This window comes from Paracoccus sediminicola (assembly GCF_027912835.1).
GTDB classification, from domain to species: domain Bacteria; phylum Pseudomonadota; class Alphaproteobacteria; order Rhodobacterales; family Rhodobacteraceae; genus Paracoccus; species Paracoccus sediminicola.
In genome coordinates this window covers 55681-146119 of the sequence record NZ_CP115769.1, presented here as the reverse complement: position 1 = coordinate 146119, position 90439 = coordinate 55681, and the positions used below count along the sequence as shown (strand labels likewise).

98 protein-coding genes and 10 pseudogenes are annotated in these 90439 nt (G+C 63.6%); 54 read left to right on the top strand and 54 right to left on the bottom strand.

Translation table 11 applies throughout. The features are described from left to right. Nucleotides 1-176 precede the first annotated feature (176 nt). Nucleotides 177-470 carry a type II toxin-antitoxin system VapC family toxin gene (locus PAF18_RS16395; RefSeq protein WP_090525737.1) on the top strand — a complete coding sequence of 98 codons (294 nt, stop codon included), beginning with the start codon at nt 177-179 and terminating at the stop codon, nt 468-470. Here PAF18_RS16395 and PAF18_RS16390 read toward each other — a convergent pair. Next, complete coding sequence (locus PAF18_RS16390; RefSeq protein WP_090525736.1) at nt 467-1516, bottom strand: tyrosine-type recombinase/integrase; 1050 nt, start codon at nt 1514-1516, stop codon at nt 467-469. The genes PAF18_RS16395 and PAF18_RS16390 overlap by 4 nt on opposite strands. 41 nt (nt 1517-1557) lie before the next feature. Here PAF18_RS16390 and PAF18_RS16385 point away from each other — a divergent pair, with 41 nt between their 5' ends. From PAF18_RS16385 to PAF18_RS16360, 8 genes are all read left to right on the top strand, one after another. Further along, a complete protein-coding gene (locus PAF18_RS16385) occupies nt 1558-1794 on the top strand; it encodes a FitA-like ribbon-helix-helix domain-containing protein (protein WP_036743548.1) in 237 nt (78 codons plus the stop codon). Next, entirely contained in the window at nt 1791-2249 is a 459-nt protein-coding gene (locus PAF18_RS16380; RefSeq protein WP_090525735.1) for a type II toxin-antitoxin system VapC family toxin, read from the top strand. The genes PAF18_RS16385 and PAF18_RS16380 overlap by 4 nt, the downstream gene beginning before the upstream one ends. 143 nt (nt 2250-2392) lie before the next feature. Further along, nucleotides 2393-3409 carry a DUF1403 family protein gene (locus PAF18_RS16375; protein ID WP_271118196.1) on the top strand — a complete coding sequence of 339 codons (1017 nt, stop codon included), beginning with the start codon at nt 2393-2395 and terminating at the stop codon, nt 3407-3409. 81 nt (nt 3410-3490) lie between these two features. Next, nucleotides 3491-4201 carry an IS6 family transposase gene (locus tag PAF18_RS16370; protein WP_271118195.1) on the top strand — a complete coding sequence of 237 codons (711 nt, stop codon included), beginning with the start codon at nt 3491-3493 and terminating at the stop codon, nt 4199-4201. Nucleotides 4202-4293: 92 nt separating this feature from the next. Beyond that, a complete protein-coding gene (locus tag PAF18_RS17575) occupies nt 4294-4641 on the top strand; it encodes an IS5 family transposase (RefSeq protein ID WP_434802272.1) in 348 nt (115 codons plus the stop codon). Between the two features lie 20 nt (nt 4642-4661). After that, entirely contained in the window at nt 4662-4916 is a 255-nt protein-coding gene (locus PAF18_RS17570; RefSeq protein ID WP_434802271.1) for a transposase, read from the top strand. Then, entirely contained in the window at nt 4820-5050 is a 231-nt protein-coding gene (locus tag PAF18_RS17565; protein ID WP_434802275.1) for a transposase, read from the top strand. Before PAF18_RS17570 ends, PAF18_RS17565 begins: the two co-directional genes overlap by 97 nt. Before the next feature lie 181 nt (nt 5051-5231). Next, entirely contained in the window at nt 5232-5375 is a 144-nt protein-coding gene (locus PAF18_RS16360; protein WP_271118194.1) for a hypothetical protein, read from the top strand. Between the two features lie 508 nt (nt 5376-5883). Here the strand turns inward: PAF18_RS16360 and PAF18_RS16355 are convergent. The 4 genes from PAF18_RS16355 to PAF18_RS16340 are packed head-to-tail and all read right to left on the bottom strand — an operon-like array spanning nt 5884 to nt 11164. Beyond that, nucleotides 5884-7014, bottom strand: a complete 1131-nt coding sequence (locus tag PAF18_RS16355; protein ID WP_271118193.1) for a glycosyltransferase — start codon at nt 7012-7014, stop codon at nt 5884-5886. Further along, a complete protein-coding gene (locus tag PAF18_RS16350) occupies nt 7014-7997 on the bottom strand; it encodes a glycosyltransferase family 2 protein (RefSeq protein ID WP_271118192.1) in 984 nt (327 codons plus the stop codon). The genes PAF18_RS16355 and PAF18_RS16350 overlap by 1 nt, the downstream gene beginning before the upstream one ends. Continuing rightward, a complete protein-coding gene (locus PAF18_RS16345; protein WP_245727388.1) occupies nt 7900-9135 on the bottom strand; it encodes a glycosyltransferase in 1236 nt (411 codons plus the stop codon). The genes PAF18_RS16350 and PAF18_RS16345 overlap by 98 nt, the downstream gene beginning before the upstream one ends. Nucleotide 9136: 1 nt before the next feature. Then, on the bottom strand, nt 9137-11164 hold the full coding sequence (locus PAF18_RS16340; RefSeq protein WP_176805211.1) for an HAD-IIB family hydrolase: 2028 nt from the start codon (nt 11162-11164) through the stop codon (nt 9137-9139). 115 nt (nt 11165-11279) lie between these two features. Here PAF18_RS16340 and PAF18_RS16335 point away from each other — a divergent pair, with 115 nt between their 5' ends. Continuing rightward, on the top strand, nt 11280-12080 hold the full coding sequence (locus PAF18_RS16335; protein ID WP_245727389.1) for a sulfotransferase family protein: 801 nt from the start codon (nt 11280-11282) through the stop codon (nt 12078-12080). A 185-nt stretch (nt 12081-12265) separates the two neighbouring features. Next, nucleotides 12266-12418: pseudogene (locus PAF18_RS16330) on the top strand (recombinase family protein); the annotation flags it as partial. Here PAF18_RS16330 and PAF18_RS16325 read toward each other — a convergent pair. The 4 genes and pseudogenes from PAF18_RS16325 to PAF18_RS16310 all read right to left on the bottom strand — a co-directional run bounded on the left by PAF18_RS16325 (nt 12349) and on the right by PAF18_RS16310 (nt 15477). Next, complete coding sequence (locus PAF18_RS16325; RefSeq protein WP_271118243.1) at nt 12349-12609, bottom strand: hypothetical protein; 261 nt, start codon at nt 12607-12609, stop codon at nt 12349-12351. The pseudogene PAF18_RS16330 and the gene PAF18_RS16325 sit on opposite strands and share 70 nt — an antisense overlap. 476 nt (nt 12610-13085) lie before the next feature. Next, nucleotides 13086-14642 (bottom strand): annotated as a pseudogene (tnpC, locus tag PAF18_RS16320) (IS66 family transposase). Between the two features lie 54 nt (nt 14643-14696). Further along, a complete protein-coding gene (gene tnpB / locus PAF18_RS16315) occupies nt 14697-15050 on the bottom strand; it encodes an IS66 family insertion sequence element accessory protein TnpB (protein ID WP_090525691.1) in 354 nt (117 codons plus the stop codon). A 79-nt stretch (nt 15051-15129) separates the two neighbouring features. Further along, nucleotides 15130-15477, bottom strand: a complete 348-nt coding sequence (locus PAF18_RS16310; protein ID WP_143025716.1) for a transposase — start codon at nt 15475-15477, stop codon at nt 15130-15132. Between the two features lie 164 nt (nt 15478-15641). Between PAF18_RS16310 and PAF18_RS16305 the strand changes: the two genes are divergently transcribed. Further along, nucleotides 15642-16670, top strand: a complete 1029-nt coding sequence (locus PAF18_RS16305; protein ID WP_090525767.1) for an IS110 family RNA-guided transposase — start codon at nt 15642-15644, stop codon at nt 16668-16670. A gap of 457 nt (nt 16671-17127) precedes the next feature. Then, nucleotides 17128-17462: pseudogene (locus tag PAF18_RS16300) on the top strand (transposase); the annotation flags it as partial. Between the two features lie 385 nt (nt 17463-17847). Here PAF18_RS16300 and PAF18_RS16295 read toward each other — a convergent pair. From PAF18_RS16295 to PAF18_RS17525, 4 genes are all read right to left on the bottom strand, one after another. Then, complete coding sequence (locus PAF18_RS16295; protein ID WP_090525110.1) at nt 17848-18408, bottom strand: type 1 glutamine amidotransferase domain-containing protein; 561 nt, start codon at nt 18406-18408, stop codon at nt 17848-17850. A gap of 303 nt (nt 18409-18711) precedes the next feature. Then, entirely contained in the window at nt 18712-19416 is a 705-nt protein-coding gene (locus PAF18_RS17560; RefSeq protein WP_434802270.1) for an IS3 family transposase, read from the bottom strand. Nucleotides 19417-19563: 147 nt separating this feature from the next. Further along, the gene (locus PAF18_RS17555) at nt 19564-19839 is read right to left on the bottom strand and encodes a transposase (protein WP_434802269.1); all 276 of its coding nucleotides are present in this window, start codon (nt 19837-19839) and stop codon (nt 19564-19566) included. Between the two features lie 126 nt (nt 19840-19965). Further along, complete coding sequence (locus PAF18_RS17525; RefSeq protein ID WP_353620701.1) at nt 19966-20112, bottom strand: helix-turn-helix domain-containing protein; 147 nt, start codon at nt 20110-20112, stop codon at nt 19966-19968. A gap of 173 nt (nt 20113-20285) precedes the next feature. Between PAF18_RS17525 and PAF18_RS16285 the strand changes: the two are divergent. Next, a pseudogene (locus PAF18_RS16285) lies at nt 20286-20865 on the top strand (recombinase family protein). Then, on the top strand, nt 20865-21173 hold the full coding sequence (locus PAF18_RS16280) for a hypothetical protein (RefSeq protein WP_090525115.1): 309 nt from the start codon (nt 20865-20867) through the stop codon (nt 21171-21173). The pseudogene PAF18_RS16285 and the gene PAF18_RS16280 overlap by 1 nt, the downstream one beginning before the upstream one ends. A 178-nt stretch (nt 21174-21351) precedes the next feature. Here the strand turns inward: PAF18_RS16280 and PAF18_RS16275 are convergent. Beyond that, nucleotides 21352-21468: pseudogene (locus PAF18_RS16275) on the bottom strand (IS481 family transposase); the annotation flags it as partial. 89 nt (nt 21469-21557) lie between these two features. Between PAF18_RS16275 and PAF18_RS16270 the strand changes: the two are divergent. After that, nucleotides 21558-22003 (top strand): annotated as a pseudogene (locus tag PAF18_RS16270) (transposase); the annotation flags it as partial. Here the strand turns inward: PAF18_RS16270 and PAF18_RS16265 are convergent. The 3 genes and pseudogenes from PAF18_RS16265 to PAF18_RS16255 form a co-directional block, all read right to left on the bottom strand. Then, nucleotides 22001-22171 (bottom strand): annotated as a pseudogene (locus PAF18_RS16265) (helix-turn-helix domain-containing protein); the annotation flags it as partial. The pseudogenes PAF18_RS16270 and PAF18_RS16265 sit on opposite strands and share 3 nt — an antisense overlap. Nucleotides 22172-22443: 272 nt before the next feature. Continuing rightward, a complete protein-coding gene (locus tag PAF18_RS16260) occupies nt 22444-23166 on the bottom strand; it encodes an extracellular catalytic domain type 1 short-chain-length polyhydroxyalkanoate depolymerase (RefSeq protein ID WP_090525117.1) in 723 nt (240 codons plus the stop codon). Nucleotides 23167-23192: 26 nt separating this feature from the next. Next, nucleotides 23193-23399: pseudogene (locus PAF18_RS16255) on the bottom strand (helix-turn-helix domain-containing protein); the annotation flags it as partial. On the opposite strand from PAF18_RS16255, the gene PAF18_RS16250 reads away from it, so the two are divergent. The 3 genes from PAF18_RS16250 to PAF18_RS16240 all read left to right on the top strand — a co-directional run bounded on the left by PAF18_RS16250 (nt 23323) and on the right by PAF18_RS16240 (nt 25033). Further along, a complete protein-coding gene (locus PAF18_RS16250) occupies nt 23323-23652 on the top strand; it encodes an SDR family oxidoreductase (RefSeq protein ID WP_271118242.1) in 330 nt (109 codons plus the stop codon). The pseudogene PAF18_RS16255 and the gene PAF18_RS16250 sit on opposite strands and share 77 nt — an antisense overlap. 19 nt (nt 23653-23671) lie before the next feature. Then, nucleotides 23672-23947, top strand: a complete 276-nt coding sequence (locus PAF18_RS16245; RefSeq protein WP_218132556.1) for a catalase family protein — start codon at nt 23672-23674, stop codon at nt 23945-23947. A gap of 114 nt (nt 23948-24061) precedes the next feature. Continuing rightward, the gene (locus PAF18_RS16240) at nt 24062-25033 is read left to right on the top strand and encodes a type IV secretory system conjugative DNA transfer family protein (protein ID WP_271118190.1); all 972 of its coding nucleotides are present in this window, start codon (nt 24062-24064) and stop codon (nt 25031-25033) included. A 129-nt stretch (nt 25034-25162) separates the two neighbouring features. On the opposite strand, the gene PAF18_RS16235 is transcribed toward PAF18_RS16240, so the two are convergent. Continuing rightward, complete coding sequence (locus PAF18_RS16235) at nt 25163-25882, bottom strand: SDR family oxidoreductase (RefSeq protein WP_271118189.1); 720 nt, start codon at nt 25880-25882, stop codon at nt 25163-25165. A gap of 133 nt (nt 25883-26015) precedes the next feature. Here PAF18_RS16235 and PAF18_RS16230 point away from each other — a divergent pair, with 133 nt between their 5' ends. Both PAF18_RS16230 and PAF18_RS16225 read left to right on the top strand, forming a co-directional pair. Further along, nucleotides 26016-26576, top strand: coding sequence for a TetR/AcrR family transcriptional regulator (locus PAF18_RS16230; RefSeq protein WP_271118188.1), 561 nt, complete (start codon nt 26016-26018; stop codon nt 26574-26576). 123 nt (nt 26577-26699) lie between these two features. Continuing rightward, a complete protein-coding gene (locus PAF18_RS16225; RefSeq protein WP_271118187.1) occupies nt 26700-27332 on the top strand; it encodes a tyrosine-type recombinase/integrase in 633 nt (210 codons plus the stop codon). A gap of 304 nt (nt 27333-27636) precedes the next feature. On the opposite strand, the gene PAF18_RS16220 is transcribed toward PAF18_RS16225, so the two are convergent. After that, nucleotides 27637-28527, bottom strand: coding sequence for a LysR family transcriptional regulator (locus PAF18_RS16220; RefSeq protein WP_271118186.1), 891 nt, complete (start codon nt 28525-28527; stop codon nt 27637-27639). An 84-nt stretch (nt 28528-28611) separates the two neighbouring features. On the opposite strand from PAF18_RS16220, the gene PAF18_RS16215 reads away from it, so the two are divergent. Both PAF18_RS16215 and PAF18_RS16210 read left to right on the top strand, forming a co-directional pair. Beyond that, a complete protein-coding gene (locus tag PAF18_RS16215; protein WP_271118185.1) occupies nt 28612-29670 on the top strand; it encodes a zinc-binding alcohol dehydrogenase family protein in 1059 nt (352 codons plus the stop codon). Then, entirely contained in the window at nt 29670-30083 is a 414-nt protein-coding gene (locus PAF18_RS16210) for a nuclear transport factor 2 family protein (RefSeq protein ID WP_271118184.1), read from the top strand. Before PAF18_RS16215 ends, PAF18_RS16210 begins: the two co-directional genes overlap by 1 nt. Nucleotides 30084-30466: 383 nt before the next feature. Here the strand turns inward: PAF18_RS16210 and PAF18_RS16205 are convergent, their stop codons facing one another. Then, nucleotides 30467-31069 carry a recombinase family protein gene (locus PAF18_RS16205; protein WP_271118183.1) on the bottom strand — a complete coding sequence of 201 codons (603 nt, stop codon included), beginning with the start codon at nt 31067-31069 and terminating at the stop codon, nt 30467-30469. A 519-nt stretch (nt 31070-31588) separates the two neighbouring features. Beyond that, nucleotides 31589-32980, bottom strand: coding sequence for a hypothetical protein (locus PAF18_RS16200; protein ID WP_271118182.1), 1392 nt, complete (start codon nt 32978-32980; stop codon nt 31589-31591). 260 nt (nt 32981-33240) lie between these two features. On the opposite strand from PAF18_RS16200, the gene PAF18_RS16195 reads away from it, so the two are divergent. The 13 genes from PAF18_RS16195 to PAF18_RS16135 all read left to right on the top strand — a co-directional run bounded on the left by PAF18_RS16195 (nt 33241) and on the right by PAF18_RS16135 (nt 48294). Beyond that, nucleotides 33241-34296, top strand: coding sequence for a C4-dicarboxylate TRAP transporter substrate-binding protein (locus tag PAF18_RS16195; RefSeq protein ID WP_271071062.1), 1056 nt, complete (start codon nt 33241-33243; stop codon nt 34294-34296). 124 nt (nt 34297-34420) lie between these two features. After that, nucleotides 34421-34927: a TRAP transporter small permease gene (locus PAF18_RS16190; RefSeq protein WP_101500522.1), complete on the top strand. Its 507-nt coding sequence runs from the start codon at nt 34421-34423 to the stop codon at nt 34925-34927. Between the two features lies 1 nt (nt 34928). Continuing rightward, on the top strand, nt 34929-36266 hold the full coding sequence (locus tag PAF18_RS16185) for a TRAP transporter large permease (RefSeq protein WP_271071064.1): 1338 nt from the start codon (nt 34929-34931) through the stop codon (nt 36264-36266). An 8-nt stretch (nt 36267-36274) separates the two neighbouring features. Next, nucleotides 36275-37075 (top strand): IclR family transcriptional regulator, encoded by an 801-nt coding sequence (locus PAF18_RS16180; RefSeq protein ID WP_271114197.1) that lies wholly within the window; start codon nt 36275-36277, stop codon nt 37073-37075. Between the two features lie 2 nt (nt 37076-37077). Beyond that, a complete protein-coding gene (locus PAF18_RS16175; RefSeq protein WP_271114196.1) occupies nt 37078-39192 on the top strand; it encodes a 3-hydroxyacyl-CoA dehydrogenase NAD-binding domain-containing protein in 2115 nt (704 codons plus the stop codon). Next, nucleotides 39189-40364, top strand: a complete 1176-nt coding sequence (locus PAF18_RS16170; RefSeq protein ID WP_271071067.1) for an acetyl-CoA C-acyltransferase — start codon at nt 39189-39191, stop codon at nt 40362-40364. The genes PAF18_RS16175 and PAF18_RS16170 overlap by 4 nt, the downstream gene beginning before the upstream one ends. 11 nt (nt 40365-40375) lie before the next feature. Next, a complete protein-coding gene (locus tag PAF18_RS16165; protein ID WP_271071068.1) occupies nt 40376-41572 on the top strand; it encodes an acyl-CoA dehydrogenase family protein in 1197 nt (398 codons plus the stop codon). 15 nt (nt 41573-41587) lie between these two features. Next, entirely contained in the window at nt 41588-42586 is a 999-nt protein-coding gene (locus tag PAF18_RS16160) for an acyl-CoA dehydrogenase family protein (protein ID WP_101754692.1), read from the top strand. Beyond that, on the top strand, nt 42583-43017 hold the full coding sequence (locus PAF18_RS16155) for a PaaI family thioesterase (protein WP_101754691.1): 435 nt from the start codon (nt 42583-42585) through the stop codon (nt 43015-43017). Before PAF18_RS16160 ends, PAF18_RS16155 begins: the two co-directional genes overlap by 4 nt. Then, complete coding sequence (locus PAF18_RS16150; RefSeq protein WP_271114195.1) at nt 43014-43841, top strand: oxepin-CoA hydrolase, alternative type; 828 nt, start codon at nt 43014-43016, stop codon at nt 43839-43841. The genes PAF18_RS16155 and PAF18_RS16150 overlap by 4 nt, the downstream gene beginning before the upstream one ends. Continuing rightward, entirely contained in the window at nt 43838-45358 is a 1521-nt protein-coding gene (locus PAF18_RS16145) for a class I adenylate-forming enzyme family protein (protein ID WP_271114194.1), read from the top strand. Before PAF18_RS16150 ends, PAF18_RS16145 begins: the two co-directional genes overlap by 4 nt. Further along, on the top strand, nt 45355-47010 hold the full coding sequence (locus PAF18_RS16140) for an electron transfer flavoprotein-ubiquinone oxidoreductase (RefSeq protein WP_271118181.1): 1656 nt from the start codon (nt 45355-45357) through the stop codon (nt 47008-47010). Before PAF18_RS16145 ends, PAF18_RS16140 begins: the two co-directional genes overlap by 4 nt. A gap of 90 nt (nt 47011-47100) precedes the next feature. Further along, on the top strand, nt 47101-48294 hold the full coding sequence (locus PAF18_RS16135) for an acyl-CoA dehydrogenase (RefSeq protein ID WP_252734076.1): 1194 nt from the start codon (nt 47101-47103) through the stop codon (nt 48292-48294). A gap of 648 nt (nt 48295-48942) precedes the next feature. Here PAF18_RS16135 and PAF18_RS16130 read toward each other — a convergent pair. After that, nucleotides 48943-49563 (bottom strand): SOS response-associated peptidase, encoded by a 621-nt coding sequence (locus tag PAF18_RS16130; protein WP_101754687.1) that lies wholly within the window; start codon nt 49561-49563, stop codon nt 48943-48945. A 4-nt stretch (nt 49564-49567) separates the two neighbouring features. Continuing rightward, nucleotides 49568-49840 (bottom strand): hypothetical protein, encoded by a 273-nt coding sequence (locus PAF18_RS16125; protein WP_271114193.1) that lies wholly within the window; start codon nt 49838-49840, stop codon nt 49568-49570. 164 nt (nt 49841-50004) lie between these two features. On the opposite strand from PAF18_RS16125, the gene PAF18_RS16120 reads away from it, so the two are divergent. The 4 genes from PAF18_RS16120 (at nt 50005) to PAF18_RS16105 (ending at nt 52420) form a co-directional block, all read left to right on the top strand. After that, on the top strand, nt 50005-50256 hold the full coding sequence (locus tag PAF18_RS16120; protein WP_232816719.1) for a CopG family ribbon-helix-helix protein: 252 nt from the start codon (nt 50005-50007) through the stop codon (nt 50254-50256). Then, entirely contained in the window at nt 50253-50561 is a 309-nt protein-coding gene (locus tag PAF18_RS16115; RefSeq protein ID WP_101754684.1) for a type II toxin-antitoxin system RelE/ParE family toxin, read from the top strand. The genes PAF18_RS16120 and PAF18_RS16115 overlap by 4 nt, the downstream gene beginning before the upstream one ends. Nucleotides 50562-50782: 221 nt before the next feature. After that, nucleotides 50783-52123 (top strand): DUF7986 domain-containing protein, encoded by a 1341-nt coding sequence (locus PAF18_RS16110; protein WP_271118180.1) that lies wholly within the window; start codon nt 50783-50785, stop codon nt 52121-52123. Nucleotides 52124-52270: 147 nt separating this feature from the next. Further along, nucleotides 52271-52420, top strand: coding sequence for a hypothetical protein (locus PAF18_RS16105; protein ID WP_176805125.1), 150 nt, complete (start codon nt 52271-52273; stop codon nt 52418-52420). On the opposite strand, the pseudogene PAF18_RS16100 reads toward PAF18_RS16105, so the two are convergent. From PAF18_RS16100 to PAF18_RS16050, 11 genes and pseudogenes are all read right to left on the bottom strand, one after another. After that, a pseudogene (locus tag PAF18_RS16100) lies at nt 52354-52659 on the bottom strand (ISKra4 family transposase); the annotation flags it as partial. The gene PAF18_RS16105 and the pseudogene PAF18_RS16100 overlap by 67 nt on opposite strands. 210 nt (nt 52660-52869) lie before the next feature. Continuing rightward, a complete protein-coding gene (locus PAF18_RS16095; RefSeq protein WP_090525163.1) occupies nt 52870-53358 on the bottom strand; it encodes a YciE/YciF ferroxidase family protein in 489 nt (162 codons plus the stop codon). Nucleotide 53359: 1 nt separating this feature from the next. Continuing rightward, nucleotides 53360-54466 carry a glycosyltransferase family 2 protein gene (locus PAF18_RS16090; RefSeq protein ID WP_090525164.1) on the bottom strand — a complete coding sequence of 369 codons (1107 nt, stop codon included), beginning with the start codon at nt 54464-54466 and terminating at the stop codon, nt 53360-53362. Then, on the bottom strand, nt 54463-55026 hold the full coding sequence (locus PAF18_RS16085) for an SAM-dependent methyltransferase (RefSeq protein WP_090525166.1): 564 nt from the start codon (nt 55024-55026) through the stop codon (nt 54463-54465). Before PAF18_RS16085 ends, PAF18_RS16090 begins: the two co-directional genes overlap by 4 nt. Then, entirely contained in the window at nt 55026-55697 is a 672-nt protein-coding gene (locus tag PAF18_RS16080) for a PIG-L deacetylase family protein (protein WP_271118179.1), read from the bottom strand. Before PAF18_RS16080 ends, PAF18_RS16085 begins: the two co-directional genes overlap by 1 nt. A gap of 29 nt (nt 55698-55726) precedes the next feature. Beyond that, a complete protein-coding gene (locus tag PAF18_RS16075; protein ID WP_143025692.1) occupies nt 55727-56824 on the bottom strand; it encodes an acyl-CoA dehydrogenase family protein in 1098 nt (365 codons plus the stop codon). Continuing rightward, a complete protein-coding gene (locus tag PAF18_RS16070) occupies nt 56821-57840 on the bottom strand; it encodes a glycosyltransferase (RefSeq protein ID WP_271118178.1) in 1020 nt (339 codons plus the stop codon). Before PAF18_RS16070 ends, PAF18_RS16075 begins: the two co-directional genes overlap by 4 nt. 32 nt (nt 57841-57872) lie before the next feature. Further along, on the bottom strand, nt 57873-58841 hold the full coding sequence (locus PAF18_RS16065) for a glycosyltransferase family 2 protein (RefSeq protein WP_090525173.1): 969 nt from the start codon (nt 58839-58841) through the stop codon (nt 57873-57875). After that, nucleotides 58838-60307, bottom strand: coding sequence for a glycosyltransferase family 2 protein (locus PAF18_RS16060; RefSeq protein ID WP_090525175.1), 1470 nt, complete (start codon nt 60305-60307; stop codon nt 58838-58840). The genes PAF18_RS16065 and PAF18_RS16060 overlap by 4 nt, the downstream gene beginning before the upstream one ends. Before the next feature lie 186 nt (nt 60308-60493). Next, nucleotides 60494-61231, bottom strand: a complete 738-nt coding sequence (locus PAF18_RS16055) for a Crp/Fnr family transcriptional regulator (RefSeq protein WP_090525177.1) — start codon at nt 61229-61231, stop codon at nt 60494-60496. Between the two features lie 10 nt (nt 61232-61241). Then, entirely contained in the window at nt 61242-61685 is a 444-nt protein-coding gene (locus PAF18_RS16050) for an MgtC/SapB family protein (protein WP_176805137.1), read from the bottom strand. Nucleotides 61686-61858: 173 nt separating this feature from the next. Between PAF18_RS16050 and PAF18_RS16045 the strand changes: the two genes are divergently transcribed. Next, entirely contained in the window at nt 61859-62374 is a 516-nt protein-coding gene (locus tag PAF18_RS16045; protein WP_090525274.1) for a DUF421 domain-containing protein, read from the top strand. 1 nt (nt 62375) lies between these two features. After that, complete coding sequence (locus PAF18_RS16040; protein ID WP_271118177.1) at nt 62376-63617, top strand: cation:proton antiporter; 1242 nt, start codon at nt 62376-62378, stop codon at nt 63615-63617. A 48-nt stretch (nt 63618-63665) separates the two neighbouring features. Here PAF18_RS16040 and PAF18_RS16035 read toward each other — a convergent pair whose 3' ends face one another. Then, nucleotides 63666-65774, bottom strand: a complete 2109-nt coding sequence (locus PAF18_RS16035; protein WP_090525183.1) for a catalase — start codon at nt 65772-65774, stop codon at nt 63666-63668. Nucleotides 65775-66006: 232 nt separating this feature from the next. On the opposite strand from PAF18_RS16035, the gene PAF18_RS16030 reads away from it, so the two are divergent. Continuing rightward, the gene (locus PAF18_RS16030) at nt 66007-66297 is read left to right on the top strand and encodes a carbon-nitrogen hydrolase family protein (protein WP_271118176.1); all 291 of its coding nucleotides are present in this window, start codon (nt 66007-66009) and stop codon (nt 66295-66297) included. 32 nt (nt 66298-66329) lie between these two features. Here PAF18_RS16030 and PAF18_RS16025 read toward each other — a convergent pair whose 3' ends face one another. After that, the gene (locus PAF18_RS16025) at nt 66330-67526 is read right to left on the bottom strand and encodes an IS256 family transposase (RefSeq protein ID WP_271115968.1); all 1197 of its coding nucleotides are present in this window, start codon (nt 67524-67526) and stop codon (nt 66330-66332) included. A 282-nt stretch (nt 67527-67808) separates the two neighbouring features. Between PAF18_RS16025 and ku the strand changes: the two genes are divergently transcribed. The 4 genes and pseudogenes from ku to PAF18_RS16005 all read left to right on the top strand — a co-directional run. Beyond that, nucleotides 67809-68633 carry a non-homologous end joining protein Ku gene (gene ku, locus PAF18_RS16020; RefSeq protein WP_271118175.1) on the top strand — a complete coding sequence of 275 codons (825 nt, stop codon included), beginning with the start codon at nt 67809-67811 and terminating at the stop codon, nt 68631-68633. Then, the gene (ligD, locus tag PAF18_RS16015) at nt 68634-71093 is read left to right on the top strand and encodes a DNA ligase D (RefSeq protein ID WP_090525189.1); all 2460 of its coding nucleotides are present in this window, start codon (nt 68634-68636) and stop codon (nt 71091-71093) included. Nucleotides 71094-71204: 111 nt separating this feature from the next. Then, nucleotides 71205-71558 carry a PRC-barrel domain-containing protein gene (locus tag PAF18_RS16010; RefSeq protein WP_176805139.1) on the top strand — a complete coding sequence of 118 codons (354 nt, stop codon included), beginning with the start codon at nt 71205-71207 and terminating at the stop codon, nt 71556-71558. Between the two features lie 135 nt (nt 71559-71693). Further along, nucleotides 71694-72153, top strand: a pseudogene (locus PAF18_RS16005) (type I restriction endonuclease subunit R, EcoR124 family); the annotation flags it as partial. A 226-nt stretch (nt 72154-72379) separates the two neighbouring features. Here PAF18_RS16005 and PAF18_RS16000 read toward each other — a convergent pair. The 4 genes from PAF18_RS16000 to PAF18_RS15985 all read right to left on the bottom strand — a co-directional run bounded on the left by PAF18_RS16000 (nt 72380) and on the right by PAF18_RS15985 (nt 75502). After that, the gene (locus tag PAF18_RS16000; RefSeq protein WP_090525191.1) at nt 72380-72787 is read right to left on the bottom strand and encodes a PIN domain-containing protein; all 408 of its coding nucleotides are present in this window, start codon (nt 72785-72787) and stop codon (nt 72380-72382) included. After that, on the bottom strand, nt 72777-73007 hold the full coding sequence (locus PAF18_RS15995; protein WP_090525193.1) for an AbrB/MazE/SpoVT family DNA-binding domain-containing protein: 231 nt from the start codon (nt 73005-73007) through the stop codon (nt 72777-72779). The genes PAF18_RS16000 and PAF18_RS15995 overlap by 11 nt, the downstream gene beginning before the upstream one ends. Before the next feature lie 78 nt (nt 73008-73085). Beyond that, nucleotides 73086-74960 (bottom strand): relaxase/mobilization nuclease domain-containing protein, encoded by a 1875-nt coding sequence (locus PAF18_RS15990; RefSeq protein ID WP_090525194.1) that lies wholly within the window; start codon nt 74958-74960, stop codon nt 73086-73088. Next, complete coding sequence (locus PAF18_RS15985) at nt 74957-75502, bottom strand: ribbon-helix-helix protein, CopG family (RefSeq protein ID WP_176805141.1); 546 nt, start codon at nt 75500-75502, stop codon at nt 74957-74959. Before PAF18_RS15985 ends, PAF18_RS15990 begins: the two co-directional genes overlap by 4 nt. 674 nt (nt 75503-76176) lie before the next feature. Between PAF18_RS15985 and PAF18_RS15980 the strand changes: the two genes are divergently transcribed. The 3 genes from PAF18_RS15980 to PAF18_RS15970 all read left to right on the top strand — a co-directional run bounded on the left by PAF18_RS15980 (nt 76177) and on the right by PAF18_RS15970 (nt 78342). Further along, nucleotides 76177-76893 carry a nucleotide-binding protein gene (locus PAF18_RS15980; RefSeq protein WP_271118239.1) on the top strand — a complete coding sequence of 239 codons (717 nt, stop codon included), beginning with the start codon at nt 76177-76179 and terminating at the stop codon, nt 76891-76893. Further along, nucleotides 76893-77567: a hypothetical protein gene (locus PAF18_RS15975; protein WP_271118238.1), complete on the top strand. Its 675-nt coding sequence runs from the start codon at nt 76893-76895 to the stop codon at nt 77565-77567. Before PAF18_RS15980 ends, PAF18_RS15975 begins: the two co-directional genes overlap by 1 nt. Before the next feature lie 427 nt (nt 77568-77994). Beyond that, the gene (locus PAF18_RS15970) at nt 77995-78342 is read left to right on the top strand and encodes a hypothetical protein (RefSeq protein WP_271118237.1); all 348 of its coding nucleotides are present in this window, start codon (nt 77995-77997) and stop codon (nt 78340-78342) included. 98 nt (nt 78343-78440) lie between these two features. Here PAF18_RS15970 and PAF18_RS15965 read toward each other — a convergent pair whose 3' ends face one another. The 3 genes from PAF18_RS15965 to nrdH form a co-directional block, all read right to left on the bottom strand. After that, a complete protein-coding gene (locus PAF18_RS15965) occupies nt 78441-78608 on the bottom strand; it encodes a hypothetical protein (protein WP_271118236.1) in 168 nt (55 codons plus the stop codon). A gap of 22 nt (nt 78609-78630) precedes the next feature. After that, on the bottom strand, nt 78631-79530 hold the full coding sequence (locus PAF18_RS15960) for an ArdC family protein (protein ID WP_271118235.1): 900 nt from the start codon (nt 79528-79530) through the stop codon (nt 78631-78633). A 910-nt stretch (nt 79531-80440) separates the two neighbouring features. Then, the gene (gene nrdH, locus PAF18_RS15955; RefSeq protein ID WP_271118234.1) at nt 80441-80659 is read right to left on the bottom strand and encodes a glutaredoxin-like protein NrdH; all 219 of its coding nucleotides are present in this window, start codon (nt 80657-80659) and stop codon (nt 80441-80443) included. A gap of 202 nt (nt 80660-80861) precedes the next feature. Here nrdH and PAF18_RS15950 point away from each other — a divergent pair, with 202 nt between their 5' ends. After that, a complete protein-coding gene (locus tag PAF18_RS15950) occupies nt 80862-80987 on the top strand; it encodes a hypothetical protein (RefSeq protein ID WP_271118233.1) in 126 nt (41 codons plus the stop codon). Between the two features lie 32 nt (nt 80988-81019). On the opposite strand, the gene PAF18_RS15945 is transcribed toward PAF18_RS15950, so the two are convergent. The 7 genes from PAF18_RS15945 to PAF18_RS15915 all read right to left on the bottom strand — a co-directional run bounded on the left by PAF18_RS15945 (nt 81020) and on the right by PAF18_RS15915 (nt 84830). After that, on the bottom strand, nt 81020-81277 hold the full coding sequence (locus PAF18_RS15945; protein WP_271118232.1) for a hypothetical protein: 258 nt from the start codon (nt 81275-81277) through the stop codon (nt 81020-81022). 77 nt (nt 81278-81354) lie between these two features. Then, complete coding sequence (locus tag PAF18_RS15940) at nt 81355-82791, bottom strand: DUF4942 domain-containing protein (RefSeq protein WP_271118231.1); 1437 nt, start codon at nt 82789-82791, stop codon at nt 81355-81357. Continuing rightward, entirely contained in the window at nt 82788-83240 is a 453-nt protein-coding gene (locus PAF18_RS15935) for a hypothetical protein (RefSeq protein ID WP_271073543.1), read from the bottom strand. The genes PAF18_RS15940 and PAF18_RS15935 overlap by 4 nt, the downstream gene beginning before the upstream one ends. Then, the gene (locus tag PAF18_RS15930; RefSeq protein WP_271118230.1) at nt 83237-83710 is read right to left on the bottom strand and encodes a hypothetical protein; all 474 of its coding nucleotides are present in this window, start codon (nt 83708-83710) and stop codon (nt 83237-83239) included. The genes PAF18_RS15935 and PAF18_RS15930 overlap by 4 nt, the downstream gene beginning before the upstream one ends. Continuing rightward, nucleotides 83710-83913: a hypothetical protein gene (locus PAF18_RS15925; protein ID WP_271118229.1), complete on the bottom strand. Its 204-nt coding sequence runs from the start codon at nt 83911-83913 to the stop codon at nt 83710-83712. Before PAF18_RS15925 ends, PAF18_RS15930 begins: the two co-directional genes overlap by 1 nt. Nucleotides 83914-83915: 2 nt before the next feature. Beyond that, nucleotides 83916-84182, bottom strand: coding sequence for a hypothetical protein (locus tag PAF18_RS15920; RefSeq protein WP_271118228.1), 267 nt, complete (start codon nt 84180-84182; stop codon nt 83916-83918). Nucleotides 84183-84617: 435 nt separating this feature from the next. Further along, nucleotides 84618-84830, bottom strand: a complete 213-nt coding sequence (locus tag PAF18_RS15915; RefSeq protein WP_090525218.1) for a hypothetical protein — start codon at nt 84828-84830, stop codon at nt 84618-84620. Between the two features lie 753 nt (nt 84831-85583). On the opposite strand from PAF18_RS15915, the gene PAF18_RS15910 reads away from it, so the two are divergent. Beyond that, nucleotides 85584-85781: a helix-turn-helix domain-containing protein gene (locus PAF18_RS15910; protein ID WP_271118227.1), complete on the top strand. Its 198-nt coding sequence runs from the start codon at nt 85584-85586 to the stop codon at nt 85779-85781. 96 nt (nt 85782-85877) lie between these two features. Continuing rightward, nucleotides 85878-86381 carry a helix-turn-helix domain-containing protein gene (locus PAF18_RS15905; protein ID WP_271118226.1) on the top strand — a complete coding sequence of 168 codons (504 nt, stop codon included), beginning with the start codon at nt 85878-85880 and terminating at the stop codon, nt 86379-86381. A gap of 91 nt (nt 86382-86472) precedes the next feature. Here PAF18_RS15905 and PAF18_RS15900 read toward each other — a convergent pair whose 3' ends face one another. Then, nucleotides 86473-86676, bottom strand: a complete 204-nt coding sequence (locus PAF18_RS15900; RefSeq protein ID WP_090525223.1) for a hypothetical protein — start codon at nt 86674-86676, stop codon at nt 86473-86475. 380 nt (nt 86677-87056) lie between these two features. Between PAF18_RS15900 and PAF18_RS15895 the strand changes: the two genes are divergently transcribed. Beyond that, nucleotides 87057-87464, top strand: a complete 408-nt coding sequence (locus PAF18_RS15895; protein ID WP_271073617.1) for a thermonuclease family protein — start codon at nt 87057-87059, stop codon at nt 87462-87464. Here the strand turns inward: PAF18_RS15895 and PAF18_RS17550 are convergent. The 3 genes from PAF18_RS17550 to PAF18_RS15885 form a co-directional block, all read right to left on the bottom strand. Beyond that, entirely contained in the window at nt 87461-87694 is a 234-nt protein-coding gene (locus tag PAF18_RS17550; RefSeq protein WP_147101460.1) for a zinc finger domain-containing protein, read from the bottom strand. The genes PAF18_RS15895 and PAF18_RS17550 overlap by 4 nt on opposite strands. 59 nt (nt 87695-87753) lie before the next feature. Then, the gene (locus PAF18_RS15890; protein WP_271118225.1) at nt 87754-89625 is read right to left on the bottom strand and encodes a ParB/RepB/Spo0J family partition protein; all 1872 of its coding nucleotides are present in this window, start codon (nt 89623-89625) and stop codon (nt 87754-87756) included. A gap of 301 nt (nt 89626-89926) precedes the next feature. After that, nucleotides 89927-90394 carry a DUF3768 domain-containing protein gene (locus PAF18_RS15885; protein WP_271118224.1) on the bottom strand — a complete coding sequence of 156 codons (468 nt, stop codon included), beginning with the start codon at nt 90392-90394 and terminating at the stop codon, nt 89927-89929. Between the last annotated feature and the right edge of the window lie 45 nt (nt 90395-90439).

Here is a 90439-nt window from a genome sequence, read left to right as displayed (position 1 = left end):
CGGTGAGGTGCAAAACGATCTAATCTTGAACGCGTTCAAGATCGACTTGCGGGTGCTGGGCCCGAACGATGTCGGGCCCAATTCTTCAGATCAAGCGGCGTCTTTGGGACCCCAAGGATGATGGCATTTTCATTCGAAATCCTGTAGCAGGGCTTTCACGAAACAACAGCTTGGCAATGCCGTGCCGCGAGGTGATGGTGGAACTGGTCTGGGTGCTCGAGCGCGCCTATGGGCTGTCGCGATCCGAGATCGCGGGTGAGGTCGACGGGCTTTTGTCAGCGCGCGAGATCGTCGTCGAAGCGGCAGAGCGCGTCGGACGGGCGGTCGAGCGCTACCGGCAAGGCGGAGCGGGGTTTTCGGATCACATGATTGCGCTTGCGGGCCATGAGGCAGGTTTTGGCGAGGTCTTCAGCTTTGACCGAAAGGCGACCGCACAGGCGCGTATGAGCATCGTACCCAAGCAATTCTAGTCCCCCAGCAGGTTCGCGGCGGGGTTATCGGTGATTTCGACATCGGCGTAATAGGCCTGTGCCTGGCCGGGATCGCGGTGCAGCGACAGCTGCATGGCGGCGGCGAGCGGCGCGCCATCCAGCGCCGCCTGCGTCAGGAATCCCGCGCGCAAACCGTGCGGGCTGGCAAAGTCCCGTGGATAGCCGGCCAGTTCTAGGCGATGGGCGACGATCTCACGGAACCCGCCCGGCGTCAGGCGACGTTTCAGCACCCGGTCGGCTTGGCTGACCGGACGGAAGAGCGGCCCACCGATGATTCCGGCGGCCTCGATCCAGGCCAGCACCGAGCGTGCCGGAAACCCTTTCAGCGGCAGCCAGGGAGCCTGATCGAGCGTGGTAGTCTTGGTGTGCAAGAGGCGAATACGGATCAGCCCGCGCTCCGCCATTGGCCGGGCGTCGATATCGTCGAGATTCAGCGCCGTGACCTCGGAGCGCCGGCGCCCGCCGCTGGCCCAGGCCAGCGCCAGGGCGGCGTGATCTCGCAGGTCGCGCCTCACGCCGGTGCGGCAGGTCGCCAGCATCGCCCTCAGCACCTCGCGAGTGATCGGGTTTTCGGATTTGCGCTGGCGCGGCCGGGCCACGGCCCGCCGCGCCTTGATGCGGGCTTCCTTGATCAGCGGCGCGTCAAAGGGAGAGCGAAGGTTCTTCATCCGGTGGAAGGCACGCCAGCTTGCGATGCGGCGATCCAGTGTCGACGGGGCAGGAGCGGCGTATCCGCGCCTCAGTCCCGCGGCCACCAGGGCCTCGGCTGCCTCACGGGCCGGCCCGGTCGCGTCGCGCAAATCCCGCGCATGATCGAGGATGAAGCGCAGCGCCACCTCTTCTTCCTCGGGCCAGGCGAGTGCGGCACCGAACGCAGCAGCCTTCCAGGCCCCGATATAGGCCAGATCCTGTTCATAGGCGCGGAGCGTGTTCTCGGCCGTGCCCCGGCGGAAGAGATCCGTCAGCGCGTCCTGGTCGGCGGGCGTGAGCGACGACGGGAGGGGCAGGGGTTGAAGTTGTGACATCAGGTTGCTATCATTGATAATGGATTGATGGAGAACGAGCCATGGCACAGCTGATCGTGCGGGATGTCGACGAGACCACGGCGCAGGCCCTGCGGCTGCGGGCGGCAGCCAATGGCCGCTCGGTCGAGGCCGAACACCGGATGCTCTTGCGCGAGGTGCTGGGCACGCCCGGCCAGTCCGAGGACTTCGCAGCGGCGGCGGCCCGGTTGCGGGCCCGCCTCGATCGCGGCACCGACAGCGCCGCGCTGGTGCGCGCGGGACGGGACGCGCGCGCGTGAGCGACGCCGTCGCCGGGCCAAGCTCCGGACCCTGTGTGGTCGATGCCAGCACCGCGCTGAAATGGGTCCTGCAGGAAGAGGGCAGTGAAGCTGCCGTCACGCTGCTCGACGGACGGCCACTTTACGCCCCGGCTCTGATCTACATCGAGGTCGCGAATGCGCTGTGGTCGGCCGTACGGCGGCAGCGACTGCTGCCGGAAGAGGCGGCCGATGCCCTCGACCTGATCACCCGGGCGCCGCTGCGCCAGGGAGCAGAGGATGCCTCCCTGGCACAGCGGGCGCTGCAGCTGTCGCTCCTCCTGGATCATCCGGTCTATGACTGCAGCTATCTCGCCCTGGCGATGCGGCACAAGGTGCCGGTGGTGACCGCGGATCGCCGCTTTGTCCGGGCCGCGGCGGCGGTGCCCGAGGCCGCGCCCTTCGTTCGCCAGTTGGGCGATTCTGCGGCGCATTGAGGCTCTCCCTGACCGGTTTCCCCTCCCATGATAGCGGAATGTCGGTCCTTCTTCAACACTATCGATAATAGCATCTTATCGACAGTAATAAAGGAAAAAGAAACATGCTTCAGTGATCCGCAGTTATCATCTATTATGCGGATATGAGCGATTTGGACGACTACTGGTTTGATCCATTGGACGATGCAAATCCGGCCGATCCGCCCCTGCCGCGGGCGGATCGGCGCGCTTTGGTCGATCCCACTGCCTGGCGCGCGGCCGAGGCGGCTTGCGCCGTGGACCTGGCGCGGGCCGCGCAGGCCATCGGCCGGTTGGACGGGCTGCTGGCAAGTCTGGACGAAAAAACGCGCCGCGGTCTGATTGCCCGGCTGGCATTCAGTGAGGTCGTGTCCATGCTCTGGGCCGCGGGGACGCCGATCCCGCAAGACGTGCTGATCCGCGACCTGGCCGATGCGCCGTCCTCGGTCGACCTGGAAGCGCTGGCTCTGGCCCGGTGGGCCATCGGGCGGTTGCAGGGCAGGGGGCGTCTGGAGGCGTTGCGGGATTTCCTCGGGCTGCACCGGGGGGGGCAGGGGCGGGGCGACAGCGACCTGCTGCGCCCGACCGGAGCCGATTTTGACTCCGAGACCGAGGGGTTTGCGGCGGGACTTGCCGCACTGGAGGGGTGCCATGCGATCACCCGGGCAGCGTTCGGATGCCGGCTCTGGCGGCTTATCGATCTGTCGCCGGACGGGCACCAGCTGGAAGCGATGTGCTGGGCGGCACGGGCCATGGCGGACAGCGCGGGGCCGCTGGTGATGGTGCCGATGGGACAGGCCGGGCGGCGAGTTTGGACGATAGGTGGTGATGCGGAAGAATTTCTGAGGGCGTGGTGCGGGGCCATTGCGGCCGGCTGCGAGGCGGGGTTCCGCGTGATCCGGCAGCTGATGGACTGGGCAGATCGGGCCAGGCGAACGACGGCGAGGATCAAGGGCAGCAATGCGGAATTGGTGATCGATGCGCTGGTGGTGCATCCAGTGGTTTCCGCCGCTGCGCTGGAAGCCGAAGCGGCGATCAGCCGCGATACCGCCGAGCGGCTGCTGGCGCGCTTGCAGGGACTAGGGCTGGTGCGCGAGATCACGGGCGGAACGCGGTTCCGGCTGTGGACGGCGGTGCTGTGACCACAAGCCCGGCCGTCGTCTCGCCCCAGCACCGGCATTGCCAAGTTGTTGTGTCGTGAAGCCCCTGCTACAGGATTTCGAATGAAAATGCCATCATCCCTGGCGCGCCTTAAGGGCTTCCGCTTTCCCCGCGAGATCATCGCTTATGCCGTCTGGGCCTATCATCGCTTCGCTCTGAGCTCGGCCGACGTCGAGGACCTTCTGGCAGAGCGCGGCGTGATCGTCAGCCGCAAAACCGTCCGGCTGTGGGTCAACCGGTTTGGCGCGCATTTCGCCAATTGTATCCGGCGTGACAGGCCCGCGCCGTCGGACAAGTGGCATCTGGACGAGGTCGTCATTCCAATTCGTGGCAGGAAGCACTGGCTCTGGCGGGCGGTTGACGCCAATGGCGACACGCTCGACATCCTCGTGCAAACCCGCAGGAATGCCAAGGCGGCAAAGCGCTTTCTGGCAAGGCTCATCGCGCGTTTCGGGCGGCCTCGCGTTGTGATCACCGACAAGCTGCGCAGCTATTTTGCGCCGCTCCGGAACCTGGCTCCCGGCGCCGACCATCGGGCGCACAAGGGCCTGAACAACCGCATCGAGGGCTCACACCGACCAACCCGAAAGCGCGAGAAGATAATGGGGCGCTTCAAATCTCAACGACAGGCGCAGAGGTTTCCCGCCGCCCATGACCAGATCAACGCTATCTTCAAACCCCGCCGCTATCGCCTCACCGCCAACTCCTATCGTCATGCAAGGGCAGATGCGTTCAGCCTCTGGGACGACTATGCCCGCGAGATGACCGCGTGACCGGCTTCACACAGACTGCAACACACTAGGGTCAGGACCCATTGATTTCCGTCTAGGGGCGTGATTCAGGGCTCGAAAAACGAGCGGTGAACATGTCTGATCTTTTCTGGTTGAGCGACGCGCAGATGGCACGTCTTGAGCCCTTCTTTCCAAAGTCCCACGGCAAACCCCGCGTCGATGATCGGCGTGTGTTGAGCGGGATTATCTTCATCAACCGCAACGGGTTACGGTGGCGAGATGCCCCTGCTGCCTATGGCCCTCATAAGACGCTTTACAACCGCTGGAAGCGGTGGAGTGACAAGGGTGTCTTCGCCCGGATGATGGCCGGTCTGGCCGCCGAGCACGGCGAAAAGAAGACTGTGATGATCGACGCCACCTACCTGAAGGCCCACCGAACAGCGACCAGCATGGGCGTGAAAAAGGGGGGCGTGGACGCCTGATCGGCCGCACCAAGGGCGGCATGAATACGAAGCTGCACGCCATCTGCGACAGCGAAGGCTGGCCCCTGAACCTGTTCGTCACGGCGGGTCAGGTCAGCGATTACATCGGCGCAAGAGCACTGCTGAGCAGCCTGCCAGATGTCGACTGGCTGCTTGGGGACCGAGGATATGATGCCGACTGGTTCCGGGAAGCATTGAAAGACAAAGGGATACACGCCTGCATCCATGGTCGGAAGCAACGGAAGAAGACCGTCAAATACGACAAGCGCCGCTAAAACGACGCAACCGGATCGAAATCATGTTCGGCAGGCTCAAGGATTGGCGGCGAGTAGCAACACGTTACGACCGATGCCCGAAAGTCTTCCTCTCAGCCATCGCTCTCGCGGCAACCGTCATCTACTGGCTATGAGTCCTGACCCTAATGGAGCACGGTAAGATAAATGTAAGCGGAGCGTTGCGAATTTTGTCGACAACAAGATGGCACACCGCTCGCGCTGTTCTCACTGGCCTCGAACAGCGCGGGATACTCGACTATATCTCAAGTGGGAAAGCGCGAGATGCGCATTCCCATTACAAATTGGCGATCAAAGATGGATGAAAAAGGCAAAGCCCAACTCGACAAGTTCAAGGAAGCAGCCCGCCAGCTAGAGACGGACGACGACGATGAACGATTTGAGGAACGGCTCAAGCAGATCGTGAAGCAGAAGCCGGACGACAAGAAATCGTCCGACTGATCCGGCTTGTCACACAGGTTGATGATGGCCCATGCGGAATGGGTGTGTCAAATGTACAATCGCCTAAAAATAGCATGAATATGGCTTCGGTAATCCATCGTGTGAAACAAAAGCGATGATAGTAACGTAACGTCATACTTGGCCGTGGCCGAAGTGCGACGCCCTGTGCGCCAAGGTCAGAAAACAGGCGCTCCTGATACGTCTGGGAATTGCGAACTGAGAAAAACCCGTCCGTGTGCGGCTGAAGTTTTTGGCTGCTCTGGCAGAGCGCCTTTGCGCGAATGCGCTCGTCGCGGCAGAACGGCGTGTCGATGCCTGGATCGTCGGTCGGCTGGACGATGACATGCGAAGGTGGCTCGATGGACTTCTGGCCGAAGATGCGGGCGGCTCGGTCACGCGGTTCGTCTGGCTGCGTCAGCTCGAGATCGGACGCTGCCGCGTGACCTACCTGCGATCTGGGGGGCGGAGTAACCCGAACCCTCGGGCCTCGCCCGCGATCGCGGCGGGGTCAGATCGTGACCATGGCGGACACGGCGGGCGGCAATTCGACCGGCTCGAAGGTAATGTCGGGGGCGGGGCTTTTGCGGGCCAGGGTCGCGCGGGTATAGAGGCTCTCGTAACCATCCAGCATTCTGTCCCGGCTGAACAGGCGGCGGACGCGGTTATGCGGGCGGTGGCGCGAGATCGCCATTGCAGTCAGCAGCGCCCGTGCCAGCCCCTTGGCATCCTCGGGGGCGGCGAATGCGCCGCAATCGCCGATCACCTCTTCGGTCGCGCCGATACGGGTACTGGCGACCGGCAGGCCGCAGGACATCGCCTCGATCGCCACCAGCCCGAAAGGCTCCTGCCATTGCGGCGTGAACAGCATGGCCGAGGCCGCGCCGATCCTGTCTGCCAGATCGTGCCCCGACAGATGACCGCCATAGCGGATGCTCTCGCCCAGCAGCGGGCGCAGCCGGGTTTCGAAATAACCGCGATGTTCGATGGTCCCGAACAGCGTCAGCGGAACGCCCGCGATGCGCGCCGCCTCGGCGGCCAGATGCGGGGCCTTGTTGGGTGTGATCCGCCCGGCCCAGACCGCGCTGCCATCGCCCTCTGCACGAAAGGGCCAGTCGGCCATGTCGATGCCGTTGCCGACCACCGCAGCCTGCGGCGGCGCGCCCTCGGGCCACCACAGCGCCGCCTGCGAGGATGAGCAGACGGTGAACAGGTTCCACGGCGCGACCGAGGCATGGACCGCGCGTTGCAGCGCGCCGAAGGGCGGAACGTGCAGCGAGGTGACCGTGGCCTGCCGCGCCACCTGTGCATATCGCAGGGGATAGCGGTGCAGGCTGTTGTTGTGGACCAGATCGAACCCGCCCTCGCGGATGGCCTCGATACAACCCGCGAAGGCCCGGTCGATGACCGCATTCAGCGCATCCGTGCCATGACAATCGTGCCACGGGTAATCCGCGTCGTAATGGCGCGCGATGATCGGATGGACCGGCAAGCCCGGATCGCTGTCACCCGATGCGAACAGCGTCACGTCATGTCCGCGCGCCATCAGCCCGCGCGTCAGATGCCAGGCATGAGCCTCCATCCCGCCCATGAACGGGGGCGCGATGGGGTGGCGGATATGGGCGATGACGGCGATCCGCATCAGACCGTCTTCGCGACAAGAAATTCCGCCTGCGCCGCCTCGACCTGCAGGCGACGGGCCTCGCCCGACCGCTGCGCAGGGGCGATCGCCTGCAGCCGGTCGATCACCCGACGGGTGTTGGCATAGGGCATGTGGGGTTCCTGCCGGCACAGCGCGAAATCGCGTTCGTCAGGCTCTCGCAACACGATCAGCCCGTCCGGGCCGTTCTCGATCAGGCCCATCAGGCGGAAGGCGTAGAGCCAATGCTCCATCGTGCGATGCCCCCATTTCGAGGCGAAATATTCCGCATTCCGGATCACCGAGGGGATCTGGTGGATCGGCGGCATGCAATGGGGGTGATATTGGTGATAGACCCGCGCGCCCTTCAGCCACCAGATACCGATCCCGCGTTCGGCAAGGGTGCGACCGAAATCCGTATCCTCGCCGCCATAGCCCAGATAACCCTCGTCGAACCCGCCCGAGGCGTTCCAGTCGTCGCGATGGATGGCGAAGTTCAGCGACCAGAAGCAGCGGTAATCCTGACATTCGCGCAGCCCGGATTCGGGCGGGGCCTGCCGGTCCGAATGCCGCACGCCCAGCCTGTCGAAAAGGGCGAAATCCAGCCCCGCCGCCTCGGCCCCGTCGGGCAGATACTGCACCTCGCCCATCAGCAGGCCCCGCCCCGATTGCGCGGCGGCGGCGTAATCCGCGATCAACCGGGGCGCGGGGATGCAATCGACATCCACGGAGACCAGCACATCGCCCAAGGCCGCCCGTGCCGCCGCATTGCGAGCCGCCGAAAGCGGCAGCGCGCCATCTGTGGCATCGATCGGGATCTGGCGCAGCGGGAAGTCGGTTTCGGGCAGGTGCTCGTAGGGCTCGGCCTGCATCACCGCCACGATCAGTTCATCCGGCGGCGTCGCTTGCGCCTGAAACCCGCGAATGACGTTCGCCAGATGGTCGGCGCGCCCTGCGGCAATGGTCAGGGCCGAGATCGTGGACATTAGATGTTCCTTTCCTGCTGTCGGTCGATGGGGTCTGGCCCCAGATGCGGTCGCACAGGCGCGTCAGCCACCGGGCGGTCGCTGGCGCGGCGTCCTCTCCTGCCAATCGCCGCTGGATGGCGGCGTCGTGCGTTCGTTCGGCCTCGGCCAGCGCGGCCTGCCAGGCATGGGCCGAGGCAGGCAGATAGGGCAGATGCAGCGCCGCCCCAGAACGGCCAATCGCCCGCGCCTTGTCCTGCTGTTCGTCGAAATAGCGCCACTCGGGCACGACGATCCAAGGGCGCGCGGCGGCCAGCACCTGATGGCAGGTGGTGTTGCCTGCGGAAGAGACGATCAGATCGGCGGCGGCGATATGCTCGGCCGCGTTGTCGACCCAACCCGCCAGATGCAGATTGGCGGGCAGCGTGGCGTGCCAGTCGCGCTGGATCTTGCCGATAACGATCCAGTCCATATCCGGGAAGGCGCGGGCAGCGACGCCAAAGGCGGCATCGGCCCAGCCATCGCCGCCCCCGCCCGACACCACCACGGCCAGCTTGCGACCCGGCCCGATACCAAGCGCGCGGCGTGCGGCATCGCGGGCGGGGAGCGCCGCATTCACCCCGATGCCCGGCGCGTGAAAGGTCAGCGCGCGCATCCAGTCGGGGCGGTCCGGGTTGTCCAGATCGGCATGGAACGGCGCCAGCAGACCGGCGGCACCGCGGTAGGCGGCCATATGGCCGGGATCGCTGCGGTCGCCATGTTGCAGGATCTTCACATGCGGCACCGAGCACAGCCGCGCCAGTTGCGCAACCTCGGCGCTGACATCGCTGATCATCAGCGCGGGATCGGCCTCGTGAAACCAGCGCGTCATGGTTGCCATCGCCTGACGGATCGTGGGCCAGCCGACCGGCGCGCAATGCATCGTGTCTGGCGTGGCGATCCAGTCGGTCCGGGGCAGCGGTCCCGCGGGCGGTTCGAACAACGACGGGATGATGACGATCTCGACCCCCGGTCCGAGGGGCGGGAAGATGTCGTCGCGGGCGCAGAAGATGGTGACGGGCCGGTCCTGCGGCAGAGCATTGACGATGGCCGCGCAGCGTTCCGCATGGCCCCGTCCCTGATGGTGAACGAAATATCCGATGGGGCGCGGGCTCACCATCCTATTCCGCCGCGATGGGATGGTGGCGGGTCAGGCCGAAGCGTTGCATCCCGTCCAGAACGCCCAAGGCATGATCCTGCGCGCTGCGATAGGCCAGCCGCGCGGGCGCGACCTCGGGCAGCGCATTCGCAGGGACGATCGCGCGACGGAAGGCCGTCAGCATGTCCAGATCGTTGCCGCTGTCGCCCGCTACGACACAGTGATTGTGATCCAGCCCCAGCCTGCGCGCCTCGAACCGGATCGCCGCAGCCTTGCCCGCCCGCGCCGGCAGAATGTCGATCAGCCGGTCATGCGACAGGATCACCTGCGCGGGCAGCGCCGCCTCGGCCAAGGCCTCGCGGATGCGGTGGCGGTCACTGGCCGTGCCGAAATAGCTGAGCTTCCACGGGCGCTGATCGTGACGCGGCTGTGCGGTCAATGCCAGACGGTCAAGCGTCCGCAGGATCGCCGAGCGGTTCCATCCGTCCGAGATGAAATCGGCATAGGCCTTGCAGGGCTGCAGCTGGCCGTGCTCGCCCCACCGCCAGATCTCGCTTCCGACCGAGGCGATGAACAAATCGGGCGCAGGCAGGTTCCACGCCGCAAGAACTTGCCGCGCCTCGGTGACGGACCGTCCGGTGGCGACGGCGAACAGGATATGCGGATCGCGGCTGGCGCTCCATTCCGCGAAACGCTGCGCACCGCGCGCGCAGCCGGTCAGGGTGCCGTCGATATCGCTGGCAAGGATCGTGTGGGAGCGCGACGGTTGCGGGCGGTCACGGCGCAGATCGGCATAGACGGCAGCGACGCCATCGGCCCACCGCGCCCAACTATAGAGACGCCCTGCCCGTTCGGTAGCCTCGGCCACACGGGAATCGCGCTGCGAGTCGTCCAGAATGCTGCGGATCGCATCGGCGATGGCGTGCGTATCGCGCGGATCGACCAGCGCGCCATAGCCCAGACGATCGACGATATCGCCCGGGCCCCCGTTCTGCGTCGCCACCACCGGAACCCCGGCCTGCGCCGCCTCGATCACGGTCAGCCCGAAGGGCTCGTGCAGCGCCGGGTTGACGAAGACCCCACCCCTTGCCGCCAGTGCATAGAGCGAGGCGATATCGGCCTGATCGTGGTGACGCGGCAGCGCGACACGACCCCACAGATCGAAGCGGTCGACCAGATCGAACAGCTCGGCCACTGTCTGTGCTGTCTCGGTCTCGTCAGGGCGCAGACCGTCTCGCAACCCGGCCACGATCACCAGATTTGCGCGGTGCTGCAGATCGGGGTCGTTTGCATAGGCCCGCACCAGTGCCGGAAGGTTCTTCTTGCGGATCGGGCGAGCGATAGCCAGCAGGATGGGCTTTTCGGGATAGCGCAGAAAGGGAGCGATCAGTCGCCGCGCCGGGCGCAGGTCGTCGGTGCGCACCGCAAGGACGCCCGGACCGATGCGATGGGTCCGGCCCTCGGCGGTCGGATCATGGGCGGGGATCTGACGCTCGGCCTCGTCCCGTGATGAGGCGACGATGGCCGTGGCATTTTGGATCGCCCTTTCCTCCCGCGCGATACGCCGCTGCAAGGCCGCGCTTTGCGGGTCCGGGGCCTTGTCCAAGGCCAGAGAATGACTGGAGAAAACCCAAGGAATCCCGAATCGGGCCCGCGCAGCGGCGGCGAGTTCGGCCGCGTCCGAGAAATGCGCGTGGATCACATCCGGAAGGGTGTCACTTCCCGCCAAGAGGTCCAGAAAGGCGTCGTTCAGGGCGGGTATCTCGGCCTCCAGCGCCTCTTTCGACAGATAGGCCAGATTGGCTGTCCTCAGGCGGCGGATGACGCAGCGCGGGGCCACAATTTCGGCAGTCCGGGCGTGGATCGGGTCCAGCCCGTGACCGGAAAAGGCCCGCGTTACGATATCGACCTGATCGACATCCTCGCGCGCCGCCTGAGCCAGCGCCGCGCCCAGAACATAGGCGATATGGCCGCCCGTATCCTCGGTCACGCCATAGCGGACAGGCGGCGCCTTCAGGCAGCCACCCAATGCGACATGCATGATACGCATGGACTTTTCCAATCGGTTTAAAGAGCGTGTGGGAAATGTCTTCCATTTTCGTGATAACGCGCCCATGCCGCATCGCAGTTCCCCGCCGCCCTACTTGATAAAAGCTAACACCGCCGTGAACGCATCCGACACTGCAATCCAACGCTATGTTTTCGTTGGCGGTCTTCACCGTTCCGGCACGTCGCTGACGGCGCGTATGATCGCGGGCCTGCACGATGTGGCGGCCATCAGTGATGCCCCGGTGCCCGAGAACGAAGGCGTCTATCTGCAGGGCGCGATCCCCCACACCGCGCTGCACGGTCGCCCGATGCATTTCGCGACCGATCCCCGACAGCATCTGGCTGAGGGCTGCCGCTGGGACCGGCTGGAGACCCGCCAGCGGATCGAGGCCGACTGGGCCCCCTGGTTCGGCAAGGGCCGCTGGCGGGTCGAGAAATCGCCGGTCAACCTGACCCGGATGCGGCTCTACCAACAGCTTTTCCCGCTGAGCCAGTTCGTCGTGGTGATCCGCCATCCCCAGGCTGTGGCGGCGGCGGTGTCGAAATGGGTGGATGCGCCGCAGGCGGTTCTGATCGATCACTGGATCGCGGCGCACCGGCAGTTGCGCAAGGATCTGGACCGTCTTCATGCGGTGATGGTGCTGCGCTACGAGGATCTCGTCCGCGCCCCGCAAGCCCATCTCTCTGCGCTCGCGGCGTTTCTGGATGTCGAGGACCGCAGCGTTGATTACGATATCCGCGACGGCAATCGCGACTACGCCTATCCCGTGGACCCCAACCCGTCGCAGTTGCAGGCGATGGCTGAGTGGGGATACGGGCCGGGCGGCACCCTGACCGTGCCATCGCGCCTGCTACGACATCCACTGCGACGGGTCGCAGAGCGGGTCGAGGCGGCGTTCTCTCAGGCGACCGGATAGCCCGTCTGACCCTGATGCCGACGCTCATCTTAAGTGGTCCACAACCCGTATTCGTCAAGCATATCCGCTGACGGGCGCGTCAAACGCAGCTAACCATGGAGCAGCTTGTCCGGTTGGTGCGGCTCGGGAAGGGTCTTCTTCAAATGCGCGATCACAACCTCTGCGCCGAACGGCTTGTTGATAAAGACGGCACCATCCCGATGGGAAAGATGTTCTTCAACATTCCTGCCACCTTCGGCGAGTTCGAGACTGACCTCATCCGCACCCGCTAATGTATGGCCATCGCCCGTGCCCAGGGCAAACTCCGGGGAAAGCTGTCGAAACTCGTGGAAAAAAAGAACTGAGTCGGATGGTTACCGTCCTGCGAAGGCGCTACGCCACGGTAGATCGCTTTCGCCACAATCGACAGAAGCACACCCATGGGCAGAACCACGATTGGCGTCAATCGGGGCGGTGGATTTTTCGGATAATCGTCGTCGAACAGCGCGTTGAGCGCGCTGCGCTGAGACCCATCGGTCAGATAGGTCACAACTCCGACTACACCTTCTATCCTACCATTTGCACAATAAAGACAAGACTCGAAATTTTCCAAGGCATGAATGGATTGGTGGTCTCCAGCCTTTTCTCTGGTCGCTGGAACAATCTCGGCGAGTCCCGAGACAAAGAGAAACCTCCCGCACGCCCTCCGGTATAATATGCGCCGTCCGGCTTCGTCATCTCAGCGTGATTGATGACGCGCTTTTTGCTGAGTATTGCCACCGGCGCCTCAGCATGGGCCTCTGGCCATGCGCAGCCCCCGCCCTTTGGCGTGCGCTGACGGTTTGGTTCCGTGCTGCCGCGCGTGGCTCCGGTCCCGGCTGCGCCGCCCTTGGAAATTCACCGACCCGGTTCGCCGCCTGGCAAGGCTTCAGGAGAGGGCGCGCTGCGCGCTTCTCGCCTGAAACCTCCGACCATTATGGGGTTCCTTAGGCTCTGTTTAAGCGTTCGCAGGACATCACGGTCGGCTTAGCTTGACGGTTTGAAGTTCCATGGCAGCAGGTCGTCGATGCGGCTTTGCGGGTGGCCGTTGGCGATGGCTGTCAGGGTTGCCTTGAGATAAGCGAAGGGCTCGATGCGATTGATCTTGCAGGTCTCGATCAGCGAGGCAATGCGGCCTCAGGCGATGCCGCCTTCGTCGTGGCCGGCGAAGAGGGCATTCTTGCGATTGAGGGCAATGGGACGGATCAGGTTCTCGACCCTGTTGGAGTCGATCTCGACACGGCCATCGGTCAGGAAGGTTTGCAGCCCGTCCCAGTGGTTATGGATATAGGCCAGTTTTTTGCCCAAGCGGGATTTGGCGGAGGACTTGCGGCGCTGGGCCTGCAGCCAGTCGCCGAAGGTGGCCACCAGCGGCGCGGTGCGGGCTTGGCGGGCTGAGAGGCGCTGGCCGGAGGAGACGCCGCGGATATCGGCCTCGACGGTATAGAATTCGGCAATGCGGCGCAGGCCTTCGGCGGCGATCGCTGATCCGTCGCGGTCGAAGACCTCCTTCAGTTTGCGGCGCGCATGCGCCCAGCAATGCGCCACGCGAATGGGCGCGCCGCCCTTGCGCGAGGGTTTGGTCAGTCGATTGTAGCCGGTATAGCCGTCGACCTGCAGAATGCCGTCGAAGCCGGTCAGGAAGGTTTCAGCACATTCGCCCGCGCGGCCGGGGGCGTAGAAGTAGACCACGCCGGGCGGGTCCTCGCCGCCCCAGGATCGGTTATCTCGGGCGAGTGCCCAGAGATATCCGGTTTTTGTTGCTCCGCGCCCCGGATCCAGCACCGGGGCGGTGGTTTCATCCATGAACAGCTTGCCGGATCGCTTCAGATTCTCGGCCAACCGGTCGACGACGGGCTTCAGATGGAATGCAGCCTTGCCGACCCAATCGGCCAGCACGGCACGGTGCAGATCAAGCCCCGCCCGCGCCAGGATCTGGCTCTGGCGATACAGTGGCAGGTGATCGGCATATTTGCTGGTCAGGACATGAGCGATGGCACCTTCGGTTGGCAGCCCGCCCGCGATCAGATGTGAGGGTGCCGGGGCCTGCGTCACGCCGTCGGTGCAGGTCCGACAGGCATATTTCGGGCGCACGGTGACGATGACGCGCAACTGGGCCGGCACGATGTCCAGCCGCTCACTGCGGTCTTCACCGATCCGATGCATGACACCGCAGCCGCAGGGGCAGATCAGGCTGTCAGGCTCGATTACCTCTTCAATGCGCGGAAGGGCGGCAGGCAGATTGCCAATGGTGCGCTTGGGCGCGGACTTGGTCGTCCCGCCCCCTGCTTTGGGGGCACGGATTTCCTTTTCCGCCTCAACCTCGGCCAGCGCGATGGACAGATCCTCGAACGCGAGCTGCCGCTCGTCCTCGGACAGCTTTTCCGACCGCTTGCCATGCAAGGCCTGGTTCAATTCGGCGATCAGATGCTCTTGCCGCCGGGTGATATCCTTGAGCGCCGCGACCTCTTCCAACAGCGCTTGCACCGCCGCGCGTTGCGCGGACGGGATGGCGGAAAGATCAAGGATTGCTGCGGTCTGCATGCTCGAGAACTATCAGAAACGCTTGGCAAAAACACGCAAAACCAAGCGGCTGATTCACTCTGCCGCAGCCGGTGGACGGGTTTCCAGCGCTTTGACGCGGCGCCAGTCCAGACCGGAAAACAGCGCCTCGAACTGGGCATGGTTCAGCGCCATCATCCCGTCCTTGATGGCGGGCCAGGTAAAACTCGCATCCTCCAGCCGCTTATAGGCCATCACCAGACCCGTGCCGTCCCAATACAAGAGCTTCAACCTGTCCGCCCGGCGCGAGCGGAACACAAAGACCGTGCCGGTAAACGGATCCTTGCGCAGCACCGATGACACCAGTGCCGCCAAACCATCATGGCCCTTCCTGAAGTCGACGGACTGTGTCGAGACCAGAACCCGCACACGATTGGAGGGAAACATCATGACCGCAATCCGATCGCCAGCATGATCTCGGCAATGCTTGCGGCAGGCGTGGCGCTATCCAGCCGGATGATCATCTCGCCTACAGCAATCTCGATGGCTCCAGTATCTGGCGCTTCGGACTTGCCCGACGGACCTGAAAGAACCGGAACAGGGGGGAAAGGCCCGGGTCAGGCAGCACGATCGGCGCAAAACAAAGGCCGTCATCCTCGTCTGCAGGCAAAACCAAGCGGCCATCCCGCGCCCGACCGCGCCATTCCGACAGATGGTTCGCCCGAAGCCCATATCGCGCCGCGACCGCGTTAACCGTCGCCCCCGGCTTCAAGCTCTCGGCCACGATCCGCGCCTTGATCTCATCCGGCCAGCGCCGCTGCCCGTTCGCTCGGATGTCTACCCCATAGTCCCTGAGAAACTCCACCGTAGTCGCCATCGCGAAACTCCCGCACAATCTCCGTCAGGCGCGAAATCTCAGACCGTGTGAAAACAAGGAAGGTGGGGCACAGGCGCCGCTTACGGCTCTGATGATGTGACCGCCCCCCGACGGCATCTGATGTGCCAAGGTGGGTCTTCAACGATCCACAAATGGGAGCGGTCATGTCGGAGATTATCACGGTCGGGCTCGATCTGGCGAAGAATGTGTTTCAGGCGCATGGTGCTGACGTCTCGGGGCGAGCAGTTCTGCGCAAGAAGCTGAGACGGGATCAGGTGCTGGAGTTTTTTGGACAGGTCCCGGCCTGCGTTGTGGCGATGGAAGCCTGCGGCGGCGCTCATTTTTGGGGTCGTGAGATTGCCAAGCTGGGCCATGACGTTCGGCTGGTCCCACCCGCCTACGTCAAGCCTTTCGTGAAGCGGCAGAAGAATGATGCGGCCGATGCCGAAGCGATTTGCGAGGCGGCATTGCGGCCGACGATGCGCTTTGTTCCGGTGAAGAGCGAAGAGATCCAGGGCGCGGCCATGGTGTTCCGCGTGCGTGAGCTTCTGATCCGGCAGAGGACACAGGCAATAAATGCGCTGCGCGGTCATCTGGCCGAGTTCGGGGAGATCGTGCCACAGGGGGCCGCGAATGCATCGAAGCTGATTGCTCTCGTCGAAGATCCGGAATGCACTCTACCGGCCGATGCCATCCCTGTTTTGAAGGTTCTGGTCTCGGCGCTGGCGCAGTTGGAGGAAGAGATCAGCAAGCTTGATGCCGAGATCGCTCGTCGCGCCAAGGAGAACGACGTGGCGCGGCGACTGATGACGGTGCCCGGCATCGGCCCGCTGATCGCGACGGCCATAGCGACGCTTGCGCCGCCGCCCGAGACTTTCCGTAAGGCTCGAGACTTTGCGGCATGGCTCGGGCTCACGCCCCGGCAGCATTCGACCGGTGGCAAGCAGCGGCTCGGAGCCACAACGAAGATGGGCGAGCGGTCCCTTCGCCGCCTGCTGATCATCGGCGCCAACAGCGTCATCATCAAACGTCACACCCATCGTGCGGCACAACCCGGCACATGGCTGGGTAATCTGCTGACACGTAAGCCACCGATGCTGGTGCGGGTGGCGCTTGCGAACAAGATGGCACGCATCGTCTGGGCCTTGATGGCCCGCGGCGGCGTCTACCAGTCTCCGGCCGCAGTGGCATAAGCACACCAGCGGTCGCGAGGACGTCGGAGCGCAGGAGGGCTGAGAGCAGTTTGGCGCAATAGTCGTGAGACGGGATCGGGAGAACCAGTGTGCAACAGAGTGCCTTCGAGCACGCGGCTTTGATCTGGACCCGACCTGCGAACACCATACGGGCCCGCGGCATGACCAAGGCCGCAACAGAGGCCGGATACATGTCAGCACCCGGTGACGCGCCAGCAGCAGCTCCGAAATTACCTCTTGCGCAAGGGGCGGTTATACATGTTGCACAATTCGGCTGATGGCCAAGGCTCCCCTTTCCCCGGACGGACTTATCCCGCGGCTTCCGTGACGGGTGTGCCGAGCGCGGTGTAGCCGTTCAGGAGGGCGATGCGGACCTGGAGTTCGGCAACCTGACTGGACGTGCATCGGTTCTGTTCCGGTCTTCTGAGAGCGATGCTCTCACCAAAGGAGACAGGATATGGCAGCGACACACAGCGCGGAATTCAAACGGGATGCGGTTCGCATTGCACTCATCAGCGGCCTGACACGGCGTCAGGTTGCGTCTGATCTAGGGGTTGGGCTTTCGATGCTCGGCAAGTGGATCCGGGCGATTTCCGATGAGGCGAAGACGCCAGAACCTGACGGCGATCTTCTCCGCGAGAATGAACGGCTTCGGAAAGAAAACCGTATACTGCGCGAGGAGAGGGAGGTGCTAAAAAAGGCGGCTCAGTTCTTCGCGGCTCAAAAGCCGTGAAGTTTCAGTTCATTGCCAACTATCTGGGCAGCCTTTCGCGCAGCCATTTCTGTCGCATGACCAGCGCCGCATCCGTCGCGTCTGTTCCCGTCATCGCTGCCACAAGATTTTCTGGCATGTTGTCATGGCCATAGCACCCGCCCGCATGTTCGGAATGACCGAAGCCCCGGCGACACGGGGCGATCACGCGAAAACCGCGCCTCAGTCGGCGCGGTTGTCTGCTGTTTCTACATTTCATGTCCGAGTGGCCGACCCTGCATCACCACACCGTCCGTGCCGCCGCCTTCGACGTGAATGCGCAGCTCCGTTCCGTCTGCTACGGTGACGTGCGACATCGGACATTTTCCGGCCTGCAGGGTCGCTCAGGCGTTAGTTAGGTCATCTCACCATGGAAAACCGCGGTAGTACGCCCGTGGTCGTGCGAACGGACTGTAATGCCGGATATCAGGCGGAACTGCGCTCGTGGCGGCCCTCTTTCACTTCCTCGATGATCTTGGCGCAAAAGGCATCGAGATCGCCGGGATTGCGCGACGTGATGAGCGCCTGATCGGTGACGACCTCACTGTCTTCCCAGATGCCGCCGGCGTTTTTCACATCGGTCTGGATCGACGCGTAGGAGGTTACATTGCGACCCTCGATCACACCCGCCTCGACCAGCAGCCAAGGCGCATGGCAAATCGCGGCCAGCGTCTTACCGCTGTTGAAAAAGTCGCGCACGAAGCCAACGGCCTTCTCATTGGTGCGCAGGATGTCGGGGTTAATCTGTCCGCCGGGCAGCACAAGCGCGTCGAAATCCTCAACCCGCGCATCATCGAGGGCAAGATCGACGTCGATGCTTTCGCCCCAGTCGTCTTCGTCCCATCCCCTGATGGAGCCGCTTTCGGGGGAAATTACGGTGATCGTCGCGCCCGCCTCTTCCAGCTGCCGTTTCGGTTCGAACAGTTCTGACTGCTCGAACCCATTGGTGGACAGAATTGCAATTTTTGCGTCTTTGATGTCGACCATGTCGAATTTCTCCGTTCGGTTTCGATACGTGATTCCGACATCCACACCGCACGGGGCGTCGGTGTCGCAGTATCGGAATGATCGTTCCAAATATAGAACCGTGTCGATATTGCTCTGGTTCCGAACGGGCGGAAAAATCAGTCGAGCAGGGCTTCGCCGGTCTTCAGCACCGTACCGGCTTCTGCCTTGTCCCTGCCTGATTTGCGCATAAGCGTTGCGCCATAGGCCAGCGACACCAGCGTGAAGTGGTCCTATCATTTCGGACAGGTTTGCAGCGTTTCTAAGGTGTATCGGGTTTAGGTTTCATGCTGCTTTTTGCTCTTCCAAGCCGGTCCAATATGCGTCGTCTGGCGTCCGCCGATCAAGCCCGGAATGGGGCCGCTTGGTGTTGTAGAAGGCCATCCAGTCCTTAACGACGCGCCGCGCCTGGAAGCCGTCGGTGATTTCCTCAAGGTAGATGGCCTCTTGTTTCAGGCTTCGCCAGAGGCGCTCGATGAAGATGTTGTCGAGGTAACGGCCGCGCCCATCCATCGAGATGCGCACGCCTGCCTCGGTCAACGTCGCGATCCAGGCTGATCCCGTGAACTGCGACCCTTGATCTGTATTCATGATCTCCGGTGGGCCGTGTTTCGCGATGGCCTCGTTCAGAGCCTCGACACAGAAGTCGGCATGCATCGTGTTCGACAGCCGCCAGCTGAGCACCTTGCGCGTGGCCCAATCCATGATGGCAAGCAGATACAGGAAGCCGTTCTTGACCGGCACGAAGGTGATATCCGCACACCAGACCTGGTTGGGTCGGTCGATCTGCATTTTCCTCAGCAGATACGGATAAACCGGGTGCTGCGGATGCCGCTGGCTGGTTCTGGGGCGCTTGTAGATTGCCTCCAGCCCCATCTTCGCCATCAGTCGGCGCACGCGATGGCGGCCCACGACGGTGCCTTCCCCGGCGCAGATAGGCCGCGATCTGGCGTGACCCGAAGAACGGATACTTCGTGAACACGCGGTCAATCTCTTTCATCATCGCCAGCGTCTCGGCATCAACACCGACCGGCGTGTAGTAGAACGCCGACCGGCTCAGGTTCACCAGCTTGCATTGCCGGCTGATGCTCAGTTCGGGATGGTCGCGCTGGACCATCGACCGTTTCTTTGCCGGGCTCACCTCTTGAGCCCTTCCGACAAAAAATCGTTCTCCACCGCCAGCCTCCCGATCTTGGCGTGAAGCTCCTTGACTTCGGCTTCGGTCGGGCCGCTTTGCTTGCCGCCCGAGAATACGTCCGCCATGCCCTCGATGGCCTGCCGCTTCCACGTGCTGACCTGGTTAGGGGGCAGCTGATGCTTCGCCGCGATCTCCTGCACGGTCTTGTCCCCACGCAGCGCTTCCAACGCCACCTTGGCTTTAAACTGGTCTGTAAAGTTCCGGCGCTTCGCCATTCTCGTATCCCTTCAAAGGTTTGGGATACACCTTAGCCGACTGTCCAGATTCCTGGGACCACTTCAGCGCACGCGCCTTGGCGCGGATCGCGGGATTCGCATGTTCGCCACACTTTTATTTGTAAATCAACATTTTAGCCCGTCTAGACCTTCCAGCCTGTAGCGCGACAGCCAGCGTTGCGCCGTCGGGATCGGCAAATCGGCCGCGCGGGTGGCAGCGACCAGAGAAACTCCCTCTTCCAGATGAGACTGCAGAGCGGCGAACCGACGCATCGCTTCACCCATTCTGTTTCTCCAACCTGTCCGTAAGGGGATCGTTGAAGGGACGGCCAGCTTGCCCCTGAACCGGCCAGTTGAAGGCCAGCAAATGCTGGCAGGCCAAAATCTCAGATGAATGGTCCGATAATTTTTGCAATGAGGGGGCGGCTACTGTTACAGATCAGGACATGACACAGATTTTGATCGGCTACGCCCGCTGTTCCACCGACAAACAAGACCTTGCTGCGCAGAAGGGCATCCTTGTCAGCTTCGGAGTTGCCTCCGATCGCATCTACACCGACCACGGCTATACCGGCACGAACCGCGCCCGCCCTGGTCTGGATCAGGCGCTTGCAGCTTTGCGGGAAGGTGACACGCTTGGTGCCGAAGCTGGACCGGCTGGCGCGTTCCGTTCCCGACGCCCGCGACATTGCCGACAAGCTGGCCGCGCGCGGGATCAAGCTTCAGCTTTGCAGCGCCATCTATGACCCGACCGTCCCGATGGGCAAGCTGTTTTTCAACATCCTGGCAACCTTTGCCGAGTTCCAGGCCGACCTGATCCGAATGCGGACGCGCGAGGGCATGGCTGTGGCCCGAACCAAGGGCAAGCTGCGCGGTAAAAAGCCGAAGCTGTCAGAGCGCCAGCAGCAGCTGCGGCGCATGTATGACACCGGGGAGTATTCCATCAGTGATTTAGCAGAAGTGTTCTCGATTCCGCGGCCGACCGTGTATCGCACTTTAGGCCGTCAGGCGCCGACGGCGGCGTGATGTCAGATGATCCAAAGCCTCCACGTCCGCCCTCGCTGAAAAGCGAGACCCGCCAGACTAACTGGCGCCGCACGAACCTGCCGAAGTATCAGGCCCACCTTGCCGTTCAACGGGCGCTTATGTCCGGCGCCCTTGAAAAGCAGGGCTGCGAGGTCTGCGGCGCAGCCAAGGTCGATGCCCACCACGACCGATACGACGAACCCTTGAACGTGCGTTGGCTATGCCGCAGCCATCACGTCAAGCTGCACCATTACGGCGAGGATATGTTTCCCATTGGTCGACAGCAGGCGGGATTAGAGGGCGAGTGAGAACAGGATGACGGTACGGTCTGTTGATTGGGAGGCACTGCGCGATCAGTGTGCAGAGGTGCTGTGGCGTGAGGTTTCAGCGCCCCAACTTCCAAACTTCTGCCGCCGTATCGGCCTTGCTCCTGAAAAAACGCAGGCAGAGCCAATGAACAGCAAGCGAGCCTATGTAAAATCGCTTCTAGGTGTTCAGTCCCGGCATCTGGTGGATCGGATCGACGATGAATCTGTCCGGCTCTGAAGTCCAGACTTTGCAGATGTATTCCTAGGGCGTGAGACCGCTGAGCGTCTTCAGCCTGCCATGTCCCCCGTCAGCGGCTATGGCACAGATTTGAGGTTGTGATTTGAGGAGGATTTGGGCTTCGTCGTAGTGACGAAGGAACGAAGATGAAGCCCAAATCCTCCAATTCAAAATCGCCGACCAAGCCCCCTGCAGAGCGGGTGGTCAAGGACATCCGGCGTCAGACCCGCCGCCACTTCTCGGCCGAAGACAAGATCCGCATCGTGCTTGAAGGTCTTCGCGGTGACGACAGTATCACCGAGTAGTGCCGCAAAGAGGGCATCGCGCAGAGTCTGTACTACAGCTGGTCCAAGGAGTTCATGGAGTGAGGCGTGAGCCGCCAGTGGTTCAAGGCCACGCTGAACGGCAAACGCCGCCTGGCCGGGGACACCGCCCGTGCGGCGACCTCCGGTGACGTGCAGGACTTGCGCCGCGAAGCCCGTGCGCTGAAGGAGTGCGTGGCGGACCTGACGCTGGAAAACCGCTTGCTTAAAAAAAGCATGATCGCGGATGGGGGCGACGACGAATGAGGTATCCCGCATCCGAGAAGCTTGGGCCCAGTCTTCAGATCCTCGACCGTCTCGCCCTTACGCCATTTCGCCACGGTCTTCGGATTGATCCCAAACTCCTGGCTCAGTTCCGCGATCGAAGCTTGCGATCGCTGTATTGCTGCTCGGATGGCGTGCGTGGTCGTAGCGCAGCCGTGAGGAACTTGTCCCATAGTGCTTCCTTCCATTCCGACGAATGGATCGCACCATCAAACCGTGGGATCAAACACCTAGGCGTTTGCTACGCGCGTGTCACGATAAAAGACTAGTGACGGCCAGGGTCGATCAGGGCTCATTCCAGACCGAAGATACGGTGTAGCATCATATGATATAATACCTTAGTCAACGTCGGGTTGATGTTGTGGGGGGCGTGGCGGAACGAAGAATCAGTCATGCAAACACCAAACCATCGAGTATCATCACGACCTTGGCCGTGTTTTCAGCGCTAGCGAGAACTGATCTCACTACGTGCAACATCAATTTCGACCACTTGCGTAAAGAATCGCAGCATCTCGCCCGTGGCGTCGGGCCCAAGCGGATCGGTATAGGAGCCTGCGGGATCGCCGCCGAACCACGCATGGCCGGCCTGCTCGACGCGCCAAAGTTCCGAGCCATCGCTAGCGATTAGGCGCGACCAGGTGCGGCCATTGCCTTCGTGCCGGGTCTCGATGCCTGCTCCGCTGACCAGCCGGTCGCCATTTATAGGGGCGACGGTCGTATCCGCCAAGCCGTGGAAGACAATCATCGGCCTCCGCTGCGACCGGGGTCCGTCTCGGCCCTCGCCCCGCATGGCCGCGAAGGCCGAGACGATATCGTTGGCCGCGCCAGCGGGAAGGCCGGAATGCACGCCCGCCGCGGCAAAGAGATCCGGATAGGCTTCGGCCAAGATCGCGGCCATCGCGCCGCCAGCGGATAGGCCGGCGACAAAGGCCCGATCGCTCGGCAGATCGAACTCGGCCAGCAAGGCGCGCGCAATTCCGGCCAGAATTTCCGGCTCGCCCTGGCCGCGGGCCTGATCTTCCGGGCGGAACCAGTACCAGCAAGATTGCATGTTATGGGCGCGCGACTGCTCAGCATAGGCGACGATATAGCCGTCTTTCTCGGCGGCCTCGTTCATTCGCGTGCCGTGCGCGAAATCGTCGGGCGTCTGCGTGCAGCCATGCAGCATCAGCACGAAACCACGAAACCCTTCGGGTCGACAAGACGCGCGAGGTGACGACGCATCGTTGAGCACGGCATCCCATTCAGGCGCTCACAGATCGTCTTGTTCGAGGGGAAGACTACCATCTCGGCGTTCCCGCCAAGTGCATCGTCTGGAGAGAAGCTGAGGAGTCCCTGCAAAACGGTCAAATCACGTTCTGACACGCCAAAGGCCGCTTGCGCCTTGGAGAGCTCGCGCAAGGGGTTCTGCGAAGAAGCGGTAAGCCGGACCCTCGAGAGGTTCGGCAGGTTTGACGTGTTGATCTGCAACGCCGCCGAACAGCATGCGCGGGAAGAGGGCATAGAGATATCCGAAGAGCAGCGTTTCCGCACGTGCCGGACGAACATCGGCGGTCATTTCTACATGGTGCAGGCGGCATTGCGCATCTTGAGAAGGGTGCATCCATCATCTGCACGACCTCCGTCACCGCCTATCGCGGGCAGGACCTGCTGATCGACTATGCGTCGGTGCCGTGCCGGGATCTCCGACACAGGATGCGCTTAGAGAGTGGCAACTCGACCCGCACGAGGACGAGGACGGCTTTCGCCACGCCTCGACCAATTACTTCCGCGATCACGAGGCGGTATTCGAGCTGAAGGTCCAGCTCTGGAGGAACGCAGAGACGCAGCCGATCGAGGACGCCTTGGTCGAGTGGCCGTCACAGGGCAAACAGCATCGCACCGTGGCCAAGATTCGCAGCCCCGCGCGGGAAGCCTACAGCTCGGCGCGCGCCAGCTATTTCCGATGAAGTGATGACCTTCCGCCCAGCCCACAGCCTGGCCGCCCATCGGCCGCTCGGGTCGGTGATGCGCGCACGGCTTCAGGTCTATCATGGCTGTCCCCTTTCGCCACCGCAAAAACCGTGTTCCTGAAGGGCGCGGGCCTAGGTCTCTGGGTGAACCCGAAGGTCGATCGCGTCACCAGCGGCAATGACTTCAGCTGGTCGACACTCCGGATGAAGCCCCAATCCGTCTATATCGTCGTCAACAGCGACGATATCACCACCCTCGCACCGCTGATGCGCCTGCTGTTCGGTGAATTGATCGCCACCCTGAGGTCGTCGCTGCCGAACCCGAAAACCGAGCCCTGGCCGGTGCAGATCATCCTCGACGAGTTCGACCAGTTGGGCAAGATGCCCATCGTCGTCCAGTCGCTGAAGCAGCTGGCTGGGCACGGCGGGCGCGTGTCGATCATCACGCAGTCCATCCCCGGTCTCGACAATATCTATGGCGAAAATGATCGCCTGTCGGTCGAATCTGCGGCAGGGATGAAGCTCTTCATCAGTCCGAACGAGAAAAAGACCGCTGCCGAGGTTTCCGAGGCTCTGGGCAAGACAACCCGCCTTTCGGTCAGCGACAGCCTGTCCTCAGACGGCCGTGGCTTCCGCAGACGGTCCGTGTCGCGCCGGAACGAAGAGCGTCCGCTGATGAGCCCGGACGAGGTCAAGAAACTCGACGCCTCGAAGGTTATCCTGATCCCCGAACGGCAGAACCCGATCCTGGCTGATCGCATCGTCTATTACGAAGACCCCTATTTCTCGAAGATCATGGCGGCGCAGTCCGGACCGCTGCCCTATCCCGACGAGCGGCATCAGATCAGGTCGATGCGTCACGAGATCGAGAAGCTGCAAGGCCAGGTGGCGCAGTTCCGGCCGCTCGCCTATGCGCCGCCGGCAGGCATCACCGCAAAGGAGATCATCGCGGAGGTCGAGGCTGCCCAACCTGCCCTGACGGATGCCGAGGCACGGGAATCACTGCGGCCATCCGACAAGGAGGCCATCAGGAAAGCGTCGGATTTCAGGAAGAAGATGAAGGCGAAGGTTCCCATCGAATGACAGTCCCGGCCCTGACCTGCCGTTCAGTCCCTTGCCGATCGCCGCGGTGCAGCTTCACTAGACCGGCCATTCGTCCATCGCGCAGCATCATCGGAGGATGAAGGTCGGCAGGGCGGACTTTGCTTCCATTCACCAGGGCGTTGCGCCAGTCGGCTCCACGAAGCGACCGCTGGCATCGGCCGTGAGAGCATACTCGGCGGGCAGCCGGGCGCCTTCCTCTGCCGTCATATCACCAAATCCGGTTAGGTCGGTTTTGACGAAACCAGGGCTGACGGAGTTCACCTTGATGCCTTCACCCTTCAGCTCTTCATGCAGCTGAATCGTCAGCATGTTTAATGCCGCCTTGGAGGCATTATATCCGATGAAGCGCTGCGAGTAGTAGGGCGCATCCGGATCGGCATTCTCGGTCAGGGAGCCCATGGAACTTGACAGGTTCACGATGCGAGCCTCCGGCGCGGCGCGCAGCAGGGGCAACATTGCCTGGGTCACCGCCAGCGCACCGATGAAGTTGATCTCCATCACCCGGCGCACCGCTTCAAGAGAGGCATTGCCGGGCGCTGCGTCGCCAAAATCAAAGACGCCGGCATTGTTGACGAGGATGTCCAATCGACCGAAACGCCCCTTGATCGCCGCAGCAGCGGCAGCGATGGTCTCGGCGTCGTCAAGGTCAAGATGGAGGCTTTCGGCACTGAACCCGTCGTTCATCAATGTCGCGGCAGCGGAGTCCCCCCGCGCCTTGTCGCGGCTTCCCAGCAGGACATGAACGCCCGCCTCACCCAGCTTCCGAGCCGTTTCGAAGCCGATTCCCTTGTTGGCGCCGGTGACCAGCGCGATGCGTTTCTGGGTCATAAGTCTTTCCTTTTGTTCTGGTAAGCCAGATATATGAAGGAAGATTCAGTTTTGGGATTCGCATATGTCCGAGCATTCAGCAAGCGCACTCAAGCCCAGGAAAACACCGTCACAATCGCGGTCACGTGTGACTGTGGACGCGATATTCGAGGCGACGATTCAGGTTTTGCTGAAGCAGGGCATGGCTGGCCTGACAACCACCTCGGTTGCAGAGCGTGCCGGCGTCTCGGTGGGCACCATGTATCAATATTTTCCGAACAAGCATGCCCTTGTCTATGCGTTGAATGAGCGGTTCCTCACCAGGCTGGCGGAAAAAGTGGAAGAGACCTGCGCACGTATGGCGGGGCGCCGGGCTTGCGAGGGCGCCGAGGCCCTGATCGACACCTATTGGTCCGTGAAGACTGAACGGATGGAATTGACCCACGCGCTCTATCGATCCGTGGCAGAGCTGGACAACGACGCGCTCGTGCATGACTTCGCCGCGCGTGTCGACAGGGCAACCGAGGGAATGTTTCGCGCCTGCCCGGATCTGTCCACCGGAGACATTGACCAGATCAACTTGTCTCTGACAGCTGTGATCTACGGCACCGTCCGCAATGCCTTCGAGCGTGGGCTGGAACAGGACAAGATTTCGGCGCTGAAATCCGATCTCAAGGCGATGTGCCGCGCCTATCTGGCATCTGTCAGAAAATGAACAGGCACCCGAGACTTGGTCTACTTTGGCCTCGAAGCGGATCTTTGCCGCAGATCGATGGTATGGTTGGGCGTCGGCGAAGTTCCGAAGACGTGGTGGGACCGGTGGAGTGGAGGAACCGCCATGTCTACCGCCAACCTGCCAGCAATCCGTGCCTGCCGTCCCGCTTGGAACAAAGGGCGCATCGTCGGCCAGAAACGTCCGCTGCAACCGAAGCATGTTTGGGCGATCAGGGTCCGGCTTGAGATCGCCCATCGGACGCGAGAACTGGCGCTCTTTAACCTCGCCATCGACAGCAAATTACGTGGCTGCGACCTGGTGCGGCTCAAGGTCGCCGACGTCTACGCGGCGGGGCAGGTCAAGCACCGCGCTTCGATCGTTCAGAGCAAAACAGGCAGGCCCGTCAGCTTCGAGATTACCGAAGGGACTTGCAAGGCAATCGAAGCTTGGCTCGAATCCCCGTTAATGGTCGGGTCGAAGCATCTCTGGCCGGGACGGTTTCATGAACGGCTTCACATTTCGACGCGGCAGTATGCTCGCCTCGTCCGGGAATGGGTGGTCTCTATTGGTCTCGAGCCGAGCGCCTACGGCACCCATTCTATGCGCCGCACCAAGGTTGCGCAGATTTATCGAAAGACCGGCAATCTTAGAGCAGTTCAGCTATTGCTTGGCCATACGAAGATGGACAGCACCGTGCGTTACCTCGGCGTCGAACTTGAGGATGCGCTCGCGATTGCAGAGTCGGTAGAGATTTGAGCGCCAGGGGCCGGTCCGTCGCGGCCGGCCCATTGCCGTCACTCGCCAGGCCCTCGTGACGCTGCGGCGCGGCCCATCGAAGCTGCCGTTGGTGCGTCTTGCAGCATTTCAGTGAAGATACACGTTGGCAGCGCTGACGGAGCGAGCTTTCGCAGCGCCTCACCAATGACCGCTCCGGAGTTTTGTCAAAAGTGGTGGAGCTATCGTTGGGGATAAGCCGTTAAGTTCTGGTCTGCAATGCGGTTCACGTAAACTTGGCGCTGTTTAGGCCGGAGAATTTGGCTGTGAATCGATGCAATGCCCTTCACCCGAACCGATCCAATTCCTTGCCAATGAATCCGTCAAGGTGGTCGGCTACCTGCCGCACGCGCGCCGAGCGGCGGATATCAGGGTGCATCACAAGGTACAGTGGGCGGGGCTCGAAGGGATCATCGTCTGGAAGTTCGATCAGATCGGGCAGAGCGCGCGCAGCAAAGCGTGGCAGCAGCGCAAGACCTAACCCGGCGCGAGCACTGGCAATCAGTGTCGCCATGTCGTTGCTGCGCAACCCGATACATGCGGTCTCGGCATCAGCTCGCAGTTCCAACCAACGGGCTTGGGGCAGGTCGGGCAGGCTGTCATCAAAACCCAGGTATACACGTTTCGTCGGCGGCAACGCGATCTGGTCGGGACGCCCGTATAAACCATAGGCCACCGATCCGAGTCGGCGGATAACCAGATCCGGACCGACGACCACGCCTATCCGCAGGGCAATATCAGCCTCTGCCCGGTCCAGGTCGCTGGCCTGCCTTGCACCAATCAGAATTGGCACCAAACCCGGATGCGTCTGCCTAAGTGTCGTCAGCCCCGGCGCCACCAGCATCGCCAGCAGTACCGGGGGCGCCGAGATACGAACCTCGCCAGTCAGCGCATCGAGTCCCGCAGCGGCCCGCGACAAGGCCGCGACTTCGCGCTCAACCGCTTCGGCCTGCGCCACAAGCCGCGCTCCCTCCGGTGTTGGTCGCCAGCCTCGCGGCAACCGGTTGAACAAGCGCAGCCCGAGTGTTGCTTCGAGCCCGCCTATCCGGCGCGAGACGGTTGAATGCTCGACCCCCAGGACCCGGGCCGCAGCCATCAGGCTGCCCGCACGTACGAGCGCCAAGAAGAATCTTAGATCATCCCAGGCCAGCGGATCAGTCTGATTATTTATGCCCATATCATGCCAATTTTTTCCGACTTTCGGACAGAAATACTCGAACTATCTTCACCGCCAATGCAAGAGGTAATCCGAGGATAATCCATGAAGGCAATTGGAGCATGGCGGGCGCTACCCGCTAGCGAGCCACAGTCTTTGGTCGACCGAGACCTGCCGGCGCCGCTCCCAGAGGCCGAGGACCTCTTGGTTCGGGTCGAGGCAATTTCCGTTAACCCCGCCGATGCCCGGGTGCGGATGCGCAAAGTGGCTGACGACACCTTTGCCGTTTTCGGGTGGGACGTGGCAGGCACGGTGATCGACATTGGAGCCGAAGTGACAGGCTTTTCCCCCGGCGACGCTGTTTTCTATGCAGGCGATTTGACCCGGCCTGGCGGCAATGCCGAGTTGCACATTGTCGAGGCCGCACTCGTCGGTCATCGGCCCAAAGGGTTGCGCGCTGCACATGCCGCGGCGCTGCCGCTGACGGCGCTGACCGCGTGGGAAGCACTCTTCGAACGGATCGGCTTGCCTGAACCCGGTGGAATGGCAGAAATCGATGCTCCGGCAAGAACCCTTTTGATCGTCGGCGGTGCCGGAGGGGTTGGGTCAATGGCAATCCAACTCGCACGTATGGTGCCTGGTCTGACTATCATCGCCACTGCATCACGAGATCAGTCGCGTGATTGGTGCCTGAAGCTTGGCGCGGATGCAGTGATCGACCATTCGGGCGACATGGCCGCAGAGCTGTCTGCACGCGACCTGCCAGCGCCGGACCTGATCCTTTTGGCCGCCGACCCCGACGCGCACTTCCCTGTCCTTGCGACGATGCTCGCGCCGCAGGGGCGCATCTGCTGTATCGTTCCGTTTGACACACCGCCCGACATGAATCTGCTGATGCAGAAAAGCGCCACGCTGACCTGGGAATTCATGTTCACGCGGTCCATGTTCGCCACCCCTGACCGGACACGGCAAGGCGTCATCCTAAACCATGTGGCGACCTTGATCGACGACGGACGATTGCCCCCCGCCACGCCGGAAATTCTCGGTTCGATCAACGCTGCCAACCTGCGCGCGGCCCATTCCCGGATCGAGGGCAAGCGTACCATCGGCAAGCTGGTGCTTGCCGGATTTCCCCCGACCACAATCAATCAAGGAGTTTCCTGATGACCGATGTAACACAATCCGCCGCCCAGGTTACCCAAGCCTTCCTCGCTGCGGTCTTCTCAGATGCGATGGAAACTGCCATGGCCCTAGTTTCGCCCGACGCGGTCTTCGTGTCGACCAATCCGCGAAGTAATCCCGGCAATCCGATGCACGGAACATTCACCGGCCATGACGGCGCCGCCGCGTTCTTCGCTGGTTTTGCCGAGGTACTGGAGCCGGGTGATTTCGACGTGATTGCGGCGTTTGGAGACGAGACCCATGCCGCGCTCTACGGCACACTGGCGCACACCGTGCGTGCGACTGGCAGGCCTTTCGTCAGCGATTGGGCCCTGATTACGAGGGTCGAGGACGGTAAAATCGCGCTTTACCACTTCTACGAGGATACCGAGGCGCTGACCGAAGCCATGCGTTGATTCACTTGGGCGGACCTGCGGGTCCGCCTCTAAACTGATCCAGTGCGGTGGAAACGGACATTCATGCGATGCGCAGCAACGGTCGATCTGGGCTCGAACCGGACTCTCGCCGCAAACCGCATGAATGTCGGCTTCGGGCCCGATCACGACAAGCACGCCCATGCTGCCACTGCGAAGCCTCCTACGACCAACGCGGTCAGTTTGGGCTCGGAGCGGGCTTGCGGTCGCGCAGAACAAACGTCGACCTTGGTCCGCTCCGAATGTCGGCTTCCACCTTTTTTGAGCCATCGGCTTGTCGCCGCAGCGAACTTCCGGTTCCCGCCCTTCGGGTTGCCGTAGCCGTGCCCGCGGGGCGCTTATTGCACAGGCGCAGTGACGATCCTCTACCGCGCGGCTGATGAGGCTCCATCGGCGCCCGGTATCCGCTGCAGGACGCGATACACGGTCGGCCGCGAGACGGCGAACAGCTCCGCCAGATCGGTGATCGAATAATCGCCCGTGTCATACATGCGGCGCAACTCCGTCTGACGGCGATCCGAGAGCTTGGGCTTCTTGCCCTTCAGCTTTCCTTTGGCGCGCGCAACCGCCATGCCTTCCCTGGTGCGCATGCGTATCAGGTCAGCCTCGAACTCGGCGAACGTGGGCAGGATGTTGAAGAACATCCTGCCCATCGGATCGGTCGGATCGTGGACCGATGCTCCCAATGCCAGTTTGACCCCGCGCGTCGCCAACTCGTCGGCGATGGCGCGGGCGTCCGGGACCGACCGCGCCAGCCGGTCGAGCTTCGGGACGACAAGCGTGTCGCCTTCACGGACTGCGGCCAGGGCCTGCGCGAGACCCGGCCGCTCCCGGTTGGTGCCCGTCAGGCCATGATCGGTATAGATCCGGTCTTCCGCCACATCGAGATCGAGGAGCGCGACCCGCTGCGCGGCGAGGTCCTGCTTGTCGGTCGAGCAGCGGGCGTAGCCAATGCGGGTCTCTGACATGGGTGCCTCCTGGTCATGACGAGGCCGCGCACAGAGCGGACCGTGCCCGAATGTAACACTAAAGGCCCCATCAATGATACCATAAACGTACCAATCAAATGAGAATGACTTCCGCCATCAAACGCAGAAATCTACAGGGAGCCGCGCCGCATTCTCAGACCGTCCGGTGAACCATCCCCTTGCGGACGGGAAGACCATCATGACGGAGGGACCGGAGGATGGGGCCGGACAGGGCGGACGCCGCCCGCCGCATGGCCCTGCGGCGCCCGCACCTCCACCATCAAGGGTGGCAGCCGGGGCGGGCCTCCCGATGCGGACCGCGCGCCGCTGGCCGGCCCGCGACCGGGCGGATGGGCCGGCAGGCCCTGCACGTCCGATCCGGCCGGAAGCCGGGACGCGCATCTTCCCGAAGGAGATGGTCGAACTGATCGAGGGTCTGGCCCTTCTCGATCCGCAGCCCTCGGTCGCCAGCATCCATCGCGCCGTTGTCCAAGTGGCAGAAGAAAAGGGGGGCGAGCCTCACATCAGGCCCGATTGCACGAGCAGCGCCATCCCGATCGTCCACAGGGCCAGCCCTGACAGGCAGTAGAGCCCGTTCCAGCGGAAGCCCACGACCGCCGCGGGCCGTCCGACCAATGCGCCGGCATAGACCACCGTCGTCATCAGCGGCGTGAAGCCCATGACGCAGCTCCAGGTTCCCGCAAGGCACAGCGCCGCGGCCGCATCGCTCAGTCCCGGCACGTCCAGTTGCGTCACGAGGCCGCCCAGGACGGAGGCCGTGATGATCGGGTTCACCCCTGCCGTGGCCAGCGCGAACATGGAGAGGTTGAGCAGGACGACCATCTGCCAGGGGGCCCCGATCAGCGCGGCGACCAGCGCCTGCACCCGGTCGATCGGCAGCAGTTCCAGCGCCAGCACCGACAGAAGCCCCGCCGAGGCGAAGACGCCGATCTCGGCGGCGGCCAGGGGAAAGCGCCGGATCGTCCCGGCGGTGGCGCGGCGCATCGCGGCACCCGCGCGGCCCGGACCGCCGCGCCCGATCCGCGCCGCCCAAGCCAGGCTGTAGCCCGGCACGGCGATCAGCAGCGCCTGCTGGAACTGCAGCCCGGTGGCCGCGTGCAGCCCGAAGACCAGCCCAGCCAGCAGCGCCACATGCATCACCAGCAGCGCAACCCCGCCCCGGTCGGCGGCATCCGGTCGAGGGGCTGCCCGCGACGTAAGCGGGATGTGCGGCGCCCCCGCCCAGTCCAGAAACCAGCCCCAAGCAAGGAACAGCGCCGCTGCCAGCAACCCCGCAGGCCCGATGTCGGCGTATTCCAGTTCGGGCATCGCCAGCAGCAGGGCGTTCAACCCAAGCCCGATGGGCGACCAGAGCGGGGCCAGCGCAAAGCCGCGCAGCACGGCTGTCGTTATCCGGCGCAGCCGCCATTCCCGCAAATCCGGGGGCAGATGCGCGCTCGTTTCCTCCAGCGACCGCCGCGTCATGTCCAGCAGCAGCGCGATGCCGCCGAGATTGATCAGGACGCCGAAGACATGGCCGCCGAAGTTCATTGCCAGATAGCGCCGGCCGGGCGGGCGGGTCGTGAGATAGCGTCCGGCGCGGACGACCTCGGGTGCCTCCGAGGCAACCACCCGCAGCGCGCCCAGAAGCGCCAGCAGCGCTGCCAGGAAAGCCATCCGCTCAAGCCCCCGGGACAGCGTCTCAATGTCGATGCCGCACACCATTGCCGCGGCCAGCAGCAGGGCGCAAAGGCCGACGGTCAACCACGTGGCGATAGTAAACTGCCGCCAGCACAGGACAAGAAAGACCGCCAGCGCCGCGCCGGCGGTCAGGCCGATGGCGGCAGAGTGGATGAAGATGCCGGCAAGGGACGCCAGAATGACGACGATGATGCAGCCCTGTGCGACCAACGTGCGGGCAGAGCGTTCCGGCGGGGGAAAAGGCTGCATTCAGGCGGGCGTCCGGGCAGCGGGCGTGCGCAGCCGGCCGCAGTAGAGCCAGGCATCGTGGCCGGAAATGAAGACGACGCCCTCTCCCGCCAAGTTGAACACGACTCTTTATCCTTTCTGCGAAGCCTCCGCGCCACTCTCGCAAATTTTCTCGAGGCGACGCAAGTTTGTTCCATTGTATGGCACAATGTGCTACTAATTGGAACGGGAGGAGAATCATCATGCGCTTTCTGACGACAAGTTTCCTGACCCTCGGCCTGCTCTGCTCGGCCTCGTCCGCGGCGATGGCCATGACGCTGATCTACGGCGAGGCCGGTCCCAACCGCGGCGTGCGCGCCGAGGCCACGCAGTGGTTCGTCGACCAGGTCGCCGAACGGACAAACGGCGAACTCACCATCGACGTGAACTGGGGCGGCGCGCTGTTTTCCGAGAAGGTCGCCGTTCAGTCGATCCGGGATGGTGTCGCCGACATGGGCTCGGTCATTGGGGTTTATTTTCCGCAGGACATGATCGCCTATGGCCTGGCCGACCTGCCGATTCCAAACCCCGATCCTTGGGTGGGAATGAAGGCCACTGACAAGCTGATGCGCGAGAACGCGCAGATCAGGGAGAACCTGGCCAGCCAGAACCTGGTCTATATCGGCACCTATACCACATCGGCCGTGCAGGTCGGGTGCAAGGGCGCGACCATCGAGTCGCTGGACGACGTCAAGGGTCTGAAGATCCGCGGCGTCGGCGCCTATGGCAAGGTTTTCCACGACCTTGGCGCGACCCCGGTCGACATGTCGGTCTACGAGGCGTTTCAGGGGCTGGACACGGGCCTGATCGACTGCACCCAGACCTATCCCTATCTGGTCGAGGCGCTGAAGTTCGACGAGGTCTTCGACAGCTATACCGAGCTGGATTTCGGCCAGATCGGCGCCCTTGGCATCATGATGAACAAGGACAGCTTCGACGCGCTGACGCCCGAGCAGCAGACCGCGATCATGACCGCGGGCGAGGGGCTGGCCGATGAATTTGCCCGCATCCTGACCGACGCCAACGCCCGCTCTGTCAAGATTCTGGAAGATCAGGGCACTCCAGTCCTGAAGATCTCGGACGAGGATCGCGCGCGTCTGGCCGAAGGCGGCAAGAAATATGTCGGCGAGTGGATCGAGCGCGCGAATGCTGCGGGTCTCGACGGTCAAGGGCTGGTGGACGAATACACCGCGCTGATCGTGGAATACACCAAGCAGCGCGACGAGCAGGGCTATCCCTGGGCGCCCAAGGCCAACTAAGCCCCGCCTGACCTGACAGAAGCGGGCGCGCCGATCCCCACGCGCGCCCGTTTTCCGGCCCGACCGCCATCGGTCCCGGCCATCCCTTGATCGAACCCGTCCGACCGGACCCGGAGGTGCGACCATGAAGGCCATCGAACGTATCCTGCTTGAATTCGCGGTCGTCTCGACCCTGGCGCTGACGCTGGCGATCAGCGCCAATGTGATCGGCCGCCAGTTCTTCGGCTGGAGCGTGCCCGACATCGTCATCATCGTCCGCGAGCTGATGATCCCCACCATCGTCTTTCCGCTGGCGGCGGCCACGGCCAGCCGCGCCCATATCGCCGTCACCTTCGTCACCGACCGCATGTCGCCGCGGATGCGGGGCCGGCTGATCGTTTTCGGCTGGATCATCGCGCTGCTGGCCGTGCTGCCGCTGATCTATGCCAGCTGGCGCAACCTTGCCGGATCGTGGCGGTCGAACGAGTTCTATGACGGGCTTCTGGGCATCCCGCGCTGGCCCATGAAGCTGGCCTTTCTTCTGGGCCTTGTGATCATGACGATCCGGCTGGCGCTGGTCGCGCTGGAAGACGCGCTGGAACTGCGCCGCACCGGGACCGTCACCACCCACACCGAAGAGGAGTCCGTCTGAGATGGATCCAGCAACCATCGGACTTGTCGCCTTCGGAATGGTCATCGTGCTGCTGGCGCTGCGCGTGCCGATCGCCTTTGTGCTGGCCGGCGTGGCGACCGTGGGCACTTTCCTGATCTATGCCTTCCGCAGCGGCAGCTTTGCCCCGGAACGCGCCATCAACCCGACCTCGTCCATGGTCGTGAACAGCTTTTTCGAGCTGATCCACTCCTATGACCTGTCTATGATCCCGCTCTTCGTGGCGCTGGGCAACATCGCCTATCACACCGGCATCACCACCCGCATCTATGACGCGGCCAATGTCTGGCTACGCCGGGTGCCGGGGGGCGTCAGCGTCGCCTCGCTGATGGGCTGCGCCGGGTTCTCGGCCATTTCGGGGTCGTCGATCGCCTGCGCCTCGACCATGGGGCGGATCTGCGTGCCGGAGATGCTGCGGCTGGGCTATAACCCGCGGCTCGCCACCGCCTCGGTCGCGGCGGGGGGCACGCTGGGGTCGCTGATCCCGCCCTCGGTGCTGTTCATCCTGTATGGCATCTTTACCGAGACCTCGATCAGCAAGCTGTTTCTGGCCGGCATCCTGCCCGGTCTTCTGACGCTGGGGGGCTATGTCATCGTCGTCTTCTGGTGGGTGTCGCGCGATCCGTCCGCGGCGCCGGTGGACCCCACGCCGCTGGTCCGGGGGGCGCGGCTGCGGGCGGCGGTGTCGGCCTGGCCGGCGCTGGTGCTGTTCACCGTCATCATCGGCGGCATCTATGGCGGCATCTTCACCGCGACCGAGGCGGCGGCGGTCAGCGTCCTGCTGACCATTCTGATCGGCTTCGCCGAACGCTCGCTAAGCCTGCGGTCCATGTGGATCGCGATCCGCGAAAGCCTGATCCAGACCGCCGCCATCTTCCTGATCGCCGCCTGCGCCAAGATCTTCGTGTCCTTCGTCGCGCTGACCGGGGCGGCGGGCATGGTGTCGCAATGGGTGGCCGATGCCGGGCTGTCGCCGCTGCTGCTGATGGTGGCGATCTCGGTGCTGTATATCTTTCTGGGCATGTTCCTCGACCCGGTGGGGATCATCGTGCTGACCTTGCCCTTCGTGATCCCGATGGTCGACAATCTGGGCATGGACCTGATCTGGTTCGGGGTGATCGTGGTCAAGCTGCTGGAAATCGGGTTGATCACGCCGCCTGTGGGCCTGAACGTCTTTGTCATCGGCAACGTCACCGGGCGGGATATCACCGTGGACCAGATCTTTGCCGGGGTGATGCGCTTCCTGGCGATGGATATTGTGGTGCTGGCCATCCTGATCCTGGTGCCCGCCATCTCGACCCTGATCCCGAACGGCTTGTGAGGCAGGCGATGACCGAGCAGAACGATCCCCGCTTTGCGACCACCCTGGCCCGGGGGCTGTCGGTTCTGCGCGCCTTCCGCGTCACCGATGACGGGTTGAGCAATGCCGAGATCGCGCAGCGCACGGGGCTGCCGAAATCGACCGTCTCGCGGCTGACCTTCACCTTGCTTGAGCTGGGCTATCTGGTCCAGTCGCCCCGCGACGACCGGTTCCGGCCGGGGCCGACGCTGGTCGCGGTGGGCCATGTCGCGGCGGCCTCGCTGTCCTTCCTGGTGCCGGCGCATGAGCTGATGCAGGATCTGGCCGACGATACCGGGACGCTGGTCGTGCTGGCGGTGCGCGACGCCGACAAGCTGGTGCTGATCCGCACCTGGCGGCCGCGGCGCGTGGCCTCGATCTGGCTCGAGGTCGGGCAGCGGATTCCCTTGCAGCCCTTCTCCTCCTGGCGGGCCTTCATCGCCGCGACCAGCCCGGCCGAGATCGAGCGCATAGCTGACGAGCTTCTGCCGGACGCGCAGGCGCTGCACGCGATGATGGACCACCGGCCGCAGGCGCATGACGAACTGGCGCAGCGCGGCTTTGTCTCGACCCCCGCCGGCGGCGGGACGTCGGCCGCCTATAACGCCGTCTCGGTGCCCTTCCGCAGCAGCAATCTGGCCGAGCCAGTGGTATTCACCTGCGGCGCGTTGCCGCGCGAGGCCCCGATCGAGCGGATGGAGAGCGCGGTCGGGCCGCAGCTCGCCACCGCCGTCCGCACCCTGGAACGCTTGACAGGACAGGCCCCCGGCCTGATCCGCATGGAGGCCTGACCATGGCTGAACCGACCCCCGTCACCTATCGCCGCGAGGGCGAGATCGGCTTTATCGAGGTCGACGACCCGCCTGTCAACGCGCTGTCCGCGGCCGTCCGGCAAGGGCTGGCCGAGGCCATCGACCGCCTGGCCCAAGACCCCGAGGCGCGGATCGCAGTGCTGTTCTGCGCCGGCCGGACCTTCATTGCCGGGGCCGATATCTCGGAATTCGGCAAGCCGCCGGTGCCGCCTGGCTTGCCCGATGTCGTCGCCGCCATCGAGGCTTCGGACAAGCCCGTGGTCGCGGCGCTGCACGGCACGGTTCTGGGCGGCGGGCTAGAGGTCGCCTTGGGCGCCCATTACCGCGTCGCGGTGCCGGGCACCCGGATGGGCCTGCCCGAAGTCACGCTGGGCCTGCTGCCCGGCGCCGGTGGCACCCAGCGCCTGCCGCGCGTCGTCGGGGTCGAGGCGGCGATCGAGCTTGTCACTTCTGGCCGTCAGATCGGCGCGGACCGCGCGCTGGAACTGGGGCTGATCGACACCCTGGCCGACGCGACTGCCCCCGTTAAGGCGGGCGCGGCCGAGGCGCGGCGGCTGCTGGGTCAGGGCGCGGGGCCGCGCCGTCTGGCGCAGGCCGACGCCCCCACGGTGGACGCGGCGGCGGTCGAGGACGCGCGCCGAAAGGTGGCGAAATCCGCGCGCGGGCAGGTCGCCCCGATGCGCGCGCTGGACACCATCGTCGAAGGTCTGGCGCTGCCCTTTGCCGAAGGCATGGCGCTGGAGCGCCGCGCCTTCACCGACCTGATGCAGACGCCCGAGCGCGCGGCCCTGATCCACGCCTTTTTCGCCGAACGCCGCGCCGCGCAGCAGGACGACCTGAAGGGTGTCAGCCCGCGCCGTCTGGACCGCGTCGGCATCATCGGCGGCGGCACCATGGGCCAAGGCATCGCGGCGGCGGCGCTGACCGCAGGGCTGGACGTGACGCTGGTTGAACGGGATGCGGCCTCGGCCGACAAGGCCGCCGCTGGCATCGGCCGGATGCTGGACGGCGCCGTCAAGCGCGGCAAGCTGGCGGCCGAGGCGCGCGACCAGATGCTGTCGCAGGCCTTCCGCGCCGTCGCAAGCTATGACCCGCTGGCACAGGTCGATCTGGTGATCGAGGCGGTGTTCGAGGATCTGGACGTCAAGCGCGAGGTGTTCCGCACCCTGGACGGCATCTGCCGTCCCGGCGCGGTGCTGGCGACGAATACGTCGTATCTGGACGTGAACCTGATCGCGCAGGCGACCGCGCGCCCGCAGGACGTCATCGGGCTGCATTTCTTCTCGCCCGCCAACGTGATGCGGCTGCTGGAGATTGTCGTGGCGGACTGCACTGCCCCGGACGTGGTGGCGACCGCCTTTGCGCTGGCCAAGCGGATGGGCAAGATCGGCGTGCGCTCGGGCGTTTGCGACGGCTTCATCGGCAACCGGATGCTATTGGCCTATCGCACGGCGGCCGACCACATGGTGCTGGACGGCGCCTCGCCTTACGACGTCGATCAAGCGATTGTCGGCTTCGGCTTCCCGATGGGTCCCTATCAGGTGGGCGACCTTGCCGGGCTGGACATCGGCTATGCCACCCGGCAGCGGAAGGCGCCCACCCGCGATGCGCGTGAGCGGGTGCCGGTCTTCGCCGACCGGCTGGTCGAGGCGGGACGTCTAGGCCGCAAGACCGGGCGCGGCTATTACATCTATGACGACCAGTCCCTGCAGGGCCGCCCCGACCCCGAGATTGCAGAGATGCTGGACGGCATCCGCCGCGAGCTAGGGATTACCCCGCGCAGCTTCACGCCCGAGGAGATCCAGTCTCGCTACATGGCGGCAATGGTGAATGAAGGCGCCAGGATCCTGGAGGAAGGCATCGCCGCCCGCGCCTCGGACATCGACGTGGTGCTGCTGCATGGCTACGGCTTTCCGCGCTGGAAGGGCGGGCCGATGCACTGGGCCGACGCGCAGGGGCTGGACCCGATCCGCGCCGACATCGCCCGCTTTGCCGCCGAAGACCCCTATTTCTGGCAAATCTCGCCGCTGCTGGACCGGCTTGCGGATCAGGGCGGGAGATTTGCCGACGCCAACACTGGAAAGGACGCGACATGAAAGACGCCGTCATCGTCTCGACCGCCCGCACGGGCATCGGCAAGGCCGGCCGGGGCAGCCTGAACCTGACCCATGGCGCGACCATGGGCGGCCGCATCGCCTCGGTCGCGGTGGAACGCGCGGGCATCGACCCGGCGCTGATCGAGGACAGCATCTGGGGCTGCGGCTATCCGGAATACGTCACCGGCGGCAACATCGCCCGCCAGATCGTCATCCGCGCGGGCCTGCCGGTCAGCATCGCGGGTGCCACCGTGAACCGCTTCTGCGCCTCGGGGCTGCAGGCGCTGGCGATTGGCGCCCATATGGTGCAGGTCGAGGGAGCGCAGGCGATCCTGACCGGCGGCGTGGAATCGATCAGCCTGGTGCAGCCGCCGCCCCGCCCTTCGCGCGAGGCCTGGATCGAGGCGCACAAGCCCGACCTCTATCTGCCGATGATCGACACCGCCGACATCGTCGCCGAACGCTATGGCGTCAGCCGCGAGGCGCAGGACGAATACGCGCTGCGCTCGCAACAGCGCATCGCCGCCGCCCAGCAGGCGGGGCTGTTCGCGGACGAGATCATCCCCCTCGACGTGACCCGCGCCGTGCTGGACAAGGCCACGGGCGAGAGCCGGAACGAGGACGTCACCTTCACCATGGACGAATGCAACCGTCCCTCGACCACGCTGGAGGCGCTGGCCGCGCTGAAGCCGGTCAAGGGCGAGGACCGCTTCGTCACCGCCGGCAACGCCTCGCAACTGTCCGACGGCGCCGCGGCGCTGGTGGTGATTGAGGGCGATCTGGCCGTGCGCGAGGGGGTGACGCCGCTGGGCGCCTTTCGCGGCTTTGCCGTCGCCGGCTGCGAGCCGGACGAGATGGGCATCGGCCCGGTCTTTGCCGTGCCGCGCCTGCTGGAACGCGCCGGGCTGACGGTCGAGGACATCGACCTGTGGGAGCTGAACGAGGCTTTCGCCAGCCAGGCGCTGTATTGCCGCGACCGGCTGGGCATCGACCCGGACCGCTTCAACGTGAATGGCGGCTCGATCGCCATCGGCCACCCCTTCGGCATGACCGGCGCGCGCATGGCGGGCCACATCCTGTTGGAGGGCAAGCGGCGCGGCGCGAAATGGGGCGTCGTCACCATGTGCATCGGCGGCGGCCAGGGTGCTGCCGGCCTGATCGAGATTTTCTGAGGGGAACCACCATGGACATGAGCTTTTCGCCCGACGACCAGGCCTTTCGCGCCGAGGTCCGCCAGTTCCTTCAGGACCGCTTGCCCAAGCGGCTGTCGGAAAAGGTCCGGCTGCAGCAGGAACTGACCAAGGCCGAGATCGAGGAATGGCACGCGGTCCTGAACGAAAAGGGCTGGCTGGCCGGGAACTGGCCGCGCGAATTCGGCGGCGCCGGCTGGACCGCGATCCAGCGCCACATCTTTGACGAGGAAAGCGCGCTGGCCAGCGCCCCCCGCGTCCTGCCCTTCGGCATCGCCATGCTGGGGCCGGTGCTGCAGAAATTCGGCAGCAAGGAACAGCAGGACCGCTTTCTGCCGCGCATCCTGAACGGGCAGGACTGGTGGTGTCAGGGCTATTCCGAACCCGGCGCGGGATCGGACCTCGCCTCGGTCAAGACGACGGCGGTGCGCGACGGCGACGACTATATCGTCAACGGCCAGAAGACATGGACCACGCTGGGCCAGCACGCGAACTGGATCTTCTGCCTCGTGCGGACCGATCCCACCGCCAAGGCGCAAGAGGGGATCAGCTTTCTGCTGATCGACATGACCAGCCCCGGCATCACCGTGCGCCCCATCGTGCTGCTGGACGGCACGCCCGAGGTGAACGAGGTGTTTTTCGACGACGTCCGGGTGCCGGCGGAAAACCTTGTGGGCGAGGAAAACAAGGGCTGGACCTATGCCAAATATCTGCTGACGCATGAACGCACGAACATCGCCGGCGTGGGCTTCGCCACGGCGGGCCTCGCGGCGCTGAAGCGCATCGCGCGGGCGCAGCAGGCCCATGGCAAGCCGCTGATCGAGAACCCGCTATTTGCCGCGCGTCTGGCCGAGATCGAAATCGACCTGATGGCCATGGCGACCACCAACCTGCGGATGCTGGCGCAGGCGGCGGCCGGGCAGGTGCCGGGGGCGGAAAGCTCGATGCTGAAGCTGAAGGGAACCCAGATCCGGCAGGCGATCAACGACCTGACCCGCCGCGCGGTCGGCCCCTGGGCGCTGGCCTTTCCGTCCGAGGCGGTCGAGGGCGCGAATGACCACCTGCCCCCCGGCCCGCCCGAGGCGGCAGCCGCGACCCGCGCCTATCTGAACAACCGCAAGCTGTCGATCTATGGCGGCTCGAACGAAATCCAGCGGGGGATCATCGCGAAATCCCTGCTGGGCCTTTAAGGGGAGAAACGCGTCATGGATTTCGGGTTCACCGACGAACAGACCATGCTGGGCGAAAGCCTCGCCCGCACGCTGGAGCGGGGCGGGGACGCCGCCGCCCTGTCCGAACTGGGCGCGGGCCTTGCCCTGATGACCGAAGAGGCGGGCGGCTTTGGCGGCACCGGGCCGGACATCCTGATGGTGTTCCGCACCCTTGGCCGCGCCGCCGCCGTCACACCGCTGCTCGACAGCGTGGTGCTGGGCGCGGGCATCCTGTCCGCCGCGGGCGAGGCCGATCTGGCCGAGGCCGCCGCCAGCGGCGAGGCCCGCATCGCGGTGGCGCTTGACGAACCCGGCCAGCGCTATGACGGCAACGTGTCGACCCTCGCCGAGGGCGAGCGGCTGACCGGCGAGAAATCGCTGGTGCCGGGGGCCGAGGATGCGACCCATCTGATCGTCAAGGCGACCGACGGGCTGTGGCTGGTCGAGGCCGGGGCCGAGGGGCTGGGCCTGCGCGGCTATGCCCTGATGGATGGCGGCCGCGCGACCGAGGTCACGCTGAAGGGCACCCCCGCCCGCCGCATCGGCGACGCCGCGCTGCTGGACCGGCCGCTGGCGGCGGCGATCCTTGCGGTCTGCGCCGACGCGCTGGGGGCGATGGAAAAGGCGGTCGAGTTGACCACCGACTACCTCAAGACCCGCAAGCAGTTCGGCCGGCCGATCGGCTCGTTCCAGGCGCTCCAGCACCGCATGGCCGACCTGCTGACCGAGGTCGAGCAGGCGCGTTCGGCGGTGTGGAACCTGGCCGGGAACATCGACACCGCCGACCGCGACCGTCATGTGGCGGCGACGAAATCGCTGCTGGGCCGGGTCGCGCTGTATGTGGCCGAGGAAACCATCCAGCTACATGGCGGCATCGGCATGACCGAGGAATACGAGCTGGCCCCCCTCGCCCGCCGCCTGCTGGCCGCCGATGCGCGGTTCGGCGACAGCGACCATCACCTCGAACGCTTCATCGCGGCCAGCGCGGCATGAGCGACGGCGGCATCATTCAGGGCGAGACCGGCGCGCAGCGTATGGTCGGCTATGTGCTCGACGTGGGCCAGCCGGACCGCCGCGCCCGCTGCCGGCTGGTCCTGGACGAGCGCCACACCAACCGCCACGGCGTGCTGCATGGCGGAATCGCGGGGATGCTGCTGGACAGCGCGGCGGGCGCCACCGCCAGCCTGACCGTCGATGACAGCGGCCGCCAGCCCTTCCTGACCGTCTCGCTGAACATCGACTTCGTCGGCCCGGCGCGGCATGGCGGCGTCACCGCGACCGGCCGCGTGGTCGGGGGCGGGCGCAGCCTACTGTTCGTCTCGGCCGAGCTGGTCCATGACGACGGCACCCTGATCGCCACCGCCAGCGGGATCTTCAAGCGCGTCCCCGCCGCCGCCCAAAGCCGCCCGAAGGACAGCCCATGACCGCCCCGCAGGCCGACGCCCTGATCGAGGATTGCGGCGATTACCTGCGGGTGACGCTGTCGAACCCCGGCTGCCGCAATGCGCTGGCCCCCGCCATGTATGCCCGCCTGCGCGAGGCGCTGGCGCAGGCCGCGGCGCAGGATCGACTGGGCGCCGTGGTGCTGACCGGGGCCGAGGGTTATTTCTGCGCCGGCGGCGACCTGAACGCGCTGGCCACCCGCGCGGCCATGCCCCGGGATGAACGCCGCGCCCGGATCGAGGATCTGCACGCCACCATCCGCGCCATCCGCGCCTGCCCGCGCCCGGTCATCGCCGCCGTCGAAGGCGGGGCGGCCGGGGCGGGGCTGTCGATTGCGCTGGCCTGCGACCTGCTGGTCGCGGCCGAGGATGCCAGCTTTGCCGCCGCCTATGTCCGCGTCGGGCTGGTGCCCGATGGCGGGCTGACCGCCTCGCTGGCGCGCAGGGTGCCGGCGGGCTTTGCCGCCCGCATGTGCCTGACCGGCGATCCCGTCCCCGCCGCGAGCTTTGCGGCCATGGGCGTGGTGACCGACCTCGTCGCGCCGGGGCAGGCGTTGGCCCATGCCGCCGCCTTGGCCGCGCGCATGGCGCAGGGCCCGGCCACCGCCCAGGGCGCGATCAAAAAGCTTCTCACCGCCGCCCGCGAGGGAGATTTTGACTCTCAACTGGACCGCGAGGCCGAGGCCATGGCCGATGCGCTGGCCGCCCCCGAGGCCGCCGCCGGCCTGACCGCCCGCCTGAACCGCACGACGCCCGATTTCGGCCGCGGCAGCTCTGGCGCCGACAAGAAGGAACCCCGCCCATGACCCTGACCCGCGTTCACGACCTGCTCGACATCCAGCGCTGCACCCGCCCGGACGCGCCCGCGCTGCGCGATGACGGCGGCAGCACCTATAGCTATGCCGAACTGGCCGACGCCGTGGAGGTGCTGGCCACGGAACTGCAGGCGCGCGACCTGCGCCCCGGCGACCGGCTGCTGATCCTGGCCGAAAACTGTGCGGCGCTGGTCGGGCTGCTGATGGCAACGTCGCGCCTTGATGCTGTGGCCGTACCGGTCAACGCCCGCATGACCGAACACGAGCTGCACCGCATCGCGGAACATGCCGACCCGCGCCTGACCGTCTATCTGAACCATGTCTCGCCGCAGGCCGGCACCCATGCCGAGATCGCGGGCGCGGCCGGGTGGGACACGCCGCTTGGCAAGCTGTCGATCGCCGGCCCGCACCCATCCGCCACGCCCGAGCCGGTAGCCGAAGGCGCCGCGCAGACAGCGGTGATCCTTTACACCACCGGCTCGACCGGGACGCCCAAGGGCGTCATGCTCAGCCACGCCAACCTGCTGTTTGGCGGCCAGACCTCGGCCCGGATGCGAGAGATCGCCTCGGACGACCTGATCCTGGGCGTGCTGCCGATGACGCATGTCTTCGGCCTGACCTCGATGATGATCGCCAGCACCGTCGCCGGTGCCGAGCTGTGGCTGTTCCCGCGCTTCTCGGCCCCGGCCGTGGTCGAGGCCCTGCAATCCGGCGTCAGCGTCCTTCCTGCGGTCCCGCAGATGCACGCGCTGATCATGGACGAGGTCAGCAAAAGCGGCAGGGGCCGCCTGCCGCCGGGGCGGCTGCGCTATGTCTCTTCGGGCGCGGCGCCGCTGGACCCCGACTGGAAGCGGCGGGCCGAAGCGTTCTACGGCGTGGCGCTGCAGAACGGCTATGGCCTGACCGAAACGACCGCAGGCGTCACCCTGACCACCAACCCGCCCGGCGTGCCCGATGTCAGCGTTGGCCCGGCCCTGCCCGGCGTGGATCTGCGCCTGCGCAATGTCGGCGCCGATGGCGTGGGCGAGATCCAGACCCGCGGCCCGCATGTCATGCCCGGCTATTTCCGCAACCCCGAGGCCACCGCCGCGGCCTTCGATGCCGAGGGCTTTCTGTGCACCGGCGATCTGGGCCGCATCGACAGCGACGGCAATTTGCACATCGCCGGCCGCTCGCGCGAGCTGATCATCCGGGGCGGCTTCAACGTCTATCCCCCCGAGGTCGAGGCCGCGCTGAACGACCACCCCCGCGTGGTCCAGACCGCCGTGATCGGCCGCAAGGTCGAGGGCGGCAACGAGGAGGTCTTGGCCTTCTGCCAGGCCGACGATCCCGCCGTGGTCAGCGAAGCCGACCTGCGCGAGCACGTGGCCGAGCGTCTCTCGCCCTACAAGCGGCCCTCGCGCATCATCGTGACAACGGCGTTGCCGACCTCGCCCAACGGCAAGATCCTCAAGCAGAAGCTGATCGAGACGTTCCGCGATGCGCTCGACACCAAGGAGGAAGGATGAGCACGATCGAACGCGAATCGATGGAATTCGACGTGGTGATCGTCGGGGCGGGGCCTGCGGGCCTGTCGGCGGCGATCCGCCTGAAGCAGATCGACCCGGACCTGAACGTGGTGGTGCTGGAAAAGGGCTCCGAGGTCGGGGCCCATATCCTGTCGGGCGCGGTGCTGGACCCGGTGGGCCTGAATGCCCTGATCCCCGACTGGAAGGACAAGGGCGCGCCGGTGAAGACGGCCGTCACCTCGGACAGCTTCGTGGTGCTGGGGCCGGCGGGCTCGGCGCGCATCCCGAACTGGCCGATGCCGCGGCTGATGTCGAACCACGGCAACTACATCGTCAGCATGGGCAACGTCTGCCGCTGGCTGGCCGAGCAGGCCGAAGGACTGGGCGTGGAAATCTTCCCCGGCATGGCGGCCTCCGAGCTGGTGATGGACGGCGACCGCGTGGCCGGCGTCGTCGCGGGCGAGATGGGCAAGAACCCCGACGGCACCCCTGGCCCGTCCTATGAGCCGGGCATGGAACTGCGCGGCAAATACGTCATGATCGCCGAGGGCGTACGCGGGTCTTTAGCCAAGCAGCTGATCGAGACATACGACCTGTCCGCCGGACACGAGCCGCAGAAGTTCGGCATCGGCATGAAGGAGATCTGGGAGATCGACCCGGCCAAGCACAAGCCGGGCACGGTCGTCCACACCATGGGCTGGCCGCTGGGCAAGAACGCGGGCGGCGGGTCCTTCATCTACCACGCCGAGAACAACCAGGTCTTCATCGGCTTCGTGGTCCACCTGAACTACGAGAACCCGTATCTCTACCCCTACGCCGAGTTCCAGCGCTTCAAGCACCACCCGGCCATCGCGGAGCTGCTGGAAGGCGGCAAGCGCGTGGCCTATGGCGCCCGCGCGATTTCCGAAGGCGGCTGGCAGTCGCTGCCGAAGATCACGGTGCCGGGCGCGCTGCTGCTGGGCTGCTCGGCGGGAATGGTCAACGTTCCCCGCATCAAGGGCAACCACAACGCCATGCTGTCGGGGATCGCGGCGGCGAACGCGGCCGCGGCGGCCATCTCCGCGGGACGCGAGGGCGACGAGCTGGTCGAGTACGAACAGGATGTCCGCACGGGCCTCATCGCCCATGACCTCAAGCGCGTCCGCAACGTCAAGCCCGCCTGGTCGCGCACCGGCATGGTGGGCAGCCTGATGCTGGGCGGCATGGACATGTGGGTCGCCAGCCTCTTCAACCGCAACATCCTGCGCACCTGGAAGCACGGCAAGACCGACGCCGCCGCGACCCGGCCCGCGAAGAACTATCGCCCGATCGACTACCCGAAGCCCGACGGCAAGCTGTCGTTCGACCGGCTGACCAACGTGGCCTTTTCCTTCACCAACCACGAGGAAAGCCAACCCTGCCACCTGAAGCTGAAGGACCCCACGGTCCCGATCCGGGTGAACCTGCCGGAATACGCCGAGCCGGCGCAGCGCTATTGCCCGGCCGGCGTCTACGAGGTGGTCGAGGACAAGTCGGTGCCCGAAGGTGCGCGCTTCGTGATCAACTTCCAGAACTGCGTCCACTGCAAGACCTGCGACATCAAGGACCCGTCGCAGAACATCGTCTGGACCACGCCGCAGGGCGGCGACGGGCCGAACTATCCCAACATGTAAGAAGGCCGGTGCCTCGCGACCCCAAGATAGGCCTGGCATGACCACCGTAATGCTTATTGAACTCGCCTGATGGAGATAGGAGAAACCACCATGAAGATGGACCGCATCGGCAGCTTCCGCTGGGAAGACCCCTTCCTGCTGGAAGACGAACTGACCGAGGAAGAGCGCATGATCCGCGACACCGCGCGGAGCTATGCCCAAGGCCACCTCGCTCCCCGCGTGCGCGAGGCCTTCCGGACCGAGCAGACCGACCGTGCCATCTTCACCGAGATGGGAGAACTGGGCCTGCTGGGCGTCACCATCCCCGAGGAGTTCGGGGGCACCGGTGCGGGCTATGTGAGCTACGGCCTTGTCGCGCGCGAGGTCGAACGGGTGGATTCGGGCTACCGATCCATGATGTCGGTGCAGGCGTCCCTGGTCATGCACCCGATCAACGCCTATGGGTCCGAGGAGCAGCGGCGCAAGTACCTGCCGAAGCTCTGTTCGGGCGAATGGGTGGGCTGCTTCGGCCTGACCGAGCCGGATGCGGGCTCGGACCCCGGCGGCATGAAGACCACCGCGAAAAAGACCCCCGGCGGCTACCGGCTGAACGGGTCCAAGATGTGGATCACCAACAGCCCCATCGCGGATGTCTTCGTCGTCTGGGCCAAGTCCGACGCGCATGGCGGCAAGATCCGTGGCTTCGTGCTGGAAAAAGGCATGAAGGGCCTCTCGGCGCCGAAGATCGAGGGCAAGCTGTCCTTGAGGGCGAGCGTCACCGGCGAGATCGTCATGGACGAGGTCGAGGTGGGCGAGGACGCGCTTTTGCCGAACGCCGAGGGCCTGGGCGGTCCCTTCGGCTGCCTCAACCGGGCGCGCTACGGCATCGCCTGGGGCGCGATGGGCGCGGCCGAGGCCTGCTGGCACGCCGCACGCCAGTATGGGCTGGACCGCAAGCAGTTCGGCAAACCGCTCGCGCAGACGCAGCTCCACCAGCTGAAGCTCGCCAACATGATGACCGAGATCACGCTGGGGCTGAACGCCGCCCTGCGCGTGGGGCGGCTGTTCGAGGCCGGGAAGATGCAGCCCGAGATGATCTCCCTGATCAAGCGCAACAACTGCGGCAAGGCGCTGGAGATCGCCCGCGTGGCCCGCGACATGCACGGCGGCAACGGCATCTCGGACGAATACCCGGTGATGCGCCATATGGTGAACTTGGAAACCGTCAATACCTACGAAGGCACCCACGACGTCCACGCCCTAATCCTCGGCCGCGCCCAGACCGGCCTGCAGGCGTTCTTCTGAGGAGATGCAGCCATGAAGCTTCTTGTGCCGGTCAAGCGCGTGATTGACTAGGGTCAGGACTCGTTCTCGTTTCATAGCCAGAACATGACGGTTGCTGCGAGGGCGACGGCGGATAGGAATACCTTCGGGCAGGAGGGGGACCCGCGCAAGGTTGTCGGTAGGGGCGAAGGGGAGGGGGATCACCCGGCCTGCACGACGACGCGAGGCGGAGGAAGGCCGGGGAAACCCCTTCGCCCCGTCAAGCCGACGGCCTTGCGTGGGGGAACCGGCGGTTCCCTGACGGACGCACGGAACGTGCGGCCCGGGAAAGCGGGGGCGTTCGGCTCTGTCCGAATCCCCCCGCAGGACATGGCCCGCCGAGGCGGGCCTCAAAGGATCTTCTTCGGTCCAGTTGAAGCCGCCTGACTGGTCAGGTTGCCCACAGGCTGCTGCGCTCGATCCCTGGCGTCTCGCTTGCAGCCTGCTTCGGCCCGTGCGGCGCTGCCGTCCCAGGCTGGACAACCCGCCTGGGATCGACCGTTGGGCCATGATCTCAGCGGTAATGCCGGTGATCGCGTCATGCGGGCGCCTCCCGCCAGGGCCGAGATGGACGGAGCAGGGCGACGAGGACCGACAAAGTCGACATTCGCCTGACTTTAGACAGTGCCCTTACTGGGCGTCATCGATGAGTTTCAACGCGCCATCGGGCAGCGGACGCTGCAATTCTTTCGCGTCAGTGCCATTGAGCCAGGCCGACCATGCATCAGGCTCCATCAAAATCACGGGCATAGCCTTTGGATGCACCGCCTTCACTTCGGCGTTCGGCCCGCAGGTCAGGAAGGCATAGAGGTCGTCGGTCGTTTCGCCATCCCTCACCTTGCGAACCGATTTCCAGCCCCGCGTCTCGATGCCCGCGAAAAACATCTGCGCGCCAGCATCTGCGGGCGCAAACCACTGATTGCCTTTTCCCTTGCCGAGCGGCTCTGCGAAGGCCGTCACCGGCACCAGACAACGGCACTCTTTGCCCAACCACCGCCGCCAATGTGGGCTGGACAGGTTGCGCACATTTGTCACGCCTGGATCTCGCTCGGTCTTTAGGGCAAATTTAGGTGAGGGCATTCCCCAGCGAGCTTTGACCAATTCCAGGCCATCCTCGTTATGCCGAACTATCGCGCCCAGCTGGTCGGGATAGACCTGGCCGGGCTGAAGATTGCCGGCCCGATCAGCCAGCCCGCTGAACAGTTTGCGCATGGCCTCCTGGGCGGTGGTGTTGGAGTATAAATTGCACAATTTCTCACGCCTTTTCGTCGCGCCAGATCCAGCGAACAACCTGCTTGACGGGACGGCGGACCGTCAAGCCGTCCTGTAACTCGGTCGCAGACGGCACAATCCAGTGAATATCCATCCATTCGCGGCGGCGGCATTTCGAGCAAATGAATGGCGGCACTAGCAGATCATGATCCGGGCCAAGAACCTTGATGAGATCATGAGCCCAATAACGGCAGGCACGCCCGCAGCCGGTGCAGGTCACGAGCGCCAGCCGCCCCGAATGCTCGATGTGCCGCAAGGTGCGGTTTCGGAACTTGTTGGCAGATGGATGACCCGCTGGCATGTCCGGAACATACAGAGAACATCCGCTCCGCAGCAAGCGTTTCCGACCCTGATCAGCGCATGACTGGAAATCTACATTGGCAAGGCGTATGATTACATACGATTACATTGGAGCACACCATGCCGCAGCGCGCCGAAACAGAACCCATGACCGTCCGCACAGCCAGGGTCTCGGAGATCGATGCCTTGGCCGCCGCGATGGATCGTTCTCGCAACTATGTGGTCAATCAGGCGATCGATCAGTTTCTCGAAGCCAACGCTTGGCAAATGGAACGGATCGCGGCCGGGGTGGCCGCAGCGCGCGAGGGTAACGTCAGTTCTGCCGACGACGTCTTTGGCGCCATTGCCACCAAGCATGGCTGGCAGGCTTGAAGACACTTCTCATTGCCGAGCCGGCCGGGCGAGACCTTGAAGCCATCGTGGATTATATCGCGCGGGAAAACCCGGCTGCGGCCGAGAATGTGTACAGGCAGATTGCCCGAACAGCCGCGAAGCTTCCGGAGTTTCCCGCACTCGGCCGTCCGGGGCGCTTTTCCGGGACGCGGGAAATGAATGTGGCAGGGTCACCCTATCTCATTGTCTACGAGGTCAACGTCGAGGCAGTCACAATTCTGGCCGTCTTTCACACCTCCCGCAATCTCGCAGCGGCCCTTCGCGATCGTATGGAAGGCAGCTAAGCAGGACGAAGCTGCGGTCTGCATTTTTGCCGTAGGGCGGGCTGAAGCCCGCCCTACAGGCGATGTCAGAAAAGGGCACTCGTTTCGCGCTGTGACGCGGCATTTTCTTATATGCCTACCCACGTCGGAACAGCGGCACAGGCGGCTGAGCAGCTTTAACCGGCATCTTGCTTACCGTGGTGAATAGCAAGATGTTGTTGTGGGAACACGGGTGAGAGGCGATGGCCGAACGCAATGACATATCGGGTCTTTTGGCCTTCATTGGCAGGGAAGGCGACTGGCGGGAACGGCTGCAGGATGTGGTCGCGGAACACCTGATACCCGCGCTGGAAGAATTCGAGCTCGACCAGGAAGGCCTGGCCGACCTCCTGGGCGAGCAGTGGACGGGCGTGCTTTGGGGGTGCGGGTTCGAGGACTTCCTTGGCCAGCGCTATGAGGACGGAAACATCGTCGATCTCTACCTGAAGCGGCGCGGCTGGAAGGAGACGGCGCTGAACCGGGCCTATTTTGCGGCGCTGCGGGATGCGCCGGTCAGCTTGTATGAAGTCAGTAATGTCCAGCCCGGCACGTCGATGACGCTACGCGATCTGTTGTCGGATGCTGCCCCGGTCACAGTGAAGGAGATATCCGCTACACGCACACTGAAGCAATGGGACCGGATTGCCGTGCGCGTGGTGCCCGAGCGAGAGCACCACGTTATCTCCGGGGCGTTGTTGCCCTTTCGGGCCGAGACAGTGGATTTCCTGTTTTCGGGGCTGCGCGATGCTCTGAAGCTGAAGAAGCGAGATGCACTGCGGCTCACCCGCGATCAGCTTCTGACCTGCGCACCCATCTTTACCACCGCATGGCTATTTATCGAGATCGATCGCGCCCTCACCCCGGCGCAACCGCAGTTCACGAATTCGGACGGAGATGATGTGTTGTTCCACGACCTGCGGTACCTGTTTGCCAGCGGCGTCACGCAAAGGGCGGTGGCAGAGCGGCTGGACCGGGTGAAGGGTTTCCTGCCGCAGGGACCGAAGCTCTGGAGCTGGCTGGCGGAGCGGAAGGGGCGCGGCGGCAAGGCTGGCTATGGCATCATGCTGGACACGCAGATGGAGGGGGTCACCGTTCTGGGCTCCATGGAACTGAAGGGCAAGGCGCTGCTCGTGACCGTCAACTCGACCGAGCGGGCGGACAAGGTCCGGAAGTTGATCCGCGACGCCGCCGGGGACCTGTTAAGATCGCATTTGACCACGATCCGGACGGTTGATCAGATGCGGGCCGACCAACAGCGCGACAGGCCGAGTGAGGAGGTCGAGGAAATTCCACCAGACATCGCGCGCCAACTGATGCGGGATCACATGGACAAGCATTACCGCGAAACGCTGGACGCGCCAATCCCGGCGCTTGGAAGCAAATCACCGCGGCAGGCCGTCCACACGGCAGCGGGGCGCGAGAAGGTGATCGATTGGTTGAAGCTGCTGGAAAACCATAGCGCCAGGCATGATGAGGGTCCGATTACCGAATACGATTTCAGCTGGATGTGGGCCGAGCTCGGATTGGAAGAGCACCGGATGTAGCTTTGGGCAGGGCCTTTGCCCGACATCAGCGGCCCTAAGCGGTCGCGCGAGCTTGTGAATGCATTCTGCGCTCGCAGCCCGCATTGCGGACATTGGCTTCCGTCTTCGGTGCTTCTATCTTCCAAGGAAGAACCAGGAGGTATTCACATGGAACGCGAACCCAACCTTGTCATCTCCAGCGCCTCCCAGCACGTTGTCGAGGATGGCGTGCCCTTCAAGGTGGATATCTACAAACTCGAAGGTGGGGACGGTTGGTCGCTGGAAGTCGTTACCGAAGACGTGATGTCCATTGTCTGAAGCCTTGGCCACTTCAACTGTATTCGCCCGAAAAGAGTGTCGAGAATTCGGCCTCGATCATCATGGATCGCGCGTTGTTCGGCACAGCCATCGCATTTCCTACGAGCCTCTATTGCTTCACCGACCTGATCTTGCACAATCGCTTCCTGCAACCGCCCCAACAAGGTTTTTGCGTCGTCGAGGAGAAGGCCCAAATTCTCGGAACAAAACTCGTCCGGCGCACGGTTAAGTCGAGCGATATTGCGCCTTTTGGTTTCTCCATCTTAAAGCGTCGTCTCGACAAAAATGCTTACGTCCATGGTGGGTCCCGCCTTGTTCCGAAACCTTACCCTACCACGTCGACCACCAGGTTTTGCCCACCCCCCAACCTTTCAGGTACGGCGTGGTTCCGGCCGTCAGATAGCGCGGGCAGGAAACCGCTTGGTGAAAGGAATGGACTTCAAGATCCGTCAGGCCATCGCATCCACGTTCCGCGAGCGTTCTGCCAGCTCGGTCATGAAATCGTCGGACCCGTAGATGTTGTCCAACGCTTCGTCGAGCTTGCGCGCCGCCTCATCATTGCCGAGTGCCTCGGCGAATGCCTTGGCCGTGCCGAACCCGGCGATGCCGTAATGGCACATGCGCTGGTATTGCGCGATGATCGCCACGTCGAGCGCGGCACCGCTCATGTCACTGTCGAGCGCGTGCTTCCTGGCCTCCTTCACGAGCCCTTCCATACCCTTGCAATGCTCTTTCTTCACATCGGCACCGGTGTCCTCGAGCACGGATTTCAGAAGGCGGGTATGCTGGTCGATCCCTTCCTTGGCGGAACTCAACCGGTCGGCCAGCTTGCTGTCGGATGCCTTGTCGGCCATCGCCGACACCACCTTCGACATCTGGTCGTTTGCGGACCAGAGATCCTGTAGTTCATCGATATAAAGGTCTTTCAACGTTGCCATCTTATGCTCCTTTCACGGTCGGCAGTGCCGACGCATCGGTTTGAGTGGGTGCGGGCAGACGATCCACAGGGACCGGACAGGCCCGCATGCCGGGGCCAGCGGGGACATTTGCTGACCCCTTGCCCGGCAGCAGCGTGTCAAGGTGGGAACATGGCCTCGTTGCTGCCGAAGCTATCGAGGCGGATATCAGCCGCTCCGAATTCCTGAACGTCTCCAGTATTTCAATATGCCGCGGGAGATCCCGCACATGCAGGCGGAAGCGGGCGGGCACCTGCGGCGGCCAGGGGCCCAGCGTCTTGCCGCTGGCCTGCGTGACCAGCCAGTCCGCCGGCGGCAGGCAATCGTCGATCAGATAATCCAGGCCCCCGATCCGCGCCTTCAGCGCGACGGACATGCCCCCCGCCGCGCGTCCGATCAGGCGGCACGAGGCCTGCACCGTCACATCGTCGGCGTGACGGACCCGGCAACCCGCCGCGCGGAGCGCGCGGACGATCCGGCGGTCTTCGCCGCAACGAACGGGCGCGAACCCGCCTCCTGCCAGATAGGCCGCGCGTGTGAACCCGAGGCTCGCCCCCGCCGCTTCGCCGTGGGTGTCGCCGATATCCGCACATCCGGGCGCGTGGCGGGCGTAGATGTCCTGCACCAGGGCCCTATAGGTGCCTTCCAGTTCGGCGAGGTGAGGGTCCATGCCATCGAGGATATCTGCCTCGCCCGCGATCAGATCGACCTTGCCGCAGACAGCGTCCGCCGTCTTCAGGTGGGCAAGGTTCTGCGCGATCCAATCCGGGGCGACGATGCAATCGGCGTCGGTGGTCAAAAGGTAGCGCAGCGCGGGCATGGTCTGCAGGGCGTGATCGCATCCGATCCGCCGGGCGGTGCCGACACCCTCCCGTGAAGGCAGTGTCCGTTCCAGCACCGTCAGGTCCAGGTCATGCCGCGCGGCGATGTCGTGGGCCCCGCTGCCGGTGCGGTCGGTGGTGTTGTTGAGCACCAGGATCACCACCGCGTTGCCTTGTCCGGCCAGGGCGGTGAGACAGGCACCGATCCGGGCTTCCTCGTTGCGGGCCGGGATGACGATGGCGGTGTCTTTTGCGGCGGGGCGGGTCATGTCGTGCCCTTCGCCAGTCCGCGGTCGATGCGATACCCGTCGGTCTGCGCCACGCAATCGAACTCATGGGTGTCCAGCGCCGCCGTGAAGATCGCCAGCGCCTCTTCGCCCTGCAAATCATGGTCGGTTTCGCCAAGCCAACTCACGCAGAGCACCTCCGCCTTCGGCCAGGCGCTAGCGATATCCAATGCCAGTGTGCGCAAGCTGCTATCATCGAGGAAATAGAGGATTTCGGACAGGATCAGCAGGTCGAAATCGCCCCTTGGCAGCGGACAAGGGTAAAAGTCGTGGATGAAGGTGGAATCCGGCACGGCACGGCGCGCTGCCTCGATCGCGATGGCCACCGCATCTATGCCGGTATAGCGGTCACAGATGTCCACCAGATGCTGTGCAAGCTGCCCGTTGCCGCAGCCCAGCTCGAAGGCCGAGGCGTAGCGGGGCCGCGTCAGCGCCGCCCGCGTCGCGGCGAACTTGGCCTGTTCGTAACCGCTGTGCTCGAAATCCCAAGGGTCCGAGGTGTCGGCATAAAGCGCGTGCAGGTGATCGCGGCCCACCCCCATCACGGCATCCTCCAGAAGATCTCGTCTTCGGTCACGAATTTCTCGATGAACCCTACCGGAAGAATGAAGCCCGATGGATCATCGGTGACGACCCTGCCCAGTTGGCTTCGATGCGATTGGATTGCCGCGCGTTTCCTGTCGCGCAGGTCCTCCGGGGGCACGCACACCGGGGCGTGACGGGTGGCGGTCTGGCGGAAATCGGGATCGTCCCAGCGGCACCAGACGGGATAGCTGTAGAACGCCCACTCCGGGCGGCGGCGGCGCAACGCGCCGGCGAACCGCGCCGTCGCCTGGTGGTCTTCGTGGTGATCCTCGGCGGCGGGCACGAAGACATGGCGCGCGCCATGACCTTCGATGATCTGTTCCAGCCTGGCGGCAACCTCTGTCGCATCGGCCTGATAGAGACGGCTGTCGGCCATGCCCAGCCAGGTCAGATCGCGCGCGGAACCGCCGAGACATTCGATGGCCGCTACCATCTCCGCACGTCGCTGGCGGGCCAGCCGCCGGGGCGTCCATTGGCAAGATCCGGGGTGGCTCGCACTGCCATCCGTCAGGCAGATGACATGCGCGCCGGCGCCTGCAAAACCCCGCGCCAGAAGTGCGCCGCAGCCGAGGGATTCATCGTCGGGATGCGGGGCCAAGACGACGAGGCTTTCGCGACCCTCGAACACGTCCGGCAATAAAGGGCGGTGCGCGACATTCATCCGAACACTCCCCAGATGCGCCCGTCTTCCCCGAGAGCCGTCTGCGCCGCGCGTTGCAGGAACGCATCCCGCGCGGCCTGCCGCAGATAGACCGCCAGATCGCGGGCCATGCGTCCGGTCTCGGAACCGGCCTCGAAATGCCGCAGGCCGATGCTCTGCTCGACGGCCCGGATGGCATCGAGCCCGACCTCCTCGGTAAAGAGCCGGGCCGCGATAGAGGTGGTAACGATGTCGTCCGGCGCGATGTGGCGATCGGCAGCGGCTTCGGCGGTGCGCTCGGTCAGGGCCATGCCGGCCCATGTCCGCATCAGCACATCCATCAGGCGGCCCTTCTGGGCCTCTGCCCCCATGCGGCCTGCGGCGCGAAGCTCTGTCGCGGCCACGTCCAGCAGGCCGACGGTGGCGCCGGCCTGCAAGGCCGCGATCCGCCAAACACCGCCGACGAAATGCGGCTCCTTCAGGTAATCGCCGGGGTCGCCGATCCATTCGATCCTGTCGACCGGCAGGCCGGTGAAATCAAAGCTGCCCGAGGCAGTCGCCCGCATCCCCTGCATGTCCCATGCGGACGGGTCCGCGGGGGCGGCGTCCGTCACATCGACCAGCGCCAGCCGCACCTCGGGACCGGAATCCACAGTGACCAGCGCATGGGTCACGGTGCCCAGCCCCGAGGCATAGCACTTGCCGCCCTGCAAATGCTGCCCCGTGGCATCCAGCGTCACCGGCGCCGCGCCATCGGCCCCCCAGACGCCCAGCAGGGCACCCTCGGCGATCTGGCGATCGACCTGCGCCTCTTGCACCTTCGTTCCATAAAGGCGGACCAGGTGCAGCGCGTTGACATGCCCTTCGAACAGCCTCCCGATGCCGAGGTTCGCAGCGCCCACCTGCATCAGCACCCGGGCGGTGCGGGCGGGATCGGTCGCGCCGTCATCGGTCAGAAGGTCCGCCTGTCGCAGCAGATCGATGGAGCGGCCGATCGGGCGCGCGCCGCGTTCCTCTTCTGCGGCGGCGGCCCGCAGGGCCTCCGCGACATCGGACGGCACCGGCCCGGCGGTGGTCGAAGGCGGCAACTCGGCAAGGGGTCTGGAAGCTGTCATGTGCTCTTTACCATCTCCATCTCAGGATGCCTTGCAGCGGCGTGTTCCAGCAGCTGCACCCAGTCCCCGGTGACCCGGCCCAGCCGGAAGGCGGGATTGGCGGTGACCTGCGGCGGCGCACGCCGCCACGCCTGAATGCGCCCAAGGATCTGCGCCGGGTCATGGCCATCCACGCGCTGCGTGGCATCCGCCACGATTTCCGCATTGGCGCCCAGCCCATCATGCACCAGCACCGGCGTGCCGACCGCATTGGCCTCGGCCAGCACCAGGCCGAAGGTCTCGGCAAATGTCGTCTGGGGATAGAACAGGCAGAGCGCACGGCGCATCTGCCGGATGAGCGCCCCATGGGACAGGGATCCCAGAAAAACCACGCCCTCGGGCACCGGCCCGGTATCCCAGCGCAGATAGCCCGGATCGGCCACGGCAAGGGTCAGGTTCGGAAGGTCACGGCGCAGGGCGGCGAATTGTTCGAACACCTCGGCCAACCCCTTGTGGGGCGAACTGGCAAAGAGCAGCAGGTCGGGATCGCGGGGCGTGGCGTCGGGGTGCAGATCGTCATCGAGCGGATCGTAGATCACCCGAATGGGCGGCACATCCTCCGCCCCGAGAAACCCCGCAAGCGCACGGGCGTGCGTTTCGGACACGCAGATCACCGTGATTCCGGCAGCCTTCAGCGCCGCGGCCATCTTGCGGTTATGACGGCCGGGATAGACGTGCAGCCAAAGAAAGATCGGCGTGGCTGGATGCCGCTTGCGCAGCTTGATCGCCACCTTCCACCGGTTGATGACGATCAGGGCGGCTTGGTTTTGCGCGTCATCGAGGTCTTGCAGGGGCCGCAACTTCCCTGCCTCGGACAGGTGCCTGTTGCTGCGACCCTGCTGATACTGCGTGATCTCGAACCGGGAGCCGAGTGCAGCGGCCACCCGCAGCACCGTCGCTTCGGTGCCGCCAAGACCGCCGGTCCCGAGGTCGGGCAGGTCGTAACCCGCGGCAGAGCACGGATCGACGATTCCCACGGGCGCGCGCGCTGTCTCTTGGCGAAAGGCCTTCATTGCGCGGCCATCCGTGTAGCAGGAAAGGTGGCGAGGATTTGCGCGACACTGGCCGACGTGGCGGGCGTGACCGGCATGTCCCGCCGCGCCAGCAAGTCGGGCCGGCTGACATGGCTGACGCCGAGGGTCGGGATATCCACCGGCACCGGGGCCACCCTGCCGTTCTCCCGCCACACCTCGACCTTGGCCCAGACCTTCTGCCGGTCCGCCCTGCGCCGGGCGCTGTCGTAATCCGAGACCGTCGATTGCGTCAGGCTGTCGGGCGTCTCGATCTTGGTCAGCAACAGTTCCGGCACGATCCAGACGATCTCGCCGTTCAGGATCAGCCGGTTGCGGAACTCGCGGTCCTCCTCGATGCAATCCTCGAACCCGCCGAGACGGCGGAACACATCCGCGCGGAACAGGCCGGAGTTGATGTGCGTCCACTCCCCCGGCACCTGCGCGCCCATCTGAAGGTTCGGGAACACGTCATCGAGCAGGGACAGGTCGCGCCGGATCTCGACGCGCCGCCCGTCCGGCAGGATCAGTTCGTGGTGGGTGAGCGCGGCGCTGACCTCCAGCCGCTGCCCCGCTTCCTTGCCCGCCAGTTGCCAGTTCAGGCAGTCGTCGGCACCGATATCCTGCGCGGTCAACACGCGCACCTGGTGCAGAACCTTGTCGCGGTGCGGGATGTCGTCGGAATCGTGGAAGGTGACCGCATCGCCCGCGGTCAGCAGCAGGCCAGCGTTCTTGGCATTGGCGGTGCCGAGGTTCTGCGACAGCCGGATGTAGTTGAAACGCGGATCGGCCAGGAAGCACCGCACCGCGTCTTCGGTCGCGTCGGTGCTGGCGTCGTCGATCACCGTGACGCGGATGTTCCACCAGCTTTGTTCGAGTGCCGCGCGGATGGCACCGACGATTAGATGAGCGCGGTTCCAGGTCGGGATGACGATATCGACCAGGGGGGATAGCGGATCGGATGTCATGCGGAAACCTCCTTCACAGGTGAGGCGATGGTGGCACGATAGGCGCGCAGGCTCCTGTCGGTCAGCAGCGCGGCGGGCAACGGCAGCAGGAGCGCCAGTAGCGCGGCGCGGATCAGCGGCTCCGCAGGGTGCCCGCCGAGCAGCAGCAGAAGCGCGGTGAGGAAAACCACGAGGTGACAGATGGACAGGGAACCGGAGCCCTTGCCGCCCGATTTGTCGGTGACCACGAATTTCAGGCGGCAGCCCGCGAGCGCATCGAAGGTCGCCTTAGCCGATTGCGGCGCCAGCGCGATGCGACAGGCCAGCGCGTGGAGGATGACCGGAAGGGCCTGCCCGTCGCGCAACCCGCGCGCCACGACGCGTGAAACGATGTCGCAAAGCGCGAGCAGGATGGCCACCGCAGCCAGCGCGGCGGCGACCGTATGCCCCTGCGCGGTCAGCAGCCAGACCGTCAGCAGCGCGAAAGGCACGAGGGCGAGGCTGAACCATGCAGTCAGTTGCGTGAGGATCACCAGCCGCTTGTGCAGCTCGAACTCGCCCGCGGGGGTGAGGATCGTCCGCCCATGCCGCAGCAGGGTCTGGACGTTGCCGCTGCACCAGCGATAGCGCTGCCTTTCGAGATCGCGCAGCGACAGCGGCAGCAGCCCCTTGCCCACGACCCGGTTGATGAACCGGCCCGCGAAGCCCGCGTGGCAAAGCCGCACGCCCAGGTCCGCATCCTCGGTCGTGGTGGCGCCCGACCACCCGCCGACGGAAACCAGCGCGGTCTTCGAAATCACGCAGAGCGTGCCGGTCAACAGTACCGCCTCTGCCTCATCGGCGGCGGCGGCATTGGTGCGGAAATATTCCTCAAGCTCGGCATCCACGCCCGGTGCGGTGGTCGTAGTAGCGACATAGGATTGCGGAAACTGCACGTAATCCGCCGCGGTCCGGTGCAGCGCCTCCGCCGCGCGGCGCAGGAAATCGCGGTCGACCACGTAATCCGCATCGACGGTGACCACATGGGTCGCATCGTCGCGCGTATGCGCCAGCGCGATGTTGAGCGCGCCGGCCTTGGCACCCTTGACACCCGTCCGGTGCAGGAAGGCGATCCGGCCCGGATGCGCGGCGCAAAACCTCTTCACCGGCTTCCACACCGCGGGATCGGCGGTGTTGTTGTCCATCACGACGATCTCGTAGGCATCCGACGGCCAATCCTGATCCAGCAGGGCCTGCAGGGTGCGGATCACCAGCCGGGGCGGTTCCGCATGGGTCGCGACATGGATTGAAAAACGCGGGCTGGCGAAGTCCTGCCGACCCGTCGCCAGCCGGGCGGGCAGACAGGAAACAAATGGCCGAAGGCCCATCAAACCGATCTGAACCACGATGATGACCGCACAGAGGAACAGACCGACCGCCGGGAGGACGGCAGACAGAATCAGTATTCCCCAGATGAAGACAGCCCGCAGTTCCACATTCGCCCCCAAGCGTTAGTTAAATAGCAATAAAATTTTTCGATCAGTAGCTTGTTAGATTTCGACGCTACCGACGGTCCAACAAAGTCGTTGCTCGTCGGTTCCCACTTCGGATGATTCATCGCCGGCGCGGGTGTGCCAAGGATGCGCGACACCGCCAAACCATGCTTTCAACTGGATTGAATTCCGCCGCGGCGGTCAGTCTTGCGGAAACCAGGAGGTATCCATGTCGGCATAGCGATCATGGAAATCCGTAAGTTCTATCATCGCATCTTCCCGAAGGATCTGGAGCCGATGCTGATCGCGGTGAATATAGCCATCCTCTTCCATCCGGATGAAGGTCTTGCTGATGTAGACATTGGTCAGGCCGAGGTAATCAGCGATCTGGCTCTGCGTCATCGGCAGGCGAATCGTGTCGGTCATGCCCGGATTGGTGATCCGGAGACGGGATATGAGATCCAGCAACATGTAGCTGACCCGTTCCTGCGCACTCATCCGGCCCATTGCGCGGAGAACATCAATCAAAACAACCTGGTCGCGAAGTGCTATCGAAAGCAAAAGTGCTGAAAGCTTCGGAGACTCGCGCAGGATCTCGTCCAGCGACGATTTCGGGAATGGACACAGGCACACCTCTTCGACAGTTCGCAGCGTGGTCGTGGAGTGCTTGAGGGTGACGTCGGCGAAACCAATGACGTCGCCGGGATGATGGATCTTGACAATCTGGCGCCGACCATCGGGCAGATCGGTAAAGCTGAAGGCCCAGCCATGTTTGACCACGTATAGGTCCTTGTTCTCGTCGCCCCCCTGATACACTTCCCGTCCTGCATCGAAAATGCGTTCGGCTCTCTCAAGCTTAGCCAACCTATCACAATCGGCCTCGGAAAGTGAGACGTAATGCGACAGCTTGGTAACGAGACAACTGGATGTGCTGGACATGAAAATTTTCCTATCTGTTGCCTCTGATATGAAGGCAGTCGAAAATATTGAGAACGACGCAGATGAGCACAGAGATAAATGCCGCCTCCTTGAGGAAACCTAGCCCGCAAGCGATGCCAATCGACCCTACAGCCCAGATTGCGGCTCCGCTGCGGACACCTTTTAGTCGCCCGTCGTCACTGGGCGACATGATCGCCCCCGCTCCGAGGAACCCGATGCCACCGACAATACCCTGAATAAGGCGGGTAGGGTCAATACTGAGGGCCTCATCCTCGGCCATGCTGCTCAGAGCAAAATTGAGGGTAACTGCCATTAAGGCGGTAGAGCCGATCGCAACCAAAACGTAGACACCCGCCCCTAGAGGCTTTCCTTTGATCTCGCGATCAAGCCCGACGATTAACCCACACCCCCCAGAAAAAAGGACGCGAAGTATAAATTCACTGAAATCGACCACTAACCGAGAACTCCCTGTTCTGATGCCTACCCTGCCATATACTTTCTTTAAACCCCGCTGCCTTGCGTGGATTTAATATGCATTGAAACGGGGTATTCCGCACGCGGCTATGGTCGCGTTTGAACGAATAAGGTCTTGGATGCAAAAAGCACCTTCAAACAATGGATACATTGATGTTTTTTGACGGACCTATACTCGATGCGTTGGCCAAGGGTTCCCTACTGAGCGCGGTCGGCATTACCTGGATCATCCTGCTGGTCCGCGTAGTCGGATTGCGATCATTCTCGAAAATGACGAATTTCGACTTCGTCATGACTGTTGCCATGGGCTCGCTTCTGGCCGGGGCGTCTCAGTCGCAGGAATGGGCGGGATTTCTTCAGACGCTGACGGCGATGGCCAGCCTCTTTGCCGTCCAGTATGGCGTCTCGCGGCTGCGACGCTGGTCGCCGCGACTCGACGCGCTGGTTCAGAATACGCCGGTCCTGCTGATGAAGGACGGCGTCATCCTGCACGATGCCTTGCGCGCGACGCGTGTTGCCGAGGAAGACCTGATCGCAAAGTTGCGGGAGGCCAATGCGCTTGATTTCTCATCCGTTCGAGCCGTGGTGCTGGAGACAACGGGCGATATCTCGGTGCTGCGTGGCGATCATGTGGACGAGGCCCTGTTTAAGGGGGTTGCCGACGCCTGAAATGGAAACCGATGCCTTCTTCGAATTCAGCACCTATCACCTGACCCTCGCGGTGGCGGGATGCATCGTGATCCTGGCGCGCTGGTTTCCGCGGCTGGTCTCCTCGCGGGAACCGGCGGCCGCCCCGCTGATGATCCTGCTCGGGGCCGCTGCGGTCCTCACGGTCCCCGGCCTGCCCGCACCTCCCGACCCGCGCAGCGCCCCCCTGCTGTGGGAGGTCGTGGCGGAAATCACCGTCATCGTCGCGCTCTTCGCCGCCGGAATGCGGGTCGACAGCCTCGGTCCGCCGCGGAAATGGGGACCGACGCTGCGGCTGCTCGTGATCGGGATGCCCCTGACCATCCCGGCGGTCGCGCTCCTGGGCGTGGTTCTGGGTGGGCTGACCGTCGGCTCCGCGCTTCTGCTGGCCGCCGTGCTGGCACCGACCGACCCGGTTCTCGCCGCCGATGTGCAGATCGGACCACCCCAAGAGGGACAGGAGCATCCGGTGCGCTTTGCCCTGACCACGGAGGCCGCACTGAACGACGGGCTGGCCTTTCCCTTCGTCTACCTCGGCCTGCTCGTCATCGCGCAGGGTCTGGCCCCCGGCGACTGGGGTCTGCGCTGGCTGCTGGAAGACGTGATCTACCGGATATCCATCGGGGCCGCGATGGGCTGGGCCGGGGCTTGGCTGCTGGGCCAGATCCTGTTCAACCTGCCCCGCGAAACCCGGCTGGCCGATACCGGCTCCGGGGTGATCGCGATTGCCGGGGTGTTCCTGTGTTATGGCTCAACCGAACTGGTCGAGGGCTACGGTTTCATCGCCGTGGCCGCGATGGGCCTGTCGCTGAGGCGTATCGAGAGCGAACACCATTATCATCGGCATCTGCACGATTTCTCGGAATCCATCGAAGACGCCCTGACGGCGCTTCTGCTGATTGCCCTGGGTGGCCTGCTCCCCGCTCTGGCAGCGGACCTGACCTGGAACCATGTCGCCATCGCGGTGCTGCTGATCGTGGTGCTGCGCCCGCTGGCGGGATGGGTATCCCTGACGGCAAGGGCGTTAGCCCGTTCCGACCGGGCGGTGGTTGCCGTCTATGGGGTGCGCGCGATCGGATCGATCTACTATCTGGCCTATGCGACCAGCCATGCCGATCTGCCGCATATCTCTGACCTGTGGATCATCACCGCGCTGACGATCTTCCTGTCCACCATCCTACCTGGTTTCTCGGTGGGCTGGAGTATGGATAGGATCGGGCGCTGATCGTCGGGTCTCTTGCCGCCGGTCACACACTAGCGGCAAAGAAGCTCTTCATTTGCGCTGCCAGAATCTCAGTTTCCCGCAAGCTTTGATGAAAGCCGCACAGTCGCCCTTTTTCGCAATCCGGAATACGCCGTCATCGAAATCGCCGACTCCCGCTGCGTGAAACAATTTCTCGGCTTCACCAGCGAGTGCGATGAACTTCGCATGTGCAAACGCGTCGGCAGCGAAGCCCTTGGCCGGGGGCATGGACTTCAACTTTTTGATCCCGTCTGCCGATGCCATCACGGCCACAGCATCATAGAGCACGGATGGCCCGCCATCGACTTTCTGATCGGCCGGCACGCGTTTACCGTCGGACGTCTTGATGCCGCCGATGGTCGGCGCGACGATCTCGACCATGCCGCCCGCATCCTTTACAGCGTCTCGAAGTGAAGCCAGCAGATCACCGTCGATCCCGTCTGTCACGAGGATCCCCAGCTTGCGGCCCTTAAAGTTGTCCGGCCCGTTCTTGAGGATCGAAAGCGCGTCCGATGGCTTGAGACCCTCGACCATGTCGCGCCGAGGCGTGTGGGCCTTGGGGAGTTTGTCAAAACCCAGCCCATCTGCGACCATCTGCGCCAGATCAGGGTCGATGTTCGGCAGATGCGCCACGACACGCTCGCGGATGTCCAGCACCTCGCATTTCGACAGCTCGAAGATCAGCGCGTCGGCGATGTGGCCCTGCTCCACCTCGGTCTGGCTTTGGTAAAACTGCCGCGCCTGACTGTAGTGATCGGCGAACAGCTCTGCACGCACCTTGCGCTTCTCACCCTCGACGGCTTCTGGGAACGACGTGAAACCGCTCTCCGGATCGGCGCGGGGGCCGCCATCCTTCCAACTGTTCGGCTCGTAATTGGCGCGGCCCGCCGGGTTGTGCATCGCCATGTGGCCGTCCTGCTGGAAATGCGCAAAGGGACATTTCGGCGCATTGACGGGGATATGAGTAAAGTTTGGACCACCCAGACGTTTGATTTGTGTGTCGAGATAGGAGAAATTCCGCCCCTGCAGCAGCGGGTCGTTGGTAAAGTCGACGCCCGGCACGATGTTCTGGGTGCAGAACGCGACCTGTTCCGTCTCGGCAAAGAAGTTGTCGACCACGCTGTCCAGCACAAGCCGCCCGATTATACGCACGGGCACGTCCTCTTCGGGGATCAACTTGGTCGCATCCAGCACATCGAAGTCGAACGTGTCGGCAAAGGCGTCGTCAAACACCTGCACGCCCAGTTCCCATTCCGGGAAATCGCCCGCTTGAATGGCTCCCCACAGGTCGCGTCGGTGAAAGTCGGGATCGGCGCCATTGATCTTGACCGCCTCGTCCCACAGGACCGATTGCAGACCCTGCTTGGGTTTCCAGTGGAACTTGACGAAATGGCTCTCCCCCTCCGCGTTGACGAAGCGGAATGTGTGAACTCCGAACCCCTCCATGAACCGGAACGACCGCGGAATGCCCCGGTCCGACATGGTCCACATGACCATGTGCATGGCTTCGGGCATGAGCGAGATGAAATCCCAGAAGTTGTCATGCGCCGATTGCGCCTGGGGAAAGGCGCGATCAGGCGCTTCCTTGACCGAATGCACCAGATCGGGAAACTTCATCGCGTCTTGGATGAAGAACACCGGGATATTGTTGCCGACGATGTCCCAGTTGCCTTCCTCGGTATAGAGTTTCACGGCAAATCCGCGTGCATCGCGGGCCAGATCCATCGACCCCTTGTTGCCCGCCACGGTCGAGAACCGGACGAATGCCGGCACCTTGCGGCCCTTCTCCTGCAAAAGATGCGCGGACGTAAGCTCCGGGATCGGGTCGGTTGTCTCGAAATATCCGCGCGCGCCATAGCCCCGGGCATGCACCACCCGCTCGGGGATACGCTCGTGGTCGAAATGAAACATCTTCTCGCGGAAATGGAAGTCCTCGAGCAAGGCTGGACCCCGCGGCCCCGCTTTCAACGTGTTCTGATTGTCCGAAACCGGCACACCCTGCGATGTGGTCAAACGCGCGCCATCGGATGACTGCTGATGCGTTTCGCCGCCTTGCCCCGTTTTTTCGCGACGCTCAGTCGTCTCATTTGATTTCTGCGTCTCGATTGAGGGACGAAATTGCGGTGATTTTTCAGACATTTGTGTTTCTCCAAGGGATTGGTGCGCGCGCAGACAGGCTAATATCGACCAAAGCAGATCCTACGCCGGTTAATATTCCATAGCTTCCATCTAGATTGATGCGACGAGACGTAAAGTCATGCCTACCAATCTGATTGAAAGCCGTCTGCGACCTCAAACGAACGTCCGAGCTTGTCTCGAGCGTCGGAAGATCTGCCAGACCGCTCACCCTCCTTCCAAACTGGAAAAATCCATGGAATTTGTCTTGATCGACTTCTGGGCCGCCAATCTTGAACCGGTGGTGCCGGATTTGCAGGTTTGGCTTGCTGCACTGGAAATGCGGGTCGCACAGACGGTGGCTCGGGGAGGTCACATACTTGTCCTGCCGGAGTTCGCCTGCGCCCAGTGGTTGAGCTTTGCGCCCGCAGATATGGCGGAGGCAGACACCCTTGAATGGCTGTTCGAATGCGGGGAGGTAGCGCTCGATGCGATTGCGGCGATGTCTGCGAAACATGGTGTGGTAGTGCCCCGGGGGATGGTGTAAGAGCGCCGACCTTCGGAGAGGTCCAAAGCTGATCAGGTCGCCACGGCGGACAGCCTGATGTCGGGATTGTCGGTGACGCGCGCGAGGCTTTCAAGAGACATATATCTCCGCGCAACCGTCCATTCGTCATTGGTTTCAAGCATCAGCGCGCCGACGAGCCGGATGATTGCCTCGTCGTTCGGGAAGATGCCGATGACGTCAGACCTGCGCTTGATCTCCCGGTTCACCCGCTCCAGTGGATTTGTCGACGCGATCTGAGCCCAGTGCTCGCGGGGAAAATCCATGTAGGCGAGCACGTCGTCGCGCGAGACGTCCATGAGGGTGCCGAGCCTCGCCTGCTTCTCGCGCAGTGCGTCCGCGACGACCTCCCATTGGGCTTCGGCATCCGCCTTGTTTTCCTGGGCGAAGATCGTCTTCAGCATGGCTGCCACAGCCGTGCGCTGCTTGGTCGGAGCATGGGCGAGCGCGTTGCGCATCCAGTGAACGCGACAGCGCTGGTGCGTTGCATCGAACACTCGCCGCGCAGCAGCCCGCAGCCCCTTGTGGTCATCGGCTACGACCAGCTTCACACCGCGCAGGCCACGGTCTGCGAGAGAGCGCAGGAAGTCGGTCCAGAACGTTTCTGCTTCGGAAGGACCGGTGGCGACGCCGAGAACCTCGCGCTTGCCGTCCTCGTTGACCGCGACGGCGATTATCACAGCGCGGCTGACGATCCGTCCGCCCTCACGCACCTTCACGTAGGTCGCGTCGAGCCAGAGATACGGCCAGGCTCCTTCCAGCGGGCGAGAGAGGAAGGCGTTCACCCGCTCGTCGATTTCGACGCAGAGGCGACTGACCTGGCTCTTCGACATGCCGCCCGCGCCCATGGCCTTCACCAGATCGTCCACGGAGCGCGTGGAAACACCTTGGACGTAGGCCTCCTGAATCACCGCCACGAGCGCCTTCTCGGCTGTGCGGCGCGGCTCCAGGAAGCTGGGCAGGTAGCTCCCTTTTCTCAGTTTCGGGATCTCCAGCGCGATCCGCCCGGCACGGGTGTCCCAGTCCCGGTCCCGGTAGCCGTTCCGCTGAACCTCCCGCAGGGGCGAACGTGCGCCCTTCGCGGCGCCGGTTCGCTCTTCTACCTCCGCTTCCATGATCCGCTCGGCCGCGAAGGCCAGCATCTCGCGGACGAGGTCGCCGTCAGCCTGCTTCTCAACCAGCTCGATCAGCGTCATTCTGTCGTCGGTCATCGTCATCTCCGTTCTTGGTTCAAGGTCTCGCAACCCGAACCTGCCCGAAGATCGACGATGGCCGCCAGCGTCACACCCGGCCGCGCGCTGCGCTACGCCAGGGGCTCCGCGCGCGGCCTCCTACACCAACCGGTGGGGCACTACCCATGGTGTTTCGATACTTGCAGGCACGATACCCTTCCTGACCGAACCGGAATGTGGAACAATTGTCGGTTTCGATCTATATCTTTAGGCATCCCGTCTTCGATCATGGCGGCGCATCCTGCAGGGAGAAGGACCGACATGGCACCGCGCGCACTCTGGAAGGGACAGCTTCGCCTGTCGCTGGTTTCCATCCCGGTCGAGATATTCTCGGCCACCAAATCCGGTGCGCGGGTGTCGTTCCGCCAGATCCACAAGCCTTCTGGCAAGCGCATCCGCTACGAGAAATCCTTGCCCGGCATCGGCCCGGTCAAGACCGAGGACATCGTAAAAGGCTACGAGGTCGATGACGACGAATACATCCTGCTCGACCCGGACGAGATCGACGCGATCAAGCTGGAGACGAAAAAGACCTTCGAACTGGTGCAATTCGTCGATGCCTGCGAAATCTCGCCGCTTTATTTCGACAAGCCCTATTACATCACCGCCTCGGACGATCTGGCGCAGGATGCCTACCGCGTGGTGCGCGATGCGTTGCGGGCCGCGGGCAAGGTGGGTCTGGGGCAGGTGACGATGCGCGGCAAGGAATATCTGGCCGCCGTCAAACCCTGCGGCGACGGGCTGCTGATGGAGACGCTGCATTACGAGGACGAGCTGCGCGAGGCCGATCAGATCTTCACCGATATCGAGGACGAGAAGGTCGACAAGGAGTTGCTGGAGGTCGCCACCTCCCTGATCGACCGCAAGAGCGCGCCCTTTGATGCGAGCGCCTATCACGACAAGTATGCCGAGGCGATGCAGGACCTGCTGGACGCGAAGATGAGGAACAAGAAGACCCCGCGCGTGCGCACGGACGATGACAGCGGGGGCGGCGACAATGTGGTCGATCTGATGAGCGCGCTGAAACAGAGCCTGAAGGACGCCGACGGCAAGAAGAAAAAGAAACCGGCCAAGAAGGCGTCCTAGATGGCGAAATCCCCCGATCCGCTGGCCGATTACAACGCGAAGCGGGATTTTTCCCGCACCGCAGAGCCGCGCGGTCAGGTGGGGGCGGGAGGCGCGAAACGCCGTTTCGTGGTGCAGAAACACGCGGCTTCGCGCCTGCACTACGACTTCAGGCTTGAATGGAACGGCGTGCTGCTTAGCTGGGCGGTCACGAAGGGGCCGTCGCCCGATCCGGGCGAAAAGCGCCTGGCGGTGCGGACGGAGGACCATCCGCTGGACTACGGCGATTTCGAGGGCACGATCCCGAACGGCGAATATGGCGGCGGCACGGTGATGCTGTGGGACACCGGCGGCTGGGTGCCGCAGGAGGATTTCGAAAAGGGGCTGAGCGACGGCAAGCTGAAATTCACCCTGCAAGGCCAGCGGATGAAGGGCGGCTGGGCGTTGGTGCGTATGCGCGGGAAACCGAATGAGACGCGCGAGAACTGGCTGCTGATCAAGGAGCGCGACGATTACGCCGAGGGCAACCCGGACGGCTTTACCAAGGGCAAGGCGGTCTCGGTCAAGACCGGCCGCAACATGACGCAGATCGCCGAGGACGCGCCCGCCAAGGCTCCGCCCGATCCCGCCCCCGACCGCTGCCGCAAGCGCCCCGCCTTCGTCAAGCCGCAGCTTGCCACGATGGTGGCCGAAGCCCCAGAGGGCGACGACTGGTTGCACGAGACCAAGTTCGACGGCTACCGCTGCCTTGCAGCACTCGGCAAGGGTGGCATGCGGCTCTATACGCGGTCGGGCAAGGACTGGACCGATCGGTTTCACGCACTGGACGGCGCGTTCGACCCCCTGCACTGCGACGCCGCCCTGATCGACGGCGAGGTGATGGCCGCACGCATCCACGGCTCGGCCTTTTCCTCGCTCCAGAAGGCGTTGAAACAGGGCAACGCGCTGGTCTTCTTTGCCTTCGACCTCTTGCGCATCGACGGCGAGGATCTGCGCAAGCTGCCTCAGATCGAACGCCGCGAACGTCTGGCAAAGTTGCTGTCGGGTGCGCCCTCCGGCGGCCCCCTGCGGCTGAGCGAACATATCGTCGGCAAGGGTCCAGAGGTGTTCGCCAATGCCTGCAAGGCGGGTGCGGAGGGGATCATCAGCAAACGCATTGACGCCCCCTATCGAAGCACCCGCAGCAAGGCGTGGCGCAAGGTCAAATGCACCCGCCGACAGGAATTCGTGATCGTGGGTTATTCGCCGTCCGACAAGGCCGGGCGGCCCTTTGCCTCGCTGCTTCTGGCCAGCCACGAGGGTGGCGCGCTGCGCTACAAGGGCAGGGTCGGCACCGGGTTTTCCGACGCTGTGATGGAGGCCGTGGCCCGGGCGATGACCGCGCGCAAGAATCCGCCCTGCCACGATGTCCCGGATGACATCGCGCGGGAGGCGCAGTGGGTGCGCGCCGATCTGGTGGCCGAGGTCGAGTTCACCGAATTCACCGGCGACGGCTATGTGCGTCATGCCAGCTTCCTCGGCCTGCGCGACGACAAGAAAGCCGACGACGTGCGACTAGAGGCACCGATGACCGACGATACCGAAACCACCGTTCAGGGCATCCGCATCAGCAATGCGGACCGCCCCGTGTTCCCCGACGCAGGCTGCACCAAGGGCAACGTGGCGCGGCATTACGCGCAGGTCGGCGAACGCATGATCGCGCTCGCCGGACACCGTCCCCTGTCGCTCTATCGCTGCCCGTCCGGCATTTCCGATCCGTGCTTCTTCCAGAAGCACGATGTCGGCGGGATGCCCGGTGAACTGTCGCGCGTCAGCGTCGAGGAAAGCGACGGCGACAGCGCCGATTACCTCTATGCCACGCGGACCGAAAGCCTGATCGCCGCCGCGCAGATGGGCAGCATCGAGTTCCACATCTGGGGTGGGCGGACCGACCGGCTGGAACGTCCCGATCGGCTGGTGTTCGATCTCGATCCCGACGAGGGGCTGGGTTGGACCGATGTGCAGGAGGCGGCCTTCGATGTGCGCGATACGCTGGCAAGTCTGGGTTTGCAAAGCGGTGCCATCGTCACCGGCGGCAAGGGCGTGCATGTCTGGCTGGCACTGCGGCGCACCCGCGGCTGGGACAGTGTTAAACTGTTCGCCAAGACCTTCGCGCATGTGATGGCGGCGCGCGCGCCCGACCGTTACACCGCCACCATGTCGAAATCGAAACGCCGGGGGCGCGTCTTCATCGACTGGCTGCGCAACGAACGCGGCGCGACGGCAATCGCCCCCTATTCCCTGCGCGCCCGCCCCGGCGCCCCCGTGGCCGTGCCGGTGACATGGGACGAATTGAAGGACCTGGAGGGGGCTAACAGCTTCTCGATGGCTGATATGGCCGCGCGGCTGGAGGCGGATTGCCCGGCGGCGCAGGTCCAGGACAGCTTGCAGAGCCTGAGCGATGGCGTGATCGACGCGCTTCAGGCTTTTGCAGAGAATTGAAAGATACCATTTCCAAATCGACTCCGGCAAAATGCCGCCATCCTGGACACGCGGGGCGGAACCCGGCGGTATGGTTCTCGGTTCGTCCCGCAGTAAAATGAGGAAGATCAAATGGACAATTCCGCACATGCAAGTCTCGTCTCATCCGACGATGTGGACGGGACCGACGTCTATGGTAACGATGGTGCCCACATCGGCACAATCGACCACCTCATGATCGACAAGCAAGCCGGCAGGGTCGGCTACGCCGTGATGGGCTTTGGCGGTTTTCTGGGGCTCGGCGAAGACCATCATCCGGTCCCGTGGGGAAAGCTGTGTTACGATACGTCCAGAAACGGCTTCATGACGGACATCACCGAGCAAGAGGTAAAGGGTGCGCCTGCCCGTAACGACAACTGGTATGCGGACCGAGACTGGGAGCGCCGAACGCACGATCATTATGGCGTTCCACACTACTGGATTTGAAGAGCGCACCGCAGACACATCAGCTCAGCGGCGGTGTCCGTTCGGGGACCGCCATTTCTGCATGGCCCGTTGCGGCCTGTCCTGTTCCTTTCGAAAAATCCTTTCCGCTTGTGCGGCATCATGTGGAACTGGCTGGAAATCAATCTGGATTACATCCTCGAGCTAATCTTCGAGCACAACAAAAAAACGAAGAGCAAATCAGAGCTCGTTGGCGAAGTTCGCCGTGTCATCCGCGCCTGTATTGGCAACCGCGCGAAAGAAAGTCTCATCGTCGATTCCATCAATCAGATAAACCTTGACGAACTGGGGGACAAGGCCGGGGTGATTGAGGCGTTTTTTGCCTTCGCACAAGCCGAGCAACGCCGGGAAGCGGAAGAACTGATAGCGGATGAAAAATTGAACTCGGATGCCGCCAAGCGCTACACCGCGACGTCGGTCAAGCGCGAATATGCGAGCGAAAACGGCACGGAGTTGAACTCGATCCTACCGAAAATGAGCCCGCTCAATCCACAATACTTGACCAAAAAACGAGATGTGTTCCACACGCATCTCTGCGTTCGTTGAAAAGTTCAAGGGCGTTGGCGGGAAAATTTAGGCGTGTTGATGATCGATGGTCAAGAACCACTGTATACCAAATATGGTTATCTATTCAGGTGCGTCTCGAACGTCCGGTTTCGGGTGGAGCCTTAGTCCGTTTGCGTCCGCAGCGAACTTCCGCTTTCCGCCCAAACTTTCATAGGCCAGCGAGGGAAAACACGCCGACCCTGCACCTAAGCTGGACGGGTGATCACATGGCGATCCATTATAGATAGCTGCGCGGATCATATTTGCGCGGCGAATGGATTACGGATCGTGATCCTGTCAGCCACCCTGAACCCGTCCTGCATGTCCTCGGAAAGCACGGTGTCGCAGCCTGCCAGCAACCCGGCCGCGACGATCATCGCGTCATAGACAGACAGCGTGTGTTTCCGCGCCAGGGCTATGCCCAGATCATGGGTCTCATAGGTCAATGGCTCAACGGTCACAAATTCACGGATCATGAGCAGAAATTCATCGCTCTGCGACCAGCTCATCTTGAACTTCCGCTGCGTGACATTCGCGATCTCGTTCAGCACCTGCACGCTGACCGTTCCGCCGTCACGCAATAGCCCTTCGGCAATGTCTGCCTTGGCTCGGTCGTCGGAGAGAAGATAAAGCAGGATGTTCGTGTCGAAGAACCTACCTGGCATTCGCCTCGTCCCGGTCGAACCGATAGCCCTTGGGCATCAACCCGCGAAACTCGCGCAAGCGTGCCAGAATTTCTTCGGGGTCGCGGCGGCGTCGCACCTGAAAATGCCCGGCATCAGTGGCCGTGATTTCGATCTCGTCGCCCGCCTTAAGCCCGAGTTCCTGGACCATCCGCGCAGGCAGGCGGACGGCCAGAGAATTACCCCATTTCGCGATCTGCATGATTTGGGCTCCGCCTTGAATGATACACATCGTCGATAATGTATATCTTGCCGACCGGCCGTGCAATCGGTGATGCGATTACAACTCGTGACCGAGATCCTTATTGCGCGAGACGTGATGCTCGTCGGCCTCCTGCTCGGCCATCTTCTCTTTGACCTGCCGGGTCTGGGCGAGGGTCATGCCGACTGACTGATGGGATTCGCCCGCCGCGGCCACAGCCCGCGCGATCGCCCGACGCTGACCCGCATCAGGGAAGTCAACGGCCAGGGCGTTGGTGTCACCCGTCGCGAGCCGCGCCATGGCATTCTCGCCATAACGTTCGCGGAAGTCGAAACCGAAGCGGGCGGCATGCTCGTCATTCTGGAACTCGACCTTGCCGTGCTGGGCATGGGAATCGGCCATGGCGGACAGCGCGCGGGTCAGCTTGTCACTCGTGGCTTCCTGCTCGATCGGTACCGCGCGGGAAATCGTGCGGGCAGCCGCCGCATAGAAGGTATCGACCAGATCGGCCGCCCTGCCCCGCCCTTCCTCGGAAGACAGATCGATCTTCTTCGCGTCGGCTACAGCCAGGATATCGGCCTTGATCCATTCGCGCTCCTGCCAGGCATTTGCGGCTCCGGTCACCATCCGGGACTGGATCACGATCGGATCGAGACCTGCCTTCTCTGCGGCCGCGCCGATCTGCGCCGTCATTTCCTTTGAGCCATCCGGCCCGATGACCTTGTGCTTGTCCTCGATGGTGATGCGATCTCCGTCCATCTGCACTTGATAGACCGGGGTGCGCGGGGCATGGTGCATCAGCTGCGCGCCGCGATCATCGCCCAGATCGCGCACGATCTCCGAGGCAATACCGTAGAGTTCCTCACGCATTTCGCGCTGCTCCTGCACGGGCAGGCGCGAAATGTCCTTCTCGCTTTCATCCAGCCAGTTCCCGAAGGCATTGGCCAGATCGCCGCGATTGCGGATGGTATCGAGGTCCATGACGATCTCCTGATTTCGGTGATTGATGATGCCGCCCTGTTCCAGCAGGTCGGCTGCGGCCTCGATCTTCCGGGCCAGGTCCTCGTCGCTGATGAGCGTGGCCACGACCGCGAGACTGCGCAGCGTCTCGATATTGCGCTGAATGTGATCGAGGGCATCGCTGAGCGCCCTGCCCTGGCGGCGGGCCTCGACGGGCTCACGGCCTTCACGCGCAGCCCGCTCGATCTCGGCCCGTGACGGCCCATAGGTCAGGACGCCCCGGTCCAGGCGGCTGCTCTTGTCCAGAAACATGCCCTGCCCGGCGGCGATCTCGACCAGCCGTTCCTTCATGAAATCCAGATTAAAGGCGTGGTCCTTCGCCATATAGAACCAGTCGCCATTCTCCAGGCCCCGGTTGTTCACGACGACATGGACATGCCTGTTGACCCGATCGGTGTGCAGGGCCGCAACATAGGCCCATTCCTCGCCATCCGAATGCAGACCGGACTGGAACATCTCCATGCACCATTCTTCGACCACTGGCCGGCCGCGCTCCCCGCTCACATCGAAGGGGAAGGAAACCAGCAGATGCGTGGTATGGCCGTTCTTCGGATCGCCGGTCCATTCGTCAGACCACTGATCGACGATCACCTTGCGCTGATCGCCGTTCAGCGTCCGGGCGCGCGGGTCCAGATCGGCCATGTTGCCGAACACCGCCGCTGCCTTGGAAAAGAGGTAATCCAGCTGGTTGCCAAGCTGCTTTCCGGTGTGCGTGCCGCCATTGTGGATCTTCTTCAGCACCACCGCATTCGAGCCCTGGGCGACGCGCCACAGGCCCGCCGCCCGCCCGGAAAATTTCGGCTTCGGGGTCATGAACCTGTCGAACTCGCGCGCGACCTCGGCCTGCTGGAAGGCCAGCATACCCGCCCCGCCCTGCCAGATCGGAAACTCGATCTCGCCGATCAGCGCCTTTGCCAGTCCAACCCGGCTCATGCCTCACCCTCGATAAATGCCTTGAAGAGCCGAACGCCACGCCGGCGCTGCTCAGCAACGACCGCCTGAAGGAAGGTGCGCACCTTCGGCATGGTGAGCCGCAAATCGTCCAGGGCGTGCATCTGACCCTTCGCCAGCTTGATCTTCCGAGTGTTGGCAGCAAAGGCGATCTGGTTGATGTTGACGCCAATCTTGTGAAGCTCGTGTTTGATTGCCTCAAGCTCCGAGGCCTGCTCGGCCGGAAATTCGAGCATCCCGACGCTGGATCGCAGCAAGGTGCGCAGCACATCGGAACGACTTTCTGTGCCAAGAACCCCTTTCAGCCTGTCCAACTGGTGCACCTCCTCGGGGGATAGCCGCACGGTAACGACACTTCCATAGGTCGTGGTCGCCTCGGATTGACGCAGTTTCAGGGCCTTTTCCTTCTTGATCGCCTCAGGCGCGGCACCAACCGCGTCAGCAACCGTGGAAACAGCCCCGCCCGCCTTCAACTGGCGGATGGCCTCTGCCTTCTGGTCTTTCGTCAGCGATTTACGCGCCATCAATAGTCTCCTGACGATGGCGGTCAGACGGCTTGTATACATTCCGCATTTCCTGCCACTTCCCCATATGTGCCAGAGTAACCCAAGATCGCCCACCAAACAATCGGAAATCGCGGCCGTAGGCTGCGTCGATTGAGGCGATCGCTGCGGTTGCTCGGTGCGGCACATATGGCCCGTTTACTCACCCCCTCAGGAAGTGTCGCCACCGCGACACCGCTTCAGGCGCGCGCAGCGGGCCGTCAGAGGGCCATTCAGGGCTAAGCCGCAGGGGTGATAGCCAAAACCCGCCAGCAAGCCCCAAGCGCCCTCTCAGTGCGGCCTAGTCGCCGGCACCCACAACGGATCGCGCGGTGCGTTTTACGGATGTTGCTTGTTGCACCGTGCATGTCGGTTAGTGCATGTCGGTTAGTGCATGTCGGTTGGTGCATATCGGTTGGTGCATGGCGTTTGGCGGATGTCGTTTAGCGCATGGCGTTTGGTGCATGGCGTTTGGTGCATGTCGCTTGGCGCATGTCGCTTGGTGCATGTAGCAATTTGGAACGCGTATCCCGCGTGCCGTATATTGCTTGACGTATTTCGTACCACGGAAAACGCATAACGTTTGCAGTACGGCGCTTTTCGGTTATCGTGTTACGCATCACGGACACCGCATCACGCAGAACGGATAGCGCATTATGGGCACAGGCAGACGAATCATCGCAGTCATGAACAAGAAAGGCGGCTGCGGAAAGTCGACGCTCGTGCGCGGTCTTGCTTCTGTGGCCATCGACCGAGGCGAGCGTGTGACGATCTTCGACACTGACAGTAACCAGGGCATCGCTGAATGGATGAACGAAGCGCGCAGCCAGGGCTATTGGCATGACCGGATCAATGTGATCGGCACATTGAGCGCCGAGAAGGTGCTTGAGGACATTCAGGCGCTATACGAAGGGCCGGACGAGAATCACCTGATCCTGATCGATACTTTCGGCGGTGGATCAGAAGCGCATGACGAAATGGCGATGACCGCGCATCTGATCGTCTCGCCCTGCCGCCTGTCATCGCAGGATGTGCGCGACACCACTTCAACCGGCATCTGGCATGAAAAACTGAAAACCCGCGTCGATGATCCCGATCATGTGCCGCCTTTCCGTGTGGTCGGAAGCCATGTCGGCAAATCTATCAGCGAATCCGCGAAGACGCAGATCGCGATCATGTTCGAGACGCTGCCGACACTGGAAGATTTCGTGCTGGACCGGGCCTGCTACGAGCGCATGAACGACACCGGGCTTCTGGGCGTCATCCGTGACAAGCACCCGAACCGAAGCCTCGTGCAATCAATCGTACCAGGCCTGACCGAAATGGGCGAATTGCTCGACCAGTTCGACACGATCATCAAGGAGAATGCGTAATGGCCAATCTCAAGGCACGCGGGTTGGTTCTCAAGCGAGATGACCGTTTCGCGGCGCGTCTCGATGTGGCAAAGCCAGTGGCTGCGCCGCAACCGGCCGAGAAGCCCGCGCCGAAACCATCCGCGAAGAAATCAGCATTAACCCCGAGACCGAAACCAGCCGACACCCCGCAAGATAAGCCGGCGAAGCCGCCGATTTCCGCACCGATCACGGCGTCTGAACCAGATGCCGCGTCTGAAAGTTCCGCACCCGCAGAGGCTCGCAAAACCACTGAGGACATGAAGGCGCCGGGCGAAGCGGGCAGGGGGCCGAAGGTAAAGCTGCGCGCAACATTCCGCTGCCCGTCCGACCTGGCCGAACGGGCAACAGCCTGGGCGGAAAAGGCCCGCTGTCCGGTAAGCGCGGTGTTTCGCAAGGCCATGGGCGAGTTACGTCCGCAACTGATCGAGAGGATCGAGGCCGGTATCGAATACAGCGAGATGCCCAGCGATCGCATGACGGATGCCAGCCATCAGTTTGACACCTCGATGATGATCAGCCAGGCTGCGTATGAACGGTTGGCGAAAGAGATCGATCCGGAGGCCATGACCGGGATCGAGGCCCCGATGTCGCGATGGGTGCGGGCGCAGTTTCTGCCGCATTTCGACACATGGCTTACTGGCAAAGGTCACTAGTCGACCGGGGCGAATTAACCCCCACTAACACCCCTAATGGCGATCTCGGTGCTGGTGTGGACCATATATGCTTGTGAGGTCCGCGCGTATGCGCGGCCCGCGGTGATCGGGTGACGCGCCGGGGATCGACACGGGCAGAGCCCGTGCTCATTCCCGGCGCGACGACTTTTCATTTGCATGATCTGTCCGCCAGCACCCCTGGTTCTGCCCGTCAAGGGGCCGGCGCCGCCTTCGGCGTCGTCTTCCAGACGGGCCGTGTCCTCGCCGCACGCGGCTGCGGGCCGCACCACCCCGCCTTCCAGACCCCTTGACCGACAGCCCCAGGGCCGCGGGAAGGGCTTCGCCCTCCCGCTTTGCCCGGAAAAACTGAGGTTTTCCGGGCAAAGCGAAAGGCCGCGCCCATAGCGGACGGAGGGACGAGATGCACATGTCGGAGCGACTAATCAAAGTGCAGCAATTGGTGAAGGCAGTCTATGATGCTGATCCAACGGATGCGGTCGTGGTGATGGGCGTTATTCTGGAAGAATGGCGTGCCGGCGTTCCGCTGGTCGCCTTGGTCGATGATGACGATGAGGCGGCGTCCTGGGCCGCGCTGGCGACATTCGAGGAGCTGCGCGCCTATTTCATTGCCGCTGGCCGAAAGCTGGCGGAATATCCGCTTGGCCGGAAAGGTGCCGCCCGCCTGGCACAAAGGATGCTGGCGGAACTGGAGCCCGAGGATCGCGTGGCGGTGCTGCTGGAGCTGAACGACATGGAAACGGGCGGCACGAGCTGATCGGGGCAGGGCGAGCCGCAGCGCGATAGAAGCCGGCGGTACCATGGCCACTTGGCGAGGCCGAAGGCGAGCCCGCCGCCCGAAGGCGGCGGTTCTTGTCAGCCGATCTCTTCCAGAAGCTTCTCGCCAATGAAAGGGTTGACCTCATAGATCAGGATCGCAAAGCCGAACCTCTCGGCTCGACTGCGCGCGCGGCGCCTGGCCTCGGCCAGCGTTTCGCAGCGGATTGGCAGATCGTCGGGGTGGTCGCGCAATTCATAGAACATGGCATTCCCTCCGATGGGCCGCTCACGCGGCGGCCCTGTCTTCGGTCGCGTCGGCCTCATCAGTCGACGCGGCTTTCAGCAACCAATCGGCGGCCTTCTGTGCTTCCGATGCCGCTTTGAAGATCAGGCGCTTGTCGTCGGCCAATGCCCGCAGCCAGCTTTTCAGATAGGCGGCTGACTGGTCGAAATCCGGTGTCAGCCCGAGACTTGCGCAAACCATGCAATTTCCCACCTCGGCCACCAACTCCTCGAACGCATGGGCCTTACGGTCATTGAAGCGGCCAAAGCGATCGAGCCGCGACTTGTGGCCGGTCCAATGGGTGGCCTCATGGGCGAGGGTGGCGTAGTACCCGCCGGCGCTGTGAAAAGTCGCCACGAGCGGCATGTGAATGTAATCCTCAGCTGGGACATAATAGGCGCGCGGCTCGTCGCTGTGGCGAATATCTGCGCCGGTCCCGGCGAAGAAAGCGTCAAGCTCGGCATAGGCTTCGGTGCCAAGATCGCGGGCGGGATCGGCAGGCTTTGCCTGAAACTCTTCCGGCAATCCGTCGATCTGCTCGGCGTTGAAAACACGATAGGCTTTCAGGTAGGGGATGCGCTTGTCGTCGCCGGTGGCTTCGTCCTCGCGCTCAAACGTGCCATATTTCACAACGGTTGATGATCTCTCGCCCTTGCGGACCTGCCCGCCTGCTTCCTGAGCTTGGCGATAGGTGAACCAATAGGCGCTGCGATAGCCGTTTTCCTCGGCGGCCAGCCACAACATCAGCACATTGATGCCGCGATAGTGTTCGCCATTGGCGCGGCGCGGAAAGGGCGAGCCGCCCGCTTCGCCGGTCCATGGCTTACGCCATGCGGGCGTGCCAGCCTCGATGCTGCGGATGATCTGGTCGGTGATGGTCTGGTAAAGATCGAAAGTTGCCATTTGTGGCCTCCTTTTTTCGCGACATTCCCGCCTTGGTCTTTTGCCTCGGTCGGGGTGCCCATAATGGGCAAAGGTTTCAGGCGAGAAGCGCGCAGCGCGCCCTCTCCTGAAGCCTTGCCAGGTGGCGAACCGGGTCGGTGAATTTCCAAGGGCGGCGAAGCCGGGACCGGAGCCACGCGCAGCTGCACGGAACCGAAGCCGCCAGGCGCAGGTGGAGGAAGCGAGCATGGCGAGGACCCGCCCCTTGGAAAGAGGGCCGGAACAGGCCCTTTATCCAGGACGCGGCGCGCGTCAGCGTGAGGTGGCCCACGCATGGCCGGGGCGTTCGGCCTCCGGCCGAATCCCCCGGCAGACAGCAGCCCGCGCACCGGCGCGGGCTTCCGATCTGGGCTCGTGAAACGGGCCAGGGGCGGCTTGCGCCGCCCCTTTGCCTGCCATTAATACTGCTCGTCTTTGTCCCGAATGACGGCATGGCCCGGTGGCGGGATGACGAGCTGGAGGGCAGGCAGGGCAGCGACTGCGGACCCTGACGCCGGTTCGACGGCGCCCCGCCCGCGCCAGTGACCGTTACCCGGATGGGCCGAGACGGGCAGGGCAGGGCGACCAGGACCGGCGCGCGAGGATCTGGCTCGGGACGAGACAGACCGCAGAAGCCGCAGCCGGTCGCATCGCCCTGACTGGCTCGGGGCGCAGGCCGGCGCGCCGGACAAGCCTAGGGCACGGTCCACGGACGAAGGACGGGGAGGCGCCCAAAGGAATGATGGCAGCTACATCAGAACCCGCGAAACGCTTTCCACAATACGGTAACCGACAAGCAGAAAGAAAAGGGGCTGTCTGCCCCTCGCCGCTGAAGCGGCTCACCCCGAGGATATTTGAAGAAGGTGATGGGCGAAGGGCCGGCAAAGCCGCCCTAGAGGGCGGCGATGAGATCGGGGCGGAAGCCGGACCAGTGATCGGGGCCGGAAATCACCACGGGGGCCTGCCGATAGCCCAGGCTTTCGACGAAGCGCAGTGCGTCGTCGTCTTCGGTCAGGTCAACAACCGTATAGGCGACGCCTTTTGCGTCGAGGCTGCGGGTGGTGGCGGTGCATTGCACGCAGGCGGGCTTGGAATAGACGGTGATGCTCATGGCTGTTCTCCTTTGCTTATGTGAACCTGTTTGGGGTCGAAGCATAAGGGTGGTGGTCAACAGCTAATTTGGCTCGCGAGGAATGGCCAGAGGCCAGGGGAAATTAGCTGTTGAAGGGGCGGATCATGCCGGGGGCATGAGGCGCACCGCCCGCCAGCCGCTTCGGCCCAGGGTCACAGTTGGGAAGCAAAGGAGAACAGCCATGTGGCGCCGGATCCAGCTGCGACGGCAATGTACCGCCACCGGCCGGCAAAACGCGCTGCCGCCCGCTGTTGACCTGACCGAAGACGACGACATGCCACGGAAAGCGGCGGTCGGCGGGTGGTGATTTCAGGTGCCGGGCACTGTCTGCGAGCAAGGTCAGTCGGACCCGACCATTGGCATACATGATCCTCCTAGCCAGGAGCCTCCGTCAGCTATGCACTCGTCATAACCCGTGCTGGTGGCTCCATGGCCCTGCCCATCTGTCAAAAGCCAGTCGGCCAACGGAATACACATCATCACCAGCCCGATAACTGCAATGTACTTTGGAGCCTTTGTTTCGTTAGGGCTTTTCCAGGTGAGCCACAAACCAAGCAGCGCAACCGCTGTGCCAACGAGAAATACGAAAATCATCATGAAACGCCTCCAAAGAAAAATGCCCCGCCGAAGCGGGGCTAAAGTGCCTTTTCGCGAAAAAAGGTTAGGGAACGGTATCACTTTGTCAGGGTGAGGACCACCGTATTGATGCGCACGCCGACACTGGCGAAGCTCTCGGCCGGCAGGTCTCGCCAGAGACCGCGCCGCCAGCCGCGCGGGGCATGGCTCTCGGCCCATGCCCGAAAGCGTTCGTGCTTTGCGGTGCTGCCGACCTCGGCAGAGGCGGGCAGGATCGCGCGCAGCTCGCCGCCCGGCTTCAGGAAGTCGAAGGCATGCCGGACGTGATCGGCCCAGGTCGTATGATAGAATGGCGGGTTCATGACGACACAATCATAGATTGGCCGGGCGGGCAGCTTCAGGAAGTTCGCGCATTTCACGCTCAGAGCAGGATGGGCGATGCCGCGAAGGACCTCGGCCCGGTCAGGATGGACCTCAATCGCGTCGACGTTTGCGCCCTGCGCCAGCAGGGGGCGGACGAGCGCGCCGATGCCGGCGCTTGGTTCCAGGACCTTTTCGCTTGGTTCGATCCGCAGCCCGTCAAGCAGGTAGTCGACGACTTCGGCCGGGGTCGGGTAGAAGGCCAGATCCTTTGCAAGCGCGGTGCCCGGCCGGAAATCGGCGGGCTGCGCCTCGGCGCCGGCGGCGTCGGGCAGCACCTCGCCGTAATAATCGGCCAGCACGCGGTTCACCTTCCGCAACAGGGCTTCATCCTTGATCCAGAGGTGCAGGTTTCCGTTCTTGAAGGTGCGGGCGAGGAAATATTCGCTTTCGACCTCGCTTTGCCGTGCGCCATAGCCGCCGCGGCGGCTGAGCCCGATGGCACGTTCAAGCGCGCCATAGCTGCGGTTGCCGGCAAGCTGCGAAAACACCCGCTCAACGTCGGCCAAGGTGCGGCGCAACTGTTCGCCATGTCCAGAATAGGACCAGTACCCCCCTTCGCTGAACACCCATTCGAAGATCATGCGCTTGTTGATCTTGAAGGCGTCGTGGCTCTTGAAGGCGGGCGACAGTGACGCGAAGGCGCGCGCCACGCCGCGCTGAAAGATCAGGTTGGCCTCGCCGGTCAGGCGGGCGAGGGTGGCCCGGATCGTCTCGAATGTCGGTTCCGGCATGTCGTTCGCGGCCATCTGCTTGTCGAGCTGGTCGCGTTCGGTGCGGTCCATGATTTCCTTGAGGCGGGTTTCCTCGACGATGCGGCGCCAGATTGCGGCATCCAGGGTGCGCTTGTAGGTGGCGAAGGTCTTTTCGGTGTCGAAATCGGGATAGAGGGATTTTTCGACGGTCTGGTTGTCGTCGTAGTGCAGGTAAGAGGCGTGACCGGCGGTCGCGCCCTTGGCGGTCTCGGCCGCGCCGCGCGCGAGGGCGTAGCCCTTCGCAATAGCGGCAATAGCCTCTTCCATCTCGGACAGCGCGCGTTCGCGCATCATGCAAATGGCCTCGATGTTGAGGGGCGCGACAAGCGCCCCTGCATTGAAGGACAGCGGGGCGTTCATTTCTGATCCTCCCCGTTGGTGGCATCCAGCAGCAGTTCGCGCAGCTCGGCCAGCGGATGATTTTCGAAATCGTCATCGCGGAAATCCTCGGGGCCATCATATCCGGGGATCTCGTCATGGATGCGCTCGGCCAGTCGGTCGGCCAGCCCCGCGACAGTCCCGCCGGTACTGCGCCAGTCGCAATCGACATAGTGGACGGGTGCGCCGGTCGCGACCTCAAGCGCCAGCAGGGCGCGGCCAGCCTCGCCGTCCTGGGCATCATGGACAAGCTGCCAGCCTTGGCCGGTGTCGCCATAGATCGACCAGAAGGCGCGTTCCGCAGGGGGGCAAACCTCGATGGCCTCATCATAGTGGTTGCCGCGCTCGATCCGCACGGGCGAAACACAGAAGCGCCGGAAGCTGGCGGGGCTATCCCCCGCCGAAAGTCCGTTGAAGGAAATGGGGCTCATGCGATGGCCTCCTTGCTGGCTTGGAAATCCTCCAGCATGACGCCGAGGTCATGCGGGGTTGGCAGATCGCCATAGAAAATTGCGGTTCCGAGATAGTCGGGGCTTGAAAAGGTGCGGCCGCGCATCGCCGTGTCATGATCGGCATAGGCGCGGCAGCGGGTTGTCGCTGCGGTATCGGGGCGGCGAAGGAAATAGACGTGCCACTTCGCCAGCCCTTCGGGGTTGGTTTCTGCGTCCCGCTTGAGCATGGTCGCCGCGAGACGTTCCACCTCGAACGAACGGGCGCTATCGCGGATGGAAGGGTGGCAATCGGGCGCGCCCCATGCACCGCCTTCCTGAATGGCGAATTTGTTGCCGGGAAAGCGTTCGGCCAGCAGGCGGGCATAGATCTGGGCCGCGCGTGCGCTGACCACGGTGATCACGAAAGCACCGGGCTGATGATCGGATTGAAGGACGGAATAGGGGATCATCACATATCCCCGCCGTTGATGCGCTGGCAAAGCGCGTCGATTTCATCCACTGACAGCGGGCCAATGTCGCCGCCATTAGTCATGATCTGGTTGATCGGCGCCGGCACCCGGTTGGAACCTTGAAGCAACCGCAGGCCGGCGAGGATGGCCGAGATTTCGGCCAGGTCAAAGCTGGCGGTGATGGGCTTGTCGAAAGCGGCCATGTTCATGCCCCCACGCGGTCGAGTTCGCGGACGGCCCAGGTATCGGCATATTGAATAACCGGGGTCAGGCCGAAGGCATTGGGGCCAATGATCGGGCCAATCCAGCCGTGAAGCTTCGGCAGGCCCTGCAATTCCTTGCGCGCGCGGGGATCATCGACATAGCCGGTGATTTCGGCGTCATTGGCCGCGATCCAGCTTTCCAGATCGTCGCAGGCATCGCGGCAGATGCCGGCATCGTCGGTCATGACGTAAAATTCAAAGAGAACCATTCTACTCTCCTTTTTTCGCGAGGTTCCCGCCTCGGTCTTTGCCTCGGTCGGGGTGCCCATAATGGGCGAAGGTTTCAGGCGAGAAGCGCGCAGCGCGCCCTCTCCTGAAGCCTTGCCAGGTGGCGAACCGGGCCGGTGAATTTCCAAGGGCGGCGCAGCCGGGACCGGAGCCACGCGCAGCTGCACGGAACCGAAGCCGCCAGGCGCAGGTGGAGGAAGCGAGCATGGCGAGGACCCACCCCTTGGAAAGAGGGCCGGAACAGGCCCTTTATCCAGGACGCGGCGCGCGTCAGCGTGACGTGGCCCACGCATAGCCGGGGCGTTCGGCCTCTGGCCGAATCCCCCGGCCGACAGCAGCCCGCGCATCAGCGCGGGCTTCCGACCCGGGCTCGTGAAACGGTCCAGGGGCGGCTTGCGCCGCCCCTTTGCCTGCCCTTATTCCTGCTCGTCTTTTTCCCGACGCGGGAAGGCCACCATGTCGACATTCGGGAACATGTTGTGACGAACGCTGATGGAGGTGATTTCCCCGGCCTCGTTGGTGTTCACGAAGACCACGCCGCAGCGATCCCAGAAGGTCGTGCCGTCTTTTTCGCCGGCTTTGACTTTGAGGGTGAAGTTTTGAGAAGCCATCTTGAAGTTCCTTTCCATGGGTTTTTCGATGAAAACGACTGAGTGGGCAGGGAAAGGGGCTGTCAGCGGCTAATTTCTTTCGCGAGGAATGGCCGCAGGCCAGGGGAAATTAGTCGTTGAAGGCACATGCCGCATGGCAGCATGTGCCGGTCTGCCCCGACTGCCTGCTAGGTTTCATCAGATAGAAAAACCACATGAACGGAACGCATGGCTTCGGGACCGTCATCCCTGTCAATCGTACGAAAAAGACGGCAGGAACTGGCGGTTGTGCAGGCGCATCGCTCGATCCAACGAGGCCGGGGAAATCACCAGGCGCAGGCAACAGTCGCATCTTCCCGAATGACGGCATGGCCCGGCGGCGGGATGACGATCTGGAGGGCAGGCAGGGCAGCGACTGCAGACTCTGGCGCCGCTTCGTGCCCCCGCCCGCGCCAGTGACCGTCACCCGAATGGGCCGAGACGGGCAGGGCAGGGCGACCAGGACCGGCGCGCGAGGATCTGGCTCGGGACGAGACAGACCGCAGAAGCCGCAGCCGGTCGCATCGCCCTGAACGGCTCGGGGCGCAGGCCGGCTTGCCGGACAAGCCTAGGGCACGGTCCCCGGACAGAGGACGGGGAGGCGCATCGGAATTTCAACGGACTTTTGTATGAATTTTACAGCAACAGCATTCTTTGCTTGACCTGCGCCTTCATGGCGGGCGGATGTTCTAATGTGACGACTTGTGATGGATCTGGCTGACGTTGGCAGAAATTAATGTTGCCCACGAGCGAATGAAAACAGAGCTGCGCCTTCGTGGCACGAACATGACGGAGCTGGCCCGCGATCTTGGCGTGACTCCTGCATCAGTGACAACCGTCAGCCAAGGTGTCCGCCGTTCTGCAAGAATTGAAGCTGCCCTCGCGGCGGCAGTTGGACGGACAGTTGCTGAGGTGTTTCCTGACCGTTACCCACCAGACGACACAGAATAGGTTCCCGAAAGCACCCCACACCACCCGTATATTGCCTTGCGCGCTGCACGTTAATCCACGATTGTAGACACATATCCACAAAACGGGACGAAAATTATGGATCGGGAAATAGCTTACGGAGCAATTGGTGCTCGTCTTGAGACGAAATTGAATGAAACTGGACTTAGCCGGGATGAGCAAGCGGAAAGCCTTGGCATCAGCCGGTCGGCGCTTGCGACCTATATCAGCCTTGAGCGGATCCCGAGCGCGTCGACCGTGGCCAGGGCCGTGGACAGGTTTGACATTGATCCGCGCTGGCTACTAACCGGCGATGAACGGGATCGTATCACACGGGATCAATGGGTCGCGGTCCTTTCGGCCTTCGTGGAGCTGAAGGCGATCATGGATCGGTTATTCAAGGATCGGATCGGCTGGCACCAAGCTTCGCATGATGATCGGATGAAGGTGTATAGGGCAGGCGAGACCCTGTACGAGATCGGTGGCATATCGGCGTTGAACGCCTGCGCAAATGCGCTTTACGAAGGCAATCCCGGCGCGCAGCTTGGCGCCGGCGACATGCTCAACCACCTGTTCAACGGGATCGGCCCCTGGCGCGCGTAGGCGCGACTAGCCGATCCCGTTGAACAGGTAGAGGCAGCGGTACCGGATATGGTGACGAAGGAAAGCGGCGGCCTGCTGGCCGCCGCTGAGTTCATGAGCCGATGAAGAAAAGGCGGGCGAGGGCGGCGCCGCCGCCCATGACGGCCGCGGCGGCCAGGAAGGGGGCAAGGAAGGTGCTGACCTTGATCTGCTTGCCTTCGGCCAGCAGTTTCGACATTTCGGCCTGAAGCTTTGCGGTGTTCGCATTCAGGTTTGCGATTTCGGCTTCGTGCTTGATTGCATCGGCGTCGGTCATGAATGGTCTCCTTGATGGTAATATAGGATGAAACCGTGTCCCGCGAAAGGCAAATGCCCGCCGCGCACGGTCGCCGGCAGACGGACATGCGAGGTCAGGGACGCCCGGCACGGGCGCTTGCAAGCCGGGCTTGCCCGGCGCCGTCCTTGAACCGCATGGTAGAATGACAAGACCGTATGTGGTGTGCTGCCCGGCCCTGGCCGGCGCGGCAGCGACGGCCAGGTTAACAGCCGGGCGCGATCTTTGATGATGGGCTGGCGATCGCCGCGCGAAGCGCGGCTCGGCCCGAAGGGCCGGCCCGGATTTTGGGGTGGTTGGCTTCGACGACCAGCCCGAAATCCGGGCAAATGGTGACAGCCAGGGCTTGAGAGGATGCAGTAATGAGCGGCGGATGGGTCAAGACAGTGGTGATGATGACAGGGCTGGCCCTGGCTGTCACCGGCTGTCGGGCACCAATGGGCGTTGACCCTGCCGAAATTCAGGTAGTCGATGGGGACACGATCCGATGGCAGGGTCAGCGCATCCGGCTGCAAGGACTGGATACTCCCGAACTGTTCAGCCCGCAATGCCCGGCTGAACTGGCGGCGGCGCGGGCGGCAAGAGATGCGCTGCGCGGGCGCCTCGCTGCCGCGCAGCGGGCAGAATTGAGGATCGCGCCGGAACTGGACCGATATGGGCGCGGTCTGGCAAGGCTCGCCCTCGATGGCGAGGACGTGGCAAGGGCAATGATCCGTGTGGGACATGCGCGACCATATGACGGCGGCGCCCGGCCCGGATGGTGTGGCTAATCGCGAATGCGGCCGCGCGGGTCGATTTGCCAGCCGGCGGCGGTACGCAGGATGCTGGCAGTGTCGCCATGCTGTGCGATGAACACGCGGTCAGCCTCGGCCTTTCGACCCTGGTGAAGATCGCCCGCGCGGTGGCCGCTCGGGCGGCGGCACCACACCCCCGGCGGCTTACAGCAGGTCGGGCACCCAACGGCCAGAACCGGGTGGCGATGAGTGGTAAAGTCGGGCATCGTGGAAATCTCCCTGTTCGGACAGGCAGGGGCGGCGCAAGCCGCCCTTGCCATTTTCGTCAGATGCAGCCGGGACGCCATGCGTCGATCCGTGCCTTTTTCTCGACGTCGATGTGCCACGCCTTCTGATAGTCGGGATCGGTGAACAGCTTTTCGAGGGCGTCGGCCTTTGCGGACTTCTTCATCGCCTTCCACGATTTGAAGCCGTTCCCGGTCGGATTGCAGCCGGTCAGGTCCAGCATGAGGCTGTCGAGATAGTCGGCATTCACGCGCTTGAAAAAGCCCTCGGCGGTTGGGGTCCAGACTTGGCGCAGGTCGGCGCCGGTGCTGGCCTCGATGTGGTCGAACAGTGCGCTTTTCTGCATCGGATAGGGCAGGGTCCGGGCCAGCCCCTCGGTCAGTGCGGCATTGCGGGCCTTCTTGCCTTCGGCTTGGAAGTCGGTGAAGGCCGTGAGGCGTTCCTCGTCGTCAAGCCAGCCGTGATGATCACTTTCATCCGACAGGCGCGGCTCCGGGGTCAGGCCGTTGGCTTTGTCCGGGGTTATGTTGGCGCGATCCGGGCGAATATCGAAGACATTTTGATGTGCGCCTCCGCGACCGGACAGGCCGAAGGCCAGCAGATCAAGAACGAGTTCCGGCTTTGCCAGCAGCGCCGCCTGAACGGCGTGAAGGCGGGCGCGGTGCATATCCTCGACCAGTGCGGCATTATAGGGCGATTTCGGCGTGTCGTCGGCACTGCCAGCATGGCCGCTGGACGCGGCGAAGCCGGTCAGGATTTTGGCCTCGACGGCAGCGGCGCGGTCCTCGGGGCGGACATAGCCGCGCGAGGCGTCAACCATGCCGCTGCTATTCACATAGACGTAAGCGCCTGCGTGCTGACGCTGTTCGTCGGTATAGTCGCCCTCGGCCAGTTCCTGCAAAGCTTCAAGTTCGGCCTCGCCTTCTTCATCAAGCGCATCGGCCTGATAGAGTTCGGCCAGTTCATCATACCGCTCGGCCTGTTCCTCGGTCAGTTCGACCTCGACCTTGTAGAGCCGCGTCAGCTTTTCGGTGGTGCTGTAGCTGACATAGCTGTCGGGAATGACTTCGACCCATTTCCAGCCTTCGGCCTCGATTGCGGTGGCGGCATCTTCCAGCTTCTCGGAAAACAGTCGATCCAGCAGGTCGGGGTTTTGCAGATAGGTGCCGTTTTCCTCGAACAGATCACGGGTGACTTCGCCGCCTGCGGCGGTATAGGCATCCAGACCGACAAAGGCAGCACGGCGGTCGGTCAGCTTGACAGCCTCCGGCTGTAACCTTGCCTTGACGCGGTGCTCGGAAGCATGAGGGTTGCCCTCAACCTCGGCCAGCACCTCAAGCGCAAGGTCAGGATCATTTGCGACGGTGAACGCTTTGGCGATATTCAGGGTGATCTTTCCCGCTTTCAGAGCGGCCAGAACCGGCGCAGGCAGGTCCGATAGGGCGAGACGGCGATAGATTGCGGCCTCGCTCGTGGCGAAGGTTTTGGCGATGGTGGGCACATCTGCGCCAGCATCCCGCATCTTGGCGAAGGCGCGGATTTCATCGGCGGGGTTCAGCGCCTCGCGGACGGCATTTTCGACATTCGCCCATGCACGGGCGGTCGCGTCGTCGGGCGCAATCCTGACGGGAATTTCGGCCAGTTCCGGGCGGCGGTCCAGCAGATTGGGCTGCTTTTCGAATGCGCGGATCAGGGCGCGAAGGCGGCGGCCCCCGGCGACGATAGCAATGCGTCCATCGGCATCGGCAAGCCCGGCAAGGTTCTGGATCAGGCCGCAGGCGATGATGCTGTCGGCCAGAAGGTCGATGCGCTCGGCGTCGGCATCCTGGCGCGGGTTCATGTCCGACAGATAGAGCCGATCAAGCGGGAAATACTGGACCGGGGCGGCGACGACGTTCTTTTCGGTTTTCATGGTGATTATCCTTTTTTCGCGACGTTGATTTGTGCTATTGGTGCTCTGCCCCCTTTTGGGGGACAGAGCGGGCAATCAGATTGCCCCGTGCTGGATCAGGAAGCGGCGTCCAATGCCAAAGGTGTCGCCCTTCCTGACAAGCGCCCATGCTTCCGCGATACGCGCTTGCAGCCATTCATCCATTCGTCTCACCTCCTTTCAGGTTCGGGATGGTGGGGGGGACGTTGACCGCCCCTCCCCGTTGGGCCTGCTCGACAGGCCAGCCTCGGCCCGCACGGAGCGGAGCGGGCCGATCCGGGGGTCAGTATTCTGACGGCAAGAGGATGGTGACGAGGCGGCGGGTCTGCGCGAGATCGCAGGGCGCTTCGGAACCGCCGTCAAAGTCGTTGTTGTACAGGTCGATCTTCCACCAGACCTTCGTGCCGTTGACGATCACGGCCCCGAAATCACGCGCGCCCCAAGGGTCATTGGCCTCGCTGAAAACCGTGTCTTTGGCGACAGCGACATAGGCGGCGGTTTCAAAATCGCGTCCCATGGCACGAACGCCCGGCGTGCTGACGATCCGGCCAAGCATGTCGCGGGGCAGGCCAGCGATCATCCCCTTGCGGAAAGCGTCGTTCTGCCGGGCAATAAGGTCGGTTTCGAGCGTCGGAAAGTCACGGGGCTTTCCAATGGCGGCGCATTTCGGGCATTGCCACGGCTGTTCGATGGCATCGAAGGTATGCCAGCACGCCCGGCAAGCGTAGGTCAGATTATCGGTATCGAGCATCATGCTCTCCTTTTTCGCGACGTTCCCGCCTCAGTCTTTGCCTCG

Bases quoted from the DNA above. Each gene is read 5' to 3' on its own strand.
- PAF18_RS16385 (WP_036743548.1), top strand. From the start codon at position 1,558: ATGGCACAGCTGATCGTGCGGGATGTCGACGAGACCACGGCGCAGGCC.
- PAF18_RS16280 (WP_090525115.1), top strand. From the start codon at position 20,865: ATGTCAGATGATCCAAAGCCTCCACGTCCGCCCTCGCTGAAAAGCGAG.
- PAF18_RS16035 (WP_090525183.1), bottom strand. From the start codon at position 65,774: ATGTCTGAAAAATCACCGCAATTTCGTCCCTCAATCGAGACGCAGAAA.
- PAF18_RS15975 (WP_271118238.1), top strand. From the start codon at position 76,893: ATGGCCAATCTCAAGGCACGCGGGTTGGTTCTCAAGCGAGATGACCGT.
- PAF18_RS16370 (WP_271118195.1), top strand. From the start codon at position 3,491: ATGAAAATGCCATCATCCCTGGCGCGCCTTAAGGGCTTCCGCTTTCCC.
- PAF18_RS16000 (WP_090525191.1), bottom strand. From the start codon at position 72,787: ATGCCAGGTAGGTTCTTCGACACGAACATCCTGCTTTATCTTCTCTCC.
- PAF18_RS17525 (WP_353620701.1), bottom strand. From the start codon at position 20,112: ATGCGTCGGTTCGCCGCTCTGCAGTCTCATCTGGAAGAGGGAGTTTCT.
- PAF18_RS16260 (WP_090525117.1), bottom strand. From the start codon at position 23,166: ATGCTGCATGGCTGCACGCAGACGCCCGACGATTTCGCGCACGGCACG.
- PAF18_RS16375 (WP_271118196.1), top strand. From the start codon at position 2,393: ATGAGCGATTTGGACGACTACTGGTTTGATCCATTGGACGATGCAAAT.
- PAF18_RS16205 (WP_271118183.1), bottom strand. From the start codon at position 31,069: ATGTCAGAGACCCGCATTGGCTACGCCCGCTGCTCGACCGACAAGCAG.
- PAF18_RS16220 (WP_271118186.1), bottom strand. From the start codon at position 28,527: ATGGGCATAAATAATCAGACTGATCCGCTGGCCTGGGATGATCTAAGA.
- PAF18_RS16090 (WP_090525164.1), bottom strand. From the start codon at position 54,466: ATGACCCGCCCCGCCGCAAAAGACACCGCCATCGTCATCCCGGCCCGC.
- PAF18_RS15935 (WP_271073543.1), bottom strand. From the start codon at position 83,240: ATGAGCCCCATTTCCTTCAACGGACTTTCGGCGGGGGATAGCCCCGCC.
- PAF18_RS16155 (WP_101754691.1), top strand. From the start codon at position 42,583: ATGAGCGACGGCGGCATCATTCAGGGCGAGACCGGCGCGCAGCGTATG.
- PAF18_RS16160 (WP_101754692.1), top strand. From the start codon at position 41,588: ATGGATTTCGGGTTCACCGACGAACAGACCATGCTGGGCGAAAGCCTC.
- PAF18_RS16065 (WP_090525173.1), bottom strand. From the start codon at position 58,841: ATGACATCCGATCCGCTATCCCCCCTGGTCGATATCGTCATCCCGACC.
- PAF18_RS15965 (WP_271118236.1), bottom strand. From the start codon at position 78,608: ATGTTCTATGAATTGCGCGACCACCCCGACGATCTGCCAATCCGCTGC.
- PAF18_RS16145 (WP_271114194.1), top strand. From the start codon at position 43,838: ATGACCCTGACCCGCGTTCACGACCTGCTCGACATCCAGCGCTGCACC.
- PAF18_RS16085 (WP_090525166.1), bottom strand. From the start codon at position 55,026: ATGGGGGTGGGCCGCGATCACCTGCACGCGCTTTATGCCGACACCTCG.
- PAF18_RS15950 (WP_271118233.1), top strand. From the start codon at position 80,862: ATGTGGCGCCGGATCCAGCTGCGACGGCAATGTACCGCCACCGGCCGG.
- PAF18_RS16340 (WP_176805211.1), bottom strand. From the start codon at position 11,164: ATGCGTATCATGCATGTCGCATTGGGTGGCTGCCTGAAGGCGCCGCCT.
- PAF18_RS17550 (WP_147101460.1), bottom strand. From the start codon at position 87,694: ATGCCCGACTTTACCACTCATCGCCACCCGGTTCTGGCCGTTGGGTGC.
- nrdH (WP_271118234.1), bottom strand. From the start codon at position 80,659: ATGAGCATCACCGTCTATTCCAAGCCCGCCTGCGTGCAATGCACCGCC.
- PAF18_RS16150 (WP_271114195.1), top strand. From the start codon at position 43,014: ATGACCGCCCCGCAGGCCGACGCCCTGATCGAGGATTGCGGCGATTAC.
- PAF18_RS15930 (WP_271118230.1), bottom strand. From the start codon at position 83,710: ATGATCCCCTATTCCGTCCTTCAATCCGATCATCAGCCCGGTGCTTTC.
- PAF18_RS16295 (WP_090525110.1), bottom strand. From the start codon at position 18,408: ATGGTCGACATCAAAGACGCAAAAATTGCAATTCTGTCCACCAATGGG.
- PAF18_RS16165 (WP_271071068.1), top strand. From the start codon at position 40,376: ATGGACATGAGCTTTTCGCCCGACGACCAGGCCTTTCGCGCCGAGGTC.
- PAF18_RS16310 (WP_143025716.1), bottom strand. From the start codon at position 15,477: ATGGCGACTACGGTGGAGTTTCTCAGGGACTATGGGGTAGACATCCGA.
- PAF18_RS16110 (WP_271118180.1), top strand. From the start codon at position 50,783: ATGGCCGAACGCAATGACATATCGGGTCTTTTGGCCTTCATTGGCAGG.
- PAF18_RS16170 (WP_271071067.1), top strand. From the start codon at position 39,189: ATGAAAGACGCCGTCATCGTCTCGACCGCCCGCACGGGCATCGGCAAG.
- PAF18_RS17555 (WP_434802269.1), bottom strand. From the start codon at position 19,839: ATGGCGAAGCGCCGGAACTTTACAGACCAGTTTAAAGCCAAGGTGGCG.
- PAF18_RS16190 (WP_101500522.1), top strand. From the start codon at position 34,421: ATGAAGGCCATCGAACGTATCCTGCTTGAATTCGCGGTCGTCTCGACC.
- PAF18_RS16140 (WP_271118181.1), top strand. From the start codon at position 45,355: ATGAGCACGATCGAACGCGAATCGATGGAATTCGACGTGGTGATCGTC.
- PAF18_RS16105 (WP_176805125.1), top strand. From the start codon at position 52,271: ATGGAACGCGAACCCAACCTTGTCATCTCCAGCGCCTCCCAGCACGTT.
- PAF18_RS15885 (WP_271118224.1), bottom strand. From the start codon at position 90,394: ATGCTCGATACCGATAATCTGACCTACGCTTGCCGGGCGTGCTGGCAT.
- PAF18_RS16095 (WP_090525163.1), bottom strand. From the start codon at position 53,358: ATGGCAACGTTGAAAGACCTTTATATCGATGAACTACAGGATCTCTGG.
- PAF18_RS16360 (WP_271118194.1), top strand. From the start codon at position 5,232: ATGGATGAAAAAGGCAAAGCCCAACTCGACAAGTTCAAGGAAGCAGCC.
- PAF18_RS16045 (WP_090525274.1), top strand. From the start codon at position 61,859: ATGTTTTTTGACGGACCTATACTCGATGCGTTGGCCAAGGGTTCCCTA.
- PAF18_RS16345 (WP_245727388.1), bottom strand. From the start codon at position 9,135: ATGGTGAGCCCGCGCCCCATCGGATATTTCGTTCACCATCAGGGACGG.
- PAF18_RS15910 (WP_271118227.1), top strand. From the start codon at position 85,584: ATGAAAACAGAGCTGCGCCTTCGTGGCACGAACATGACGGAGCTGGCC.
- PAF18_RS15990 (WP_090525194.1), bottom strand. From the start codon at position 74,960: ATGAGCCGGGTTGGACTGGCAAAGGCGCTGATCGGCGAGATCGAGTTT.
- PAF18_RS16215 (WP_271118185.1), top strand. From the start codon at position 28,612: ATGAAGGCAATTGGAGCATGGCGGGCGCTACCCGCTAGCGAGCCACAG.
- PAF18_RS16055 (WP_090525177.1), bottom strand. From the start codon at position 61,231: ATGTCCAGCACATCCAGTTGTCTCGTTACCAAGCTGTCGCATTACGTC.
- PAF18_RS15985 (WP_176805141.1), bottom strand. From the start codon at position 75,502: ATGGCGCGTAAATCGCTGACGAAAGACCAGAAGGCAGAGGCCATCCGC.
- PAF18_RS15915 (WP_090525218.1), bottom strand. From the start codon at position 84,830: ATGGAAAGGAACTTCAAGATGGCTTCTCAAAACTTCACCCTCAAAGTC.
- PAF18_RS17570 (WP_434802271.1), top strand. From the start codon at position 4,662: ATGAATACGAAGCTGCACGCCATCTGCGACAGCGAAGGCTGGCCCCTG.
- PAF18_RS16210 (WP_271118184.1), top strand. From the start codon at position 29,670: ATGACCGATGTAACACAATCCGCCGCCCAGGTTACCCAAGCCTTCCTC.
- PAF18_RS16030 (WP_271118176.1), top strand. From the start codon at position 66,007: ATGGAATTTGTCTTGATCGACTTCTGGGCCGCCAATCTTGAACCGGTG.
- PAF18_RS15960 (WP_271118235.1), bottom strand. From the start codon at position 79,530: ATGGCAACTTTCGATCTTTACCAGACCATCACCGACCAGATCATCCGC.
- PAF18_RS16180 (WP_271114197.1), top strand. From the start codon at position 36,275: ATGACCGAGCAGAACGATCCCCGCTTTGCGACCACCCTGGCCCGGGGG.
- PAF18_RS15920 (WP_271118228.1), bottom strand. From the start codon at position 84,182: ATGGTTCTCTTTGAATTTTACGTCATGACCGACGATGCCGGCATCTGC.
- PAF18_RS16185 (WP_271071064.1), top strand. From the start codon at position 34,929: ATGGATCCAGCAACCATCGGACTTGTCGCCTTCGGAATGGTCATCGTG.
- PAF18_RS15945 (WP_271118232.1), bottom strand. From the start codon at position 81,277: ATGATGATTTTCGTATTTCTCGTTGGCACAGCGGTTGCGCTGCTTGGT.
- PAF18_RS16225 (WP_271118187.1), top strand. From the start codon at position 26,700: ATGTCTACCGCCAACCTGCCAGCAATCCGTGCCTGCCGTCCCGCTTGG.
- PAF18_RS15940 (WP_271118231.1), bottom strand. From the start codon at position 82,791: ATGAACGCCCCGCTGTCCTTCAATGCAGGGGCGCTTGTCGCGCCCCTC.
- PAF18_RS16355 (WP_271118193.1), bottom strand. From the start codon at position 7,014: ATGCGGATCGCCGTCATCGCCCATATCCGCCACCCCATCGCGCCCCCG.
- PAF18_RS16390 (WP_090525736.1), bottom strand. From the start codon at position 1,516: ATGTCACAACTTCAACCCCTGCCCCTCCCGTCGTCGCTCACGCCCGCC.
- PAF18_RS16075 (WP_143025692.1), bottom strand. From the start codon at position 56,824: ATGACAGCTTCCAGACCCCTTGCCGAGTTGCCGCCTTCGACCACCGCC.
- PAF18_RS16135 (WP_252734076.1), top strand. From the start codon at position 47,101: ATGAAGATGGACCGCATCGGCAGCTTCCGCTGGGAAGACCCCTTCCTG.
- PAF18_RS16175 (WP_271114196.1), top strand. From the start codon at position 37,078: ATGGCTGAACCGACCCCCGTCACCTATCGCCGCGAGGGCGAGATCGGC.
- PAF18_RS16235 (WP_271118189.1), bottom strand. From the start codon at position 25,882: ATGACCCAGAAACGCATCGCGCTGGTCACCGGCGCCAACAAGGGAATC.
- PAF18_RS16305 (WP_090525767.1), top strand. From the start codon at position 15,642: ATGTCGGAGATTATCACGGTCGGGCTCGATCTGGCGAAGAATGTGTTT.
- PAF18_RS16350 (WP_271118192.1), bottom strand. From the start codon at position 7,997: ATGTCCACGATCTCGGCCCTGACCATTGCCGCAGGGCGCGCCGACCAT.
- ligD (WP_090525189.1), top strand. From the start codon at position 68,634: ATGGCGAAATCCCCCGATCCGCTGGCCGATTACAACGCGAAGCGGGAT.
- PAF18_RS15970 (WP_271118237.1), top strand. From the start codon at position 77,995: ATGTCGGAGCGACTAATCAAAGTGCAGCAATTGGTGAAGGCAGTCTAT.
- PAF18_RS15995 (WP_090525193.1), bottom strand. From the start codon at position 73,007: ATGCAGATCGCGAAATGGGGTAATTCTCTGGCCGTCCGCCTGCCTGCG.
- PAF18_RS16395 (WP_090525737.1), top strand. From the start codon at position 177: ATGCCGTGCCGCGAGGTGATGGTGGAACTGGTCTGGGTGCTCGAGCGC.
- PAF18_RS15890 (WP_271118225.1), bottom strand. From the start codon at position 89,625: ATGAAAACCGAAAAGAACGTCGTCGCCGCCCCGGTCCAGTATTTCCCG.
- PAF18_RS16120 (WP_232816719.1), top strand. From the start codon at position 50,005: ATGCCGCAGCGCGCCGAAACAGAACCCATGACCGTCCGCACAGCCAGG.
- PAF18_RS15980 (WP_271118239.1), top strand. From the start codon at position 76,177: ATGGGCACAGGCAGACGAATCATCGCAGTCATGAACAAGAAAGGCGGC.
- PAF18_RS15895 (WP_271073617.1), top strand. From the start codon at position 87,057: ATGAGCGGCGGATGGGTCAAGACAGTGGTGATGATGACAGGGCTGGCC.
- PAF18_RS15925 (WP_271118229.1), bottom strand. From the start codon at position 83,913: ATGGCCGCTTTCGACAAGCCCATCACCGCCAGCTTTGACCTGGCCGAA.
- PAF18_RS16010 (WP_176805139.1), top strand. From the start codon at position 71,205: ATGGACAATTCCGCACATGCAAGTCTCGTCTCATCCGACGATGTGGAC.
- PAF18_RS17575 (WP_434802272.1), top strand. From the start codon at position 4,294: ATGTCTGATCTTTTCTGGTTGAGCGACGCGCAGATGGCACGTCTTGAG.
- PAF18_RS16040 (WP_271118177.1), top strand. From the start codon at position 62,376: ATGGAAACCGATGCCTTCTTCGAATTCAGCACCTATCACCTGACCCTC.
- ku (WP_271118175.1), top strand. From the start codon at position 67,809: ATGGCACCGCGCGCACTCTGGAAGGGACAGCTTCGCCTGTCGCTGGTT.
- PAF18_RS15900 (WP_090525223.1), bottom strand. From the start codon at position 86,676: ATGACCGACGCCGATGCAATCAAGCACGAAGCCGAAATCGCAAACCTG.
- PAF18_RS16025 (WP_271115968.1), bottom strand. From the start codon at position 67,526: ATGACCGACGACAGAATGACGCTGATCGAGCTGGTTGAGAAGCAGGCT.
- PAF18_RS15905 (WP_271118226.1), top strand. From the start codon at position 85,878: ATGGATCGGGAAATAGCTTACGGAGCAATTGGTGCTCGTCTTGAGACG.
- PAF18_RS16195 (WP_271071062.1), top strand. From the start codon at position 33,241: ATGCGCTTTCTGACGACAAGTTTCCTGACCCTCGGCCTGCTCTGCTCG.
- tnpB (WP_090525691.1), bottom strand. From the start codon at position 15,050: ATGATGTTTCCCTCCAATCGTGTGCGGGTTCTGGTCTCGACACAGTCC.